Origin of the sequence: Paenibacillus daejeonensis DSM 15491 (assembly GCF_000378385.1) — a bacterium.
In the GTDB taxonomy this organism is placed as follows: Bacteria; Bacillota; Bacilli; order Paenibacillales; family Paenibacillaceae; genus Paenibacillus_D; species Paenibacillus_D daejeonensis.
On the sequence record NZ_KB899659.1, the window covers coordinates 320,103 to 435,445 of the forward strand.

Below are 115,343 nucleotides of genomic sequence, written 5' to 3' on the forward strand. Positions count from 1 at the left end.
GACATTCAGGAAGCGCCATGGGGTGATTTTACCAACCGGATCGCTACGCAAATTGCAGGCAATACCATGCCCGACCTCTGGTTTCAAGAAAATGCTGTTATTCTCGGTTACGGACAACGTGGCGTAGCCGAAGACCTGGCCCCTTATATTGAAAGAGACCTGACGACTGACGACTATATCGATACGCTGTTTGCCGCGCAGACGCCGGAAGGCCAGGTATGGGGCGTGCCCCACGGCGCCAACCCGATCGCCCTAGCCTACAACAAAACGATCTTCGAAGAAGGCGGCGTAGCGCTTCCTACTGACGAATGGACATTCGAGAATCTGATTGAAGCGGCCAAGCAGCTAACCCAGACTGATGCCAACGGCAATACCGAAGTGTTCGGCTTTATCGGCTCCAGCTCCATCACGCAGGGCTGGTTCCCCTGGATCAAGCAAGCGGGGGGCATGGTCCTGGATGAGACACTGACCGAATCACGCTTCGACGATCCCAATACCATCGCCGGATTGCAGCAGCTGCGTGATGGCATCGCGGATGGCTATTTTATGGATGGCGATTCCATCACAGCCTATGGCGGTGAGCTGCCTGCCTTCGGTTCTGGCAAATCAGCTATGTTTTTCCTTCAATATAGTACACAGGTAACGATGAACAACGACTTTCCGGATACAGACTGGGATGTGGTGAAGATTCCACGCAGTGTAGATGGCGAGCGTTATGTGCCGACGGTATCGAATTCGTGGCTCATTTCCTCCCGTGCCTCGCAGGAGGCGAAGGACGCATCCTGGGAGTTCCTGAAGTACTATCTGGGTGACGAGGCCCAAGCGATTCTGGCGGAGAGCGGCTCGGCACTTCCGGTGAAGCAATCGGCGCTTGCCCTGCTTGAGGATAGTCAGACAAAACCCGCCAATAAGCTTGCATTTACAGACGGGATCGCCGAAGGCGGTGTAACACTGGACGAGAACGCCTCCTGGAACGAATGGCGGATCGCCGTTCAACAAATTGTCAACGAAATCGTCAAGGGCAACGTCACACCAGAGGCAGGAGCACTCGATATCCACAAGCGGGTGCAAGACATCCTAGATAGCCAATCTTAACTCATGCGGGTGGCACGACAGGCGGGGGAGCTCTCTCCCCCGCCCCTGAACCCTAGCGAAAGGTTGCGGTCTTCATGCACAAGCAAGGCTATTGGGGCTACATCTTCACGCTCCCTTTTATAGTAAATCTACTCGTTTTCGTCTTGTTCCCGATTGTGTTTTCCGCTTATATTGCGTTTACCCAATGGGATCTCTTCAACGCACCGCGTTGGGTCGGTCTGGACAACTGGATCCAGACACTGACCGATCCGCCATTTTGGATATCGATTCGGAACGTCATGGTCTTTTCTCTCATCTTCGTGCCGCTGCAGACGGTGTTCGCATTTATCATTGCCTATTTGCTCAACCAGTCCATTCGCGGTAAATCGTTGTTCCGTCTCTTCTACTTCATGCCTGTCGTGACCCCGTGGATTGCTGGCGGTATCTTGTGGGTGTGGTTGTACAACTACCGGTTCGGGCTGATCAACTGGACGCTTGACAGCATTGGTATTACCCCTATCCATTGGCTGGATAACAAGCATTGGTGGGTCGTCATTGCAAGTGTCGCCATCGCCAACGTCTGGAAAGGTATCGGGTCTTCCATGATCTTGCTGTTGGCTGGCATGCAGAATGTACCGAAGGAAATGCTGGAAGCGGCCGCCATTGATGGCGCTTCGCGCTGGGTCCGGCTGACCCGGATCATCTTCCCGCTCGTCTCACCAATGGTCTACATGGTCATGATTCTCTCTACCATCGCTTCCTTTCAGGCCTTTGACGTATTTCTCGGCATGTTCGGATCGATTACGGCAGGGATTCCTGAGCAGCACATGGTCACCAACCTGATTATTTACCGTGACGCCTTCCTCTTCTTCAAGATGGGACCGGCATCAGCAATGGCATGGCTCCTGTTCGTCATCATTCTCTCGATCACCTTGTTCCAGCGGTATTTCGAGAAAAGGTGGGTGCACTATGACTGAGAAACCAACCCTGTTGAAACAGGTAATCGTGTACACCCTGCTCACAATCGGCGCGTTCATGATGGCTTTTCCGTTCGTATGGATGCTATCCACCTCGCTGAAGACGTTGGGCGCCGTATCACAGCTGCCACCGCAGCTCATTCCGAATCCGGTGCAGTGGGCCAACTATGAGACCGTCTGGAACCGGGTCGATTTTGGCCGCTATACCTTCAACAGTGTTTTAATTGTCACGATTGATCTGATCGGTACCCTTGTATCCTGCGCTTTCGTGGCCTTTGGCCTGGCTATGTTCAATTTCAAGCTGCGCAAGGTATTATATCTGGCGATGCTGGCTACCTTGATGCTGCCGTTTCAAGTGACACTGATTCCAAGTTATTTCATCTGGAAATCATTCGGCATGCTGAACAGCTATTATCCGCTTTTGATTCCATCATTTCTTGGCGGCGCGTTCGGGATTTTCCTAATGCATCAATTTTTCAAAAGTCTGCCACGCGAGCTCTACGAAGCGGCAGTCATCGACGGCTGCAATCCGCTCGGCATCTTCTGGAAAATCTATATGCCGCTTTGCCGGCCGGCGCTCTCCGCTCTTGGCGTATTCACGTTCATCGGCGCGTGGAATAACACGGTTGGACCGCTTATTTACCTGCAGGACCGAGAGCTGTACACGTTGCCCTTGGCTCTGCTCTATCTGAAGTCCGATACCCAAATCAACACAGCATTACTTATGGCCGCTGCGGTTATCGTCACCTTGCCCGTTGTCGCCGTCTATCTGGTGGCGCAAAAGCAATTTGTACAGGGCATCGCCTCCACCGGTCTGAAGGGATAGCTTGTGAAAGGAGCAACCACGATGAAGAAAAGCTATGCGCTGATTGGAGCAGGCTCGCGCGCGTTCTACATGTTCGCCTTGCCAATGGTCTCCAACGAATTAAACGACCATGTCAATCTGTGTGGCGTCTACGATATTAACCCCAAACGCTCCGAGCTGCTAAGCGAAGCCTGCGGTGGCGTGGCTGTCTACGACAGCTTCGAAGCCTTAATCGCAGGCGCCCGTCCCGACACGGTCGTCGTTGCCAGCACAGACAGTACGCATCATCTGTATATTATCGCGGCGCTGGAGGCGGGTTGCGATGTCATTACCGAGAAGCCAATGACCACCACCAGTCCCTATGCAGCTGCGATCCTCGACGCGGAGCAGCGCACGGGGAAACGCGTCACGGTCACCTTCAACCTGCGCTTTGCGCCATACTTCGCCAGAGTCAAGGAGCTGATTCAGGGCGGCGCCATTGGTGATGTCCACCACATTGCACTGGAATGGTATCTGGACCGTCGTCATGGCGCGGACTACTTCCGTCGTTGGCATGCAGAAATGGACAACAGCGGCGGTCTGCTCGTTCACAAGTCTACCCATCACTTTGACATTATGAATTGGTGGCTCGACAGCCGCCCGGCCGAAGTCCACGCTTACGGCGGCAGACGATTCTATGGACCAACCCGCGAGGAGCGCGGCGAGCGCTGTCTAACTTGTGAGTACAAGGACAGCTGTGAATTTTATCTGGATTTGCATGAGCACCCGTTCATGGATTCCCATTTCCTACAAGTCGAGGATGCTGACGGTTATATCCGTGACCGTTGCGTGTTCCATGAGCGGATCGATATCTATGACCAGATGTCGGTGCAGGTTCAGTATGACAGCGGCGCCCTGCTATCCTACTCACTCGTTGCCTTCAGTCCGGATGAGGGCTGGCGGGCAACCGTGACGGGCAGTGAGGGCAAGCTGGAGCTCGCCAACCTGTATAGCAATGCCGATATGCAAGGCTCGGCAAGCAGCGAAATTCGTCTTATCCGTCCAGGCGCCGCCACCCAGATTATCGAGATTGACACCGGTGCGGATGGGCATGGCGGTGGTGACATCAAGCTTCGCAGCATGCTCTTCAAGGATGCTGCACAGCCGGATCCGCTCGGGCAACAGGCTGGCAGTGAGGCCGGTGCCCTCTCGATGCTGATCGGCGCAGCGGCCAACCTTTCCATTGAGGAACGGAGGCCGGTACCCATCAGAGAGCTGATTAGCAGCGCCGCTGTAAGCGCTGTGCGGGGGTGAGCCAACCATGCAGACCATCCAACAACTGGAACAGACCATCTTCTCGCTTGTGGACACACGTGATCAGCTGAAACGATTCGTCTTCGACCGTTCGGACGAGGCGTTCACCGCAGGGGATGCTGCGCGTGACGAGCTGCATACTACAGCACAGCTGGCAGAACGCCGCTCGCATATGAGAGACGCTTTCCTACAAGCCATTGGCGGACTGCCTTCCATGGACACACCACTTCTGCCCCGGTCTACCGGGTCCGTAAGCGAGTCTGGTCTGAGAATCGAGAATATTGTGTTTCACTCGCGGCCCGGGCATCCCGTGACAGGCAATCTGTATCTGCCTGCGTCTGCTCCAAGCCCCGGGGCGGCAGTGCTCTTTCTGTGCGGACATGAGCCGGACAGCCGGGTCAGCCCCCTCTACCAGCGGGTATGCAGACAATTGGCGGCTGCAGGTCTGATCGTCCTCTCCATTGATCCGCTGGGACAAGGCGAACGGCGAGGTTATTTACCACCACCTGATGGAATCAACATCCAGCCGGGGACGCATGAGCATCAGCATACGGGGGCCCAGTGTCTGCCGCTTGGCGACTCGCTGGCCCGGTATTTTGTCCACGATGCGATGCGGGCGATCGATTATCTCTGCACCCGGCCCGAGGTCGACCCGGCGCGCATCGGCGTGACTGGCAACTCCGGCGGTGGCACGCAAACTACTATGCTTATGGTTTGCGACGATCGGTTGGCTGCAGCTGCACCGGCTACCTTCATCATGAACCGGCAGCAGTATATGCATGCCGGCGGCGTCCAGGACGCAGAGCAGGTCTGGCCAGGTCTAAGCGCGTTAGGCTTTGATCATGAAGACCTGCTGTTAATCTTCGCGCCCAAGCCGCTGCATGTCCTAGCTGTCAGTTCAGATTTCTTCCCCATTGAGGCAACCCGGCGCACCGTATCAAGAGCACGGCGCTTCTGGGAGTTGGAGCATCGGGGAGACAAATTGGAGTTTACGGTGGACGACGCCACGCATAGCTATACCGAACGTTTGGGTGAGGCGGCGGCTGACTTTTTCTCGCGCAGCTTGCTCGGGTGTCCTGTTCAATTCGATGAAGCATTGGATACCACTCGGCTTAGAGCACCACAAGAGCTGTGGGCAATAGCTAGTGGTCAGGTGCTCCTAGAGGACCCGTCAGTCGTAACGATTCAGGCTGAGAATGTTCGCCGGGCGGAGCAGCTGCGGGCCAAGAGAAGTGAATCGGATCTTCAGGAGCAGGCGCTGGCCTGGCTCCGGCGCCGGCTGCTTGAACCGCGGCGACCCGCCCGGCTGGAGACCCGCAAGGTCCCGATCGGACGATGCCTGGACTGGGATGCGGAGTATCGGATGTGGTGGTCACAATCCGGCGTGATGAATAGCGGAATCCTACTGCGGGGAATCGATCACAACGCTTCCGTTCCCATCGTCATTGGTCTATGGGAAGGCGGCACGACGCAACTGGCGCCACACGAAGATTGGATTCGCGAGACAATCTCCAGCGGTACGTCAGTGCTGGTCTTTAATCCATCGGGTGTCGGTCCTCATATGCCCCATCCGATCCATGGACAACCACCGCTCGCATTCTTCGGCATACTGCACAAGCTGGCCGATGATCTGCTCTGGCTGGGCGACTCCCTTGCGGCTATGCGTGCCTATGATGTTATCCGTTGTGTCGATATGCTCCTGCAGGACGCTGCTGCTGGTGGCGCCTCACATATTGACATCCATACGCACGGTCGCTGTGACCTGTATGCCAGACTGGCTGCGGCTGTAGACACTAGGATCGGCAGCCTCACTTGCAATCAAGGCATAAGTTCTATCTCAGCATGGGTCGGTGCGACGTATTATGAAGAATCTGATGCGATGAGCTTCATTCTACCGGGCATGCTGCAATACTTTGATCTTGACGAGCTGGAGCGCTGGCGTACCAGTACGCGCGATCAACCCGACAAGAAAGCAGGCGATAAACAATGAAACCGATAACGGTGACTCTGATTGGCGCCGGTATGCGTGGCATGATTTACACCGGTTATGCCCTCAGCAAACCGCATGAGCTGCAGATTGTAGCTGTTGCCGACCCGGACGCACAGAAAAGACAGCTCTGTCAGGAGCAGTATGGCATTGCCGACAACAGATGCTACGAGAGCTGGGATGATTTGTTCGCCGGTCCACGCGTATCCGATGCCGTGTTCATCTGTACACAGGACCGCGACCATTACGAACCTACCATGAAGGCACTTAGCGCAGGCTACCATGTGCTTCTGGAGAAGCCCATGTCGCCTCACTGGGAGCAGTGTCTGGCGATGGGACAACAGGCTGAGCAGCATGACAGGGTGTTCACGATCTGTCATGTACTGCGCTACTCCCCCTTCTTCCAGACGATCAAGCAACTACTCGATGCCGGACGGATCGGCCGCTTGATGTCCATCCAGCATAATGAGAATGTCGGTTATTGGCATCAAGCTCACAGCTATGTGCGAGGGAAATGGCGGCGTACCGACGAATCAAGCCCGATGATTCTTGCCAAGTCCTGCCATGACCTGGATATCATCCAATGGCTGGCCGGCACGCCTTGTGTCAGTGTGTCCTCCTATGGACATCTTTCTCACTTTCGTCCCGAGGAGGCACCGCCCGGCGCACCACAATTCTGCCTGGACGGGTGTCCCGTTGAAGACAGCTGCGTTTATTACGCACCGGACATCTATCTTAAGCCGGATGGTGGCTGGAAAGCGGCGTCCGTCTGTGCCGATCCGAGCTATGAAGCGCGTTACGCGGCTTTGAAGAAGGGGCCTTATGGTCGCTGCGTCTACCACTGCGACAATGACGTTGTGGATCATCAGGTCGTCAGTTTGTCCTTCGAGCAAGACATCACGGCCGTCTTTACGATGAGCGCATTTACGAACGACTCGAGCCGTACGCTCAAGCTGATGGGAACCCGCGGCGAACTGCGGGCTTCGATGGACCGGAATGAAATTGAAATTACGTTGTTTGGCACCGGTCAGCGGGAGACGATTACACTCACCGATCCGGGAGGCCATGTTGGTCACGGTGGCGGTGATCTGCGACTCGTTCGAGACTTTGTCCAAGCCGTGCGTCATCACGGTAGCTATAACTCCGCCACCTCGGCCAAGGCATCGGTCCAGAGTCACCTGATGGCCTTTGCAGCCGAGCGGTCCCGCTTGGAGCAACGCATGGTGCCGCTCAGCGAGTTTGATCAAGAGAGAGTTACCTATACTAAGGAGGACTGATTAATGATGCAAATTCATGTTCACGATAATGCCGATCTGTTGGGTCAACACGCTGCCGATGCCGCCGCTCTGGCGCTCAAGGAAATCATTGCCGAACAAGGTTATGCCCGTATTGCGCTTTCCACTGGCGCTTCCCAGTTTCCGTTTATTTCTTCGTTCGTCACACGCGATTTAACTTGGGAGAAGATTGAGATGTTCCATCTGGACGAATATATCGGATTGCCAGAGTCACACCCGGCAAGCTTCCGCAAATATTTGAAGGAACGTTTTTTGCAACACGTACCGCAACTGCAACGCTATTGGCTGGTTGACGGCGAGCAAGATCCGCAGGAGACCGTTGCACGACTGAATGAGGAAATTGCTCAAAAGCCCGTCGATTTGGCGTTGATCGGCATCGGCGAGAATGGTCATATTGCCTTCAATGACCCGCCGGCTGATTTTGACAACCCGGATCCATATACGATTGTCAATCTTGATGAGGCCTGCAAGCAGCAACAGGTCAATGAAGGCTGGTTCGCTACGTTGGAGGATGTTCCCAAGCAGGCGATTAGCATGACCGTACAGCAGATTTTGAGCAGTCGCCGCATCATCTCCTGCGTACCGCACGGCGCCAAGGCAGAGGCCATTAGATCGACACTGGAGAAGCCCATTGACCCGAAATTCCCATCCACCATTCTCAAGTCGCACGCCAATTGGCAGCTATACCTGGACAAAGCATCGTCAGCCGGCATTTTTGCTTGGGCTTAGGCAACCAATGAGGAGGTACAACCGATGGACTATCAGGGCAGACGCATCGATACCGGCGAGCCTGTTGAAATCGAGGTCCAGGATGGCGTAATCACTGCCATCCACAAGCTGACTGAAGACCCGGGGCATTTGCCCTGGGTCTCCAGCGGCTGGATCGACCTCCAAGTCAACGGCTTAGCGGGCTACGACTTGAACAGCGAACGTGTAACTAGTGCGGATATCGAAGGGGTCACCCGGGCGTTGCACGCCAGAGGGGTCGCCGCCTATCTGCCAACCGTCATCACGGGATCCGATGATCGAATCAAGCAAGGACTCCGGGCGCTAGCGGACTATTGCAATTCTGGTGCGTACGGTGCTTCATCCATCATCGGTCTCCATCTGGAAGGCCCCTACCTCTCCAGCGAGGACGGTTGCCGCGGCGCCCATGACCGGGCTTATACACGCAATCCCGATTGGGAGGAGTTCCAGCGGTTTCAAGAAGCCGCTGACGGGCGCATCATCATGGTCACGCTGGCTCCCGAACGGCCAGGTTCACTCCCTTTCATTGAGAAACTGGCAGAGGCGGGAGTTGTCGTGGCCATCGGTCATACCATGGCAACCGGCGAGCAGTTGGATGCAGCCATTCGAGCCGGAGCCACCTTATCTACGCATCTGGGCAATGGATCTCAGCCCCACCTGCCGCGTCATCCCAACTATATCTGGGATCAGCTGGCGGATGACCGCTTGTGGGCCACCTTTATCCCTGACGGCCATCACCTGGCCCCTCATGTGCTCAAAGCCATGCAGCGCATCAAGCGCGAGAAAACAATCTTGGTCAGTGATTGCGTCAAGTTCGGCGGCATGCCTCCAGGACGGTATCATTCATTAATAGGCTCCCATGTCGAGCTGGAGGCTAATGGCCGGCTCTCGATGGTCGAGCACCCTGCCATTCTGGCAGGTTCCGCCTCGACATTGGACATGGGAATTGCAGGCGCCGTCGCCTATACAGATATGTCCCTGGCCGAAGCCATCGAAGCTGTCACGATCCGGCCTGCTCAGGTGCTGGGCCGTCCCCTGCTCGGTATGCTGGAGACTGGTGCGCAGGCGAGCTTCACCCCCTTCACTTGGGAAGAAGCGAGCGCTTCGATTCGGGTGGTAGATACCATTACCGACGGAATGAGCCGTTTCGGGCCCCGCTAGCTATTCAAGCAAACCTATTAACTCAATAAGACTGCAACGGGGGCTGTCCAAAACGTCAGTTAAAGCTGACGGTGGACGGCCCCTTTAAATATCACGTCTGCTCTAACGGCCACCCACGTGCTTATTTCACCCTTTTTGCTTGGTTCACCAATCTAACGGCCACCTACGCAGTTATTTCAGCGAAAGTAAACTGAAACAGCCAGTTACAAGGCCAATAGGTGCTTATATGGCCGTTACAATCTCGAACGACTGATTTAGGGCAAAATAGCGTTCATGGTGGCCGTTAGAGCACCAGCGCGATTCGTTTCGTTGATTTTCAAGACAAAAAGGCTGGACGGCAAACCTAACGGTTTCTCGCCCAACCTTTTTGTTTGGGGACTTATAGGATAGCCCCTAAGTGTTTTTTCCAGACTATAAGCGCATTTGCAGACCTAGAAAGCAGCCTGGGCTTTCGAAGTCTATTGCTTGCAAACGTGATAAAGCGTTTGTCTTACAAGAGCTTTATCCTAATGCGGCTTGGCATATTCCTGAAGCACCTGTTCTTTCAGCGCTTTCGGCGCCCGTGACACATAAGCATCCAGGATCGTACCTTCAATTTCGCGCCACGGCACCTGTTGATCTAGTCTAATTCCGACCCATCCAAGATGGCCGACATAGGCAGGCACGAAATACTGCTCTGGTTTGGTATCGATGAGCACTTGCTGAATTCCAGCTGGGGCCGCGCACCATAGTGCGACTTTGCCATCCCCATGATGGTTGTTATGGTATTGTACAAAAGACAGCTTGTCCCTGATAAAAAAGGTTGGAGCGCCATGGCTCGTCCGCTCACTGGCTTCCGGCAGGGATAGGCACAGCCGGGTAATCTGCTCATACAGCTCGCCCTTTTCTTCCAAACTATTCCTCTCCTCGTTCACGTTCATAATCATCCCTCCTAGTTCAAATAGATGGCCTACTCCCCTAGCCTGATCCTTCAGCAGCCTCCTTACCGTCACGTCGTTTGCGTCTAGTTTACCACTCCGCTTGCTTTCTGGATATGCTTTTCAAGCTAATGATTTTCTCAGATTCAGTCATATATGAGACGGGGTAATGATAAGGATGGGCAGCAGATCCTTCTTTTGCAAGGGGATGCTGCCCATTAACTGTCTGGATTTTCTTCCCTCGCTTTCAGCAGAGCAAGCAGTGCCAATGAATCGCCAATAATGGTTACAATGGCAGCCCACAAAGCAATGTCTTCCGATGTAACACCCAAGCTGGCAGGTGCAGTTGCGTTAGTATTTTTATTGGTATTGTTCGACGGCGTTGTGGTCTGAGCGTTTTGAGGTGGCGAAGATCCCGAAGAGGGATCACCGGCATTCTGATTATCAATGACTGCCGGGACCGTTACTGCCCGTCTTTTACGGGTACTTTTGGCTGCTTTCATCTGGGGTTTCTTGCGTTGGCTTGACTGCGTATTCGGATGCCATACCATGGTTCTGCCTCCTCCCCGTTAGCCATACCTGGTATCAGCCTATGCCGTAACTGGGCGGGTTGCGTGGGCGATGACCTACATTGATGAATCCTAACCGCGGTTCCCGACGTATATACCTGTATCATCCCAGGGAGCGTCTCCCTCCAACCCGGGAAGGAGTAGTAGAAATGGACGATCAGTTAACCAGACTCAATCAGCAGTTGCAGACTGCTGCAGAGCGTAGACGCCACAAACAGAAATGGGAGCGTCAAATTCAAGAATATACCAAGCAGCTGCATCAGCAAGAGCGCTTGGAGCGACAGCTCGAACATGAGCTCAAAACCGAAAAGGCCGATGTGGACAAGCTAAATAGCCTGTCCATTGCAAACCTCTTTTACACGATTATGGGTTCTAAGCAGGAACGAATGGACAAGGAGCAGCAGGATATCGTAAGAGTCAAGCTGCAGTATGACCAAGCCATGGCAGAGCTGGCTCAGTTAAAGGAAGAATTGACGGAGCTGCGCAGCTTATTATCGGATGTATATACTGCTGAACGCGAGTATGAGCAATTATTTGCTGCCAAAAAGGCGCTGATCCGGGAGCATTATAGTGAGTTCAGAGATGCACTGGATGCCATTACAGATGAGGAAAACGAGCTCAACGTACAGCTTAAGGAGTTAAACGAAGCATTAACTGCCGGCAACCACCTGCGGACTTATCTGGAACAAGCAGGGGAAAGTTTATCGAAGGCGAAGCAATGGGGAACGTGGGATATGGTTGGCGGGGGAACCCTCTCAACCTACGTAAAACGTGGACATATGGATGATGCCAGAGAATTTATTCATCATGCGCAGCATTTGGTCGCGCGTTTTCAGCAGGAATTGGCCGACGTTCGGTCCTTCCCTGCGATCGAAATTGACTTGGGCGGCGGGTTCATGACGTTCGCTGATTATTTTTTTGATGGCCTTATCGTAGACTGGATGGTTCAAGGACGGATCAAGGAATCGCAGGACAGAGTCAGCAATGCCCTGCATAGCTTGCGCCCTATCCTGCGCAAGCTGCAAGAAGAAACCGCCCGCATCAGCGGGCGGTTGACTGCTGCAAAACAAGAACGCATACGTCTGGTTGAACAGGCCAAGCCTTCCTAGTTTCTCTTACATGACAGCTGACTTACCGCCATCAATGTTTACGGAAGTTCCCGTTACATAGGAGGCAGCCTCCGATACCAGAAATGCAATCACTCTCGCCGCTTCATCCGGTTCGCCGATCTTGCCAAGCGGTATGCCATGGCGGCTATCCGTGGAGTAATCTTCCCATGACAGCTCCGGTGCGCTCTCCTGCCACATCCGTTCGATCTGCTCGCTTCGGATCGTACCGATGCTCACGGCATTCACTCGGATGCCGTCGGCTGCCAGATCCTTGCTCATCGCCTTGGTTAGAGCAAGTCCTGCGGCACGGGTAACGGAGCTTGGCATCGAACGGCCAGATGGCGTCTTGCCTCCTACCGAGGTGACATTGACGATAGCTCCACTGCCCGCTTGTCTCATGAACGGCAGAAGACTGCGCGTGAAACGGATAGCTGCAAATAGCTTGAGATCGATATCGTGAGACCAGGCATCATCTGTGACCTCGTCGAACGGTTGGGCTGCAGAGGTACCTGCATTGTTGACAAGAATATCGATGCCGCCCAGCCGTTTGGCCGCTTCCTCTACCGCGCGGTCCACTTCGGTTTGTACAGAAACATCCGCTGCGACCCCGTAGATATCCCGTCCGGTTTGTTCTTTAATCTGACGAACCGCTTCCTCCAGCGGTTCCGGTCGTCTGGCTACAATGACCACATCGGCGCCCTCAGCCGCCAGCTGCATAGCCGTAGCCAGACCTATGCCTTTGCTGCCGCCAGTCACGACAGCCCGCTTGCCTGCAAGTCCTAGATACATACCGTTATCCCTCCAGTCAGATCGTCTTACTCCACATCAAATTCTGGCAGTGCCCACACCGAGAGTGAACAGCCGTTTACAGGGAAATCTGCCCATCCGTCCTCACCGATGACTATTTTGTCTTCCCGCGTATTGGTCAGATCCAGCCAGATCTCTCCTGCTCTGTGCTCCCCTACATACATACGCTTGAAACCCTCTTCGTCATTGGAGATGACTACCGCGCAACCGGAACGTTCAATCGCCTCATCGCCGCGACGGACCCAGCCTACTGTGCTTGGATGGTCCAGGTAGTCCTCTTGTTCTCCATATGCTTTATGATACCGGGCATACAACAGAGGGTCAATTGCTTCCTTCTTATCCGGAATCGGCTCTTCTCCGTTAATGCCATAATAATCGCCATAGAATACGCACGGATAACCGTTCTCCCGCAGCAGGATGATAGCGTAGGCACTTTGTTTGAAGCTATCCCCGACCCATGACTCCAGCGCCTCTCCTGGCTGAGTATCATGATTGTCCACAAAGGTTACGGCATTCATCGGATGAGAATCGACCAAGTTATGATGAAACAGAGCCGTCAAATCAAAATCGGGGCCAGCCAACGAGGCCTGATGGAGCTTATAATGAAGAGAGACATCGAATAAGGAGATGGAATAATCCAGCTTGCCAAGAAAATCGCGGCAGGTGTCGGCATCTTCGTTCCAGAATTCACCGACAATAAAAAACTCATCGCCCCGCGGCTTGCCCACCTCCTCGACAAACTGCCGGACAAACTCGTAATCAATGTGTTTAATCGCATCGAGGCGGAAACCGCCACATCCTGTTGTATCTGCAATCCAATGCCCCCACCGGATCATTTCTTCCCTGACCTGCTCCTGATGATAATCAATGTTGGCAAACATCAGATAATCGTAATTGCCGAACCTGTCGTCTACATTATTATTCCATTGCTTGTCTCCATGGATAATTCTAAAGATCCCTGAACGATCCGTGCCGGCATCATAATCGGTTCCGTTAAAATGCTCGTAGCTCCATTTGAAGGAAGAATACGTATCGCCACGGCCGGGAAACGTGAATTTGGTCCAGCCTTCAATCTGAAACGGCTCGGATACATCCTCTTGCCTGTTATCCTCGGCAACTTCAACAACATCGAAGGTCTCTGTCTCATCTGCCCCCGCTTTATGGTTCATGACCAGATCGGTATAGACAGCAATACCATGCTCCCGGCAGGTCTGGATGGCTTCCAGCAGTTGGTCCTTTGTTCCATATTTCGTGCGCACCGTACCCTTTTGGTCAAATTCACCAAGATCGTACAGATCATAAATACCGTATCCCGTGTCTTGATCGGATTGGCCTTTGGTGACCGGCGGAATCCAGACCGCTGTAATGCCCCGTTCGCTTAGCTCCGCCGCCCGCTCCTTAAGCCGGTTCCAGTGCTCTCCGTCAGGCTCGACAAACCATTCGAAAAACTGCATCATCGTCTGATTTCTTTTCATTTCTATCTCCCTCTCTCCACAAATTCTCTTTACGAAACGAAAAAAATCATTGCTTTTTCTAGTCTGAAAGACGATGAAGACGGTATATGCTAATTAGCTATTAACCAGGGTCAAAACCGCTGAAACGACTGGAAAACCCACTTTCAAAGCGATTGGATTTGGTAAGCCTATTATAATGCAAAAAATCCTGTTAAGAAAGCTGACATCAGCTTCATAACAGGATTTTCGTTTAGCATTTAAGGCACAAGACGTTCAACCGCTTCATCTACAACGCTTCCGCTCGCAATTGGACCACTGTACAACCAGCTCGATTTGGCCGGCAGCTCATAGACTTGCCCGGACTTCACGGCAGGCAGGTTATTCCATACCGCCGTCTTCAGCGTCTCGGATTCGGCACCCTCACCATTGATTAAGAAGATATGGTCGGCATCCAGGTCGGCTAGTGCCTCCATGGAAATCTGGTTCCAGCTAAAGCGGTTTTCTTCTGGAATATCGGTCACCAGATTCGGTGGCGTCAGTCCCAGATCCTCGTACAGCACTGCCCCGCTCGCCACTGATTCGTCGACAAGATAGATGGTTTCGGAGATCAGCCACAGAATCGCTGCCGATTCACCCGGAGCTGCGTTCTCAATCGCGGTTTTGGCTTCGGCTACCTTGGTGTTATAGGCTTCAAGTACGGCCGCAGCCTGATCTTCCCGCTGCAGAATTTCACCAATCTTGGTTAGCGTTTGCCGCCAGTCCTTAACTGTCTCGCTGCCGAGCAAGAATGTCGGCGCAATCTTGGCCAATTCATCCTTCTTCCCTTCAGCCGCTTGTGTGTCGTCACCAAGAATGATGAGATCCGGCTCCATGCTGTTCACCACCTCAAGCGGCAGATCAAATGGCATTTCAGGAATGCCTGCCAACTCGTCACCCAGGTATTCCATTGTCCCGTTGGCGACCGACCACTGAGCTACCGGCTTCACATCAAGCGCAACCAGATAATCCTCCAGATAAGTAGCCAGCACATGCTTCGGATCCGCAGGGATTGTCACCTCTGTTCCGGAGGCATCAGTGAGCGTCAGCTCGGCGGGCTCTTCGGTTTGTTGCGGCTCGTTAGCCGTATTTGCAGGTGCTTCATTCCCCGCACCAGATGTGTTGGCATTATTCTCACCTGCGTCATTGCCGTTGCTGCCGCATGCGGAGATCAGCAGCGCGCTCGCTAGGACCAATACCAGTCCAGCCCGCAGGCGTGTCTTGTTGTCTTGCTTCATGTTTGTTTCCCCCTGATCTATTGTTCTCACTCTATATAAGATAATGATAATCACTCTCATTGTCAACCCGTTTTTTCCCCGGTCGTTGGAACGGCATGGACGGTCTACTCCCGGATTGCTACAATGAGAGCAGATCAATGACAAGGAGCAGATGGCATGTACAGGATCTTTATTGTAGAAGATGATCATCAGCTAGCGCGCCTGCTGGAGGAGCATCTGATCCGTTTCGGTCATCAGATCAGCTCTGTGACACAGTGGGATCGTGTCTATGAAGAATGCCTAGCCTACGATCCCCATCTGGTGCTAATGGATGTCAATCTGCCACGCTATGACGGCTACTATTGGTGCCGCCAGATTCGGCGCGTCTCCACCTGCCCTATCATCTTCCTGTCAGCCCGCGAGGGCAAGATGGATCAGGTGATGGCGCTCGAGAATGGTGCGGATGATTATATGACCAAGCCCTTCGACTATGAGCTGGTAACCGCCAAAATCAATAGCCAACTGCGTCGCGCCTATGGCACGTACGCCATTTCTGGCGCCGAGAGAACGTTAACGGTAGCCGGACTGTTGCTTGACAGCGAGCGCCTCCAGCTCTCCTTGGACGAACGACGCGTTGAACTCAGCCTGACCGAGTGCCGGATTTTAGAAGAGTTAATGCGTCGCCAGGAGCAAGTTGTGAGCCGGGACCGACTATTGGAAAAAATATGGGATGATCAGGTATTTGTCGACGACAATACGCTAAACGTATATGTAACCCGTGTGCGCAAAAAACTGGCTGCCCTGGAGATTACCGATGCCATACAGACCGTACGGGGCATAGGCTACCGCTTGACTCCGACATGGGAGTCTCTGACATGAGGCTCTTCTTGAAGGAACATGTGCCACTGCTTATTCTGTACGCGATTCAATTGGGTGTCGTGACGCTAATTTACTGGCTCGACGGGTTCCGTAACACCACGACCAGTCTATATGCTATCATTCTGAGTTCTGCGGCTCTGATGATCTATCTTGTCTATCGTTACCTCGCGAACCGCTCGTTCTATAGACGACTGGAGCAGCCGCCAACAGAGCTTAGCGCCTCAGGCGTCATTCATCAGCAGTCTCCACTGCCGGAAGCGCTCCAGCGGCTGCTGGCCAGCCAGTCCCGGTTATACCAAGCGGATCTGCTAAGTTATCGCAACCAGATTGATTCCCATCGTCAGTTCATCAATCAGTGGGTTCACCAGATGAAAACACCATTGTCTGTTATGCATCTGATCGTCCAGCACGAGGATGATCCGCGCTTTATGGCAATCGGCGATGAGCTCGACAAGATGCGCAAGGGGCTCGATATGGTTCTCTATACAGCCAGACTTGATACATTTGAGCATGATTTTCATGTGGAGGAACTGGATCTGGCGACCCTCATCCGCGGGGTGGTCTCCCATCAGAAACGTCTGTTCATCCGCAGCCGGATCTTTCCCCGTCTAGAGCTGGCTGAGGGCCTCCGTATCGTATCTGATGAGAAATGGCTCTCCTTCGTCATGACTCAGCTCATTACGAATGCCGTACGGTATACGACCCGTGAGGGAGCTCAGGTCCGATTCCGCAGCTATACGCAAGACGACAAGCGAGTCTTGGAAGTAGAGGACGAAGGCGTCGGCATTGCTGAAGCTGATCTGCCGCGTATTTTCGACCCTTATTTTACTGGAGAAAATGGACGGGCATTTGAGGAATCCACTGGCATGGGTCTGTACCTGGCGCACCAGATTTGCGGCAAGCTTGGCCATCACATTACGATCAGCTCGCAGCAGAATCAGGGAACCGTGGTGCGCATCCTGTTCTAGCCTGCAGCCGCCTTACAATATTGTAAGGCGGCTGTAAGTTTGCCGCGTGGATTATAGCCTGTTATGCAATTATACTACATCTATCGGAGGTGACTCTCGTGGCACTAGTCGAGATCAGCAACCTGTCCAAGGTTTACGAAAGCCACCTCGCCCACCGCGCGCTGGACAACTTGCGGCTTGAAGTAGAAAGCGGCGAATTTGTCGGAATTATGGGCCCGTCGGGGAGCGGCAAAACGACCTTGCTTAATGCGATTGCTACGATCGACGAGCCTACCAGTGGACACATCCGGATTGCCGGTCTCGATCCGCTGAGTATGGACAAGGACGAAATGGCCCTGTTCCGCAGAAGGCAGCTCGGGTTTGTGTTTCAGCAATATAATTTGTTGGATTCGTTGACAATTGCCGAGAATATTATCCTGCCCTTGTCGCTAGACGGCTTGCCTGTCCGAGAAATGGAGCAGCGGCTCTCTGCTGTTGCCGACAAGCTGGGGATCACCTCCCTTCTTTCACGACGAATCTACGAGATTTCGGGAGGTCAGCGGCAGCGGGTTGCCATCGCACGCGCCATCATTCACCGTCCGGCCTTAATTCTTGCGGATGAACCGACTGGCAATCTGGACTCCAAGTCGTCTCGGGATGTCATGGAGACTTTTGCAGCCCTTCACGCCTCTGAGCGGACCACCATTCTGATGGTGACCCACGATGCGGTTGCTGCTAGCTTTTGCAGCCGGGTTGTTTTTATCAAGGACGGACGGCTATATAACGACATGTATCAAGGAGGACAGCGGCAAGCATTTTTCCAAAAGATTATCGACATGCTCTCGCTGCTGGGGGGCGACAGCCATGACCTTAACTCAGCTCGCTTGCCGTAACGTCCTCCGCAACCGCCGCACCTATGCGGCTTATTTTCTCAGCAGCTCCTTTTCAGTCACCGTGTTTTACGTATGCGCGCTGTTTCTTTTTCATCCCGTCATTCAGAGTGGTGCAACCTATGACGGAGCACTCCAGGCACTGGTCGCTGCAGAGGGAATTGTGTATCTGTTTGCACTGCTGTTCGTGCTCTATTCGGTCAGCTCCTTCCTCAGATCTCGAACCCAGGAGTTCGGCGTTCTGCTCATGCACGGGATGACCAGACGCCAGCTTTATCGAATGGTCTTCCTGGAGAACATGCTGATCGGCCTCGGCGCCATTTTAACCGGCATCGTCGCCGGCTTGCTTACAGGCAAGTTGTTCTTGATGATTGGTGCCAGTTTTCTTGATGTAGAGAGCCTTGCTTTTTATGTGGATTGGCGAGTGCTCGCCCTGACGGTTTCCTCCTTTGTCCTGCTCTTCCTGACGATTTCGGCTGTCACGTCCTTATTGCTTCGCAAAGGCAAGCTGATCGAATTGCTGCAGGCCGGACAGCGGACCAAGGCTGTTCCTGAAGCGTCCTGGAGACTCACAGCCGCGGCGCTGGCACTCATTCTAATCAGCTATGCCCTGGCCGCTACAGCGACGGTCAATTCCATTTATGTGCGTGTAGTGCCCGTAACTGTTATGACGGTCGTTGGTACCTACCTGTTCTACACCCATGCCGTTCTGGCATTGACTGCCATGCTCAAACGCAACAAGAAGACCTACTGGGACCGCACCAATATGATTGCGATTGCCGGCTTGGCACATCGGCTCAAGGATCATTCCCGAATGTTCTTTATGGTAACGATTATTTCGAGCGTCGCGTTTTGCTCTGTCGGCTTCTTTGCTTCCGTAACCACCTTCTCGGATGATCTGGCTGCCGATTATCCGGCTGCTATTGCTTATGTAGCCAAGTCCGGGTATGACGGCTCCACGGAGTTGCAAGCCATTGAGTCAGAGTTGGAGCTGATGTCGCTGCCTTATGAGAAGTGGTCCATGCCCATTCAATATGCTGCCTTTCACACAACGACCTCTCCTGATACGGTGCTCCCACTGATTGCTTATTCAGACTATGTCCGCGTCATGCTAATTAGTGGTCAGGGGCCACCAGCACCGCTGCTTGAGGGCAACGATGCACTGGTCATGCTCGGCTCACAGCGGGACCGGACCTTGCTGGATGTCAGGCCGATGCAGACGTATGCGATGAGCGCCGCGTCCATTGAGCTTCGGGAAATTGGCTATACTAGTGCAGTCATTGTGCCGGATCATCTGGTTGCTAACGATGATGTGCCTGGCAATGGCGAGTTTAGCGGTCTTGTCGTCTCTGATTCCATCATGAAAGAGCTGCACAACGAGCATCAGATGGAGAAGTATACAGGCTACTACGTAAGTAATCTCGCGCTCACCTCTGGTGTTGCAGCCGAGCTCGCAGCTGAAGGCCTGATTCGCCACAGTGAGGAGCAGTCTTATGCGCTTGCCATTAGCGGCACTCTCTTTGATGTCCGCAGCAGCTTATACAGTACGATGCTATTTATTGCTTTGCTGATCGGATTTGTTTTCTTTGTAGCGGCTGGCAGTTTTCTTTACTTCCGTCTCTACGCTGAACTCGCTTACGACCGCAGGCAATATCAGATGCTGGCCCACATCGGCTTGACCGAGCGCGAATTGAGGAGAATTGTAACCCGCCAGGTGGCATGGCTGTTCTTTGGACCCTTCGGCTTGGCCATTCTTCACAGCGTATTTGCGTTCATGGCGCTTCAGCAGCTGTTCTACCTGTCCATCGCCGCCAGGCTCGGCAGCGTGCTGGCTGGCTTCGTCCTTGCTCAGGGGCTCTACTTTTTATTTATTCGTAATCGCTATTGGCGTCACATTCGCAAGTCCTGGCGTTAATCCAAGAAATGAGGTGACAGCATGGAAAACTGGATTACGGAGTTTATGGAGCAATACGGCTACTGGGGGATTCTGCTGATGATTGCAGTCGAAAACCTGTTTCCCCCGATCCCCTCCGAAATTATTCTGACCTTCGGCGGCTTCATGACCACTTATACCGGGATGAGTGTTCCTGGGGTGATTCTCTTCGCTACCGCCGGCTCCGTGGGCGGCGCCGTTATTCTATACGGGATCGGCTTGTTGATCGATGTGGAACGACTGGAGAAAATCGTGGACCGGTACGGACATCTTCTACGGGTGAAGCGGGAAGATATTCACCGGGCAGACGCCTGGTTTGACAAATACGGGTATTGGACCGTGCTGTTTTGCCGGATGGTGCCGCTTGTGCGCAGTCTGATTTCTATTCCTGCCGGTATGTCCAATATGCGTTTTTGGCTGTTTCTGCTATTTACGACAATCGGTACACTGGCCTGGAATACCATCCTGGTCATGATCGGGGCAGCACTGGGAGATTCCTGGGAAAGCGTGCTCCATTACATGGACATTTACTCAAATGTGGTCTATGCGCTGCTGGCAGTCGGCGTCATCCTAGTTGCCGTGATGTATTTCCGCAAGTATCGCAAGACTGATCATTCCTAAGGAGCGTCGGAGAAGATGGATTTCGTGGATATACTGAAGGCTGTATTGCTGGGAATTGTAGAGGGATTAACCGAATTCGCCCCCGTCTCTTCGACAGGTCATATGATACTGATTGATGATATGTGGCTGCGTTCAGAAGAAGTGCTGACCAAGTATGTGGCCAATACCTTCAAGGTTGTTATTCAGCTTGCTTCGGTCATGGCAGTCGTCATCGTGTTCCGCCAGCGCTTCATTGATTTGCTCGGGTTGAAGCGCTTGGTTAGATCCAAACCACAGCCCCTTCGCACCAACGGGACGAGCCTGAATCCCGCTGACAAACCGCAAGGTCACTTGAAGCTTACGCATGTCATTGTAGGCCTGCTGCCTGCTACAGTGCTTGGACTTATCTTCGAGGATTACATCGATGAGTATCTCTTCTCGGCCCAGACGGTCATCATCGGGCTGGCAGCAGGCGCACTGCTCATGATTGCAGCTGACCGGTTTGCCCCTAAAGGGCCCAGCCAGCAAAGCGTCGACCACATCACGTACCGGCAAGCTCTGCTGATCGGCTTGTTCCAATGTATCGCGATGTGGCCAGGCTTCTCGCGTTCCGGCTCGACGATCTCCGGTGGGGTACTGCTCGGCATGAGTCACCGGGCAGCGGCTGACTTCACCTTTATCATGGCTGTACCGATTATGTTTGGGGCAAGCCTGCTATCGCTTATGAAGAACTGGCAGTATTTCACACTCGACTATTTGCCATTCTTTGCAGCCGGCTTTATTAGTGCGTTTATCTTTGCGCTGCTGTCGATCCGCTTCTTCCTCAAGCTCATAAACCGCATCAAGCTGGTCCCCTTTGCGATTTATCGACTTGTCCTTGCAGCCGTCGCCGCCATTATTATTTTTTGAATCGAACCCTATGGCGTTGCCTGAAACACAATCGTCTGCTCCACATAAGGGGCCTGCTTGTACGCTTCCCCGATCCCGAGACGATCGCGGTCGGCCTTGGCAATCCGTTTGGAGCGTATGGTGGCCCTGAAGGTTCTGGAGAAGGGGCTGGGGGAAACGATGATCTCCTCTTTCCCATGCCAGCGCGCCGTATAAGTAACCCCTGCAAGGGTCCCTACCGAGTCGCGGTACCACGGATGTTCATCTTCTTTGCTCACCCCCGCCTCATTGAAGCATACATAGAGAGACAGCCCGTCACAGAGCTGGAGCAGCCCGTAGTGATGCGCCAGCATGCCTTGGTCGGGGTAACCCAGCCAGCGTGAAAGCCGCTCCTGTCGCTCCATCTCAGCCTTGTAGAAATCGCGTGTGCCCGGTCCCTCACCCTTGCGGATCGGCTCAAAGGAGCTGTAATACATACTGCATAACAAGCCTGCGTATCCGCTCATCGCCTCAACCTCGTCAATTCCCGACTTATACATCAGCAGCTTCGGGAGCATCGGATAGTCCTGGAACGAAAAAGGAAGCTCATCCCGGTCGTTCCAGACCGGCGTATCATCCAACACCCTCCACCCCCTGTCATGCTGCCTTACGGCCATCAGCACCTCGTCCCTGCGCGCCTCATCGCCGAATAAAGGATGGCGCAGTTGGCTGGCCAGTTCGCCTGATAGCAGAGCATGGTTATGCTGCTCTGTCATAATAATCTCGTCGCCATAAGTTCTTACGATCATGATATCCCCTCCGCTACACTTCTATTTGTATACGCATACACAACGACCAAGAATAGAAACCGCCGCTACAGACGGTCTTCTCCGCTGGCTTTGATCAATATGGACTTGAACTTGGCCATATGATGAGAGAGCTCCGACAGATCCTGGTCCTCCAGCCCCGTGAGCATCTCCTTGAAGCGCTGCGACATCTGATCGTGACAGGAACGGCACAGCTCTTCTCCTGCCGGTGCGATCTCAATCAAGACATTGCGCCTGTCATTTTCACTTACATTACGAGTAATCATCTGATGCTTCTCCAGCTTATCGAGCAGCGGCGACATATTAGAACGGGAGATCTTCAATCGCGACGAAATATCGGAGACAATCGCACTACCCATCTCGTAGACGAGCATAAGCACGCGAAAGCTGGCCGGCGGCAGGCGCTTGGGCACCGAATCCGGCAGAGCGACCTTGTCAAATACCTGTCGCTGCAATAGGGGAATAATAACCATGAAGTGCTCCGACAGCTCCTGCAACGTCTCGTTTCTCATTAGACCCCCCACCCTTCCGATTCAACTAAACTAATTTAAATTTTAACATAGCCCTAATAAAAAGGCTATTGATTCATAATAGTTATACATTTATAATCAATTAGCAGAGACAAAAAAAGTTTTGGACAGGAGGATCCCATTTTGAATACCACCACTGCGGCAGCCGTTCCGCAGAATCAGGACTTGGGCAACATCAAGCGACTGCCCATTCTCATTTCTCTTATCATCGGCGCATTTTTCTCAATTCTCAATGAAACGCTGCTGAATATCGCCTTTCTCCCGTTGACGGTAGAACTGAACGTCAGCTATCCAACGATTCAATGGCTCTCAACAGGCTACTTGTTGGTTGTTGGCATCTTGATCCCCGTTACTGCACTCTTAGTGCAGTGGTTCACGACGCGACAAATGTTTCTTGGCGCTATGGGCTTGTTCGCTGCAGGCACCTTGGTTTGTGCAATAGCACCAGGGTTTGAGGTTCTACTCGTAGGCCGTATCATTCAAGCCATGGGTACAGGTCTCATGCTCCCCGTGATGATGAATACGATTCTTGTTCTCTACCCGCCGGAGAAGCGCGGGGCGGCAATGGGAAGTATGGGTCTGGTCATTATGTTCGCACCGGCGATCGGACCGACACTCTCGGGTTTTATTCTGGAGCACTTTGACTGGCGGTGGCTGTTTTACCTGGTGCTGCCGTTTGCAATCTTCTCCATAATCTTCGCTGCCATATTTCTTAAGAATGTCTCGGTTGTTACCCGTCCGAAGGTCGACATCCTGTCGATCATCCTGTCTACGATCGGTTTTGGCGGGATTGTCTTTGGCTTCAGCAGCGCGGGCAAGAACGGAGACTTCAGCAGTCCGGATGTCTATCTCTCGATGATTGCCGGCGCCGTTGCCCTGATTTTGTTCGTCTGGCGTCAGTTGCGTTCCGAGACTCCAATGCTGGACCTGCGGGCATTTAAATTCCCGATGTTCTCTATCTCCACCTTGCTGCTGGTTATTGCCATGATGAGTATGTTTGCTACCATGATGCTGCTGCCCATCTACCTTCAGGGTCCATTGGGACTGACTACGTTGGCTGCGGGACTGGTGCTCCTGCCAGGCAGCGCATTGAACGGTTTTCTGTCGCCGATCACCGGCAAGCTCTTCGATAAGTTTGGCCCGCGTGTACTCGTCATCCCTGGAGCAGCGCTTCTGCTTGTAATCACGTTTATGTTTACCCGGATTACGCTGGAGACGACGCAATCTACCCTGATTTTGTACCATGTGCTGCTCATGGTTTCGATCTCGATGATTATGATGCCGACCCAGACCAACGGTCTGAACCAGCTGCCCAGACGCTATTATCCTCACGGAACGGCCATCCTGAACACTTTGCAGCAGGTTGCCGGAGCCATTGGCGTAGCTTTGTTCATCAGCATTATGACGGCCGGGCAAGACCGTTACCTGGCAGAGACAACGGAAACCGATCTCGCGGTTGCCACGGCTAACGCCATGACCACCGGTGTGAAGGAAGCCTTTACGGTTGGGCTTGTCTTTGCCGGAATTGCTCTCCTGCTCTCCTTATTCGTGAAACGGACCACAGCACCCGTTGAAGAATAACTTGTCATACAGAAAACCGCCAGCTGGAGGAATCCTCCGACTGGCGGTTTTTGTATGCTGTGCTGATTATTGACGCTCCGCAGGAATTGGCAAGAACAGCATGTTGATTGGCAGGTTACTGCCGGAAGCAAGGGTGAACAAAATTTCGACCCGCTCCTCGGTATTGCCAGTCCGATGAAGGACGCCTACTTGGTTGGAGTCTTTGAGAATGCTGTATTTGGTCACTTCCACCATCTCGCCGTTCACGAGGAACCCGCCAGTATAGTGGCCGCCACGGGCATTCAGTGCAATCATCGTATTCGGCGCTACGCGTGGCAGCACCAGTTTGTAGATGACGCCGAAGTTGCCGATGTTCAACATCAGATCACCGGACATTGCATCGATGCCATACAGGTACTTGTCGATCTTGCCATCGCCGATCACCAAGCGACTATCTTCCGTTCCCATCAGCTTGTTCAGCTCAATGACACGGTCTGCAGCCTGGAACGTACCGCGTGTATGCTTGTTGTCCACCGGCAGGTTACGCAGGCTGGACAGCGTCTGAATTGGGTTATCCTTCTCCTCTACGACGACGACACGGTAGCGGACATTGGCGGTATGCGATACATCAAAGTACGACGAGAAGACTTGCTTAGGCTTAATGGCAATCTCGCTCATCTCCGGCAATACGACCTTGGTCTCGCCTGGAGCAAGAGACATTGAATCGTATTTGGACGGATCCGCATACGAGTTCAGATATCTCAGAGTGGACATTTTGCCCGCATTGGTGGAGTATTGGTGCGGACCGCCTTTGCCGTAGGCTGTAATATCAATGTCTACACGGCTGGCATTATTGTTGGTCGCCAGGACGTAGATTTTGAAATTGCGCTCAGCAGCATTGTCGTTATAGATCAAGAATCGGGTGTCGCCGCGAACCTGATCATCATATACGATGCCCGGCTCTGTCAGCGTCTCAGGCGAGTTGCTGCGAATCATCTGGGCTGGCTGATCCACTGGCGTGAAATCAATGGAGCGGTAGTCCAGTACCGCTGAACCCGTCGTTTCGTAGAGATCGCCTGGCTGGGTATAAATCCGGCCGAATTCTTCCTTGGTGTACAAAACTTCAGTGGTTACTGTAATGTTTTTGGTCACCGAATGCTTGAGGCCTTCGCCGTCCGTGACTTCAAGCGTGACCGGATGATTGCCATCTTCGAAGAACGCATGCTTCTGGTTGGTCCATTTGGTGTCTACAATATCATCATTATCATCTGTACTCATGTCGGTATAGACAATCTTCTCACCGATTCGGTACTGAGTCTTATCTGTCGTGAAGTCTGCAACCGGTGGCTGATTCGGCAGCTCAACCTGGATGGTTACTGAGTACGGCTCCGTCCATACGCCTGCTTCATCCATCAAGGAACGAGTGATCGTGTATTGGCCCGGTTGCATGAAGATATCCTCGCGGCCTTCCCACAACTCGTCGACAAAATCCAATCCTTCGGGATGTACGGCTTTGTCAATATAGGTCACGGATGTCTCCCCTGCATAGATACGTCCAGGCTGGACTTCAAACTCCGCAGAGGCTTCCTGTGCCCATTTCAAGACCATATCTCCCCCAACAAGCGACAGTGTCGCGCCGGAGAGCTCAGACCAGGTGCGGATCGGCACCATCAATGATCCATTGAGGATGTGGACCGGACCACTGGAGTTAACCTCTTCACCGTTCACCTTGATGATGGCGCTGCCGGGAACAAACCGGTATTCGATATCACCATTGCTGGCAATCGATTCCTTGGTCTCGGCGATGTAGCTGGTCTGGAATCCGAAGACCTTGGCGAATCCCGTCAGCGGAGCAAATGAGGCACCGTCCTTGAAGATGATCGGCTGTGCGGCCTCCACCTCAGTGCCATTATGAATCATAATCTTGCTGTTTTTCTTGAGTTGAAGCTGATTGCCTCCCGTGCCCTCGGCAGTCGCTGGTGCGGGTGCTCCTGAGAGTGGAATGGCGAGCATAGACATGACCAATAACCATTTGAATGATTTCATACTTCGACTCCTTCTGCTAATAAACTGATATCCCTTTTTAGAGGTTGTTCAAAAAGTCCCCAATTGATCACGAAGAGAATCAGGAAGCGGACTCGACGTCGAATCTTGCGTTCACGCTTGAAAAGTATTGCTTACGATGCTAGTTTCCTGCGGAAACTCTTAGGTGCTCATGTAGGTTTGCCTACACTCCGCTCCTCCTTCTGCAGGTTCTCGCAACCTTCTCGGTGCTTAATCGTGAACTTTTTGAACACGTACTTTTATGACGGCCACTTAAGTTAAACGTAAAAACAGGAGGAAAGTTTCGTTAAATCATCATAAATTTTGAAATTTTATGAAGACACATTTACGAAGACGCATTGTAGTAGCTTCGCAAAGCATCGGCAATGCCAAGCGAATTACGGCGCAAGTCCTTGGCACTGAAGAACACCGAGCCCTGAACCTCGTCATAGCGATCATTGTAACGCAGCTGATTGATAATTTCCTGTGCCGAGCTCCAGCCTGCTTCGGCTGTCCCCAGCTTGTAAGGCGAATGGCCGATATACAGGTCGACCTGGGTGCCTTGCACTTCGCGTGTCCACCAGTCAACAAGCGTATCATACGCTGCAGCCTGGAATCCAATACTCCAATAGAGCTGCGGGATGACATAATCGATCCAGCCCTGACGAATCCATGTGCGGACATCGGCAGACATACTGTCATATGCCGTTACCCCTGCCCTCGTCGCCGAACCGCTAGGATCAACCGACTGATTGCGCCAGACGCCAAACGGACTGATGCCGAACTCTACCGCAGGCTTAGCTGCCTTGACTGCCTGCCCCAATTCCCGTACAAACGTGTTGATGTTATCTCGACGCCATTCCGCCTTATTGATCAACTGCTTGGCATTATAGGTACGGAACGTCAAATCGTCATTGAAGACACCGCCGGACGGGTAAAAATAGTCGTCCAGATGGACGCTTTGAATATCATAGTTGTTGACAACTTCCATGATGGCGTCAATGATATGCTGTCTTGCAGCAGGTATGCCTGGGTTGATATAGTGACGGTTGTTGGAATGAACGATCCATTCAGGATGCTGCATGGCCACATGATTACTGGCCAGCCCCTCCAGCTTGCCATCGGTCGTCGCCCGGAACGGGTTAAACCAGGCATGGAATTCCATGCCGCGTTTATGCGCTTCTTCGATTGCAAATGCCAGCGGATCGTATCCCGGATCCTGTCCCTGCTTGCCTGTCAAAAATTTCGACCAAGGCACAAGCGACGAAGGATACAGTGCATCTGCCGACGGTCGTACTTGAACGAATACGGCGTTCATCCCCATGGCTTGCAGGTCGTCGAGCAGCTTGATGTACTCGGCTTGTTGGGCAGACGGGTTGCGGTAACTGCCACTCGTTGGCCAATCGAGATTGAACACGGTGGATACCCAGACTCCCCGCATCTCCTCGGTCTGCTCACCAGGACCCGGAGTTGGCAGCGTCGTGCCGGTATATAACTGAACCGAACGCGTAGCCTCCTGCCATACGACGGTCAATCCCAGCTGCTCCCCTACAAACCGCAGCGGCACCATGACTCTTCCCTGACGCAGCGTTACCGGTGAATCAAGCGCCACAGTGGTGCCATTCACGCTGACCTGGCGGGATCCGTTCTTCATCATAATTTCAGTACCTGACTTGCTGATGGTGACTGTCTTGCTGGATGCTTGCCAATCGACATAAGCTCCCAGAGACTCGCTGATCACCCGCATCGGCACCATCGTTACACCCGCTTGGGGCACTATGTATGGCGAGACATCGCTGGGCACTCGTTTACCGTCCAGATAAATAGAAACATCGGCCGCGGACGTGGGGGCCGGACTCGCACTTAGCGCTGGTATGCACAAGATAACAGCTAGCAGCGCGACAAACCATTTTGTTGCTTTCATCAGACAAATCCTCCAATGGCGTATTGTGATGAGAACTAAGGAACCGTCACAGTATAGACGCAACTGGATACGATTTGTTGCTTTAACCTCCTAAATTGTCACAATTTGTTCGCCTTTGGACCTTTCTTCATCATCTGAACCTATCAAAACGTCGAAATCCCCCAGTCGTACCCGAGCGGCTACAGCCGAATGGGATACCTGACGGGGGATCGTTCATTCATGCATGGTTTTATCGGGTTCCCTGCTCACCTGGATTAGGAACAGGCGGGTTAATCGCCGGATCGATCTCCGGCACTTTCTCCGGGGCAATCTCAGGCTCGGGCTGGATATCTGGCCGAATCTCAGGCTCGGGCTGACGGCCTGGGCTAATTTCGGGCTTCGGGTCGGTATTGGGTCTGATCTCCGGTTCCGGCTGCCGGTCCGGATTGATCTCCGGCTCAGGCTGCGGAGGGATTTCAGGTGGCCGGTTGTTGTTCTGCTGGTTTCCGGGTAGCTCTGTCATGGCGGCTTCCTCCTTTATGGTTGTCCTTCTCCATTATTACCTTGGATGGAGGAAGCTCAAACGCCTGACAAGCCTAACACGCCAACAGGCCAGATTGCCCAGGGCATTCTGGCCTGTTATTAATCAGAGGCTATCTTTAAGCAGACTAGCAAACTATGTTGTCCAAGAGCTGATGGATTAGGCTTTGCTCAGCGTTTCGGTCAGTACCGGTACGATCTGCGATTTACGGGATACCACGCCTTTAAGAAGCGCTTTGTTGTTCTCCAGCTTGACGTTATAAGCCTGCTCGACCGATTGAGCGGCACGTCCAAGCGACAACGCAACAGAATCATTATTCAGAATGTCTGTTACGACCAATACGAACAGATCCAGCTCTTTGTCCGCGATAATGCTATTCAGGGCCTCTTCCAGCTCTGACTGGCGAGAGAGAACATCATTTACGTCTACCGCATTGACTTGCGCGATCTCAACCTTATGGCTGCCCATCGTGAACTCCTTGGCATCAAGTGTAATCAGCTGCTGGATGGTCTTGTCGCTCAGGTCAGCACCGGCTTTGAGCATGTCCAGGCCATAAGCTTCCGCTTCGACTCCAGCAATCTCGGCAAGCTCGCGAGCTGCTGCCACGTCTTGCTCCGTGCAGGTTGGCGATTTGAAGAGCAAGGAATCAGAGATGATGGCGGATAGCATCAGACCAGCGATATTCGGCTCGATGGCAATGCCGTTTTCTTTGTACATTTTGTTGAGAATCGTTGCAGTACAACCCACCGGCTCGGCGCGGTAGTACAGAGGATGACTCGTTTCAAAATTGGCAATCCGGTGATGGTCAATGACCTCCAGGACGCGCACGCTGTCAATGTCACTAACACTTTGCTGGCGCTCGTTATGGTCTACCAAAATGACGGTACCGGTTTCGCCTGCAGCGGATTCAATCAAACGAGGAGCTTCTGCACCAAATTTGTTCAGAGCAAAGCCGGTCTCGCCGTTTACCTCTCCCAAGCGTACCGCTTCAACCGTGAAGCCAAGCTTGGTTTTCAAGTCTGCATAAGCGATAGCCGAGCAGATTGTGTCGGTATCGGGATTTTTGTGTCCGAAAATCAATGTTTTTTCCATGTGAAAGGCTCCTTGTTCATTAGTATTTGGCCCTCTGATTGCAGCGCACGGGCCGTTTCTGCTTCATCCATGTACGATTATAACGCTAAATCCATCATATTCCTATGCCTTTAATCAAGAATTCGCAAAAAATTCTCCCTTATTGCGACTCCGTTCGGCAATGCTCCTCACAGTAAGCAGCTACTTCGGCCAATTCATCCTCTTCAAGTTCAAAGTCAAGGTATTTGTCCGTGCCAGCCTCTAGCAGTTCATAGTGAACAATGCCCGGCTGCCCGTCAGCACTTCTGTAAATTACGCGAATCTTCACGCCAGCTTCCCTGTAGAGCTCATCCTCTTCGTCAATCTCCAGTGTAAGCAGCGCTTCATACCTTTCGCCTTCCAATATACCAAACGGGTCCTTCACTTGCTCAATTTCATGACCGGTTATTCTCATCGATCCTTCTCCTTCGTTCACTATGGACTAACGGATCTGCTGGCACCTCCGCTACTAGCGGCCTGCACCGAATGATGCTATGATCCTATAAGCTACTATAAAGGAGAAATCATCATGAAGCAAAACGAATGGGAACAACAGATCATTGAACGTTATCAGGATGAGGAAGAGATGATGATCGTCATCTTCGCCCAGTGGTGTATAAACCGCGGGCTGGACCCGCTGCTAGTCTACCGCGAAGCCTATCCCGGGCAGGGTGCCAACGCGGCTCTGGAGGCTGCTCTGCAACAGACGCTTCCGCCTGCTCAGGCTCAGGATATTACAGATGATCTCCTCTTTACAGTAATGGGCCTGTTCGGCAATGATCAATTGGCGGAGCATTGTTCATCCATCATTGCTGCCGGAGGGCAACAATGAAAGGGAGTACCCATTTGGCAATTGGCACGATGGTCGGCGTCGCAGGCATTGCTTACCAGGGGGCTTATGAGCCGTGGGATGCGGCCTGGTATCTGTCTGTTGCCGCCTTTTCATCGCTTAGTCCCGATCTGGATGCACCAAGCATGCTGACGCGCAAGCTGACAGCAGCCTCGCGTTTTCTCAGGGGACTCGTCGTGTGGGCCGGGTCTGCCAGTATTGTCGTCGCATTAATTGCCTACTTATCCGATCGGCTGGTCCATCCTGAACTGGTGACCGCTGCTGTAGCCCTGACGCTGCTGGGGCTGATCGCCAGGCAGGGTGTCATCCGTAATCTGCTCGTCAGCGGCATCGGTGCTTGTCTTTTCTATACAGGCATGAACGACTCGATCGGCTGGCTGCTGGGCTTCGGGCTCTATGTAGCCATTGCCCCCTGGCTCAAGCACAGAGGGCTGACACATACCTTATGGGCTACCGCCGCTTGGGGCTGGATCGCCTGGGAGTTGGAGCAGCAGCTCCTGCTGCCAGGGTTGACCGTTACAGCCATTATGGGCTACGCCTCGCATCTGCTGCTAGACATCATAACGCCCCAGGGTGTTCGCTTGCTGTATCCTCTCTGGAACAAGTCCTGGAAACTATAGTATTCAGCCTAACTGTCTGAACGATAACTAACCCGTTCCACATGATAGCCCTCGCCATCATACGAATAATCCAGCAGGAAACTGCCCATAAAATAATTCATGCCGATGGTTCCTACCAGTTCGGCAGTCAAGCGTCCATCACGGACGGCATAGTAGACATGACTGCCGAACCCGATTTCCTCATTAGGAAGGTAGACCTCTTCCTCCAATACCAGGGATTCCTGCACGCCATTAATTGTCCAGTTAATCAGGGTACGATTACCGTCCCCTGTGATCTGGCTATGCATGAACCGGCTGATTGCCGCGATGGGGTCCTCCACCTCCATCTCATCCATCGACTGTGGATCAACCACATGGACGTCCTGGATAGCTATCCCCGTCCCTCTCCCTAGCATTGGAATGACAACAATTCTGGATTCCCCATCAATATTGGCTTTCATTAACTGTGGCTCACCGGATGGGCCGATCAGTCCTCGCCAGTCATATACTTGCAGATTGTCTCCTGTGTCTAATCGATAGCCCAGATGCATGCCATCCTGCTTCTCAAGTCCATACAGCTTGACGTGTCCATCCTCCGTCATTGCGACTGGTGTGCTGTCCGGCACATACAGAAACTCGCCGATCCGCTGGCGCGCTTCAAAATACTCGAGCATATCGGCGCCGGTCTGCGCCTCCTCCGCCGGACCTTCAAACGTTAATTGCCGAAACCGGGTCTGCCCGTCCGCTAACGTTCGATGATCGATGTCGCTATAGGCAATCCCTTGCAATGGGTAACCGTCCCTGGTCGCCGGCTCCAGTTGATATCGCAACAAGCTGTCCTCCAATTCACGGCTGCTCCAGGGTAGCTGACTGGCTGTGCCTGCTGACGATTCATTCTCGTAATAGGTGGCAATCAGAGGGGTGGCGCAGCTAACGCAGGTTCCGCTGTCATAATACCTCAGCTGAGCTCTCGCATTAGCAGGATCTCTAAGCATGACAAGGATGGAGCCGTCTGTATTCACTTGAGCTGTTACAGCAATCCAGTCACTTGGCGCTAGCAGCAATACACCCTGGTCCCCATATCCCGTTGCTGCCCAGAAGGCCGCCCATGGCTTTCCATCCGTGCGGGGCAGCTGCTCCAAAGTAACCGGCGGCACGCCGGACTCTGGCGTCAGATAACGAAGTGAAGCATCCTCGCCCGCGAGCGACGTTCGAATACCGATCAGAGGCACCTCAAGTGTGTCTGGCGATAATTCATTGGTCTGCAGCGTCACTTCCCCTTGCCCTGCCATCTCCGGGGTGAACGGCTCTTGGGCATAGCCTCCGCTGTCACCAGGCGCCGCAGTTAGCGACAGCAAGGCTGTCATTGTCAGCAGCAACGCGCCAACGGCACGCCGTCCCATAGTTGGGCTTCGGAAGGCCCGAACCTGCTCGATTCTGCGTCTAATCTCCTTGTAACCTCCAGTAAACCGGGTGACGGATACCGGCACAGCTTGCTGTGCGTGCTCCATAATTCGGATCATCGTATGCCCATATACGGGAATGGAACCGCGTGTCAAGGCATGAAGCGCCCTGGCGTCACAGGCGAGCTCCTGGTCGATCCGCATCCGGATGGACGCATACCAGATGAACGGATTAAACCAATGAACCGCCGTTAGAAGCGACATCAGTCCGTTAACGGTCATGTCATATCGTTTGCAGTGCACTAGCTCATGAAGGAAGATGCAGCGCCACTCCTCCTCATTGAGTTGTAAGTCCTTGGGCTCGGGAAGGAGCAATACTGGCCGAATCATGCCTACCAAAGCCGGCGAAGCCAATTCCTGTGAAATCCGCAGATCCGGCACACGCCTCAGCCCGATCTGACGAGCGGTTGCTTCCAACAATGACTGAAGCGCCGCATCATGCGCCCGGCGGCTTCTGGCGCGCAGTCTGGCCGCGCCAACCACATGCCCAAGCAACCGCCACACACAGATAACAAAACCGATAGCCCAGACTACACTAAACCATAAAGCAGGTCCTATCGCAGATATCCTGTCAGAGGTGTCTCCGGTCGGTGGTGCAGCAGCTTCCGACCATTCAAATGTGCCTAGTACACTGACGTCGTCTTCCACAAGTGGACTCGGATCGAATGCTCCTGGACGCTCTGAAGCATTCCATCCGCTGCCTAGCGTCGTTACGGGGGGATTCATATCGGCAACAGGAGACGATGGATCACTGACTACGGATTGCAAGTGAACAGGGATCAGCCGTTCAGCGCTAATCGAACTCTCAGGAGACCAGGGCAGCAACAGCCGGACGATTAACACTCCCCACAGGGCATAGTGCCAACCGCTAGGCAGTCTCCCCCGGCTCAGCCATTGGAGGCCCAGGATAATCAGGATGACAATCGAGGCAAGCATGGATGTCGTAAACAGCCAGCCAATCCATGTACCTCCCAAATCATAAGCCACCTCAAGCCAACTGCTCATTTGCAAACCCGTTAGTCGGCCTGCCGTTTCTATTCTCATCGTTTATCCTCTTCCTTTTGCTCCAATAGCGCTTTAAGCTCGTCGATTTCTTGTCTTGATAATTTTTGCTCGGAGAGGAAATGGGTCAGCATCGGCTTCAGTGCTCCACCATACACCTTATCCAGAAACGATTTGCGTTCGGCACGAAGGCACTGCTCTTCTGTGAACAGGGGCTCATAAATATACGTTTTGCCCTCCTCCCGGAACGTTAGCACTTCCTTTTGAACCAGCCGGCTAAGCAGGGTTCGCACGGTCTTTGGACTCCAGGAGGTCTGATCCTCCAAATGCTCAATAACATCCTTTGCCGTAACGGGTGCCTCTGCCCAGATCACCTTCATCACTTCCCACTCCGCTTCGGAGATGCGCGGAATTACCGTCATGATTTTCACCTCTTTGATTACATATGTAGTCACTTATATTATGAATACTACATTTGTAGTCCAAATCTGTCAACCCTTTAAAAATCAACTAAGCCATAACTGTTGTTTGCTAATTGTATTTTTCAGGCTGTTGAAAAAGAAAGCCTACGGTCACGGATCGATCTTCCAATCGCTGTTGTCCCCAGATTTCTTTGATTTTTACCCCTATTAGGGGTGAAATCCGGGGACAAAGGCGAACGCTTCGCTTCTCCAGATTCGATTCCGTGCCTCTACGGCCGTTTTGAGGGCACCCTGATTTTTGCATTTATGCTCATCAAGAAGCACCCCGGGATTGGTAAAGACAAAAAAAAGAGACCTTACTTTCCACGCTGGTGTGAAAGTGAGGCCCTTCGTATAAAGAAAAGCTTATTTATTCTACCCGTTCGCTATGTTCTGCATCGTCGCCGGGTTGGTTTCTCCGCCCGCTGCTGCAAGACGCTGCTGAAGCATGGCGCCCAGCTCCTCCGAGCTGTCCCAAATCAAAGGTCGGATGTTACGAGTATGCAGCGGCATGGCTTCATGTACGCTCCGGTGGATTGTCCACAAGACGGGAATATCCAATCCTGCTGCGTAACCGCCGGCATAGAACACTTCGGCCGAAGAAATGCTGATATCTGCGATGACCAGCTTGCTGTCAGCCACCCGTGCAATCGAATGGTCTGTCTTCTCTGGTGTTCGGCCATTGAAGAGATCCGGGAGATAACCACTCTGCTCCAGCTTGGGCAGAATATGTTGTGCCCATTCCTCATGCAGCGACGCGTCGTCCGGCAGCAGGACGCTGCAAGGCTTCAGCTTACGTCCGCCAGCCAGATCCACGGCCTCTCGCCAGCCCTGCTCCGTTAACCGGAACGAGTGGCCCTCACGCAGCAAGGAGCCTTCCTCTTTGAGCTTCTCAATAAGATAGACAAGTTCCTGCAGATTGTTGGAATAGGTCAGATTGTAGCTCCCCGACAGTTTGTGAATCGTCACAGGATCGCCCGGGCCGGCTGCGTGCCGGTACAGATATTGTAGCAATCGGCCGCCTTTCTCCTCGATTGTGACCGGGATGCGTGGGGAATTCTCAATAGCCTGCACGTCGTCAGCATTCAAGGAGACCGTCTCTTCACAGTCCGTCAGCTCGCGAATGTAGCCGGACACCAAAGGAAACAAGCGGCGCTTGTCCTGATAGGACATCCGGTTCAGGGTCTCAAAGCTCTCGGCGTGCAAGTGATAATAGCTTTCTGGGGCACAAAAGCATCCCATATAACGTTCGTATGCGCCTTTCGTTTCAACCGAGGCAACCTCGTCGCAGAACAGGCATCGTTTTTTTTCCATCACTTTTACCCCTCCATTACCAAACTCTTCGCACATCTTAGCGGAATTTGCGGGATAATGGCGATTAATAATTTCTCATCCGTCTTAACATTCTCTCATTCGATGCTGAGGACGAGGCATAATCAAGGCATGGTCGATGTGGAAGAGGGGGCTTCCGATCGCTGGGTAAACCGAAATAAGGCACCCTCTCGATTGAAGATGAGCATGGCGCCCTACTGGTAAAAACTTAATGCTTCATTAGCTCTAGTCGCAGCGACTGTTAACTAATCACGCGAAGCCCTGCTGGCAGTATCGCGGCTATGCGGTCATATACCGGTGAGAGCTCATACTGAATCTCCATATAGATGACTGCGGTTCCCCGATCTTCGCGGCTTCGGATGAGACGGCCCAGGCCTTGCCGGAGTCGGAGCAGCATATAGGGCAAATCCACCTCGGCAAACGGGTCTGCCGCACTCTGACGCTTGGCCATGTAGACCGGGTCCTGAGGCGGGAACGGCAAGGACCAGATGATCACCTGAGATAATGCTGGGCCAGGCACATCCAATCCCTCCCAGAGGCTGACGGCACACAGACAACTCGTCTCCTCCTGCTGGAAACGCTCGATCAGCGTACTGATTTCCTGATCCCCTTCATAATAAAAGGTTAGCCCGCTGCAGCCAGCCTCGCTTGGAATAGCCTGCTTGAATTGCTGCAGCTCTTCCCGGGTGGCGAACAACAGCAAGGTGCGGCCCCCAGCGTCCGACAGCCTTTTGACCGCGTCGTTAAGCTTCTCACGGAATGATCCCCCCTCTTGCCAGCGCGGGATCTGCACTTCCATCTGCTGCTCGTAGTCATACGGTGAGTCAACAGTGAAGGACAGATAGTCCGTCATCCCCAGACTATCCGCTACATAATCAAAGGAGCCTTCTGCTGACAGCGTGGCCGAGGAGAAAACAACGGGCTTAGGCGTAGCAAATACGCGTTCACGCAGCACTTCTTTGACGGCTTTTGGCATAATGGCAACTGCCAGTCCATCCCGGCTTTCCGTCCCCCAACAGATTGGCGGCTCCGGCCGCTCGAAGAGCAGCAAGGCCTTCTGAAGCATTTCGAGATGCTCTTCGACAATACGCAATTGATACTCATTAAGCGTATAAAGTCCACTTTCGTATACAAGCTCTTCTTCAATAGCCGATAACAGCGCCCGAAACCGCTTGACCTCCTTCAACAGCAGTTCGTCAGTTCGAATTGCAAGACGCTCGGAGCCTGGAATTGCCGTCGTACGGCTTGCGAATACGTCAAAGAGCAGGTCGCTCTGCTCAATCGCTTCGTCGATTAACAAAGCCAGCGATTCACGCACCTGTCCATCCAGCAGTCGCGTGATAATCGCTGTAAACACGACGTGTTTAAGGTTGTACGTGAGAGCCTTCTGTGCAGCCGCCTCGAGCAAATGTCCCTCGTCGAATACAACGGAGCTGTGCTCCGGCAATAACGGCAGCTGTCCTTCACGCTTGCGGCCTTCGTAAGTCCAGACATGCTCCATATAGAAATCATGTGAACAAATAATCAGGTCCGCGGCTTTGCGATAATGATCCCGTGACAAGGTTTGACCGCAGCGATGCCGTTGATCACACACGAAACAGTCCTGAAACGCATCCCAGTTGATCCGGGACCATGCTTCGTCGTTCAGCTGCGGGTAATCTTTGCGGTCGCCATAGGGAAAGAAAGACTGCAGCGCTTTGGGCTGTCGCACAAAATCAGGCAGTTCCTCGTAAATGTCGTCAAACATCTCCCCGTCGTCGCTCTCTGCCGCCTGCTGCAGCTTGACGAGACAGAGATACTGATCCGGCGACTTGCCAAGTCTGGCATCCACAACGAGCTCAAGATGCCGGGCTAGCTTGGCCACGTCTCCCTGTGGCTTGACCAGTTGTTCAATCAGCGATTCGTCGGCACAGGCAATAACTGCCGGCTGACGCGTATAACGGGCATAGGCAATCGCATAGAGCAGGTAGACGAGCGTCTTGCCGGTGCCTACGCCAGCCTCGGCGAAGATCGGCCGTTTCTCGGCAAATGCCCGCTCCAATTGAAAGGCCATATAGATTTGTTCGTCTCGAATCTCGAATCCTGCCGCAGGCAGCTGCTCGTAGAATACATCAGCGATCCAGTCCACGGCTTGCTGCACGTACGGCTGCGCAGGGTCAAAATCAAAAGGGTACTTCTTCACTTCCCATGCCTCCACATCCGGGTGCGCCTCCTAAGGCGATACACTCCTAGAGAGGCATTATCTCATGGGAATCCCCAAAAAACAATGGGAACCCGCCGTTTCATCCAGCTCCAAGGAATAGAGGCTCTTTGACAGCGGACTTCGACAGCTTCCTCGCGTGAAACCAACTATGCTATAGACATACAGGCAGCCCGCTGCCAAATCTGGATTGCAAGGAGGCCGCAAGATGACACCCCATATCGCAAAGCAACCGGTCAAGCCCCCCAGATTGTCCATGAAAATGCTGCACGACCTCATTGTTGAACAACAACAGCTCAATGATCAGTTAATGAAACGTATCGAAGTGTTGGAAGCACAGCTTGAGCGGACGGAACCAGTCGCAAACGTGATTGGAGAGGAAGCGCTTCTCGCTCCAGTCGAATCGCAAGACGAGCCATCGATATTGCTCGATGACTCGTTATCGGCTCAAGAAAGGCTGCCCCAAGCGGAGCAGCTGCCCGAAGAGCCTATGTTCAAGCCTGCTGAGGCGTCAGCCGAGTTAAGCATGACTGCCGCCCTCTCCGACGATCTGCCACTAGATGAATTGATACAAGCTACCTTGAATCCCGCACAAGCTCAAATCGCCGTAGCCTCGGAGACAAGAATTTCACCTGTATCATATGCGCCTGCACCGTCTGAACAAGACTCCTGGAGCTGCATAGAGACGCCAAGGTCTATGCGCCACCCTTCCCCTGCCAAGAAGCAGCGAATCTGGGACAGGCTCTGGCAATGGAGCGGAACCAGACAGTCTCAAAACCAGGCAGTTACACAAAGGCGGGAAGCTGGACACTCGGGACATCCCAGACTATCCCTAGACCTGCCACACGAACCAATGCGGCTCCGCTCGTCGTCGGAATAGTCCATACTGGCAGCTCTCTCGGCAGGTTCGACGGAAAGCCGCACAGATGACTGGGCTCCGCCGCTCCATCGGATATGGTCCTGAGGCGGATACAGCCGGTCGCCACATAACGGTTGGTGTGTTCATCAAACCTGGCGCTAAGCCAGCTGACCTCTACAACCTTCACGACCTGCAGATTCAGAGGCTGGCCACCCGACTGTTCTAGGCGGATCTGCCTAAGTTCCAGTTTGTCGGTGTTGAGCCTTTGGGAGGCTTGCTCTAGCGCCTGGCGAGGATTTCCGGCTTCAGTGGCACATGTAACGGTGACTTCCATAGACGCGATACTTCTTTGCAGGCTTTTGCTCATCGTTCGGTATTCAATCCCCTTTTCACATCAATTCTCTCATCTCAACACGTTCAGTATATGGCCGCTGTCTTTCATTTATGACATGGCTCTTACAAGAATTCACCACATCAAAAACGCCGCTTTCCGAGAGTGCTTGATAGCTCTCGGAAAGCGGCGTACTCATAATTAAGCGTTGGCGAAATTATTTGAAATTGCGCCAATCCTGCTTGCTGTGATTCAATAAATGCTCAAAATTTTGCTCTAGTTGTTTTTCCCGAGCCTGCCGCTCTTCCTCGGCCTGTCGACGCTTCGCAGCTTGTGCCTCTGCTTCCTCGGCCTTCCAGGCTTCCGACTGCGCTTTGAGCTTGCTGGCCATTTCAGGGCTCAGCAAATCCTTCAATGTTGCTCCGCTATTGGGTTCCGTCTGCCGCTGCGGGGTGATAGGCTTTTTCTTTTTGGCCATCCTTATTCCTCCTCCTTATCCTGAGCTGGCCGTCTGTGCACCGGCAGCATGGTGAGGTCTCGGGGCGCCAGTACCGGACTGAATAGCTGAGCAGCTTCGTCAGCACAGAACTGGACTTCTTCATCATCATAGCGCGTACTGAAATGGGTCAGCACCAGCTGCCTCACTCCAGCCTCCCGAGCGGCCAGTGCAGCCTGGTGCGTAGTGGAATGGCCATACTCCAGGGCCTTGTCCGTCATGTCAGCAACAAAGGTGGCTTCATGAACCAGTACATCGGCATCGCGAGCCAGTACACCGACACCGGGACATGGGCTGGTATCCCCCAGAATGGTAACGATCCTTCCGGGCAGCTGGGGCTCCGTTACCTCTTCGGACCGGATGGTCCGGCCATCCGGCAGCGTGAGCGACCCTCCTTGCTTGAGTCTGCCATACTCGGGTCCCGGCCTGATGCCCAGTTCCTTCAACAGCTCCACCTTCAACCGGCCATGACGTGGTTTCTCAATCACCCGATAGCCGTAGCAAGGCACTCTGTGCTGCATCGGTGCGGCCTCGACTATAAATGAATCATCCTCGTAGATGCGACCCTCTGACACTTCAATATATTCAATCTCATAACTTAAGTGAGAAGCTGTCATGGCCAGCGTGCTTTCCACCCACTCCCGCAGTCCCTTGGGTCCGAATAACTTCAGTGGCTCCGTACCGCCAAGAAAGGACCGGCTGCAAAGAATTCCAGGCAGACCGAACGTATGGTCTCCGTGCATGTGTGTAATGAATATATACTCCAGGCGGCTCAGCTTGAGCGGCGACTTCATGAGTTGATGCTGCGAGCCTTCCCCACTGTCAAATAACCAGAATGTGCCGCGGTCCTCTGGCATGCGTAATGCGATTGAGGTCACATTCCTGTCCTTAACGGGCCTTCCTGCCCCTGTTCCGAGAAACCAGAGTTCCATGTGCATCCTCCTAAAAGTTTTCCGAAGGAAAACTCACTCCGGAAGCATAGGCTTATCTATTAGTGGCAACGCTTGTCCCAAACCCTGCACTTTAGTTACTCCATTTTCTATTGTACCGCTGTCGCCAGTCTCATTGCAATTTTCAGCGGCAAGCGCTTACTCTTTAGCAGGGCAAAGAAGACGCAGCTCCTGAGATCTGCGCCTTCCGTATAGAGTCCTCAGCTGTTCCTATTCCCCGGACAAGCTGTTTTCCTTGAGAATCACATCATGCGCGCCGCCCTCAACCAGACTTGTCTCCGAGACAAGGGTGATTCGCGCTTCATCTTGCAGTTGCTTGATCGACTTCACGCCGCAGTTGCACATCGTGGATTTAATCTTGCCGATGGTGCGGTCCAGGTTCTCGCGCAGACTGCCCGCATACGGAACGTAGGAGTCTACTCCCTCTTCAAACATCAGACCTTTTTTGCCACCAGAGTCATAACGCTGCCAGTTGCGTGCCCGGTTCGAGCCTTCGCCCCAGAACTCTTTAACAAAATTGTTGCCTACCTTCAGCTTGCGCGTAGGACTCTCGTCAAAGCGGGCAAAATAGCGTCCCATCATGACAAAATCCGCACCCATGGCTAGCGCCAATGTAATGTGATAGTCATGAACGATCCCGCCGTCTGAACAAATCGGAACGTAAATGCCCGTCTCTTCATAATACTGGTCTCTTGCTTCCGTCACTTCGATAACCGACGAGGCTTGTCCGCGTCCAATGCCTTTTTGCTCACGGGTAATACAGATGGAGCCTCCCCCGATTCCGACCTTGACGAAATCCGCACCAGACTCAACAAGGTAGAGGAATCCTTCCCGGTCAACGACATTGCCTGCGCCAATGGGTACATTGTAATGCTGCTTTACATATTGAATCGTCTCGCGCTGCCATTCGCTGTAACCATCCGACGAATCAATGACAAGAATATCTACGCCGGCCTCGACCAACGCACCAACACGCTCTTCATAATCCTTCGTATTAATACCCGCACCCACCACGTAGCTTTTGTTGTGATCAAGCAGCTCCAGCGGGTTTTCCTTGTGCGCATCGTAATCCTTGCGGAAGACGAGGTAATCCAGGTTGCCATCGGCATCTACAATAGGCAGACAATTGAGCTTGTGCTCCCAGATCAGATCGTTGGCGTCCGAGAGTGTAAGACCGGACTTCCCATAGATCATGGAATCCACCGGCGTCATGAACGTTTCAACCGGCTTGTCCAGCGAGTCCCGGCTCAATCGGTAATCACGGCTCGTCACAATGCCGAGCAGCTTGCCCTTTGGCGATCCGTCTGCCGTAATGGCTACCGTGGAATGGCCCGTTTCTTCCTTTAAATCCAGGACATCCTGCAGCGTGTGCTGCGGCGTGAGATTGGAGCGGCTGACAACAAAACCTGCCTTGTAGCCCTTGGCCTTGCTCACCATACGTGCCTGATCCTCAACGGACTGGGACCCGAAGATAAAAGATACGCCGCCACATCGGGCCAGCGCTACCGCCATCTTGTCGTCCGATACCGACTGCATAACTGCGGAGGAAAACGGGATATTCAACGCAATCGCCGGTTCTTCGCCTCGTTTGTGTTTGACCAACGGGGTTTTGAGCTGCACATTCTGAGGCGTGCACTCCTTGGTTGTCAAACTTGGGATCAACAAAAATTCACTAAATGTACGGGACGGTTCCGAATAATACTTGGCCATGCACGCTTCATTCCTTTCAAATTAGATTCAATACTTAGGAAGGTAAATTTTATCAATCTTACCACCGCTGAACTTGAAGGTCAATGTCATCCTTCTTCCATTACATGAAATGACTGAAAACTAACGCATGAGCTTATTTATCGTCGTCAGCAGCTCTGGAACGACCTCAAGATCTCCATCCTGAATTCGCTCCATGACACAGCTCTTCAAGTGATGCTCCAATAGGAGTTTGCTGACGCCATTAAGAGCGGATTGAATAGAAGCGATCTGATTGAGCACATCATCGCAATACACATCCCGTTCAATCAGTCCTTTGACACCCCGCACCTGGCCTTCAATGCGATTCAACCGGTTGGTCAGGCTGCTTTTGACTTTGTCGGAATGATGACTTTTTCGTTCTCCGTCGACGTGGCAGGCTGCTCCATGCCCATTAAGCTCTTCCGGCTGATTGCTCATCCTACATGACCTCCGCAGCGTTTTTCATTAACTATACCATACCCCGCCGTCCTATTCCTATAGCAACACCTGTGTTACAATGGTACCTATCCAATTTATATAGAACAGGCAGGTGTTGACTGATGTCACAAGTACGAAGGCTGGATTCTGAAGCCGATTTTGCCGAAGCACTGGAGAACGGCAAGAGCATCCGGGTGTTCAAGGATGATCAGATGATTGAAGCGAGGGCTGTAATCGTCCGCTATGACGACCGGTTGATCGTCACCCAGAGCAGTGTCAGCGACATTGCCTATCATGAACGTGACGCCTGCGAATTTTATGAGATTCGAAACCGGTAACTGGATGTCCACAATAATGCCTTCGGTCACGGATCGATCTTCCGATCGCTGTTGTCCCCAGATTTCTTGATTATTAACCGCTGTAGCGGTTGAAATCCGGGGACAAAGGCGAACGCTTCGCTTCTCCAGATTCGATTCCGTGCCTCTTCGGCTATTTGGGCATCCTGATTAAGTAGGTAGATAACAAAGAGACGCCTTCAACCCTAGGGTAGGAGGCGTCTCTTATGGCTTCTTATAGGTCTATCCTTATTCATCCACATCATAGGGCTTGTACTTATTGGCGCTTGAGGAACGATGCTTCGTTTCCGTCTTGCGCTTTTCTTCTTCCATCTCCAGCTTCAGGTCCTCCATCGGCACCGGATCAACGTTTCGCTGGCTGACGAACTTGTCGAGCTGGCTTTCTTTCTCCGTCGGGTATTGTTCGGGATGATCGCGATTGTTAGCCTGCTGCTTATCTTCCTGCACTTTTTCCCACTCGTTCATCGTCTTCACCTCCCAGACGGCTTGGCGTCTTAGTTGCCATTAACCATCTCGTACAGTACCTAATCGAAAACCTATACATTAAGAGCCTTCCCCCGGTTCTGAGAAGGCTCTTAATGATTTGAATCAAATATGAGAGTATTCTCATCTTAATCTAATAAACCCTAATTTCCCCCGTCATGCCTGATGATTTGTTCTTCGTGGGAATTATTAGTAGGTTTTTGTGTGCTATAGTTAGTGCTGGTTAAGTCAATACAGCAATAAACGGAGGGACAACAAGAAACTATGCATAAGCTAAAATTTGTGAAACGTGTCTTGGTTACCGCCATGTGCGCTACAATTACGATAACTTCTTTCTCCATCGGCGCATCCAATGTGGATGCTGCAACTCCTAAATCCGAAGCTCTTATCCAGAGCGGCCAAAAATACTTAGGCGTTCCTTATCGACTCGGTGCACCAAGCGGCGCTACATATGCGTTTGACTGCTCGTCGTTCACTCAATATCTGTTCAAGAAAAACGGCGTTTCGCTGCCTCGCACCTCTGCAGCTCAAGCCAAAGCCGGAACAGGCGTGGCAAAAGGCTATATCAGCATGGGAGACCTGGTCTTCTTCAATACCAATGGCCGCAGTATCAGCCATGTTGGCGTATATGCTGGCAAGAACAAAATGCTCCATACGTCCAGCAGTAAAGGTGTTGTTCTGAGCGACATGAACACGAACTACTGGAACAATCGTTATGTAACGGCTCGCCGCGTATTGAACTAACATGATTCTCTCATTTCTCTCGTATCATCCAGACCTCCTCAGCTCCGCTGGGGAGGTCTTCTTTGTGTTCCTTACTTCAGCTTCATGCCGTTAATCGCCAGATGTGCCTGGAACATCTCGGATACCGATGGATGCTCATCCTTGGGAAGCCAGTCTTCATACGACCATACACCGGAGGTCTTCAAAGCCCGTGGACAGTGGATAAAACACTCTTCCACCTCCACAATCACCGCCAGCTGAGGAGTCTTGCCGCTGAAATTCTGAGCTGCAATCAAATCCTCTTGACTCGTAATATGCGCTCGGCCATTCATTCGCAGCACCTCCTGCATACCTGGAATAATCGACAACATGCCCAGTCGGGGATTATCCAGCAGGTTCAGCAGAGAATCTACCCGCCGGTTGCCCGGTCTCTCCGGATAGATCAGCCGGCGATCGTCCAGCACCTTGACGAACCCGACCTCATCGCCGCGCGGCGACACATCACACCAGCCTTGACGATCGGTTGTAGATAGGAAGAATAAGGGCGACCTAGCCAGGTAATCGCGTACATGTGAATCAATCTGAGCAATACTTTTCTTGACGACCGCCTCATGCGGCTCGCCAACCAGCTTCCGCAATTGCTCCGGATCTGTGATCCGGTCCTCGATAACACCGTTCCATTGTAAGATGTGAATCACTCCCGTTGCCGGTTTTATTGGGGCTCCCCTCAGAATATCTTGAGAAGCATTATCATTTCCTAATTGTACCCCAAGTCTGTGCAGGGCTCAACCTATTCCGGCGGATTCAACAGCTCGGACAGCGGGACTGATGAGGTTACGGTCAAGCGGTTCAGTTGCATGGAGTTGTCACCTGGGCGAACGAAGCCTTGGCGTACAGTAAACGCCATTCGATAACCGGATTGGCGAAGGTAATAGACCATTTGCTGACGGAACTCCCCATAAGGATAAGCGAAGTAAGGCGAATCTATCCCCAGTTCTTTCATCTGCGCAATATCGGGCTTCAGCAGCTTGTCATTCATACCTGCACCATATTCATTCCCACAGTGCAATTCCTTTTTAAAATGCAAATCATACGTATGGCTATGGTATTCAAAGACGTCGCGCGTCTCGTTCATTTGCTGATGTGACAGGAAGCTCTTCTTGGCCGGATCAAAAACACCCGTCTCCTCCTGGATGTTGCTGCCTACTACAAACAAGGCAGCCTTGAACCCGTACTGCTTCATAATCGGATAAGCATAGATAATATTGTTCTCATACCCGTCATCAAAGGTGATGACAACGCTCTTCTCAGGCAGCGACTGCTCGCCGGCAACATACGCCTCCAGCTCTTCCAGAGTCGCAGTGTAATAGCCTTCTTCGTGCAAGTAGTTCATCCCGGCTTCAAACGCTTCGAGATTGATTATGGAGTTGTTGGCAGGCTCTGTATTAAGCTCTGCGGGTACTATGTAATGATACATTAACACAGGAACTCTCGCGGCCCCATCCAGCCCCGCAAAAGCGACCTGTGAGGGATCCAGCGCAGCCAGTTTGGATGTATTCGGGTGCGTGAGGGCAAAAGCCTTGTTCTTCGCCATTACCCATGCCATACAGCCTTTGTGTGAAAGGGCCGAGTCCGGGAACGCAAACATCAGGGTTGCTGCCAGTATGCAGAAAGCTACAGTGACCAGCATGCCTTTCTTGAACATCGTTCTTCTCAATCTCCTTCATCCCGGTTGTAGCAAGTCTTGCTGATTGTTCTCTACTGATTAGACGGCTTAGGGGATCAATAAGTTTCAATATTCTCCAAAAAAACCTCCCGGGCTGCTAGAAGCCCGGAAGGTTAAGATGAAGTCGGTATTCATTTATGGGGTTGTTACTTCTTCGGTAGTTGAAGCTTTGTTGAGTTCCCGCTTCTTCAACACCAGCCACAGCTGACACGCAATGAAAATCGATGAGTAGATACCGAATACCATACCTAACGTCATTGCGAGTGAGAACAGCTTGATCGACTCCCCGCCAAAGAGGAACAGAATAAGCGAAGCAATCAGTACCGTGATCCCTGTATTAATCGAACGGGTCAATGTCTGCGATATACTGACGTTAACCAGCTGCTTCAAGTCCTCGAAGGTCTTGAGCTTGGCAAAACGCAGATTCTCCCGCACCCGGTCGAAAATAACGATGGTATCGTTTATCGAGTAACCTATGATCGTCAGCACCGCGGCGATAAACGGCAAGTTTACCTCCAGTCTGAACACTGCGAACACGGTAATAACGAAAAATGCATCATGGAACAACGCAAGAATGGCTGCCAGTCCGAACCGCCATTCAAAACGCAGCATAATGATCAAGATTATGCCGATGCTGGCAATAAGGACCGCAATAATCGCCTTGATTCCCAGCTCTTGAGCAATACCAGGGTCAACAGTATTCTCTTCACGGGATACATCTTCGCCATACTTCGTCTCAAAGGCGCTAATGATTTGATTCACATCACCAGCTTCGGAATCCAGAATCTGCTCATAACGAGCCGAGATGCGGTCGTTATTGGTTCCTCCGATGGTAAAGGTCGATGGCACAAATCCAGATTCCTCGAAGATCGCTTCCGCCTCATCATGGGTGATGGATTGAGGAATCGTAATATCCAGACTCGTCCCGGCCTTGAAATCGACGCCATAGTTCAAGTTTGCAAACAAAAGAACGACGATACCCAGGACGGTGATACTTGACGAGAACCAGAAAAACAACTTGCGGAACTTTACAAAATCGTAAATCTTGTAGAACGGATCCTCACCTTTTTTGCTCTCCGCAAGGGTACGGATGTCTTGGGGCTTCACGCCCATCAAACGCGAATTCTTGACAATATTGCTGCGCACCAGCAGGTTCAGTAGAATTCTGGAGAAGGTTACGTTAGTAAACATACTCAGAATATTACTCAGGATCAGCATTAATGCAAAGCCTTGAATTGCACCAGTACCGATAAAGTAAAGCACGGCCGCTGCTACGATCGAGGTCAGGTTGGCATCAAGAATGGTCCGGAAGGACGTCTTGGAACCGGTCTTGAGTGCGGACAGCAGGCTCTTGCCGCTCCGCATCTCCTCTTTGATTCTCTCTGCCGTAATAATATTGGCGTCGACGGCCATCCCGATCCCGAGGACAAAGCCCGCGATACCCGGCAGCGTGATCGTCGCGTTCATCCAATAGAACATCAACAGGATCCCCCAGCTGTATACAATCAGGGTAATGCAAGCGATGAGACCTGGCAGTCGATAGACGAACAGCATGAACAGCAGGATGAAGATCGAAGCAATGGCTCCTGCCAATATAATCTGATCCATGGACTGTTGTCCGAGCGTCGCACCAACGGACTGGGTGTAAATCTCCGTCAGGTTCAGCGGCAACGCACCGAGGTTGATGACGCCTGCAAGCTCGCGTGCTTCCTCCAGGGAGTAATTACCTGTAATAGATGCCCGGCCGTCTGATAATACAGACTGGACCGTAGGAGCCGACAGACGCTCTTCATCCAGGTAGATGGCAAGCGGTTGACCCAGCAGGCGTGTAGACACATCTCTGAGCTTTGCATTATCTTTGACTTGAATCTGGATGAGCGGTCTGTTCAACTCATCATAGCCTACACTTGCTCCGCCTTCGACGAAGTCAATCCCCCGCATTTCAATTGTGCCGTCCGGCGCACGGAAGGTGAGCTCGGCTGGCTTTTTCATGACATTGCGGACTTCCTCTTCATTGCTAACCCCGGCAATCCGCGCACGGATGCGGTCACTGCCTTCTGGCGTAATTTCTGGCTCGGCTACGCCATATGCATCCGCTCTGGATTGGAGGGAACGCGCCGTCTCACGCAAGGCTTCCTGTGTGACCGTGCCATCTTCATAAACAGGTGAGGCTTGATACAGGATCTCAAATCCGCCCTTGAGATCCAGGCCAAGACGCAAATTCTGAACAATATGCGGCGACGTGACCGCGACGATGCCCAAACTGAGGGCAACGGTTAAAATAAAGGCTATAAAGCGTTTCATAATCATAAAGGTGAGATCTCCTCTTCCTGTTGGATAAGCGTCCTTAGTGGACGCAGGACCTTAACGACTTGTCGGCGCAAGGGTATCCGGGAATCGGCTCACATACGTGGAGGTCATCTTAATGGGCGCCAGCTTCTGCATGACGATTGCAATTGCGATACAGGCATTGCTGATCACAATCATGCGAATCGGTGTGCGCCGGTAGTACATGGCTCCTATGGCGATGACAAGGATGCCAATGCCTGCCCAGCTGTGCTTTTTGGGATGCAGGAAGCGTGGCGTGATTAGATAGCCGCTCTCCCCCGGTGCAGTAAGGATCGGGTGGTCGGCGGACTCTAGCGGTCTCTCTACAGGAGCCGCTGCACCTGACACTGGGATAGAGAATAGCAGCAACACGACCACGCCAAGCCAGGAATAGACCTTCTGACTGCTGCGAATCACTCGTTTATTCAATTGTGGCTTGTCCATGCGCGCCTCCCTTCCCGCCAGTTTCATGGCATGACTTGTCTATTATATACGAAACCTGTCGCAGGAAGGAAGAGTAAAATTGTCAAAGCAAGCTTTTATGCATCCAGATGGCAGCCTGAACCCCTTCGCCCATGGCAATGCTCGCTTGCTCGGCATGTACGCCGATATCCCCTGTAGCCCAGACATGGCGTACGGAGGTCATCTTGCTTCGTGGATCAGTCAACACATGACGGTTTTCCAGTCGCTCTGCGCCAAGCTGATGAGCCAGACCGGAGCGCACCTCATTGCCTCCAAACGCTACGAATCCCCGATCTGCCGCATGAAAGCTCCCATCCTCCAATTCAAAACCCAGCAGTTGTTCGCCATCCGCAACAAGTCTCCGAACCTGTAGCTCGATCCGGGGAATGTCCTTCTGTGCCAGCTGCTCACTCATAGCAGCGGATAAAGGGCGGCGCTCATGATTAATATAGGTCAGCTGCTTGCTCCAAAATATTAACTTGAGGGCCATAGCCGCCCCAGCATCACCAGAACCAATAATAACGGCTGGACGATCTCTGATTTCATAGCCGTCACAATCCGGACAGATAAAGAGACTGATGCCCAGGCAGGGAATCAGTCCTTCGAGTGGCGGCAGACGGTCAACCACGCCAGTTGCGAGTAACAGCCTCCGGCCATGATAGACGGACTGGTCGCGTGATATCAGTGCGAAGCCTTCGGGGATTGGCTCCGCTCGCTCGATCCAGGTTTCGACGAAGTGGACCCCCAGCCGCCCCGCTTGATCTCTGCCCAATCTGCGCAGATGCTTGCCGCTCACCCCATCAGGCCAGCCTAGCAGATTGTTGTAGCTGCGGCACCAGGTGGATCGTCCATCAGCAGCATCAAGAACGAGGGTCGAATGACCATAGCGCCCAAGTTGTATGGCTGCCTGCAATCCAGATAATCCACCGCCTACAATGATGCAATCATAGATCATCCTCATTCCCTCCTTGCTGGGTGTGCATCAATACGTTTTAACACGGAGCTCATCCAGACTTTTGAAGGTATAGCCTTGTTTTCTTGCCTCATCGATGATACGCCCAAGCGCCTCTGCGTTGTCTTTGGATACAGAGTGCAGCAGAATGACTGCGCCAGGGTGAAGTTGTGCCGTTACACGGTCGAACGCATATTGCGCGCCTTTCTGGTCATTGACATCCCAATCCTTGTAAGCAATGGACCAGAACACGCTCGTATAGCCCAGCTTCTTGGCTTCTGCAAGGATTCGTTCGTCAAAAATGCCGCGAGGCGGTCTTAGATAATTCATCCCCAGCTGTGGAGTGCGTGCAAGCACCTCGTCCCGGACGCGGGTTAGCTCTTCCTTGATCCGTTCAGGCGATAGCGTCGTCATATCTGGATGGTGCCAGGAGTGATTGCCGATCAGATGTCCCTCTGCTGCCATACGCTGCAATAATTCAGGCTGATCCTTAATGTACTGACCGGTCACAAAAAACGCGGCTGGCACCTGCTTGTCGCGCAGCACATCCAATACCTGTGCCGTAAACCCGTTCTCATAGCCATTATCAAACGTGAGGAATAGCTCCTTTTGCTTCGTATCTCCCAGAAATACCGCATTGTGCTTGCGCAGCATGTCTTTAAAGCCTTCTTCATTTATGGAAGGGAGCTGACCCTGACGACTTGGCTTGAATCCGAAATGGTAGGTGCCCGTTGGACCGAATCCGGCCACCACGAAGCTAAGGCAAATTAACAGCATGACCAATCCTCTTGTATAGTAGCGATTTTGCATGATTATCCCCTTTTTGTTTTGACATCCGGCAGCATTGCACAGTTTGAGCCGTTCGCATGCCGCAAGTACCGCAAGGGTAGTATTTCCGGTACGATACCGGAACATGCAGAGGTTGGAGGACCTTGAAGGATTGTCCATGCTTACTCCAAACCTTCTACTCGCCAAAAAAAGACGCAGAGCCTGAGGAGGCCCTGCGTCTTTTTTTACGATCACTTTAGCTAACATTTATTTGAAATAATTCTGCAATCCCGTCGCGATAGCGTCGGCCGCGCGGCGTTGATAATCGGCCCCGCGTACGATGCCTTCATCCTTCTTGTTGGAAAGGAATCCAAGCTCTAGGAGTACTGCCGGTGTACGATTCTCACGCAATACATGATAATCTCCGTAGGCAACTCCATGGCTCTTCAGTCCGATGCCACCGGCAAGCTGACGCTCAATCGCGTGCGCCAACGGACGATCTTTGCTGCTGGAGTAGAAGAAGCTCAAAATGCCTGAGTTGCGCTTGTCGGAAGAATTATAATGAATACTGATAAATGCATCTGCTCCGGCTTCATGACTGATAGCTACCCGTCTTGGCAGCTCCGGCTTCTGGTCGTCCTTAGTACGCGTCATGACGACCGTCGCGCCCAGCGCCTGTAGCCTATCCTTTAAATAGTTTGCTGTGCTGAGATTGATTGTTTTCTCCGCTGTCTTGTAGGTTGTCCCTACCATGCCAGGATCTGATCCGCCGTGCCCCGGATCAATGACAATTACCTTTCCCCGAAGAGAGCCGTTAGACGATCCGCTTGTGGATGAACCGGAAGCCGTTTGTACCGCCGTTCCCTCACCAATATATTGCGAGGACACCCAGCCTCTCTCGTTGCCAGAGACAACCTGCATCCAGCCTTTTACACTTTCTTGAATGGATACAGCTGCTCCCTTATAGAGGACGCCATTAATTTTATAGTCGGTACCAGGACCTGATCGGACCCGTAGCGCATCCACCAGCACGACAGACGTTTTCGAACTGCTCGACGCGACTTGGCGAGGTTGCTCCTTGGATGCCGAAGCGGTGCTTACTGAACCAGGCTGCTTGTCCGTTTTTAACAAGTAGTAGCCAGCTACCCAACCTTCAACATTGCCATGCTTGATTTTGAGCCATCCGTGAAATTCTCTTGTGACTTGTACGATCTCACCTTTTTTTACCGAACCGACAACATCAGCATCCTTGGCCGCATCGGCCCGTACATTCAGGGAATCAGCGATTACCTGGGCGTTGTAACTACTGTTGGCTGAAGCCTGATTAGGTGCCAGTACAAGGATGAAGGCTAATGCCAGCAGCACCCCGCCCCACAGCTTCCATACGTTTAAACTTGCGTTATGTATCATAGCAACCCCTCTCATCATTTAGAAAATCTAAAATAACACCACGGGTCAATGGTGCACACATGGTTATATAAACCATTTAACTAGACTTGAAACACCATTTCGTTAGCCGCGATGATCATGATGGCCGTGATGATGATGGCCTTCTGTCCCCCCGTTCCGGGCATCCGCATACGTGACGGACAACTCTGCGTAGGTTACGCCCTTTTGCACTTGAATCTGCTGTTTGAGCTTGCGGAGACTCGACAGCTTGCCCCGCACTACGATCACCTCCAGACATTGGTCGTGATTGAGATGGACATGCATGGTCGACACAATAGCATCATGATAATCATGTTGAAGCTCCATCAGAACCAGTGGTAGCTCGCTGACATGATGGTCATAGACCATGACGATTGTACCTGCGACCTGCTCGTCATCCTGCAGCTTGGAAGCATCGAGGATCGTTCGCCTGGCCATGTCGCGAATCGCTTCCGACCGGTTGGTGTAGCCTTGTGCTTCGATATATCCGTCGAATGTCTCCAATAACGGTGCCGGAAACGATACGCCAAACCGGATCAATTCATCCTTTTCTGCCATCTCATCACCTGTTCTGCATCAGTTTGTCGTGTTAGTGTACCATATCGCCATCCAATTGAAAACTGGATGAAGCCCCATCCTTTTCCTCAAGAATGGGGCTTGTCGGTCAGCCGCACGACCTATTTATTAGATGCGAGCCAACCTGCCAGCGCTCGAATTTCTTCTGGAGACAGCTTCTTATCAAAGCCTGGCATGCCCCCTCTGCCCTTACTGATGACGACACTTATCTCTTGTTGACTATATCGCGAACCAATGCTTTGCAGACCCGGTCCGATCTTGCCGCGGAGATCTGTCCCATGGCAAGACAAGCAGTGCGTTTTGTAGAGGCCTGCCCCCCCAGTCCCTCCACCAGCTCCAGCTGCAATCATTTCTTGCGAAGGCTCCGGAGCTGCCGCAGCCTCTCCCGGAACCGCCTGGACACACACGATCACGATCATCAGCAAGCCAAGCATAATGCTCCAGCGATAGCAGCTTGTCATTGTTCATGCCTCCCTTCTTTTTTCCTCCAGTAGTATTCTTAGCACTTTCACTGTCAGTTATGATGGGTGCGGAATCATTGACGGATCTACACTAATTTGGGTAGGATAGGTGAAAACCGAACCAATTCAGTAAGAAAAGGACGTTCAACTCGTATGAAGCTTATGATTACCCGGCTCTTACCTATTGCAAGGCATATGCTGCTGGCTCTGCCAGTGGGCGTAACAGCTGGTTGTGCAGCCGCCTTATTCCTTAGCGGACTTGCGCTAGTTACGGATACACGAGAAACACAGCCCTGGCTGCTGTGGCTGCTTCCTGCAGGCGGGGCCTGCATGAGCTGGCTCTATATGCGCTGGGGCCGGACGGCTGCACAGGGCAACCCGCTCATTTTCAGCCGCATCCGCTCGGGTGAAGGAACCGTGCCCCTGCGAATGGGCCCCTTGGTGCTGGTTGGCACATGGGTCACCCACTTGTTCGGAGGTTCGGCTGGCCGGGAAGGAACGGCTGTCCAACTGGGGGCAAGCGCGGCAGAGGCGGTAAGCAGGGTCATGCGTATCCAGCCCCAGCAGAGAAGTCTGCTGCTGCTCTGCGGTGTCAGCGGCGGGTTTGGCGCCGTCTTCGGTACACCGCTTGCGGGGGCCATCTTTGCGCTCGAAGTTTCACAGCTCCGCAGGCCATCATTGGAGCGTCTGTTACCCGCTTTGACCGCCAGCTATGTAGGGCATTGGACAGCTATGGCCTGGGGAACCGAGCATGGGCATTTGACGATGGGGACGCTTCCTTCTATAGGTATGGCAGTGCTGGCCAAGCTGGCATTGGCTGCTGTTTTATTCGGATTGGTTGCCCGTTTGTTCACGAGCCTGCTTTACCATACCCGCACCGTCTTCAGCAGGTGGATCCCCCATCCGGTGCATCGCAGCATCATCGGTGGCTTTCTCCTGATTGGCTTCGTGTTCCTTGCCGATTCACGAGCCTATCTTGGACTCAGTCTGCCGCTGCTTAACGAGGCTTTTGAGGCTCCTGCTGGGGAAATGCAATTTGCTTGGAAGCTGTTGTTTACAGTAGTGACTCTGGGATCAGGTTATCAGGGCGGAGAAGTCACTCCCCTGTTCGTTATCGGGGCAACCTTGGGAAGCACCTTGTCAGGGTGGCTTAGTACACCAACCGCTTGGCTGGCGGCTGTTGGCATGGTGGCCGTCTTTGCCGGGGCTGCCCGGGCACCGTTGGCCTGCTTCGTTATGGGGCTGGAATTATTCGGGGTGGAGGGGGCACTCTATCTGTTCATCGGCTGTATGATCAGCCGACTGTGTGCGGGTGGCCGCGGGTTGTATCACTCGGCTGCAAGCCAGCGCCCCGGCCAGCCCGGGAAGTCTGCGGGGCGCTTGCGAATCAAGTAATGCGCGTGGCGTTAGAGAATTGTTGAATCGGTCCATTCCATCGATCATCCGCAATCAACGTTTCTTTGTACCCCGTATTCGTATACTCGCTAATAACGGTTCGCCAGAACTGCTGAGATTTCACATTCGCTTGTTCTTGCCGAATTTCCCAGTGACCAGGATGCATATCGAATATTTCTTTCACAATGACCCGTCCAATTCGCTTCCCCCGCCATTTGCGCATAATAAAGAAATCCGCCAGATTTCGCGTCGACAAGTCGCGGGGATAGAGCAAGCTGAAACGGTTAATCAGCATGAAGCCTGCCAGCTCGTCATTGATTTGAATCAGGATCGGGATACGACCTTCTTCCGTTCTGCCTGGATCTGTCCAATAATGATCCAGGTCGGGATAATCATAATAGCCATGCCTGTCCGGATCCTTGCCGTTGAATTCACTGGTATCATATAGGTACATCTGCACCAAGTTCCGAAATACCGGTTTTTCCGAGATAGGCGCGTCGATCAGCTTGATCTGGTATCCCCGATGTTCAATTAAATTCATAACAACAACCTCCTCATAACTGAAGTTACTTGCAACCTTGTACTACTTTGGGGTACGATTTCTTTACTAAAGGAGGAGAGAACTATGGCTAGCTATAATGAAATTGAAACCTTAGATCAATGGAAAGAACTGCTGGACGCATCCAAGGAACAATCGGTGGTCGTGTTTAAACACAGTACGACTTGTCCGGTCAGTGCTAATGCGCTTTCTGAATTTAATCAGTACTTGGAAACCGAATCAGGAGATCAGACAACGTATGCTCTTGTAAAAGTCATTGAATCCCGTCCGGTGTCCAATCAAATCACGGAGGATACAGGCGTCAAGCACGAATCCCCGCAAATCATTCTGTTGCGGGACGGCAAGAAATATTGGACGGCGTCCCATTGGTCCATTACTACGGAGCATATGAAAGCCGTAATGCAATAATTAAAATCGTTGATGCCGCTGCCTGAACAGGCAGGCGGCATCTCTATTTATTCGGCAATCTGATTAAGCCCGCTGTACCGGGCGATCTCATCCATTAACCTCCGATTCAGGGGAAATACGAATTGCATTCTCCCGAGCGGCTTCAGACCACTGCGATTATGAATGGTGGCGGCTCGTACATATAGACGGTATTGTTCAGTATCGGGCGTCGTACTGATATATTCTGCATGATCCTCACGTTTGTTCTTATGGGCAAGAAACCGTTCGCCTTGCGCCTCAAATGGAACGATACTGACGATGTCGGCCAGTTTGATATGATAATTGACATGGGGTTTATGGAAGACTAGCTCCCGTGTGGATACCGTTACCCCGTAATTGCTTTTCTTGTGTGATAGTTTGAGATCTCCTTCGATGGTTCGCAGCTGAATAAAATCCGGATGCACAGGCGTCCCCTCCCTTCATTACTGCTTGCTGTCATAATACACAATTTCCCCATCTAGGCTTGTCGAAGTAATATTCAGCAAACCATAGGAATAGGAAGGCTGCCTTCGCTTATCGGTTGGTGAGCCGGGGTTAATCAGAATTACCCCGTTATGCTTCTTGTAAAGCGGGGTGTGTGAGTGTCCGAACACGATGACATCGACCTGATCACCTGCAAAAGCATCAATTGCCCGACTTTCCGTTGTACCTGAACGACCATGCCCATGGACCAGTCCGATACGTCTTCCCGCCACCGGGACAATTTTACGATACCCCAGTAAGTTCACGATTTCCGGGCCGTCATTATTACCAGCAATTCCATCCACCGGGGCGTACTCACTAAGCATCTCATAGACATTCCGGCTCGTCCAGTCTCCCGCATGCAGAATTAAATCGACTTTCGCCAATCCGCGTTTTAGAGCCTCTGGCAGCCCTTTGGCTCTGGCAGGCATGTGTGTATCGGATATAATGGCAATTTGCATAGCATTCCCTCCCGATTCCCCGTAATCATATCCTCCGTTCGATAGCCGGGATAATGTACTCCAACAAGACGTTTTTGGCAAGCATAGCCTTGCTCTTGCCTTCCACCTTCTTGCGAATGACAGCAACCAGATCCAGCTCAGGTATCACAAACAGATATTGCCCTCCGTACCCGAGAGCAAAATATAAATCGTGCCTGCCGTTATGCTCAGCTGAGGATACCCACCAATGATAGCCGTATTCTCCATAGATCGGAGGCTGGAAAAGCGGGAGCCCCCTGGACTGGACCGATGTGGATTCTTCAACCCAACGTTCGGACAGCAAGCGTTCGCCATTCCACAGCCCGCCTTGCAGATAGAGCTGTCCGAATTTGGCCAGATCCTCTGAGGCCATGTGCAGCCCTGCCCCGCCCTCGCTCACTCCCCCGTGACGCGGCCATCGCACACGACGGAAACCCAACTTGTCGAACAATCGGCGCTGAGCAAAGCTCTCCGCTGGTTCACCTGTAACCCGGGTGACAAGAGCAGATAACAGATGCGAACAACCCGAATTATAAGCGAAGGTCTGACCGGGCGGATGAGCCAGCGGCTGTTGCGTGATGTAGCCGACCCAATCCGGTGTCCGTCTCATTTTGAAGTAAGGCTTGTCAAAATCCGGCCACTCAAAGCCCGGGGTCATCGTCAGCAGGTCGCGGACCGTAATTAGCGCTTTACGCCCGTCTCCACTGTCATGCAGCCACTCAAAATAATCGCCCAGTTCGGTATCAAGCCGTAATAATCCTTCATCAATAAGCATGCCAATGAGTGCAGAAACGACGCTCTTGGTACAGGAATAGACCGGACCAATTCGGTCACGCCCCTGCTCATGCCAGCGCCAGGCCATCCTGCCTGACCGGAGCACGATCACATCCTTGATTGCCCATCCGTCCAGTAAAGATGCCAGTACCTCCAAACGAGCCGTACTCATTCCGGCCAACCCTGGATCCGTCATGGGCAGCCGAGTTGCATGCATTCTCATGTTGAACATCGTCTCGGAGCCTCCATTGGAATAGCTTTGTATGTCTGTTTATTGTGATGGACCTTGCCTATGCTTGTCAAATGACTTGCGGGCCCCTGCCCCTTTACTCTCTACTCAGCATACGTCCAAAAACTATAAGGCATACATACATAAAGTAACCAAGAGGTGATCAATCGTGTACACCAAAAAGTACAAGAGCCGCAATATTCGCGGCAAGCTTAAGGTTTGTCGTTATTTGCGTGCCAATCCCGCCACGAAACGGGTCGTCCCGAATACAAAAGCCTTTACCCTTGCCAATCTTCGGCAGATGACAGACCGATACTCCGCCGTATACATCAAGCCGGATATCGGGTCGATGGGAATTGGCATCTTCAAGCTAACCTCGACAGGGACCGGATATACCCTGTATTCCACCTCCAAAAGGAAGCAAAGCGTGGTGCATTTCAGTACCAGGCAAGCCGTTTACAAGCACATCAATAAGAAAAAGGGAACGGGTAAGCTTATCATTCAAAAAGCCATTCTGCTCGATACTGTGGATGGAAAGCCTTACGATATTCGCGCCATGGTACAACGTAAACCCGGCAAGTCTTGGGTGTGTACGGGTTATCTTGTGAAGGTGGGAAAACCGGACCGAATTGTCACGAACTATTATCAGGGAGGCAAGATCTTCACGCTTGCTAAATGGATGGGCAAAAAAGGCTGGAAAGGCTCGCTTGCTCATGCTCGGGAACAAGAACTGAGCCAGACGGCCTTAACCATTTCCAAAACGCTGAGTAAGCGGCGCAGCGGCATGCATGAAATGGGCATTGATTTTGCTTATGATCAGCAGGAACGGCTGTGGGTGTTGGAGGTTAATAGCAATCATCCACAATTTTATCCACTCCGCAAGCTTGACCGTGCCGCCTTCCAGAAAATGAAGGACTATGCTCGGAGTTACGGGCGTAACGATGCATAAACGGCCAATAGCTGTTCCATCAGAGAGCCGGCTCCCTGGGTGGAACGGCTATTGGCCGCCATGGTTATTGAGTGGCTGCGGCAGCATAAAGCTCTCGCAGCTTTTCCGCCTTCACTGAACGCTCGCTTTCCTTAAGCTTGGGACAGCTGTAACAATAATCGCCGCCATCTGTCTTATGGTAGAGACAGCAGACATTTTTCATTTTCAGCTGTTTGCCCGGTTCCCGGTAATCCTCGATGTAACGAGGCTTCACGACCATCGGGTTCCGGTTACGTCCGAATACATCGGGACCCAAGTCCAGAAGAACCGCATAATCCTTGCTTAACCGATCATTGATGGAGCTGTGTGCAGGATCCCCGAGCAAGCGTTCAACGTAAAAACCGACTCTGGTCGGCATTTGCCCCCACAAAAATCCGGGATTCAGGCCGGATGCCTGAGCTGCACTCTCCACTATTGGACGCAGAGTCTCCTGAATTAATGTTGTCAGCTGGCTCCGTACCCACTGCGTTCGATCTTCTGATGCATTGGGGCCCTCCAAACCGCCAAACTCTTGAACGACCGTACGAATCTGACTATATTCGCCCTGCTGGGTAATCTTGATCGTTAACTCTTCGAGAGGCAAACTGAGCGACCGATTCCATGCTGATAACGAATAGAGGGTAGATACAAGCATGCCGCTGCAAAAACTGCTCAAATAGGCGGCTGCAACATCCAGCTCAGAAGCCTTGATGCTGGCGGCATACTTGGCCAAGAAAGTCGTCATGGCTTCAGGCTGTTGAAGGCTGGTGGCCTCTTCAGCGTATAGAGTCTCATGCTCATCATGCTGATCTACAAGAAAAAAATGCTCACCGAGTAATCGGTAATTGACTGGCATCATTAGCGAAGTCGCTCCTTCCGAACAAACAAACATTTCCTCAGATAGTGATAATCATTATCATGATTATAACAAGCTCCGCCCCAGATTACTATCCCTGATCTTTCTAAGCACATAAGACAAGCCTGCACGAGATGCGCAGGCTTGGATTGCTACTTCCAGTGACTGGCGATAAAGCCGTCTCGACCGGATGCATTACGGTACATTTTGTATCGGATGGTGTTTTTGCGATGGTAGCCTTGGTGATAGTCCTCAGCCGCGTAAAACGTCTTAGCTGGAACAATCGGAGTAACAATCGGGTTCGTGAAGACGCCACTTTCTTTCAATCGCTTTTTGGAGGCCTCCGCTTTTTCTTTTTGCTCTTTAGAATGATAAAAGATGGAGGTGCGGTATGACTCACCACGATCATGAAATTGGCCTCCCGCGTCAGTGGGGTCAATTTGCCGCCAAAACAGATCCAATAAATCATCATAGCTGATCAACCTGGGGTCAAATGTAATCTGAACAGCTTCTGCATGTCCTGTCGTTTCGGAGCAAACCTCTTCATACGTCGGATTATCCGTATGCCCACCAGTATAACCAGACAAGACCTCTATCACTCCCGGGCGCTCCTCAAATGGGGAGACCATGCACCAGAAGCAGCCGCCTGCAAATGTAGCTTTTTCAACCTGTGTTTCATTTTGTTGTTCCATCTCACATTGCCTCCTTTTGGGACAGACTGGATAAGACCAGTATACCACAAGGAAGCCCCGACCTGCGCGGTCGGGGCTGCTCGTTCATCTTTTATTAATTAATGGGATTCACGGTTTCTGCCGCGCATACCGGCAAGACCTAGCAGACCCAGCAGACCCAGCCAGCCCCAGTCCATACCGCGGTCATTGTTGGCCGCAGTTGTGCGGTAACGACCGTTGTCCATACCATAAGCACGGGTACCTTCATTGCCGTACGTGCTGTAATTCGAGTCGGAATGGACACGCGTGCTCGTGTTGTATCCATTGGTACCGGCTGTACCGTTCATCGTGTTACCATTGCCACCATTAGTGATCGAACGTTGCGTGTTTTTCATTTCAACACCTGCATTCGACTTATGCATTTTGGAGGACTCAGCAAACGTTGGAACGGCAAGCATCAGCATCAGAGAAGCTACGATCAAAAAGCTCAGCGACAATCGTTTCATGACAGCACATCATCCCTTCTCAATGTTGGTGACATCAAAAGACTCGCCTTAACGACCAGGCTTTATCAGGTCCCGTCATTGTTTTTCCCGGAGGGTGAGTTACTGATACATGGATAATGATGCTGATCTTCAAGGGATCGCTTACCTTTGTTGAGCTAGCTGAATCCGGCTCAGTTCCGGTCTGCAAAACAACCGAAACGGCACGCCGGTAGTCCCGACACCACGATTGGTGTAGATCGTTAATCCTCGCTGATGGTTCACTCGATCCACATAACGGCTGCCTAGTGGTGGTGTAATAAGATGTCCAATCAGTGGCAGCCGAATCTGACCTCCGTGACTATGCCCGGAGAGCTGCAGACGTACGAGGGAAGAATCATCCGCGTAGACATCAGCATAGTCAGGCTCATGAACGAGAACAATAATGAAGTCATCTGGCTGTGTTGCAGCCATTGCAGCTTGTATGTCAGGGACCGCATGCATCGCATCTTCCAGTCCGACGAATGCTACTGTCGCATCCCCTACTTGAATTCGGTGCGCATCATTGCGCAATACTTGGAAACCAGCTTGACTCAGCGCATCGGCTACCTCGTCGGGCGCTTGCCAGTAGTCATGGTTGCCCAATACTGCTACCTTACCGTAAGGGGCATTCAGACGACTCAAAATTGGAATACTGGCTTCCAGAAGATCCGGAGCATTTTCAATCAGATCCCCTGTGAAGCAAAGCATATCATAGGTGTGTTCATTAATATTCTCAACTAGTCGCTCGAGATCCCGGACACCATAATGATAGCCGAGATGAACATCACTAAAATGCAAAATCCGAAAGGACTGGAGATCAGCTGGCAAATCGTCAAAAGAAAGCGTGACCTGATCCGTGCGAAGCCAACGGCGTTCGACCAAGTGAGCATATAAAGGCGTACCTAAACCAGCCGTTAGAATTCCACCTGCTGCCAGCTTAATAAATTCTCTCCTGCTGATCGGTTTCATCCTTGAAGCATCCGGGTGACGCGGATTTCCAATTCAACAATGGAGAACGGCTTCGCCATATACTCTTCCGCGCCCAGCAGCAGCCCCCGAACGACATCATCCTCTTTTCGCCTTGCCGAGAGCATAATTACCTTTGTCTGAACGGACCTCTCATCGGAGGATTCCTTATACTTCTGCAGAAGGGCAAATCCATCAAGCTTCGGCATGACACCATCAAGTATACATACATCAATAGCATTATTCTGCAGGAGATGGAGCGCTTGTTCCCCGTCGCTGGCTTCCAGAATGCGTACCGGCAGATGGCTAAGGTTGGTGACAAGAATATTACGCAAAATTTCGTCGTCGTCTGCAATCAAGAGCGTTCTTTGATGAGGAGCCGGTGTCTCCGGTTGTTCGACACCTTGTTTACTGATTATAATTTGATCCCGTCCATTTTTCTTGGCCCTGTACATGGCCTCGTCTGCGGTACGCAGCCAATCCTCAGCTGACAATGCGTCTCGCCATTGTGAGATACCAGCCGAGAATGTAACATGGTACGATTGTTGATTGACTTTGGCTACCGGCTGCTGATGGACAATCTCGCGCAGCTTGGCAAGCAATTTCTCTGCCTCTTCCTCTGTCGTCCCTGGCATCAAGATAACAAATTCCTCGCCGCCATACCGGGCAATCAAATCGGTTACTCGAGACTGATGGTTCAACAGATTAGCCAACCCTTGCAGCACCTGATCGCCAACTGCATGCCCATAGGTATCGTTAATCCGTTTGAAATAATCAATATCAATAAATGCGACAGAGATCGGTGAAGGGTAGCGTTGGATGCGCTGCAGCTCCGATTGAATCTGGTGATCCATGTACCTGCGGTTGTAAACACCAGTCAAGGGGTCACGAAAGGCCATCTGCTCATAGGTCTTGCTGCGTGTCAGCAGGCTATAAATGCGGGCTGCCAATTCTTCGTATTGAAATGGCTTGGTGACATAGTCGTCAGCTCCCAGATAAAGACACTGCATTTTGTCTTCTAGATCTTGGCGGCCCGACAATACAATCAGGGGAAGCCACTTCAGGGTAGGATCTTCCTTCAAGAACTCGAAGAGATCATAACCAGAATGCGGATGCATCATCAGATCAAGAATCACCAAATCAAAATGTTGATCATGAAGCAGCTGCTTGGCTGCCTCAACCGTAGCGGCCTCCGTGACTGCGTATTCATCGAGCTCCAGCCTTCTGTACAAGTAGGAGCGCAACGCTTCTTCATCATCAATAATAAGTAGCCGGCTACCGGCCATCGTGGGGCGCTCCTTGCTGATGCCGGAGTAGTCCAGCGCGAGTTCTTTCTTGCACACCTCATACTCCATGACCAGCTGCCCCATTAGAGCTTTGCTCTGCGTTAATGCCTCCGGTATTGCTGTGGCTGCATCGGCGCCACATTCAATCCATTCCCACTTATGTAATAAATCTTCAGCCAATTGACCAACTCGGTTGAGTCCAAATACCGGCGCGCTTCCCTTCATGGTATGGAACATCCGATGCAGCGCCTTGCAGCTGTCGAAATCCCCGGTGCTGCCTGCCTTCTCGAGCAAGCGATTAATCTCCGAGAGTTGGGAGCTCATCTCCTGAACAAAACGTTCTCTGCCTTGTCTGATCAGACGCTGGCCCCGATCTTGCTTGGCTTTGAAGCGCTCAGTCTCATTAGGATCCATATCTTCACTTCCCTGAACTAATTAAGTATCTATACAACAGGACAGCATGCAGAGGAGGGCGGCTCACCGCCCTCCTGCACTCTGTTGTTAAGCCTGCTCTTCCAAGGCAGCCATTGCACTTTGGGTCAACCAATCAAACAGCTCATCATCCTCTTCCAAACGATCTTCCATGGCGAAGATTTCTTCTTCGCTTCCGGATGTATCCAAGAAGAATAGTCCATAGGACCACTCCTTGCCTTTCTTGCTCTGCAAAGCCATTTCATAAGCGTCACGGTGGCCTTGAGCTCGGAAATGTACCTTACCGACGTAGCCATCTTCTTTTGAGTAAGTCATAGCCACATGTAGAATTGTAATGTCATCGTTTGCCATTGTTTCATTCCTCGCTTCTTCTCAATACCGACTCGCGGTTTCCATCGATTCCTCTGTTTTCGAGAATACCTGAATCCCGTCAATTAAACAAGTCTAAAACAGTGGGCGAGGCCTTATTCTGGCAGGGGCAGCAGTAACAAACGGTCATCGTTATCGCTTGGACTGCCGCGTCCATCCGTATTGTTGGTGATTACATACAAACCTTGATCGCTTACGATAACATCTCGCAATCGTCCTTCACCCGACAATACATCATCAAGTGGCGTTCCTTCAGCATCAAAGCGGGCCAGGCGTTCGCCTCGCAAGCCTGCAACAACGATGTCCCCATTAGGGAGCACGGCCAAGCCCGAAGGGGCAAGCGTCTCCTCGCCTGTGTGATACAGCGGAGGTACCATACCTGCGGCTTCCTCATCCCCCATCACATCAGGCCAGCCGTAATTGGAACCTGCTTCGATTGCATTCAGCTCATCATGGGCGTTAGGGCCATGTTCCGCACTATACATCTGCATATCGGCATTCCACCCCAATCCTTGCGGGTTGCGGTGACCCGAGCTGTACACATAGGAGGCCGGATCAGGGTTATCCTCGGGCACTTCGCCTTCAGGGGTCATGCGCAAGATTTTGCCGGCAAGCGAGTCTTCCTGCTGCGACAGCGGACGCTCGCCTGCATCACCCGTTGATACGTAGAGCATGCCGTCGGGTCCCCACGCCAGCCTTCCTCCATTATGGGTATTGCCTCCAGGAATATCTTCCAACAACTGTTCTGTTTCTTGCCACCCGCCATCTTCGGTTCGTTCGACAACGACAACGCGATTCAGGGTCGACCCTGATTCCTGGTAGGTGTGATAGACATATAATCTGCCCGTCTCCTCAAAACCCGGGCTGAGCAGGATGCCAAGCATTCCACCTTCACCAGCCGCATGAACTGGCTTTTGCAGCTCAACTGTCTGACGATCCAGCGCACCATCAGCAATGCGTACGATCGCACCCTCCCGTTCACTGACATAGATCGCTTCTTCTCCTACAGCTATCGACCAAGGAGCCTGCAGTTCCTCGGCAACCGTCTCGTAACCGGCGGCTGGAGCTTCGGGTTCCGGTTCGTTTTCTGTAGCAGGTGCTTCCACAGGCGGCTCACTCGTAGGCGGTGGCGCGGTATTGTTTGTATTGGTCGTAGACGTGCCGCAGCCTGCCAACAATGCAGCTGCTGCGAGAACCAAAGCTAATTTCGGTATTTTCATTCGTTTCTCCCTTCTTGAACGATATTCGACACTTCTTGTTACCGACTAGCAAGCTTGATTGTATTCAGTATAATAGATTCATAGCCTACTTCGGTCGGCACTCCCCGGAAAGGAGAATTGGTATGCTTCGCACCGTTATTGGCCGGATGCGTTTCATCGCGATATACGAGGGTTGGTCTTATCTGATCCTCTTGTTCATCGCGATGCCGCTCAAATACATCTTTGACTGGCCTCATGCTGTCAGCGTCGTTGGTGCACTGCACGGCTTACTGTTTGTGCTGTATCTGTTTGCGCTTGCTCACGTGACATTCAAGCACCGCTGGACGCTGCTTCAGGTCATCGCCGGTTTTGTGGCTTCACTTATCCCGTTTGGCACCTTTGTGCTGGACGCCAAGCTCTTGCGCCATCAATCCCATTAATCATTACCCAAAAAGGAGAGCTCATCGCTCTCCTTTTTTGTGAACCTTCTATTACAAATCTAGTTATATACGAAATCGCTTTATTTGGTCCGCTTGTTCCTCCAAGAGCAAAATCTCACGCTGTTTGGGACCAATCAGATCAAAATGCGGATAAGGCTGTCGTTGGTGAATGTACCGCGGGTCGAGGCCATAGCTCTCGCACCAGGCAGATAGCTTGTCTAAATCGGAGCATCCTACTTTGGTGACGGTACGAACGCCAGGAAACCGGGGATCCAACCAATAATGGGTCAAGTAGGCGATCTCACCACGTAGCACTTGATCCTTCCAGCGCTTCATCTCCGGTCTAGTAATGCCAAAAGCCATCCTCTCACCTCTTTACCTCTGCTTATTAATAGGACCTTATGAATGGAAAGGACAGCGCTGATAATCATACGCCGGCTTGACGATATCATTGGTATAACTGCGATGAAAAATCTCCGTAGCAGCGGGAGAGACAGGTGGTATAAGCCAAGCCCAGTTGCCTGTCACCTGACGTCCGGCATCTTGTTCCTGCTGCTCGAATCGAATGAATTGCTCAGCTGCTGTATGATGATCGACGATGCTGACACCGTCTGATTTGAAGGAATGCAGAACCGCCACATTCAGCTCCACAAGCGCTTTGTCCTTCCACAGGGTGACATTGCTCTGTGTTGAAAGGTTCATTAGCTCCGCTACCTTCGGTAGCAGATTATATCTCCCCGAATCAGCCAGGTTGCGGGCACCAATTTCTGTCTCCATGTACCAGCCGTTAAAGGGAGCGGCGGAATAGAGAATGCCTCCAATCTCAAGCGACATATCTGAAATCATCGGTACCGCATACCATTTGACACCCATCTCAGCAATGCCGGGCAGCTCCGGGTGCCGGATCGGCACCTCGAGCACGAGCTCTGGCGGTACGGCTCGCCAAGCTGGCTGTCGATCTCCGCACTGGATCACGATTGGAAGCACGTCATGTGGACTCCCCTCACCGGCCCAGCCCAGCTCCATGCAGACACGGGTAAATGCAACCGAAGCGGGGTCCCCGACAATACCTTCAGGCGTCTCATATCCGGCATAGCGAACCAGTTGGTGATTCCAAATGCGCACTTGTGCTCCGCTTTGCCCGACAGGTTCAAAGATCGTGATCGTCGGCCGGATTCTCCCGCCATTTGTTGCATACCTCATGTGATTGAACACGGCCTCAAACAGCTCATCCTCCGTCTTCAGCCCTCGCGCATCCATGACGGTAAGACTGTTCCAGAACAAACGGCCGATGCACTTATTGCTGTTGCGCCAAGCCACCCTTGCACCAAAGGTTAATTCTTCCAATGTATGCTTGTACGAACCGGTATGGTCAATCTCGCTGAGAACCTCCTGCAGACGCAATAATAGCTCGTTCTCGGACCCGCCCGACTCGGCATAATACTGCCGAATGAAGAGCTCCGCTTCTTTGCTTACCTGACTGTCTTTCTGAACTTGCATTGCACGCCTCATCTCTTTCCTGCTGCCTGCAGCAAACCGTGTATTTCCTCCTATTATAGCTTAATCAGCCTGTTACTGAAAATGCAAAAAGTCCCCCTGCTTAGCGTCTACTCCATTTCCATCCCTGTATTTCTCAGTTCAAACACAAAATCGACTGTAATGTCAGCTGAGGGAAATGCTTCTGTCCAATTTATCTTTTTCCATATAGCAGGATGGAAGGCGTGAATGTCTTTGCCGATCCCCATCGCATCGCTTCTGTAAGCCTGCAATTTTTGAATCATTGTTTTAGCGTTGCCTTCGAGAAATTCATTGGCATCACGTTCAATTCTTCGTATTTCCTCCGCATTGAACAAGTCTTTACCAAAGGTTTTTTCCAAAAGATTCCCTTCCATATGAACTTTATAGTGAACCTTGACCCTGTCTTGTAGCTGCGTGACTGTTTTTCGCGATTTAATTAACTCCGTACTCAGTGTAACCAGCCGGTCTTCTCGCCCATCAAAAGCAAATACCAAATCGCCGCCGTCCTTTTCATCATCGATCCGTAGCATTTGCCATGTTTCCTCAGGTGTCAGCGTGCCTACCATTTGGTCACCACGAAATAGCGCCACACCATCCCACTTAATATCATCTTTGTCGATATCCAATAAGTTAATAAAAGGCTCACGATCATTGGTAGACAAGTCAACGAAAAAATTGCCCAGGTTCATGTCTGGTATGGTCCCCATCTTGGTGCCATTCTCAAACATTGCCATTATAAACACGGAAGGAATTTGATCCAATTTAGGTCTGGAACGCAGAAGCTCGCTTGCTTTACCCTTCACTACGATCGGCCACAGCAAACGTCGAATCTCCGGATCTCTCCGAAACGGATCGCTTACTGTTCTCAGCCCTCTGCGGGCCAGTCCTTCACCAAAAGCAAGAATACGAGTCTGTCCAAAAAAGATTTTTTGGTTTAATCGGTTTTGCAAAGCTTGAATTCCTTCAAGAACGGTACGTCCTTTCTCCTCCATAATGATTACAGCTTCTTTACCGTCGCCGTCACCACCGCCTCCCCCGGAGCCCGAAATTTTGAGTGGAATCGGAATTTGAATACTGACAGACAATAAATTCGGATCATCCTCTACGATATCCAAACCGATTGCCACAACTGTCGTCCGTTCCTCAATTTCACGCCTGTCCCAGCAACCGCTCATCAGTACGATAATGAGGGCCAGAAAAGTCAGACGAACGATGAATTTAGATAATAACATGCACATCATCCCTTCTCTGATTTTCCCCTTCGGAGGACACCAACTAATCCAAAGAACAGCGGAATTCCGAGACCAGCCACCATCCCCATATTGCCAATGATATTTTGTGTAGCGAACAATTGATAGAGATTGTCAGGCCTCATCGCTAGCCAATACAACACTGGCAACAAAATGACTGAGATCCAGCGGTGACTGGAAAACTTGAACATCTGCTTGATAATTAAGGCGGTTGCATAATAAAAGTTGGCCAGCGTCGTAAATACGGCAGTCACCCAGACGGCTAAAAAGGCGGACTCCAAACGTTCTAGAATTAGTCCAGGAACTTCCGTCGTTTTGACCAATTCCAATGTCGGCCATGCCAGAAGCTGCAATTCTTCATAGCCAAACACAGAAATGCCCGCGATAGCAATTAACAAATACAACAGACCAGGTATACTTACGCCAATCATATTGCTTCGAATCAAATGTGGGGATTGTTGAACATTGGCAGAGAATAGCAGCATGACTTCGAAACCAAGCATCGTAGAGGTCATGATAAACGAAGAAGTCATCACCATCTTCCAGTCCAGGTCGAAAAGCGGGAACAGGTTCTCCAACCTGCCACTTTGAAAGGAAGACACCGCAATAATCAAGATAGGGACGACAATGAGGGGCAGCATGATTTCGTTTACCCGGGCCATGACCTCTACGGCATACATGGTCATAAATAAACCTGCAACCAGCATCGTAACAATGATTACCTCTACAGGCGTGGTAGGCAGCATCGTTGTCGATACAACCTCACCGAACAAGCGCGCCACAAGAGCGGAGGCCCAGCCCCAGTAGACAAGTAACAACAGCAAAAAAGGAAACACCAGCACTTTTCCAATCCATTTCAGCCGGGGTGGCGCCAGCAACTCAGCCCCATAACCAACAATACTTTGGCCACCAAACCGCCCTCCCAAACGAGAAATCACCCAAGTCATCAGCATCGCAATTGCCGTACCGATAACAATCCCGATCCAGCCACTCTGATTTGTTCCATGTACAGCCACCCGGGGAAGAGTCAACACGCCGACGCCAATCATCGTACTTGCAATAATCGAAGCAGACTGTCTGCTGCTAATGACAGAGCCTTCTGACTCACTGTTGCTGCTTTTCTTAGAAGGTTGATCGGTATTGCCATTACCAGCAGGGCTATTTGGTTTCCTGGCCGTCGGATCCTTTGGTTGCATTGCTCGTCTCACCCTCCTTGTCTATTTGCACAGACGAATCCCCAACCCGGATCGGATCCTGCGGATTGAACGGTGCGGGACGTCTGAACATCCACTGAAGCGGCGCCCGGATTAAGGTATCTTTATTGGCATTAATGTCCATCGGTGTCATCGGAGAAAGATACGGAACCCCAAACGATTTAAGTGAACATAGATGCACAATAATTAGAATCAACAACAGCATAATACCGTACAAACCAAACAGCGATGCAGCAATCATCATCGGGAATCTCAGCATTCGCAACGCAATAGCCGCGCTGTAGCTAGGAGAGGCAAACGAGCCAATGGTCGTCAATGCCACGATGATAACCATGATTGGACTAACAATCCCTGCTTGGACCGCAGCCTGTCCTACAACAAGTGCGCCGACGATGCCAATCGTAGGACCGATAGGACCTGGTAGCCGCACACTTGCCTCACGCAGGATTTCCATTGTCACTTCCATTAGAAAGGCCTCGATGATAGAAGGAAACGGCACCGTAGAGCGGCCCGCTGCCATCGCAATTACCAGCCTCGACGGAATCATCTCAGGATGGAACGAACTAAATGCAATGTAGAGCGAAGGTAGAAGCAAAGCCATCCCCATACTGATAATCCGGATAAAACGAATGAGTGTGCCAATCAAAAAACGCTCGTAATAGTCCTCCGGGCTCTGATAAAACTGGGCGAAAACCGAGGGCGCAATTAATACAAATGGCGTCCCGTCACAAACGACAACCACTCTTCCTTCGAGAATATTCGCTACCGCCTTATCCGGCCGTTCCGTGTTCTGAATAATCGGGAACGGGCTGATATGATGGTCCTCGATAAACTGCTCAATATATCCACTCTCCAGGACGGCATCAATATCAATTCCGTCAATCCGGCGCTTAACCTCTTCGACCAGCTTGGGGTCGGCGATATCCTCCAGATACATGATTGAAATGTCTGTCAGGCTTCGCCGTCCTACCTTCATACTCTCCACGCACAAGTTGGGGTCTTTGAGCCGCCGCCTGATCATGGCAGTATTCGTACGAATGGTCTCCGTGAAGCTGTCACGCGGACCGCGGACAACGGACTCGGTGCTTGCCTCTTCGATACCTCTCTGTATCCAGCCCTTGGCGTTGAGCTGAAGCACGCGTGGCACCCCGTCAATAAGAACTGCCGCATCGCCGGTCAGAACGGTATTGACAACATCCTTAAGCGTTTTTCCGACTTTGAGATCATTGATAGGTATGCCTAACCGGCGGAGTTCGTCCTCAGCAGCCTGCATATTGTCGTGCAGGGTCGTTTCGAACATACCCGCTTTTAGAATAAAATCATCCGTCAATTGCGTATCGGATAATCCATCGATGAAGAGAACAGCCGCTCGTTTCGGTGAGTCTTTGCCAAGGTAGAATTCCCGGACCACCATATCGTTGCTAGTTTTAAGAGCATTCTCTACTAATTTGAGAGCTTCGGCGAGTGTTTCAGGCAATTGGACTTCCCCCATATGATCCAGCTTCGTTTTGAGTCTCTGGCTCATATGGGCTTTCATCCTTTTTTTTCGTCCGGATGTCAGCTTGGATTTAAGAATTTGAAAAAAACTGGCTTTCATCATGACCGTTCCACCCCACTTTACGGAAAATCAGCGCATCACTGCCAATGTGCGCAGGTTAGGGGTATTGTTACCAGCCGTATGGCCAATTATTCCTTTCTAGTCTTAGCTGTTGTGGTATACTCTAAGGATGTCAAGCAAATACGAAATGAGGCTATCGCATGTCCAATACATTTGAACAATTGAAGATCAATCCCGAGCTTACGTCTCTCCTGAAGCAAAACGGCATCATTGTACCGACCCCGGTACAAGAAGCAGCGATTCCACTGGCGCTTGAAGGCAAGGATATCATCGTCCAGGCCCAGACAGGCACAGGCAAGACACTCGCCTTCGCCCTGCCAATCCTCCAGCGCATCCAACCAGCCTCTCCACATGTCCAGGCTTTGATTGTGACACCGACTCGCGAGCTGGCCATTCAGATTACACAAGAATTGCAAAAGCTCGCACCTGCAACCGGCTGCCGAGTTCTCGCCGCGTACGGAGGACAGGACGTGGAAGCGCAAATTCGCAAGCTGCAAGGTGCCGCACACATCGTGGTAGGCACTCCCGGACGTCTGCTCGACCATCTTCGTCGGGAGACCATTTCCTTGTGGAAGCTCCAAACCCTGATTCTTGATGAAGCGGACCAAATGCTGCATATGGGCTTCTTGGCAGAAGTTCAGGAAATCATCGAGCAAACAAGCAAGCATCGTCAGACCATGCTGTTCTCCGCTACCATGCCGGACAGCGTCCGCAACCTGGCGGCCAATTACATGACGAAGCCGGAGGATACGCGGATCCGGGGGACGCACGTAACGTTGGATACCATCAAGCAAATCGTCATTGAGACGACGGATAGGGCAAAACTGCAAACGTTGATTCAATTGATTGAACAAGATAATCCTTATCTTGCCGTAGCCTTCTGCCGCACCAAGATTCGTGCCAAGAAGCTGACCGAATCCCTGCAGGAGCATGGATTGATGGTGGACGAGCTTCATGGCGATCTGACTCAGGCCAAGCGGGAACAAGTTATGAAGCGATTCCGGGATGCCAAGCTCCAAATCCTTGTGGCCACGGACATCGCTGCCCGCGGGTTGGACGTAGAAGGCGTCACGCACGTCTACAATTATGACATTCCCCATGATGCAGAATCGTATATCCATCGGATCGGACGTACGGGGCGGGCAGGACAGGAAGGCAAAGCGGTAACGCTGGCGTCCCCGCGCGATCGTATGACACTGCAAGCGATCGAACGCGGCATCCACGCTACGCTGGAACGCCAGCGCATGGCTGGCGGATCGACAGAACCGTCGGTGCAAGCGAGCAGCACTTCCTCTGCCCCATCGTCTCGAGGCGGTTCCTCAGCCGGACGCGGTGCTCGTGGCCGGGGGGCCGGTACGGAGAGATCTGCCGGCAGAGGAGGCTCTGCACAACAAAAAGGCCGCGAGCGCGACCGTGGTCAAGAACGAGGAAAACGTGGTTCGAGCGCGTCATCCCAAACTAGTGCGGGACGCGGCTCCAAAGGCGCCTCCCAAGCATCAGGAGGACGCGATCAGGCGCGAGGCTGGGGCACGGGTCCAGACCCTAAGCCACAGCAAGGCACTGGCGGCAGGGGATCACGGAGCAGCCAAACTGGTCGCAGCGGCCGCAATTCGGCGGCGGGCAAGCCCGGAAGAACAGATAACCGTGGCGGATCGGGACGCGGAAGACGCGGGAGGTAAGGTTACCCCCGCGGCTTCACCCGGTTGGTAGCCTTAGCAGTCAGGGGTTCATCTGGCCAATAATGCTTCGGGTACCTGCCTTTCAAATCCTTTTTCACTTCAAAATACGCTTCTCTCCAGAAGCTTGCCAAATCCCGCGTGACCTGCACCGGCCGCCCTGCCGGCGAGAGCAAATGCAGCGTCAGCGGGATTTTGCCATGGCATAACCTCGGCGTCTGCAGCCAGCCAAACGTCTCCTGCAGCCGGACAGCTAGCGCAGGTGCATCCGGATCCTGGTAATCTATTGGAATCGAGGATCCACTCGGGACCCGAATGTGTGTGGGCGCTTGCTCCTGAAGCTCGGTTCGCTGGCGCCAGCTCAGCATTGCCTCCAAGATACCAGACAAGGACAGCCGCTGCAGATCGGCCTTCGACCGCATCCCATACAAATGCGGGAGCAGCCAGTGCTCCACACTGTCTCTTAAAGACTGTTCGGACACATCAGGCCACTCTGGCTCATGACAATGCATGAACTGCATCCGCTCGCGCAATTGCCGATGGGCACGGCTCCACGGCAGCATGTCCAGGCCTTGACGTTGGACGGCCGCAGCCAGCACCTCGGCCACCTGAATCGGATCTGCTCCCGCCAATGGCCGCTCGCGAATGATCAAAGCGGACAACCGCTGCTGCTCCGTGGCCTTCACACTCTGCTGTTCTTCAAGCCACACCAGTATGGTGTGGCTCTTCATATGCTCTTGAAAGCGTTGCATCAGATCACGTTCAGCCAGCTCTGCCGCAATGAGAATCCGGCTCTCAGCACCTTGATCGTCCAAGTGAACTGCAACTAAATAAGGAGCAGCAGACATCGACTCCAGCCGAGGGAGCACGGCTCCCCTGCCACTACTTAGCAGGTAAGTACCACTGCTGCGTCGCTGCGCGATCCGGTCCGGATAGGCAATGGCAGCTAGTAGGCCACAGCTCTGCTCATCCCCTGATGCAGCACGTGATGAATCCTCTGCAACCTCTGGACGCAAGGCCCTCACTTCTTGTCTTACCCGTTGAAGAACACTCTCATCGAGCGTACACCCCGGTGGAACCTTGCCGCTGCAAGCTTCCATCCGCAGCCAAAGATCTGCGGATAGCGTCCCATCTGCCGGACGCAGCACATCCCGCTCCTGCAACAGCGCGGCTAGCAGAAGTCCTTGTTCTGCTAGCCCCATGGACACAGCTGACAGCAGCATATGTGCCAGCCTCGGATGAAGAGGAAGCTCACTCATTCGTCTGCCGTGTGTTGTGAGCTGACCGGCCATATCCAAGGCTTGCAGCTCCTGCAGCAATTCGATAGCCTGCCTGTAGGCAGCTTCCGGCGGGGGATCCAGCCAGCTCAACTCTTCAGGGTGCTGCACACCCCAAGCCGTCAGCTCCAGAGCGACGGAAGACAACTCTGACTGCCGGATCGCCGGTTGAATCATAGGCTCGAGCTGCTGTTCCTCCTCCCTGGTCCAGAGCCGGTAACAATGCCCGGGTCCAAGTCGGCCAGCCCGTCCGCGTCTCTGGTTGGCCGAGGCCACAGCCACACGTACCGTTTCCAGACGCGACATTCCCGTGCGTGGCGAGAAGCGCGAGGTGCGTGACCACCCGCTGTCAACCACGATACGTACACCCTCCACCGTTAGACTCGACTCCGCAATGGATGTCGCTAGGATGATTTTTCGCAAGCCTGCCGGATGGCTCTTAACTGCTTCGTCCTGAGCGGACATAGGCAGGTTCCCGTGCAGAATCGTGACATGAGTGTCTGTCAGATCCGCCCGGGCGAGCAACGATTGAACCCGCCGAATCTCAGGCACCCCGGGCAGGAAGACAAGCAAGTCGCCTTCTGGTTGCTCCATGAGAGCCCGCTTGACTTGCTCCGCAACTAGTGGTTCTAACGGCCCCTTGGTTGGACGATCCAGGTAATGCGTCGTAACCGGATAGCTCTTGCCAGCGCTCTCAATGATCGGCGCATTCCCAAGCAATTGGGAGACGGCAGCCGTATCCAGTGTCGCAGACATGACCAGGATTCGCAGATCCTCGCGCAGCAGCTGCTGCGTCTGAAGACAAAGCGCCAGTCCAAGATCGGCATGCAGGCTCCGCTCATGATATTCGTCGAACAGGATGATACCATAAGACTCGAGCGCTTGGTCTGATTGCAGCATACGTGTCAGAATTCCTTCCGTTACAACTTCAATGACAGTGTGCGGCCCCACTTTCGTATCCTGCCTCACCCTGTACCCAACACGCTCACCAACTGCTTCCCCGAGTGCTGCCGCCATGTAGCGGGCGGCTGTACGGGCAGCCAGCCGTCGCGGCTCCAGCATAATGATTTTTTTGCCTTGCAGCCAAGTCTCTCCCATGAGCGCCAGTGGAACCAGAGTTGTCTTGCCTGCCCCCGGAGGTGCGGCAAGCACCACATTAGCATGCTCACTTAAGGCCGCCTGGAGCTGAGGTATGACCTCCAGAATCGGCAGCTTCGGACGGAATGGCCCGTTGCTAGTGTTTCCCATGTATAACCTCTTTCCTTTCTAAATCTCTAGTCCTTGGCAAACTGCAAGGGAAGACGCAGGACGAAGGCCGCTCCTTCCTCGCGCCCCCTCTCAGCATGGATCGTCCCGTTCATTAATTCGGTCAGCTTCTTGCAGATGGCCAGTCCGATTCCCGTACCCTCGTAATGCCGGTTCAAATCCGAGTCCAGCTGGCTGAATGGCTCAAATAACAGGTCATATTTGTCCTCCGCAATTCCGATCCCCGTGTCTGTGACTCTGATCTCCAGCATTGGTTTGTTGTTCGACGACGACTCCACGAAAACCTCTGCCTTCACCTGAATGGAACCGTTATCCGTAAATTTCACTGCATTCCCTAATAGCTGCACTACGATTTGCCGGATTCTTTCGGCATCGCCAAGCAAAGGCTGTTCGAACAGTTCATCCTGCTCATACGAAAGCGGCAATTGTTTTTCACTGGCCTGCATCAGCACCATGTCCAGACACTCCTGAATAAGGGGTTCCAGCATATACGGCTCTTCCGACAATACCAGCATATCCGTATCCATCATCGCCAGCTCCAGCATCCCGTTGATCATGCTCATCAGAGCTTCGCCGCTCTGCGCTTGCTGTACGAGCAACTGCTCCTGATATTCATCCGGCTCACTGTCGGACAACAGCTGATTCATGCCGATAATTCCGTTCAGCGGCGTCCGGATTTCATGACTCATCATCGACAAAAATTCGCTTTTCAGCCGGGACGCACCCTCCGCTGCTTCCTTGGCCAATACCAGCTCCTGCTCCGCCTTTCGCTGCTCGGTGATATCCTTGGAGATCATGTAAATATATAATCTCTGACCGAGGTACAGGGGAAACATGGTCGTCTGGACGGTCAAGCTATGGCCGTCTGCATGTTGTATCCGAAAATCTGATTTCTGCGGCAACCCCCGCATCACTTCCCCCAGGCTCTGGCGCAAGCGCTCCAATTCCTGTGTGTCAGCCATCAGCGAACGATAATCTCGCTCACGGAAATCCGTCATCTTGTAACCCGTTATTCGTTCAAAGGCGGGGTTAGAGCTAATAAATATTCGTTCTTGCGGATCAAAACATACGACAATATCGGGACTATAATCAAATAAGCTCATATATCTGCGCTCATTGTTGCGTGCAACCTGCATCACTCTCTGCAAGTCGGAAATCAATCCGACAATGACTACACCAAGTGTAAGTATGCCTCCGGCACCGGCTATGATTGCAACCAGCGATCGCTCAATCCCGTACCAGCCAGTATACACGAAATCAGGCTCAGGCGATATTCGAAATGCCAAGATCGCAATGCCGTTGACCAGCGCCAGAGCAGCACCCGTCAACAAACTGCCAAAAAGCTTCCTGCGAATGGTGAGCAAGGGTGTGAGGCGTTTCTTATAGCTATACGTGGCATACACAGCTGCGAGTGCAAAAATGAAGGTTAGCGTAATAGAGATGACGGCCGACAACGGATGAATACTCGTTGTAGCCCCAAAAGCCATCGATTGAAGACTGGCATAGTGCATCATAATCAGTGCACCCGCTACCCCTGTGCTCCATAGCGGCAAGGTGGGCCAATGCGTCTTGCGACTTGTTAATAGCAAGAGCAGCAATTGGGCGGACAGCATGGCAAAAAGGAAGGATAAGAGAAGAAATAAGGGGTTGAAGTAGATCGCATGGCTGTGCTTCATGGAGAGCAAGGCAATGAAGTGCATCGTCCATATTCCTGTGCCCATAATAATGGATTGGATGAGGGTCCAGCCTCTCACACCGGCATGTCCAGCCATGGTCCGTTCTACAATATCCATGATGGCAAAGGCTGCCGACGCGGCGATGACCAGAGAAAAAATAATGAGTAATTCGTTGAAGTTCATAATGTGATCCGGCATCTCGCTCCCCCTCTCTCCAGGCCATCTCTCTATAGGCTCTCGGCAGTTATACACTTTTACACCATCTGGGGGTAGACCAATCATGAAGAGGCCTGGCACAGCTTAATCTTCATTAAGCTGTGCCAGGCCTCTATACAAGTGAACTTAGGTCACCAGTGGCAGTCGAACCCGAAAGGTGGTCTGACCAGTGCGGCTGCTGGCATCAATCGAACCTCCGTGCCGTTCGACAATACTTTTACAAATCGCCAGACCCAGCCCAGAGCCGCCGGAGGTTTCGGTACGGGATTTGTCGACACGGTAGAAACGGTCAAAGATATAAGGGAGATCTGATTCAGGAATGGGTTCTCCGTCATTGGTAATCTCAACTGTTGCAAATCCGCGGTCTCGGCGCAGCTGCACCTGGACAACATGTCCGCCGCCCCCGTACTTGATTGCATTGGAGATCAGATTTTCAAACACGCGGACCAGCTTGCCTGCGTCCCCCGGAACAACAATCCGCTTGTCATCGGAACGCAGCTCGGACGTGAGACCCGCCTCCTCCATAGATAACCGGTATTGTTCGAGCAATTGGCCGATCAGCTCCACAAGGTTGAGGGAATCCAGTCGCAAGGGGTTTCCCTCATGACGCAGTCGAGTGTAATCGAATAAATCCTGAATCAAATCCTGGAGACGCCGGCTTTTTGTATACGCAATTTGTACATAGTGCCGCAGCTCGACTTCATCCCGATAACGATCCTGTTCAATGAGGCCAAGGTAGCCGATGATTGAGGTCAACGGGGTTCGCAAATCATGAGAGACATTGGTAACCAGCTCGTTTTTGGCGCGTTCTGCTTTTCTCTCTTCCTCCATAGCATTCACGAGCCTTGAAACGAGATCGTTGATGGTAACTGCAATCTCAGCCACTTCGCTGTTATTTTTCACTGGCACCTGGCGTCCGAAATTCCCTTCGGCGATTTCACTCACCGATCGGTGTACCTGAGCCAGATACCTGTACTTCCGCCATTCAAAGAAAATCATATATACGCCGAAAAAGAAGATGGTTGCCAGCACCATGACGACCGGGATGCCTAACAAGCCTTCAATCATGAGCCCGATCTGTTCGAGCACAGGCACATACGACGCCAGACTAATCACGAACAGAAATGAGCCGTACATTGTGATGATCGCCAGCACCCCGCTGACAAACAAGGACAGAAGAAGTCGTAAGACCATGTAGGTCATGACATTACCCTTCAATTTTGTAGCCTACCCCCCAGACGGTTACGATCAGCTTGTCGCCAGACTCTTGCTCGAGCTTATCCCGCAGCTTGCTGATGTGGACCATCACCGTATTGTTCGATTCAAAGTACTTTTCCTTCCATACATGCTGGAAAATATCTTCGGCACTAAAGACCCGGCCCGGATGACTCGCCAATAGATGAAGAATGTTAAACTCCGTCGAGGTTAAATGCAGCGCTCGGCCGTCAACCTGAACCGAATGCGTGGATTTGTCGATCTGGAGCGGTCCAATCCGCAGCACATGATCCGGAGCTTCCGCCGGCGCGTGCATCGTATTATATTGAAAGGATCGACGCAGCAGCGACTTGATGCGTGTCACCAGCTCAAGCGGGTTAAATGGCTTCACCATATAATCGTCGGCGCCTGTCATCAGGCCCATGATTTTGTCCATGTCCTCTGCCTTTGCACTTAGCATCAGGATCGGAACCGACTGGTCGCGTCGCAGACGACGGCATACCTCCAGACCATCGAGCTTGGGCATCATGATGTCTAGGATGACGGCATGAAAGGTGCTGCGTGCAAACAGCTCCAAGGCCTCCTCACCATTATGGGCCAATTCGGTTTCGTAGCCTTCATTCTGCAGATAAATTTGAATCAGCTCAGCAATTTCTATTTCATCGTCCACGATCAGGACTCGGCGGTTGTTTATCATCCGGTGCAGCTCCTTGTACCTATGGTTTTGTACTACTATACACCATGCAACCGCTCATTGTCCCGGAAGCGGCGCAGAGTTTAGAATGATTAAGGTTTTCTTAAACCTTTATTTAAGAATGGGCATCTTTTGTCTCTATCGGCACCGAATATTGTCTGCTGTTCGCATATGGCTTGCAACTAAATTACATAAATGCATTCATACCACTAACTTAACGAAATCCACTTTGTACTGGCTTGCTAAGTGTATTATTGCATTTAAGTACCTCAACAACTCATTAGCTTCACATTGCACCTGTTCTGCTACTTATTGCGCGCCTGATGTCCGTGACTAGATAGATCCCCGTGTTCGCGTTAAAGACAAAAGAGCAGTTAATAGATCATTTTATTATCAATATCATGAGGCTAGAGTCAAAAGTACAACTATTCTGCTCATATAAGGTATTATCTGGATAATTGGGCGAGATTAACTGCAGTTTTGTCCTTATGGGCCGCAGAATCGTGCCTGAAGCCTTTTTTAACTGTAGTTTTGTCTTTATTAGCACTTAGCACAACCAAACAAATCAGAACGCTTCCCCGCCCACTCCTAAGCAATAAAGAATTCGGCGTACTCTCGGGACGTTCCAAGAGCTATGTCGGAGAATTCCAACCCATTCTATTTTGTGAAACTTATAAATTAGTGAAATTAAAGAAAGACGCCTGACGGCATCCTTGAGGTACGTTCTACGTTTGTGAATTGGTGAGTTGAAAGCTCATGCGTTTTCGTTAACATTTTCGTTTGCTTTGACACGTAAGTGTTTGTCCGTTTAGGTACTGCGATGCAACGGCAGTCGTGCAGCGCTCATCCATGACGCGCGTGGTTGTCCGACCGTCGTCATGCAACAGGCCCCTGCGCACTGGGAGCTGTTCGGATTCTGCACTCGAGGACTTGCGAAGGGAAAGGCGAAGATTTTGCCCTTCCATTCGCTCCTATAGAATAGGAGTTAGCTTGTGTACCGCGGGTGACCAGCCGATGAGCGTGCCAGTGGGAACTTCGATGTCCCAGAATGCGTGGCCCGGTTGGAGTAAGGAGACCAGCATCCGGATCGAACCGCCGTGAGCAACGACTAGTATGGGCAGCTCGGTCGAATGCCCGTACTGCCTCTGCTGGACCTCTGCTAGCCAAGACGTTACACGGGCGCGGAAGTCTACCAATGATTCTCCGCCTGGCGGTGTTATAGTTGACGGATCGTCCAACCATTGTCTGTACTGTTCATCATGCTGCAGGTCATTGTAGGTCTTTCCCTCCCATACGCCGAAATCCAGCTCTCGTAGTCTCGGTTCGTAAGAGATCTCTCCAGGATAATCCAGTTCGAGTACGTCCAGCGTCTGCCTCGCGCGCAGCAGGTCACTGCAGTATGTGCAAGCCAGCCGCCGGCCTTGTAACCATGCACGCACCGGCTCCAAACCCTGAATGCCCTCGGGACTAAGAGGCTGATTGGTTCTGCCTAAATATCGGCGTTCCTTATTCCATCTTGTCTGTCCATGTCGGAGTAACAGCAGTGGAGGTGTTATCACAGCGTCACTCAACGTTCCGTATCCCAGTGTGCGCCGTTAACCCCATTATTGCATAGATCGCCTGCAGGTCGACATGAGCTCGGACATGCCCGGCCAGACGGGCAAAGGCATCCTGACGTCGCTCATTAAATCGATTTCCCGTCTGGGCAGGTGGCCAGCCGCGATCAAGTCGAAGCTGATTGAGCCATGCTCGTCGAAATTCATCATTGTGCATAATGCCATGGATGAATGTCCCCCATAGTCGTCCATCGGGCTGTGAGGCGCCTTCAGGTGACAGTGGCATTTCCGATTCCCCATCCAGCTGTTGCTCCCGGATTGCAAACGGCTGGAGGACGCCTGCCGGCATGTTGATGATGCCTGTATGGATTTCGTACCCGTCAATGGACTCTTCATGATGCATGCCGGGCAGTTGACCTTGGCCGCTGACCCTGATAGTCCGCTTATCTGCAGAGAAGATTACATCGAACGGAAACCAGCCGAGACCGGGCAGCTCCGGGATGTCCGATTCCGTCCGGTCGGGGTCGAGTAGCAGTCGGCCCATCATCTCATATCCGCCACAGATGCCGACGACCCGCCCTCCCACCGCAGCATAACGCTCTAAGGCTGCTGCCATTCCATTTTCTCTTAAGATCGCCAGATCCGCCGTTGTATTCTTACTGCCCGGAAGGATAACCGCATCAGGATGGCCCAGCTTGCCCGGTGAATCCACATACCTCAGACGGAGGTCCGATTCGCCTTGCAGAGGGTCCAGATCCGTGAAGTTGGACAGCCTTGCGAGCCGTATCACAGCGATATCCAGCGTGTCTTCTGAGGTTGGTTGTACGGCTTGGTGCGATGACCGGTCCAACGATAATGAATCCTCATCTTCCAGCTCCAGACCCGGCAGATAAGGCACCACACCCAGAACAGGTTTGCCTGTCCTGGCTTCAAGCCATTCCAAGCCTGGACGCAGTAGTGATACATCACCACGGAATTTGTTGATCACAAATCCGGCCACCCGCTCCCGTTCTTCGGGCTCCAAGAGTTCCATTGTACCGACAATGGAGGCAAAGACGCCGCCCCGGTCAATATCGGCAACCAGCAGCACCGGCGCATCCGCCCATGAAGCCATGCGCATGTTGACAATATCCCTGTCTTTCAGATTGATCTCGACCGGACTCCCGGCGCCTTCCAGCACCACTGCGTCGGACTGCAGCCTCAGCCGCTCCAGCGCTTCACGGACGATAGGTTCAGCCAGCGGCAGCACCTCTTCCCTGTAGGCGCGCGCTTCATAATCCCTTAGCGGCTTGCCATGTACGATCACCTGAGAGCGCATCTCGCCTGTGGGCTTCAACAAGATCGGATTCATATCGGTGGTTGCCAGAATGCCGCAGGCATCCGCCTGCATACCCTGTGCTCTGCCGATTTCCTTGCCATCCCAAGTGACATAAGAATTTAGCGACATGTTCTGAGATTTGAATGGCGCCGTGCGCCAGCCGTCTTCCGTGAAAATCCTGCACAACGCAGCAGTCAGGAGACTTTTCCCCACATCAGATGCTGTGCCCTGAAGCATAATTGTTTTTGCCAGACCCGTTGTCTGCATCAGTCGTCTCTCCTTGCCCGCAGCTTCTCCAATACTATGCCTAACGTCTTCAGCAACCGCTCGTTGTCAGGACGGAGCTTAACCGCTATCCGAAGGTATCCCTCTGACAGGCCTTCGTACCGGGATGCATTGCGAATGAGGATGCCTTCCTTGCCCAGCTCCGCCTGCAGAAGGTCCACCGTCAGTTCCCATGCGGAGTCCAGCCGAAGCAAGATATAATTGGCGGCACTCTCATACACGCAGAGCCCCAGCTCCGCTAACCGTTCCGCTAGCCAGCTCCGTTCCGGTGGCAGCCAGCTTAATGTGCGCTGCACATAGGCTTCGTCCTGCAGAACAGCACAACCAATCCGCTCTGCCAATGAGTTGACACTCCAGGGCACCTGTAGCTTACTGAGCTCTTGGATGCGCGCTGCCGATCCAATCATGTAGCCTGCCCGGATACCAGGAATAGTATAAAATTTGGTCAAGGAGCGGATAACCAGCAGCCGGTCGGAACAAGCCGCCTCGCTGGCCCAGGAATACTCAGCTTCATCCGCGACAAAATCCATGAACGCTTCATCCAATATAACGTCCCCCCCCTGATTCAGCAGCGACTGAACCGTATCACGATCCAGCAGCTGGCCGGTCGGGTTGTTCGGGGTGCCGAGCAGCCATAGCTCTGGGCGCAGTCCGCTTTGTTCCACTTGCGCTGCGCTGAGAGCAAAGCCTTCCGCATCAGGGAGCATCAAAGGCTCGATTGCACTGCCAACCTTGTGGACCGCATCAGCATATTCTCCAAAGCAGGGAAACGCAAGTCCGGTCGCCCGAGGCTTCAGATGTCGGACAGCCAGGTCAATGAGTTCAGCGGCACCGTTGCCTACCAAAATATGCTCTTCCCCTATCCCGTGCTTCCTTGCCAGTATGCCCGTCAGCTCACGAACGGCCGGGTCCGGGTAGGCATGGATTTGGTCAGCGTAGGACAGAATCACGTGTCTGACGGCTGTCGGAGGACCATACGGATTCATGTTGGCACTATAGTCCAAAAAGTCCTCTGGCTTGTGTCCGAACAGCTCCGATGCCGTCCGCAAATCTCCGCCATGACCATAGACTTCCAGCGTCTTCATCGCTTCTATTCCTCCTTGTCAGATCGAATGGTGGGTCAGATCGTGTACATCACGACCAATAGACAGAGCAGCGCAGCTTCCAGCGCTTCGTTCATAGCACCATATGTATCTCCTGTCAGTCCGCCCAACTTACGGGTGAGCCACCAGGCCGCTGCCGAGCCAACTGCCACGCAGACTCCTAATGACAATAAGGCTCCACTAATTGCAGCTTCGGCAGGGATGCCGCCAATTAGCGCCGCAGCGACCGCAAAAACAAGCGCCACAGTGGTTGCCCTTATGAGCTCCCGTTTTCCAGCACCATCGAACAGCGCAGCCATGCCGCTCCCCGCTTTTGCCTTTGGCCACAAGGTAATAGCAGCACACATCCACCAGCGGCTCCATACAGGTATCGTTATTAGCCATAGCCACGCACCACGATCCATCTGCTGCTCCAGCACCACCGTCAGCAGGCTGAACTTGAAGAGCAGCAGCAGCACGCCGGCGATCACGCCCATTGCACCGACCCGGCTGTCCTTCATAATCTCCAGCATCTGTTCACGATTGCGGTGGCTGAGCACACCATCAGCCGTATCCATCCAGCCGTCGAGATGAAGACCGCCGCTAAGCGCGATCCATACGGCTAGCACCACAATGGCAGCAGGCAGCGTCGGCAGCAGCGAACTGGCTGTAGTGGTCAGGAGCAGCAAGAGCCCGATGACCAGACCTGCGAACGGAAACCAAGCGAGGCTACGCGCTGCAGCTGCTGGTGTGAAGTCCGGCCGAAGCAGCAGCGGCAGCCGGGTCAGAAACTGCAATGCGATCACCACATCAGCCACCCAGCCCCCTACGCGCTTACCCACCATATCCCCACACCTCCCAACAAGATAATCACGCTGACGCCGTACAGCAGGTTGATGCTGCGGCGGATATCCTCCGGCACAATCGGCCTGAGCGGCCAGCCCATCCTGGCCCGCTCGCTTGGCTTGCCAAAATACATGTTGCGTCCTCCGAGCTCAATCCCCAGCAAGCCTGCAACCGCAGCTTCCGGAATGCCGCTGTTGGGGCTGGGATGATCTGCGGCGTGCGCCTGCACCGCCCGTCGCCCGCGGCGCGGGGACAACCGTCGCATCGTCACGCCCGCTAAGAGCAGCAGCCAGCCGGTCAGTCGAGCCGGCACATAATTGAGGGCATCATCCAACCGCGCGGACGCCTTGCCGAAGTCCTCGTAGCGCTCATTTCTGTAGCCAACCATGGAATCCAATGTATTGACCGCGCGATACAGCATAGCGAATGGTGCGCCGCCAATGCATGCCCAACATAGCGGCGACACTAACGCATCCACTGTATTCTCCGCGACGGTCTCAATGGTAGCCCGTGATGCCTCGCGTTCGTCCATCGTGGCTGTCTCCCTGCCGACAATCCGCCCCGTATACTCACGCGCAGCATCAATACGGCCTTCAGCGAGTGCCGAATAGACAAGCATGGCGGCATCCTTTAATCCCTTGACAGCGATAGTTGTCGATAGGAACCAGACCGTTGCAGCATAACCCAGCCATGGGTGAATCCACTGAGCCACGATGACGAGGACCCACATGAATACCGCAGCTGCAAGGGGAATCGTAACAGCCAGCACTAGTCCTTTGCGTCGCTTGACGGACCAGGAATCCTCTGCCCGGTATAACCGCTGCTCCAGCCACCGGATTCCCCTGCCAATCCGAATAACGGGATGGACCGGCCAGCGGGGATCACCGATTAGCCAGTCGACGACGATCGCCGCCGCGATCATGAGCCCCATCTCCGAGAGGGAGTAGAAAATCACAGGTCATCCAGCCTAGCCGCTATCGCCTTCAGCTCCACCGGTATGCCTGCCGTTACGAGGTAGACCCGCTCACATACGGCGGCGAGTCGGCGATTCAATCGGCCTGCCTCATCGCGGAATCGACGACCCAGCGGATACTCCGGTACAATCCCGCTGCCTACCTCATTGGTGACCAGGAGCAGGGGCAGCGGATAGTCGGCGCACAGCCGGATCAGTTCTTCTGTCGCCTGGTCCAGCGCCTCCGTTTGGCGGGCACGCCAGTCACTGTCCTCTCCTTCAAGAGCCAGCATTCGGTTCGTTAACCAGAGTGTCAGACAATCAATCAGCACAACAGGCGGGCGCTCGCTGCCAGCGTATTGCGCTGCAAGCTCACGCAGCTGCTCGACAAGCGCTGAAGGCGTCTCCAGGGTCAGCCAGTCCAGCTCTCCCTGCTCCCGCTGTGCACGGTGTAGCCTGACCCGCTCCGCCATCTCTTCATCCCGCGGTTGCAGCGTCGCGAGATAGATTCCATTGTCCGCCAAGCGGACTGCTGCCGCTTCTGCAAAGGCGCTCTTGCCACTGCGTGCGCCGCCGGTAATTAATATCGCCATCTTTCGGAGCCCTCCTACTTCTCATTGCTGCAGTTACTAGGCACGTGAAACGCCAGCATCCTCAAATGTGGCCATTTCCCGCAGGATACGCGTTGCTGCTTCGGCCAAGTGAAAACCGAGTACCGCGCCAGTTCCCTCGCCGAGCCTCATTTCAAGCCGCAAGGGCGGCTCCAGTCCCAATGCCTCCAGAAGAGGGCCGTGACCGCGTTCCTGTGACAGATGTGAAGGGAGCAAGTAAGACACCGCCTGAGGGGCCAATCGCATGGCGACCAGCGCTGCCGCCGAGGAAATGAAACCATCAATCATGACCGCTCGCCGTCTGCGGGCAGCACCGATGATCAAGCCAGCCAATGCCGCAATCTCCAAACCGCCGACCTTGGCAACCACATCAATTGGATCTTCTCTGTCAGGGGCATTTACAGCTAACGCCCGTTCAATCACCGCTTGCTTATGCCTGCGAACATCCTCTGTAATGCCTGTTCCTACTCCTGTCGCCTGAATTAAAGGGATGCCACCCAGCACGGCACAGACCGCCGAGCTGGCTGTTGTATTGCCGATCCCCATCTCACCGGTAGCCAGCAGATCAATGCCGCGATCGGCCAATTCGTCAGCAATTTCTGCACCGGTGAGGATAGCCCGAACCGCCTCTTCACGCGTCATTGCTGCCTCCCGCGCCAAATTGGCAGTCCCCCACCGGATTTTGCGAGACCAGATATTAGGATGTAGAACCTCGGTAGCAATTCCTACATCAATACAGTGCACCTCCGCTCCGGCGAGCCGAGCCAGTACGTTGACAGCCGCCCCTCCCGAAGCGATGTTGATTGCCATCTGAGGGGTCACCTCGGCAGGATAAGCACTTATCCCTTCCTCACAGACACCATGATCAGCCGCCATAACGACTACAGCCTTGTTACGTACGCTTGGATAGGCTTCCCCGCTAATACCGGCGAGTTGTATAGCCAGCGCTTCCAGCTGTCCCAAGCTACCTTGAGGCTTAGTCAGGCTATTCAAGCGCACGGTTGCCTCCTGCATCGCTTCTTCCTGTAAGGGGCCAATACCGCGAATCCAGTCAGCTAACCGACTCTCTAACTCTTCACTCATTGCTTATGTACCGCCTTTCTCGTTGCTATTCGGCTGCCCAGGATTCAAGAGCAACTGTGGACTGCCAGTCAGTGGATGCGGCAGTACGACCGCTGCCGCACCATACACCTCGCGCAGCAGCTCCGGTGTCAACACGTCCTGAGGCGAGCCTGCGGCAGCCAGTCCTCCGCGTTGCAGCACAATCAAACGGTTGCAATATTGCGAGGCCAGATTCAGATCATGCAGCACCGCTATAACCGTCAGTCCTTCTCTGCGCTGCCAATCACGCACGGCGTCCAGCAGCTGCATCTGATAGCCGATATCCAGGTACGTTGTCGGCTCATCCAGCAAGATCAGTTTGGGCTCCTGAGCCATGACCTTGGCCAGCGCCACACGCTGCCGTTCACCACCGCTTAACTGATGGAGCTGGCGATTTGCCAGCTCTTTGAGCTGCATAACCTCCAGCGCACGTTCAATCACCGCTCCGCTATCTGTCGTCTCATCTCCAAGCCAGTTCTGAAAAGGAAACCGTCCCATCTCCACGACCTGCCGCACTGTGAATGCAGCCGGTGCCAGTCCGCCTTGCTGCAGCACGGCTACCCAGCGAGCGAGCTCCCGCCTGCCGTAGTCGGATACCAGGCGTCCGCGCAGCTTCACCTGTCCCTCATCCGCCCGGATGACGCCCGAAAGTGTGCCCAGCAGCGTTGATTTTCCTGCACCGTTGGGACCTATAATACCAACGATCTCACCCTCCTTCACATCGAAGCTGAGCTGATCGAGAATACGCTGGTTTCCCACCTGCCTCACCAGCTGCCTGACCTCAATCATGGCCGGTCTCCTCCCTCATCCCCGTCTTGCGGCGCTTCAATAGATAAGCAAAAAAAGGAGCACCAATAAATGCTGTCACGATGCCGAGCTGAATCTCTTTGGGACTGGTAATCGTCCGTGCCAGCGTATCTGCCCACAGGACATAAATCGCGCCTCCAACAGCAGAGAGCGGCACAATCAGCCGATAATCTGGTCCAACCAGCAGGCGTATAATGTGCGGAACGACAAGTCCGACGAACCCCACCACCCCCGACACAGAGACAGCTGCAGCGGTCAGGAGCGTCGAGACGACTAGTACAGTCACCTTCGTTCGCTCGACACGCATTCCCAGATGTGCCGCATGCCGTTCACCCATGACCAGCAAATTCAGATGACGGGCGTATGCAACCAGTATCGGTACCCCGACTATGACAAAGGGCAATAGGAGCTGCACATGCCCCCAGTTCCGTTTGGACAGACTGCCCATGAGCCAAAACAACACTTCGTTCACGACCCCTTGCGAGAGCGATACCATATAGGAAACAAAAGCACTCAAAAATGCTTGTACCACTACACCGGAGAGAATTAGTGTCTCAATGCCCATCGCGCCCTGACTTCTTGCGAGCCAAAAGACTGCAAACATCGTCAACAGCCCCGTACTGAACGCGACAATTGGAACGGACCACAAGCCGATCACGTGCTGCAATCCGAATAAGATGAGAAACGCGGCACCGATTGAGCTGCCGGATGCCACACCAAGCGTATAGGGATCGGCCAAGGGGTTACGCAACACGCCTTGGAATCCCGCACCCGCTAACGCCAGACAAGCGCCAACTAGCATAGCTAGCAATACCCTCGACAACCTCACTTGGACGATTACAGCCTCCTCGAGCTTGGTCCACTCCACGGCTGATTGATCCATAAAAGGCAGCTGATGTACTAGAATGCCCCACACTTTGGCAAGCGGGAACCCCGCTGAGCCAATAGATAGCGAAACGAGTGCAGATGCGCCAAGGAGGAGCATCGCTGCTCCTCCATAAGTGTACAAACGTATACGCATCGTCCTAGTCGACAAGATCCGGATGGATCGCCTGGGCCAGCTCCCGCAGTCCGTCTGTCAGACGAGGTCCCACACGCACAAGCGGATCATTGGTCACGGAATGCAGTTCGTCATTCTTCACAGCATCAATCTCATTCCAGCCCGGACGGCTCGCGATCAGCTCCGGAATCGTGTTGTCGCCGCCGAAATCCGGATAGATAATCACTTCCGGATTGGATTGAAGCACCGTCTCCGGATCAATTTCGAACCAGCCTTGCTGATCGCCAGCGACATTCTCGCCGCCTGCCAGCGTCAGCAGCTCATCCATAAATTCGCCTTTTCCGACAGAGTAGCCTGCCGAAAATTCAATGTATACCCGTTTAACCGGAGCATCCTTCACGGCTTCGACAATACGAGCTTTCTCTGCACGCATTTCTTCAGCAACTGCTGATGCTTCCTGCCCACGGTCCAGAATCTCTCCCAGCTCTTCGATGTGGGCGATCGTCTCATCCAATGTCTTGGGATTGGAGGCAAAGACCGGGATATCCAGGCTGCGCAGCTCCTCCAGAGCAGCCGCATTCAGTGATGAGGAAGCAACGACCAGATCAGGATTCAGTGCCGCAACGGCCTCAATATTGGTCGTCATATCTCCGATCTTCTCGATCGAGGCAACTTCCTCCGGATAGTTACTCCACTCATCTACGCCAACCACTGCATCACCAGCACCAATGGCGAATAGCACCTCGGTTTCACTCGGCACCAAGGATACAATCGCTGTTGGAGCGGCCTCCAGCGTCAGCTCGGTTCCCGTCGCATCCGTAACCGTGATTGGATACTGGGTCCCTACAGCTTCTTCAGCTCCGTTATCCGTACCCGCCGCGTTGTCCGGTGCTTCATTGTTGATCGCTACGTCCGGCTCCTGAATACGCGAGTTCTCGTTATCGTTGCCACCGCCGCATGCTGTCAGCACGACCATCATGACAATAAGCCAACCTGCAATCCACCCTGTATACTTGCCCTTCATGACGTGATTCTTTCTCATCTTGCTCTCATCCCTCCATCATCTCTTGGCGCAACTTCCTCCGGTCATACAGGTAAAAAAAATCAAAAAAAGCATGCTGACCCTAATGTGTCAGACATGCTCCAAAGATTTCGTCTCTACTGGCAGCCCAGCAGCCGCCGGCAAACGCACCAAGCGCCGGGACTGTCTCTCATCCAACACCTGCCTATTTCCACGTAGGCTATGGCGTTCACTGGATACAGGCAGGTCTCCTGACTCGAATCCCCTAAGCAAGCTGGTCTTCCCGGTTGTATCCCAGTGACATTAGCAGCTTGCAGGGCGGCCCTCATACACACAGGTGGGGCCAAGATTCATACAGTGGCGGGTCCGTGCCGGCTTCTCACCGGGCTTCCCTCTTATGACAACCCCGTATCACACCAAGCCTGATGTGTACGATCTGTCACCTGTAACCGGACGTATGAAGTTTACGCTTCACTATACCATCTTCGTCTTGGCTTGTCTACATCAGCACAAAGAAGTAAAACACGGCTGCAAGTACAAAACGGTACAGCGCAAACCACGTCAGGCGCAGTCTCTTGATTAGATTGATAAAAGTAACGACGGCAAGCATAGCCACAATGAAGGAAGCAGCCAAGCCAACCAAAAACACAGGCAGATCCGAGGAGCTTAGCACATCTCTGCTCTCATACAGATCCAGCAGAGAGGCGCCGAGCATAATGGGTACTGAGATGATGAAGGTGAATTCGGCAGCTGCCTTTTGACTCGTCCCCAGCAGCAGTCCCCCCGAAATGGTTGAGCCTGAGCGGGAAAAGCCCGGCCACAGTGCCAAGCATTGAAAACATCCGATCCCCAGCGCCTGCCTATACGATAGATCGTCCATCTCCTCAGCAGTCACGCGGCGCTTGGTCCGCTCCGCTATAATCATCAGGATACCGCCCGCAACAAGACTGTACAAGACCGGCTCAGGACCGAACAGATGCTGTTTGATCAGACCATGCAGCAGAAATCCCAGTACGACGGCCGGCAGCAGGGCGAGCGCAATATGCAGTGCATCCAGGTGGCCTTTGCGAAAAAACCGCCAAGCCAGCATATCCTTCGCCAGCGACACGAACCGGGACCAATACAACACAAGCACGGCCAATACAGCCCCCAACTGAATGACAATTTTAAACGTTTTGGACGATTCGCCAACGAAACCAAGCCACTCGCCAGCCAGAATCAAATGACCTGTGGAGGATACCGGCAAAAACTCGGTCAACCCTTCAATAATGCCGAGAATAATCGCTTGAATCAGCTGCTCCAATAAGCTACGCCTCCTCCGTTAAACCTCCGATCCGCTCCATAACTCTTCGCTTGCGATAGAGCATGTGAGCCGCTTCCGCCGTATCCTTTAACAACCCACGATTGATGAAGGCGCCGAATACCATACCTGCAATCGGAATAAGCTGGAACAGCTTTTTCCAGCCGAAATTATCCCGATAGACCGTCATAACCTCCCGCCAGCCTTGAAGCTGGGACATCACTGCGATGTTGTTGTCGGCCTGACCATACACGGCCAGCTCGTCCAATATCGCCTTCTTGCCCACTATATCCGAAGAAGCGAACTGGAGACATTTGACCGCGAAGATCCGCTCTTCCTTGCGTGACGGGTCATAGCCGTAACAGACCGCAATCTCCTGGATAATCTTGAGGCACAGCCCCAGAATGGCAGGAATGTCAACCGCCAGGGTGAACAATCCGCCAACCCCCGTACTCGCTCCTTGTACCGTGGCCAGATGCGTCCGCTGTTCCGATAATTGGGCTGCACCTTGCATCATGACAGCTACCGGAACATGCTCGCCGATCTCATCGAGTGAAAGACTGCGGTACTTGTCTGCTTCTGGGTCGCCACTGGTTGACCAGAGCTTCTCCACCAGCTTGACCGTTTGCCTCTCCGAGATCAGATACCGGCCTCCGCTTTGCACATAGGAGCCGATTTCATTCAGGATATCGTTTATTTTGTTCTGAAGCACGCGGGGTGTCAATTTATCCAGCAGCATGAATGGAAGCCGGCCGATTTTTTCCCAGAACCAGATATCCCTCTGCTCCTTCTCCCAGGACCGGATCTCTATCATCATATGCTGCAGCTCGTCCCATGATTCCTTCTTCATCGCCTGCCAACGGCTCCTCTCTTCGAAATTACTATTGATCTTATAATACCAAAAAAGCTGTCTTCAGCCATTAGAATGGCTAAAGACAGCTTTTGTCAGACGCTAGACTTCGTTGTTTGGAGCTTTGCGGAATCTAGACATAAACTCATACACGATTGGAACGATGATTAGTGTCAAGAGCGTCGAACTGGTAAGTCCGCCGATAACCGTGACACCCAGCCCTTTGGAGATTAGTCCGCCGGACTCAAATCCAAGCGCCAGTGGCAGGAGTGCGCCAATCGTCGCAATCGCCGTCATCAGAATCGGACGCAGCCGCGTACCTGCTGCTTCCAGGAGCGCTTCGCGAACCGGCAGTCCTTCCTTCTGCTTCTGGATGACCCGGTCGATCAGAACGATGGCATTGGTGACGACGATACCAATCAGCATTAGCGCACCGATCAATGCCGTGACACTGATTGTCTCCCCGGCAATCCATAGTCCCACCAGGGCTCCAATGACAGTGAACGGCAGGGAGAACAGGATACTGAACGGCGTCAGACCCCCGCCAAACGTAATGACCAATACAAGATATACAATAGCAATTGCAGCCAACATGGCTAGACCAAGCTGGGTAAACGATTCATTAATCTGCTCGGTGACACCGCCGAAGCTGACCTCGATTTGAGGCGGCAGCTCCATCTCATTGACTTGGCGCTGTACTTCGCTGGATACGCTGGCGACATTGTCTGTCGTCGCGGTAGCGCTGACCTCCGCATAGACGCGGTCATTGCGCTTGGTAATTGTATTCGCTGCTTCCCCTTCTTCAATTGTTACCACTTCGCTCAGCGGGATCTGCATGCCAAGTGGTGAAGTGAGCATAACATTTTCCAGGTCCGCACGATCCGCGTACGTTGCCGCTTCGACTTGCAAGTAAACATTCAGGTCTTTGCCTTCATGCTCAATGGTCGTCAATACCGGACGCTGGCGGTTCGGGTTCAACTCCATGGCGATCTGCCCGGCAGCCAGACCGTATTGACTCAGCTTTTGCTGATCAGCAACCAATACGTATTGCTCATACGTCTCAGACATACTGGTGCTAACGTTGGTCAGCTGTTCCTGCGAGCTCATCATTTCTGAAACCTGATCTACATAGGGACGGATGGTTTCCATATCCGGACCGTAGACGAAGAGTGATAATCCGCTGCCGCCTAAACCGCCGGTCATGAAGTCCTGCTGCTTCCACTCGCCTGTACCGCCGATGCCTTGGAGCTTCTCCAGCACGGCATCCTTTTCTTCGGTGAAGCCTGCAAAATCCGAATCATAGCTTAAGAAGAACAAGGCTTGCTTGGAAGCTCCCGGGCTCATCGGGTTCTGTCCGCCCACGGAATATTGGAGCGTCTGAACGCCTTCTTGACCCATCAGGGCCTGCTCTGCCTGAAGCGCCAGTTCTTCGACATTGTCCAGCGACTCGCCTGGTGCTGGGTTATACGTAATGGTCATGATCTTCTGTTCTTCTTCTGGCAAGAAGCTCGCACCAATGATTGGCGCGATCAGCAGACTCGCCAGCAGGACAACCACTGCACCACCAAAGGTTATCGCCTTATGATTCAGTGACCAGTTAAGAATTTTCTTGTAGCCTTCCGCCATGCGTCCTGGCTTGTCATCGTGGCCCTTGAACTTGCCATTGCCGCTGAGCGCCTTGCGGAACATCATATGCGCCATCATCGGTACAATCGTAATAGCTACCAGCAAGGAAGCCAACAGAGCAAATACGATGGTGAGTGCAAACGGCAGGAAGATCTCGCCGATGGCTCCCTGGACAAGCGCGAGCGGCAGGAAGACCGCAATGGTTACAATCGTGGAAGCCAGTATCGGAACGAACATTTCCCGCGTCGACTCCAGAATTAACTGCTTGCCTGTGAGCTTTTCACTCGTGAGCGACATACGCCTGTATATATTCTCTATGACGACAATCGAGTCATCGATCACCCGCCCAATGGCTACTGTCATTGCACCGAGCGTCATGACATTAAGCGTAATATCCATTCGGCTGAGAATCAGGAGCGCAATCAGGATGGACAGCGGAATCGATACAACCGAGATCACTGTCGAGCGCACATCACGCAGAAACAATAGAATGATGATGACTGCGAATAGTGATCCAATCAATGCTTTGTTCAGCATCGTGTGAACCGAATCTTCGATCGGTTCGCCTTGGTCCATGCTAATCTGAACGCTAAGTCCGGTATATTGTGATTCGAATTGCTCGATTTCAGCTTTGATACCGTTAACGACTTCTACTGTGTTGGCGTCAGCAGCTTTGATAATCGAGATGCCGATCGAATCCTGACCGTTGGTACGGGAGATCGACTCGGCTTTGCCGATGACTGACACCTCAGCGATTTCACTTAACGGTACAGTCGGCAGACCCGGCATTTGCATGCCTTCAGGCAACTGCTGCCCTTCTGGCGCTTGCTCAGGCAGCGCAGGCTGTTCTGCCTCAGGTGCACCTTCTACCGGAGCACCGGCATCCGGAGGGGCAGCTGGCATTTCCATTCCGCCTCCACCGCCAGGGATTACCGGAATCTGCAGACTGCGGAGATCGTCAAGGTTAATGATATTGCCATCGACCAGGACCGCCTTCTCTGTATCGCCAAACTCAAAAATACCTAACGGGACTTGCAGTGCCGAGCCTTGGATGATGCCCTGCACCGTCTGAACATCAAGCCCCAGCTCGTTCATCCGCTCTTGGTTAAAAATCATTTCGACTTCTTGAACATGCTGTCCCGAAATCTGAACATCCGCTACGCCTTCAACACCCTCCATAACGGGAATAAAGGAGTCTTCAACCAGCGCTGTCAGTTCTGCCAGATCCGTGTTCGAATCGGACACACTGAATGTCAGAATCGGAAATGCATTCAGTGAGATTCGCGAAACGTTGCTGTCCTGAACGCCCTCTGGCAGCTGAAGCCCATCTAACTGTTCCTTGACCTCAGCTTGTGCCTGCTCCATATCTTTTTTGTAGTCAAATTCGAGAACAATTGAAGACACGTTTTCCATCGAGGTCGAGTTAACGACACTCACGCCTTCGAGGTTGCGCGTCCGCTGCTCTATCGGTGAGGTGACTTTATCCAGCACTTCCTCCGGGGTAGCTCCCGGGTAAACCGTCGTAATGCTTAGAATGGGAACATTGATGTTCGGAATCGTCTCCATCTTCATCGTGAAGCCTGAATACAAGCCGGCGACAGTGACGATCAACGTCAGAATCCATAAAGCGAATTTGTTGTTCAGTGAGAACTGGATAATACCCTTCATACGCGTTTCCCCAACTCCTTTTATCTGTATCCTGCCAATAGCTATCTATTTGAAGCGGTACCCTACTCCCCAAATCGTCTCAATATATTGCGGATTTGACGGGTCCTGCTCGATTTTTTCGCGCAATCTCCGGATATGGACCGTAATGGTATTCAAATCACCCATCGAGTCCAAGCCCCAGATCCGCTCGAATAACTCATCCTTGCTGAACACCCGATCGGGATAACTGGCTAGCAGCAATAGCAAGTCAAACTCCTTACTTGTCAGTAATGCCTCGGTCTCATTCATATACACTCTGCGTGAGGGTTTATCGATAATCAACCCCCGCACACGTACCTGGTCCTGCACCTGGCCCTTCGTCCCTTTGAGGCGTTCGTATCTGGAGAGGTGCGCCTTCACGCGTGCCACCAGCTCGCCTGGCGAGAAGGGCTTGGTCATGAAATCGTCTGCCCCCAGTCCCAATCCTCTGATCTTGTCGATTTCCTCTTGCTTGGCAGAGATCATCAGAATCGGAATATCTTTGGTCTGACGAATCTGTCTGCAGATTTCAAAGCCGTCGACCAACGGCAGCATCAAATCCAGAATGATCAAATCGAATTCCTGGGCGAGCGCCCTTCTCAAGCCGCTTTCCCCATTGTTCTCCATCTCTACTGTGAACCCGTGGCTCTCCAGATAATCTCTCTCCAGCTCAGCGATTGCAGTCTCATCTTCGATAATCAATATGCGGGTCATCGCCGCTCAGCCTCCCTTGCATCCATGATCTTCAGCTACTCGACAAGTGAGGCAATCGGCAGCGTCAACACAATGGTACTGCCTTGTCCCAACTCACTCTCGGCATGCACCTTGCCGCCGTGCCCTTCTATGATCTGCTTGACAATGGCTAGTCCCAGGCCGCTGCCGCCCAGCGCAGAATTACGAGACTGCTCTGCTCGATAGAATCGGTCAAAAATAAACGGCAACGCCTCCTTCTCAATGCCTGGTCCGGAATCGCTAATCGCAATAACTGCCTGCTCCGATGCCACACTAAGATTGACTACAATGCGCTTCTCCGTGTCAGCGGGCATCCGTCTCATGTACTTGAGGCTGTTGTTAATGACATTGGAGAGGACCCGACTCAGCTTCTCGGGGTCGGCAAGCACGGGAAGCTTGGCACCCGTATGAATGTGTACTTCGAGCTCCACGTCCGACTTCTCAATGTCATAACGACTTTCCTCGAGATAATCCTCCAGAAATCCAACGAGATTAATGGTTTTCATCTCGAATGGCTCTTCATTAAGATCCAGCTTGGAGAACAAAAACAACTCGTCGATCAATCCGTCCATCTCGGTCGCTTTTTTGTAGATGGTCTGAATGTACTTGCTTCGCATTTCCTCGGTGTTGGCTACACCGTCTTGAATCCCCTCCACATAGCCCTTGATCGCCGTAATCGGCGTTTTAAGATCATGGGATATATTAGATATCAATTCCTTCCGGTTAAGCTCCAACTGCGCACTCTGGCTAATGGACTGCTTCAATCTCAGCCGCATACTCTCAAACGCATTGCGCACTTGCCCAATCTCGTTATTCTTCATCGCCTCCAGTTCATAATCCAAATTGCCTGCCTCGATCTGCTCTGCGGCACGCCGCAGCTTGCCAAGAGGTCTCGTGAGCGAGCCGGATACCAGATAAGCCAATACGAATAGCGTAATCGCGATGGAAACAAGGGACAGCAGCATGACCAGTGGGCGGAAATAGAACGGCAGCGGGTCATAATTTAAAAACAGACTCACCACGTAGCCTGCCGGTTCCTCACCCGGCTCCACTAAATACGCGACAAAATAATGGTTGCCCCCATACTTGAGCGTCTCGTCTTCCTTCTGGATAGCTGAAGCTTCAACTACCCCTTCAAGCCACGGCGTCTGTGCAATCATCGATCCGTTCTGCTCAATCCGAATCGCAGATTCCCATTGCTCGTAACGGTCGATCAGGTCTTGTGCATAATTGGACTCACTTAGCTTGCCCGCTTCCTCTCGAAGCACATAGGAGACTTCTCCCGTTAATCCGACTAATTCCTGTTCCCGCTCCCGGTTTATCTCGTATGCATTGAGGAGGTCAATGCTGTTGCCTATGATGGGCCAGGTCAAAAACAACACTAACACAAGCACTAGTTGCGGTACGATGAGCATAGCCAGGAACGCCAGCTTCAATCTGCCGGTAATGGACATCCATCACTCACGCCTTTACTTGAAGTATTCTTATCATACTCGTTAGATATAAATGAAAAAGAAACGGGTTATTAAAAAATTCTTAAGTGGAATTTTTTTCAACAAAAAAAGAAAGACGCTAGCCCTTGACTGCGCACTGGCCGCGTCTTGCTGCTATTATTTAATTTCGCCAAACTTCTGGAGCGGCCATACCCGTAAAACAGCTTTGCCTTCGAGCGATTCGAAGCTGATGGTACCAAGCTGCCGGCTGTCCAGGCTATGCTCGCGGTTATCGCCTAATACAAACACTTGACCTTCTTCTACAGTAAATGGAACGTTCAGTCCAGCCGGGAAGGTCTGCCCCTTGGCATAGGATTCCTCAAGCTTGACGCCATTGAGGTAGACAAGTCCTTCTCTCATATCCACCGTATCCCCTGGCAGAGCAATCAACCGCTTGATCAAGCGTACATCACTTTCCGGGCCGTCAATAATCACAATATCGCCCCGTTTTGGCTCAGAGAAGACATAACTGAGCTTGTCCTCTACCAGTCGATGACCTTCTTCGAGTGTACCCGACATAGAGCTCTGCCTTACTTCAGCCTGCGCAAATGCGTAGTTCTGAATCAAGAGTGCGATGACAACCGCCATCGAGATTGATAGTACCCACTCGCGAAGCTCTCTTCGCCATCCTTTGCGCGCTGACTGCCGCGATTGTTTGTCGTCCGTTGACATACTCCGTTCCTCCCTTACCTTGCTAACCAGTTGTTTATACGAGCTATTTTCAAAAATGTTGCATTTTCTACTTGAAAAATTTTCAACTAGCTAGGATAGCCAGCGTCCCGTGAGCATCAGAAAAAGATAAAGAGCCATTCCAGCAGCCAGCAGACGATAATCGGCTGGTTGAATCTGAAGCCGGTAAAGCCTGCTCGATTGTACCCCTGATTCTCCAAATCCGCGAACCTCCAACGCTTCAGCCATCTCTTCAGAGAGGCGGAGCATGGAAATAAGAAAAGGAACCAGCATGCGCGGCAGCTGGCGGAGCGGAACACGTCCAGGCCGTGCTGGCTGCTTGCCGCGAGCTAGTGTAATGGCGGCAAACCTCGACCATTCTGCGGTTAGCAGGGGAATAAATCGAAAAATTAAGGATACCGTCAAAGCAAGTGTCCGCACAGGAAACTTCAGCTTCTGCAGCCAAGATAATCCCTGTTCAAGACCTCGTTGCATGCGAAAAGGCGTAACAAGCTGAGCGAGGGCCAGACCAAGCAGCATAATTAAAAAGATTTTGCCGAATTGCAACCCGCTCGTACTAGCCGCCTGGGCATCCCAGCCAGCAGGCTGCCATTCGATAGATGACACCATGACTGCGACAATCGCAAAGCCGGCAAAAAATCGAATCGCCCCTTGCCAGGCTGCGAGTGCTCCCCGGACTTGCCAGACAATGCCGGCGGTGAGAACTGTGCCCAGAAGCAGTCCGGACCAAGAGGATTGCGAGATGAGCCCCAGGCTTATCAGCAAATAGGCCGCCCATAGTATTCGAGGATCTCTGTTGCTCCAGTAGCCCTTCTGCTGTGGCGGGCCAGTTAGCGGCAGTGCTGCTGAAGACGAGTCCATTGGCTCTGTTGCAGCAGTCTCGCCAGCCTTCGCAGACCGTGAATCTGCTTCCATCTTTCTGCGGACAATTAGGTCTGCCAACGTCTCCGGTGTAATCGCTTCGTCGGCACGAACACCCTGTATAGCAATGCCCCTCTGACGAAGCGCTGCCAATACCGCAGCCTGTTCCGTCATTCGCAGGGTTAGATTCACTGTGGGTTGATTCTCAAGCCACGATCCCATTATTTCTTCCCGTGAGCGCATTATGACTGTACCGCCAGGCCTCATTTCAATCACATAGTCCGCAATCGGCCATAAGGCCTCCCAGTCATGGGTAACTATCAGGGCGCCACCGCCCCCTGCGCGGTGGGCTCGCAACAGCTTGGCCAACTGCTCGATTCCCGCAGCATCCAGCCCAGCCGTAGGCTCATCCAGCAGCAGCCAGCGCGGTTGTAGCGCCATTGCGCATGCCAGAGCGAGACGCCGCTGCTGACCTCCGCTCAGATGCCAGGGTTGGCGGGAGAGGCAATCCTCGTCCAGACCTGTCGCTGCCAATAGTCCAGGGAGGCGGTTGTTCATCTCTTCATGGTTGAGCCCAAGTGGAGCCAGCGAGTAGCGCAGTTCTTCTGCTACCGTTGCAGCAAACCACTGTGCATGGCTGTGCTGAAGCGCAACCCCGTTGCTGAGCAAGGCCTGACGCTGGAGTTTGCCCTCAAGCCACAAGGGGCTGCCATCAACCCTAAGCTCTCCACGGCTAGGAATTCTTAGTCCGGCGATGGTCTCGAGCAGGGTGGTCTTGCCTATCCCATTAGGTCCGGTCAGCAACGTGATGGCTCCCTCAGGCACATGCAACGAATCCATGTCCAGCACGAGCTTGTTCCCAGCCTTCACCTGCAACTGTTCGATATGCCACCCCTTCATCTGCTCACCGCCTCAGCCAATTGAGCCGCGTTGAGGGGAAGGGGAGTAAGCCGTAGTCCCCGCTCTTGCAATGCGAGCGCAGTTTGGACGGCATAAGGAGGATTCCAATCCATCCTCTCGCATGGGGACTGTGTCTCGCCTTCTGCGACAGTATAGAACCCCTCTGGTCTGCCATCGAATATCAACCGCCCCCCCTGAAGCGCGAGAATTCGGTCCCCGGGTTCCCACTCCTGCTGGCGATGCGTAACCCAGACCACTGTCATACCGGCTCTGTTAAGCTCTCGGACAACGGCCAAGACTTCTGCACGTCCTTCAGGGTCCAGCATCGACGTCGGTTCATCAAGCACCAGCATTGGAGGTTTTGCCGCCAAAACAGAGGCCATCGCTGTTAATTGCTTCTGCCCGCCGGACATCCGAGCAACGGGCTCATGCAGGAGAGAGGTTAAGCCTGTCTGCTTCAGAACCTCAGGCAGCATGGTATTCAATCCTTGCTGGTCAACCCCCCTTTGCTCGAGACCGAGCAGAACATCCTCCCATGGCGTTGCACCGAGGATGCCCGCTTCCGGATGTTGCAACACATAAGGAATAGGCCGCTCCCCCACAAACCCCTTAATCACAGAGCCCTCCACAATGCAATGTCTGCCTAGCTGACCTGTCAGCAGCTTGACCAAGGTGCTCTTGCCGCTGCCATTGGCACCGGCGATTTGGAGCCACTCTCCCTGACGAATGGTAAGGTTTATCTCAACCAATAGATGGCGCTTTTTTGCCCCTCCAGGATCTGAATACAAGACAGACACCTGGCGGAGCTCCAACTGTTGCGTGTTCACTTTTTTTCCTCCAGACTCTTCCCAAAAGGCTATTGCCGTGATATGATCCCAATTGTTAACCAAAAAATATACATCATGGTTAACATTATAAAGGAGCGTTGAACCTTATGTCCAGATCTGTTCGTCCACTTGTTTTTGTCGCCTTGTTCGGAGCCTTATTCATTCTAATGAGCACCATCACCATCCCGATTGGCGCCGTACCCATTACACTTCAAAATCTCGCCATTATGTTAGCTGGCGGTTTTCTCGGTGCCTTCTACGGTTTCAGCAGTATTGGCATCGTCATCGCGCTGACGGCTACCGGCATCCCACTGATTCATGGACAAGGCGGGCTGGCATTTATCCTCGGCCCCACCGGTGGTTTTCTATGGATGTTTCCCATCTGCGCGTTGCTCAGCGGTTTTTTCGCTTCACGTATTCTCAATACATCGGCTGATCGGCCCCGTTTTGTGACGCTCGCTATGCTATTTGGCGTCTTTATGCTATTTGGATCCTTGATTTCTTATATTACCGGCGTTCCTTGGCTTGCTCATTTGCTCGATATTTCAACGGAACGGGCCTTGGTGATCGGGATGTATCCTTTTCTCCCCTTTGATGCGATCAAGGCGTTGATTGCCGCTCTTGTTATGTATGCAGCGCAAAGTTACCGGCCCATGCTTCGTCGCACCCCCTGATTCCGTGCCTCTCCGGCACTTTTCAAGTTTAAACGCAGCAAGGCGGCGCAGATTTTTGCGCCGCCTTGCTGCGAATGAGTGCCCCATGCAGGGTCACGTGTCCGGTTTATTTATTCATGAATTTCCGTCAATAGTTTGCCGAGTGTTTCCTGGGCTTCTTGCTCCTGCTCGCCTTCGGTTTCCAGCAGAACTTCTTCGTTCTGGGCGATACCCAGGGTAAGCATACTGAGCGAGCTCTTGCCATTTACGCGTTTGCCTTTGCTGGTGACGTAGATTTTGCAAGGAAACTCGGAAGCTTTTTTGACGAAATCCTTGATCGGTCTTACGTGAAAGCCTGTCGGATTAACAATAGTATAGGTTTGTGATGTCATTGGTATGACGCCTCCTTACGATATGATCTATTCCTGTTAGACACTCTGCGTTCGAGATGCGACGAGCTCCAGCACTTCTTGTTCACTGCTTAGTCCAAGTGCAGTATGTGACCACTCTTGCCAACTGGTATAGCTCAGTTCAGCGAGTTGACCGCGTGCCGGCAGAATCGCTGCCGCGCTCATGCTGAATTCGTGCAGACCCAGTCCAAGCAGCAACGGAATGGCGCGTTCGTCGCCGGCCATTTCTCCGCACATGCCCACCCAGCATCCATGCTGGGCTCCTGCATCGATGACGGTTTTGACCAGTTGCAGAACCGCAGGATGACAAGGCTGATACAGATAGCTAACCTGCTCGTTCATCCGGTCGGCAGCCATCAGATATTGAATGAGATCATTGGTGCCAATACTGAAAAAGTCGACATGTGGTGCGAATATGGCCGCCCCGATCGCCGCAGCAGGAATCTCTATCATCATCCCGACTTCGATGTTGTCGGCAATGTCGTGTCCCTCTTTCAGCAGCTGCTCCTTCTCCTCTTGCAGGATCTGCTTGGCCTCCAACAGCTCGCTTAGTACCGCAATCATCGGGAACATAATTTTGAGCTGTCCATGCCTGCTTGCTCTCAGAAGCGCTCGCAGCTGGGTACGGAACAGATCAGGTCTCGCCAGACATAATCGGAGCGCGCGCTGACCCAGGAAGGGGTTATCCTCTTTGGGAAGCTCCATATAGGGCAGCTCTTTGTCTCCGCCGATATCTAGTGTGCGGATGACAACCGCCTTGCCCTCCATTTTCTCCAGTACATACTTGTATTGATTGTACTGCTCCTCCTCGCTCGGCAGTGAAGGCCGACCCATATAGAGAAACTCGGTACGGAACAATCCAATGGCCTCGGCTCCGTTATCCAATACATGCTGCATATCCTCGATGCTGCCGATGTTGGCCGCCAGTTCAACTCGGTGCTCATCCTTGGTGACCGTCGGTTCATCCTTCAGTCTTGCCAATTCACGTTGCTTCTGGAGATAACGCTGCTGCTCCTGCTCGTAGGTCGCCAACTCCTCGGCATCAGGCTCCACAACGATTCGTCCTTCCGCTGCATGAACCACCAGTCTATCGCCCGTCGTCAGCGACATCACTCGATCACCTGCGCCGACGATGGCGGGAATCCCCAGTGATCGTGCCATGATGGCAGAGTGCGATGTGCGGCTGCCGACCTTCGTTACGAAGCCCCGGACAATCGCCAGATCGAGCTGCGCTGTATCGGATGGGGTCAAATCTTCCGCAACAATGATACAGGGCTCTTGAATGCTGGACAGCGTGCTTCCTTTGCGTCCCCGCAGCGCATTCATAATTCGCCCTGCTACATCCTCCACATCGGCTGCACGTTCTCGCAATAATTCATTGTCCATCTCACGCAAGGTTGTGACAAAGGACTGCGCCGCTTCATGAAGGGCGTACTCTGCAATGACGCCTTCGTTCACGATTTGCTCTTCAATGACATCAATCAAGTCGGGATCCTCCAGCACCAGCTGATGCGCCTCGAAGATTTCTGCCTTTTCTTCGCCTAGTCGCTCAATTGTTGAGAGCCGGATCTTCTCGAGCTCCTCCCCGGCCTGTGCGACGGCTTGTCGAAACCGGGTGACCTCAGCTTGCGAATCGTCCGCATTCGTCTTGGTTGGTACATAAGCTTCGGCCGCAATGACAAAAGCAGGACCTATCGCAATTCCTGGCGATGCGGCTATCCCTTGAATGGTCGTCGTCATGATGTCCCCTCCTTAAGCTTGGTTAAAGCGGTTATAAGCCGCCAGCGCCGCTGCATGCAGTGGTGACTCCTCAGCAAGACCTGTAACATGCGTCAGGGCTTTGGCTGCACCTTGTTCCCGAATCATCTCCTGCAGAGCTTCCGCATCTTCATCACCATCAGCCTTGAAGACCATGGCCGCTCCCATGGCAGTCGTCAAATGCCCAGTTGGAAGTTCCAGCTCATCCGCCTGCCGGGCCGGCCTGACAAGACGATCCTCGGGAGACAGCTTGCGCAAGGGCGAGCGTCCGACGCGTGCCACATCATCGCTCAAATGCGGATTGCGGAAACGACCGATGATGGTATGGATATAGTCCTGGTGGGCGGAACGGTCAAACCCATGCTTTTTGCATAACAACTCGCCTGTCTCTGCCAACGTCCCTTCTACTTCTGCCAGCACCTCAGGAAGCTCCAACGCTTCCTGAATTGTCTTCGCTCCGAGGCGATAACCATGGTAGGCCGCCGTGCAATGCCCCGTATTGACAGTGAACAGCTTGCGTTCAATATAGGGCGTAAGCTCATCAACATAATGGACACCCGGTATTTCGCTTACACCGAGTGGACTGCGCTCAACAACCCATTCATAAAATGGCTCCACGCGCACGAACAGCGGGTCGGCATGCGACTGAATCGGCACGATCCGATCGACCGCAGCATTGGGAAACGCGATTTGATCATCGGCCTTTGTCTGTTCTTCTTCGCTCAGCAGAGGATAGACATGCGACTTCAACTGCTCGCTGGCGCCAATTGCATTCTCGCAGGCAATCACTTGCAGTTTCTCAGTACCCGCTGCCATACGCCTGGAGATACCCCGGGCAATGCCGGGCGCAATATGCCGCAGAATCGCTGGACCAACGGCTGTTGTCACAAGGTCAGCTTCGGAGACTGCGGCTGACACGGCCTCAAGATCCGCTCCATCGATTGCCGATACGCCGCCAACCACGACTGTCTCTCCTTCATCGCTGGCCAGTGCCACTTTATAACTGCCACGTGCCTGCAGATGTTCGACCAGCTCACGGTTGACATCTACAAAACAAACCTCATAATTTGCCGCTCCCAAGATGAGTCCGATGAAGCCGCGGCCGATATTGCCAGCTCCGAAATGGACGGCTTTCATTCCTCTGCTCCTTCATTAAACAGACGCGCCAGCTCCGCCTCTGACGATGCATGAATAATCTTCTCCAGATTCTCCTCGTCCGAGCAAACCATTGCCACATTGGTTAGCAGCTCCAAATGGTCGTCACCGAGCGCTGCAATGCCTACGACGACAAAAGCCAGCTCGCCATCACCAAAGTCGACGCCTTCTGGAAGCTGTACAACCGACAGGCCGGTCGATTTGATCAGAGACTTGGACTCATTGGTGCCATGAGGAATGGCTAGACCGGATCCCATATAAGTGGAAAGGGTTTGTTCACGCTCAATCATTTTCTCCACATATTGCGGGTCCGCATGACCAGCTTGCACCAGCAGTTCTCCGGCAATACGGATCGCTTCGAACTTGTCAGCGGCCTTTGCATTCAACTTCACCATTGATTCAGCAATTGTCAGACTCATTTTGCATCTCTCCCATTCTAGTTGGTTTATAGTTGTCAGTCTTATTCAAACTCTGTGTAATTGGTCTAGCCAGGCACCCGCCAGCCATTGACGAAGCTTCAATTCGCAGCCTTCCTCTAGCAAGTGTATCAACTCGGGCTCCAGCAGCATGGCGCTAATCTCGCTAAGCAGACTGAGTTGCACAGACGCCAGCTCATGAGGTGCCAGCATTACGAGCAATCCAGTTACCGGAACAGATGGTTCTCCAACCTGTACAGGGTTCTCCAGCTGGAGCAGCAGCAATAACGGTTCCGGAACATGGCGGCTTCGAGTATGCAGCATAGCCAAGGAAGAATCGGGCAGCACCAGACTGCCATAGCTTTCCCTTTGCATCAGTTTGCCAGACACCTGCAGGCCATCGCTTACCAAACCTTGCTGCTCCAGCAGCAAGAGCAATCGCTCCGTCACTTCGCTTAACCCTTCACCAGCGGATTGGGGAAGTCTGTATACCTTCATATGTTCAAGCAATTTCAGCATAGCATCCGCCGAGTGGTGCAGCTCCTGCAATCGGTGTAATGGCGGGACTCCCTGAGCCAAGACGGGTAACCTATCCTCTTGGTGATCGCTAGAGAGTGCCGGTATACGCTTGAGGAATTGCCGAAGCTTGGCCTGATCCTCTTCCGGCAAGAGTGGACTGAGCTTAATATAACGGGATTCTGGCAGCGGCAGGTCTACAGTCGACACAATTAGATCGTACGCCCCCTCCGGCAGTCTTGACGCTTCATACCAAGAAACATGCCCGGCTATCTGCAGCCTCGGAAATGACTTGGCCAGTCTGGCGCCAAGCAGCCGCGAGGAGCCAATGCCACTGGTACAGACGACTAACGCTCTTAGATCGCTTCCGCCGCCGTCCTCTGCCCGCTCCAGTGACGCACCAAAGTGCATCACCAGATATCCGATTTCCTCATCAGGAATCGAAAGGCCAGGATACACTTCTCTTGATGCGTGTGCTGCAGCTGCGAACAACTGGGGATAATCTTTGCGAATCTGATTCAGTAGCGGATTCCGGATTGTCTCCCCCTGCTTCAGACGATTCAAGGCAGGTTGCAAATGCTGCTTCAAGCCCTCGACAAGCACTCGATCCTGAATCAACGAAACTCCGAGCTCCGCCTCCATGCGTGAAACGAGTCGATGCACACTATGATGGAGTTCAGGCTGATCAAACAGCAAGGGCTCCTCGGATTGTCGCAGCCGATATCCTAACAGCTCCCGGGTGTACCTTCGCTCAGGCGGGGTAAACTCAAGACCTGTCCCTGACAACCACAGCTCCAGCTCCGCCTCACTTGCCAACTGGGGGTTATGCTGCTCAGCCAGTTCTTGCTCTCCTATGACATGACCGCTCCGAAGCCTGGCAGTGGAGACAGATAGCTGCACCAACAATTTGGTATAAGCTGCCTCAGACATATCAGATGGATATTGCTGCTCCAAATTCCATAAGGCCTGCTCCAGCTCCTGGAACCGATCAATCCCGGCCAGCTCTATCAAAGGCTGGAAGGCCGGCGGCAAGGTATCTGCCACTCGGCCGCCGAATAGATCCTGCTCATCCAAAACATCAAGGACAAGCTCAACAACCATGTCCCGCTTCCGCCGTTCTGATCCTTGAATCTGTACGCCATACCCTCGCTTACGCAATAGCTGGAGATCATACTTGGCCAACGTCTGTTCAAGCTCATCCAGGTCCGCTGTGACCGTCGGAATTGTTACTTGCAGCTCGGAGGCTAGTGCATATTGCTTGATCGGCTCTGCCTCGTTCAGAAGTAAACAGGCGAGCAACATTTCACGCTCTTCAGAAGAATACTCGGCTTCATGCTGTAGCAGCGCTTCGAGACTGACAAGCTGTTCAGGAGTGGCCTCCAGCCGCAGACCATAGCCGGACTGTCGGATTAGAGACAAGTTGATTTGAGCAAGAACATCCTCCAACCTGGGCATCTCCCGGTGTACAGTCCGGACACTTATCCCCAGCTCCTGGGCCAAATCATTGGCTGTTGTGCCTTCTTTGTGGTGGATCAGTCTTTTCAGCATCTGACTCTGTCTCGACGATAGCTTCATAGGCCACCCCCTTTATTCAGACTAGGTTTCAGCCTGAAGTCCCGATTAGCTCAAACGTTCGACGAGTTTGTCATATTCCGGACTCTTCATAAAGTTGTCGATGGAGATGTGCTCCGCTTGCGGTGCTTGTTGCCTTGCCCGATCCGTTAGCGACCGGTGCGTGACCACAATATCTGCATCTGCAGGTATGTCACTGATGGCGGTGTTGCTCACATGCACATCAATTCCTGCTGTCTTCATTTTCTTGCGAAGCACCGACGCACCCATGGCACTCGATCCCATGCCTGCATCACAGGAGACGATAATTTTCCGTACTTCATCCTTACCTTTTTGAACCTGAACGGCCTCTTCAGCCGCTTGCACGGAAGCTGCTGCACCTGCAGGCTCAGTCGGTGTGGCATTCCCCTTGCCCTTCATCTCGCTCATCCGTTGCTGAGCACTCTCGAGGGATGCTTCCTCTTCCTTCTGACGAGTGGTCTTCAGAATCAAGAACGCGACCAGGAAGGATGCCACCGTAGCGGTTAGTACACCGGCCAGAACGGGCAGCAGCTCTCCTCTAGGCGCCATAGCAACATAAGCAAAGATACTGCCTGGTGAAGCCGTCGCAACCAATCCTGCATTTAGCAAGGAGAAGGTAAAGCTGCCTGTTACACCACCAGCGATTGCCGCAACAATTAGACGCGGGTTCATCAGAATGTAAGGGAAATAAATCTCATGGATCCCGCCGGCGAATTGAATAACTGCTGCCCCGGAGGCCGACTGCCTGGCACTGCCACGACCCGCAATCATATAGGCCAGCAGGATACCCAGTCCCGGTCCAGGATTGGACTCGAGCAGGAATACAATGGATTTACCGAGCTGATCGGATTGCTGCAAAGCGATTGGGCCCAGTACACCGTGGTTAATCGCATTGTTCAAGAATAAAACTTTACCCGGCTCAATGAGTATATTGGCAAGCGGCAGCAAACCATTATCAATCAGGAATCCGACAGAATCGGCCAAGATCCGGCTAATGAATTGAATCGCAGGACCTGCACCAAGCAGTGCGCCAATCGACAAAATGGCACCAATGATACCAGCTGAAAAGTTATTGACCAGCATCTCGAACCCAGACGGAACCTTTCCGTCAATTGCACGGTCAAACTGCTTCAGAATCCAGGCTGCCAACGGACCGACGATCATCGCACCGAGGAACATCGGGATGTCTGTTCCGACAATAACGCCTACGGTAACTACAGCACCAATTACACCGCCCCGCATATCGTGAATCATCTTGCCGCCTGTGAACCCGATCAAGAGAGGCAAGAGATAATACAGCATGGGGTCGACAAGTTCAGCCAATGTCTCGCTAGGCCACCAGCCGTCTGGTATAAAGAGGGCCGTAATAAGCCCCCACGCAATAAATGCACCCATGTTAGGCATTACCATTCCGCTTAAAAAGCGGCCAAAGCGCTGAATGCGTACCCGAATCCCGCCGCCTTCGGCGCGTTGTTCAGTATTGGTCATTGCGCTGTCCCCCTTACAATAATTTCTTCTTACTATTAACCAAAGGCCTATGATTCAATCCTAATTCAAAACGCTTTCACGATCAACGAAAGGATAACATGAATACGGCAACAGGCTGGTGACAGAAAAAGATTATCAAAAAAAACCGTTCCTTCAGTATCGTGAGGACTACTGAAAAAACGGTTGGTCTGCTGCTAGTTTAACGATTAATCACTGCACTCATCGGGTGAAGGAATCCCCTCGGAATCCAGTTTGATTTTGTCGGATACGGTGTCGCGAATAATCGAGATGACGAGCTGCAGCAGGTAGTTAATGTCCGCCTGACTCTGCTGGAAATCACCCACAATCGGAATCCCATCCAGTTCATCCTGCAAGGCTTCCATTTCTCCTTCAATCTTTTGCACCATGGTTGGGTTGTTAAATGATTCGAAGGCGACAATCTCTTTTTGCTTCTTCTTCATTTGGGCAATCAGCGTCTGTACCCGCTCATGGCCTTGAATTTGCTTCTCGGCCCGCTGATATTGCTGAACCTCGGTGGATTGATAGATCAGCTCCGCCAATTCCTTGGCCTTGGCCATCACATCTTCCTTCACCAGAAGATCGCGGGTCCGAAAGGTGGGCATGTCGTGACAGTTTCTCTCGCCATGCTCATGCTTGTGCTCGCGTCCGGCTTGCGCCTGTTGCTCTGCCATTGGTTGTTCTCTCTCCTTATCTTGTCCTGGTACTATGAGCCGACGGCCTCCGCCGGCTGGACCAGTCTGGCCTTCAGGTACCAGGTCTGTACTTCGGTAATTTCTACATGAACAAATTGTCCGATGAGCGAGGCAGGTCCTTCGACATGCACCAGCTTGTTGGTACGTGTCCGTCCCGACAACATATCCGGATTGTTCTTGCTCTCGCCCTCAATCAGTAGCTCGACCGTCTGACCGCGAAGCTGCTGATTGCTCTCCAGCGCCAACTCCTTAATGAGGAGATTCAAGCGCTGCAGCCGTTCCTTCTTTACCTGCATGGGTACATTGTCCTCCATGTCGGCGGCCGGAGTTCCGGCTCGTGGCGAATAGATAAAGGTATAAGCAAAGTCGTATCCCACTTCGCGCACGAGGGACAGCGTATCTTCAAACTGCTCATCCGTTTCGCCAGGGAAACCTACAATGATATCCGTCGAGAGCATCACGCCTGGAATCTTGCGTTTGATTTTTGCTGCAAGCTCAAGATACGTCTCCCGGCTATATTTGCGGCTCATCCGCTTCAGCACAGCACTGCTGCCCGACTGAACTGGCAGATGGATCTGTTCCACCAGGTTGCCTCCTCCGGAGAGGACGTCAATCAGATGGTCGTCGAAATCGCGTGGATGCGAAGTCGTAAAACGGATGCGCGGAATATTAATTTTGGAAATGTCATCCATCAGATCGCCAAAACGATACGCTATATCCTCAAAATCCTTGCCGTAGGCATTCACATTCTGTCCAAGCAGTGTTACCTCTTTGAAGCCCTGGCGAGCAAGCTCCCGCACTTCTGCAATGACATCCTCAGGACGCCGGCTGCGTTCTTTGCCACGCGTATAAGGGACAATGCAGTACGTGCAGAACTTGTCGCAGCCGTACATGATATTAACCCAGGCCCGCAGACCTTCCCGCTTCTTGGGCAGATTCTCGATGACGTCGCCTTCCTTGGACCAGACCTCAACAACAAGCTCCTTGCTGAAATTCGCTTCCTGGATGAGCTGTGGCAGCCTGTGAATGTTGTGCGTACCGAAGATGAGATCGACAAAAGCATGCTTGTTTAAGATTCGACTGACTACCGATTCTTCTTGCGACATACAACCACATACCCCAAGCAGCAGCTCGGGCTTTTCGGTTTTCAGCGCTTTAAGGTGACCAAGCTCGCCGAACACCTTGTCCTCCGCATTCTCACGGATCGCGCAGGTATTGAGCAGGATAATATCCGCTGTTCGGCGGTCTTCCGTTGCTGTATATCCCATCTGCTCGAGCATGCCTTTCATGACTTCGGTATCATGCTCGTTCATCTGGCAACCGTAAGTATAGATTAGATAATGCTTCCCCGCTCCGAGTTGACGCAGCTCCTCCGGCATTTCGTTTTCGTAGACTACCTTTATATCTTCCTTACCGCGCTGCTTTTCCTGGCGGTAACTAGGCTGGGACAAGACATGTATATCCCTGCCTTGGATACGTATCTTTTTGCCGTGTTCGTCCTCGGAAATGAGCTTGGCTCCGGAGAAGTCGAAATATTTGCTGTAATCTTTCGTTTCTTTGGCCATGCCTGTCACTTCCCTCAAATCATATCGACTCAAATTATACCATAGCGATGCTACTGTAGCTAGTCGAGTATGGTTGCGATGTCGCCGTTGCTGGCGCCTGCCGCGTTAGCCTCATCGGTGTCGATATGCATATCGAGCGCAAAATCATCCGATACGCGAGCGATGACATGCTCAAGCACCAGACCGCGATCGCCCCCGAGTTGAACCTTGAGCTCCTGCTTGTCCTGGATTCCCCACTGCTCCGCATCGGACGTGTGGAAATGGATGTGCCGTGCGGCCACGATGACCCCTTGCTCAATGGTCACCTCACCGGCAGGCCCTTTGAGCTGAATGCCAGGCGTACCTTCAATGTTGCCGGATTCCCGCACCGGAGGCTTCACGCCAATGGCAAAAGCATCCGTCCGGGAAATCTCCAATTGCGTCTGCTTGCGGGCAGGACCTAGAATTCTCACTTTGCCAAACTCGCCCTTCGGTCCAATAACCGCAACGGTCTCATTGGCGGCATATTGTCCTGGCTGGGACAGAGGCTTCATTTCTGTCAATGCATAGCCTTCGCCGAACAGGATTTCAATGTGCTCCGGAGACAGATGGATATGGCGTGCGGAGACGCCTACAGGTACTTGTTTCATAATGATTGATCTTCCTTTCTGCGATTAGGAGTACGAATAGGATGCCCATCCTTTGGAAGAAGGCATACGGCCTGCTGGACCGTATGCCTTCTTCCCTGCCGTTATTTGAACTCTGCCATCAACTGGTCGAAATGCTCTCTGGAGAGAGCGATCTCCTGGTTGGCCAGTCCTTCCGGCCGGAAACCTGTAATCATGTCTTCATACGGTCTACGATTCTTGTCTTGATAGATCAATCCGGTCAAAAGACCGCCAGTTTCCATGATTTTGGTCATGGCACCAATCCGATTGGATGGATCATAATCCGGGAACTCATTCAGGTTTACGATATGTTCCTTGAACCAGTCGTACGTATTGACTTTGTTAAACGTTACACACGGACTGAACACATTAATGAGAGAAAACCCTTTATGGTTAAGTCCGGCTTCAATTAGCGCCGTGAGCTGCTTAATATCGCTGGAGAACGACTGAGCGATAAACGTGGCTCCGGCAGATAAAGCAATTTCAAGCGGAGACAACGTGGTCTCGATCGAGCCTTCCGGCGTAGACTTGGTTTTAAAGCCCTCGCTGCTGCGGGGCGATGTCTGACCCTTGGTCAAGCCGTAGATCTGATTGTCCATGACGATATACGTGATGTCGAGATTACGCCGGATGGCGTGCACGGTATGACCCATCCCGATGGCAAACCCGTCTCCGTCACCGCCTGAAGCGATAACTGTCAACTCCCGGTTGGCCAGCTTGACGCCCTGGGCAATGGGCAGTGCCCGCCCGTGGATGCCATGCAGGCCATATGCCTGGATGTACCCCGAGATTCGCCCGGAGCAGCCAATTCCCGAAATGACTGCCAGCTGCTCAGGCTCAAGACCGGTATTCGCCGCAGCCCGTTGAATTGCCGCCTGGATTGAAAAATCACCGCAGCCTGGACACCAGTTGGGCTTGACGTTATTTCTAAAATCTTTGAATGTCGCCATCTTAGTTCAGCTCCTTGCAAGCGTGGTAGACATCTACTGGCAGAAACGGATTGCCGTCATATTTGAGCAGGCTGCGGATCTTGTCCGCATGCCCTGCATGCAGCTTGATCTGATCGGCTAATTGGGCTGTCGCGTTGTTCTCTACGACTAGCACGCGATCCGCTCTGTGCAGCAGAGGCTCCAGCTGCTCGCTCGGAAACGGATGAATCTGGCGAATCGTGGCATGATTCGTCTTGATGCCATCTTGATCCAGCCTGATTCTCGCTTCGTCAATTGTGCCCCCAAGCGAGCTCATGTCGATAATGAGGAGATCGGCATGTTCATGCGGTGCATCGCTGCGGACCGCTTCACGGATACGCAGTCCCTCCAGCTTGCCCAGCCGTTTATCCATCATCTGCTTGCGATTAAGCGCACTCTCGGACGGACGCCCCTGTTCATCATGCTCTACGCCTGTCACATGGTGAAGGCCGTGCAGATCACCAGGAATCGAGCGTGGCGACACGCCGTCCTCTGTCAATGCATAACGCTTGAAGAGCTGTCCCGCTTCGAGTGGCTCATGTTCACGAACGAGCTTGCCGCGGTCGATAATGATTTTATCGTAATCCAGAATTTCGCAGGATTGCTTGCCAAGGGAAAGCTGCAGATCCGTCATCAAAATAACCGGTACTTGATAAGCTTCAGCGATATTGAACGCTTCAATTGTATCATAGAAACAATCCTCTATGGATGCAGGGGCTATGACAACTTTGGGAATTTCTCCGTGTGTGCCATAGATCATAGCATTGAGATCGGACTGCTCCTGCTTGGTCGGCAATCCGGTTGACGGACCGCCCCGCTGTGTATTCACAATGACCAGTGGCGTCTCCGTCATTCCTGCCAGACCGATGGCTTCGACCATCAAAGACAATCCAGGACCAGCCGATGCCGTCATCGAACGAACGCCCGCATAGTTGGCGCCAATGGCCATCGTTACCGCAGCGATTTCATCCTCTGTTTGAACGACGGTTCCACCAACCTTGGGCAGATGCTTGATGAGATATTCCATAATTTCTGACGCCGGGGTGATTGGATAAGCAGCCATCAGGCGGCAGCCAGCGGCGATGCACCCAAGTCCAATCGCCTCGTTGCCGATCATGAACAATTTTTGTTGACCATCTGCTTCATCCAGACGAAACGCATCAATGGGGCCTCCGGCCTGTTCCAGGACATACTCGGCGCCTCGTTTAACCGCCTCCACATTCTTTTCCACGACCACTGCGCCTTTGCGTCCGAACTCTTCCTCTACTGCCTTATTGAATACGTCCAGCGGCAGTCCCAATAGTCCCCATGACGCGCCGGAAGCAACCATGTTCTTCATGAGGGAGGTACCAAGCTCCTCCGCCATTGCAGTAATGGGCACAGCAAACAAGCGTGCATCCAGACCTTCCGGGATCGTCGGGTTAAATTTCGCATCAGCGACAATAACGCCGCCGGGACGCAGTTCAGGTGCATTCAGATCGATGCTTTCCTGATCGAATGCAACCAAAATATCCAGATCATCGGAAATCGCCCGCAGCGGTTCCGTGCTGATCCGGATTTTATTGTTGGTATGTCCACCCTTGATTCGGGAGGAAAAGTGGCGATAGCCATATAAATAATATCCGAGCCGGTTCAAAGCTGTTGAGAAAATACGATCCGTACTTTCCACGCCCTCCCCTTGCTGTCCCCCGATTTTCCAAGACAATTGACTGATCAAAATGTCATCTCCTCTTTTATCACAAAGCTAACTATAATGAATTAGTGCAGTGAAGCGTCACATAAATTCTATGTCCTCTTCTTATAAAAAGCAATAGGAGCAGGGCTTGTAGACGCATAGTTGTTTGCGATAATAATCATATCAATTTTCGATAGAAAGAGCCAGATTTCATTCCGTTGGCAGATGTTTAGTCAAATACCGGTAAGCATTGCCGCTAGCAAAGCCATCTACTTGGGTGGCGCTATAGCGCTGAAGCATCGCTTCAATTAACCGGCCCGTATCCACCGGGTTTGTTAACCCTTGAATATGGGTGTCAATGCCGTCAAAGTCCGATCCTAACATCAATTGCCGTTCGCCGCCAAGCTCGCAGACATGCTCCACATGCCGGAGAATATCGTCAATGGTGGGCTCTGCGTCTTGAGTAACAAACCAAGGGACATAGGTAATACCTATTCGACCATCCATCAAGATGAGTGCCAGCAGTTGCTCATCGGTCAGATTACGTGGATGGTCGCACACAGCTCTTGTATTGGAATGCGAAGCTATAACTGGCTGCTCTGCTTGCGACACCACCTCCCAGAACGCACGCTCCGACAAATGGGAGACATCGAGGATAAGCTTCAACTCATTGCATATCTCTACAGCCTGCCTGCCTTTCGCAGTAAGCCCGCTGCCCCGTTTCTCCATAATTCCATCGGCTGCCCAGTTGGCATGGTTCCATGTTAACCCAACCGCCCGTACACCTAGCAAATACATGATTCGCAGCAGCTCGGGATGCCCCTCCAGCCCGTCCACTCCTTCTAATGACAGCATGGCGGCCAGTGAACCGCTTTGAGCGGCCCGCTTCAAATCTCCGACCGTCCGAATCTGCTGCACACCTTTGCACGACAATACCTTGCGATGAAACAGGTCTATGGATTGCAAAATCGGGTGTATACCGGCACCGGCTGCTGCGGGAATGAAAATCGCAAAGGTCTGCAAGACGGTTCCAGACTGCGCCAGCCGTTCATAGGTGACATCCAACGAAGCCGTTTGACTGCCGTTAAAGTCTAGCGAATCTTCCTTTAATAGCTTGCTTAGGACGTCGCAGTGAAAATCTGCTATGCCACGCATCGTTCGCCTCCTTCCCTCCTTCTCATATAGACGCTTTTCCGTGTACAAAAAAGCCTGTTTACATCTCGTAAACAGGCCGTTCATTCATGACTAGCTTTACTGGATTAGCGCGGCTCGACAATCAACTTGATCGCTGTCCGATCCTCACCTTCAATCACAATATCTGTAAATGCAGGTATACAAATTAGATCGACACCGCTTGGTGCCACAAATCCCCGGGCAATCGCCACTGCTTTTACTGCTTGGTTCAATGCACCAGCCCCGATGGCCTGCAATTCAGCGGCGCCTCGCTCACGGAGTACACCAGCCAATGCACCGGCAACAGAATTTGGATTGGATTTTGCTGAAACTTTTAATACATC

108 protein-coding genes, 1 pseudogene and 1 riboswitch (2 of these 110 cut by a window edge) are annotated in these 115,343 nt (G+C 52.6%); of the genes and pseudogenes, 28 read left to right on the forward strand and 81 right to left on the reverse strand.

The features are described 5' to 3' along the window. The 8 genes from F556_RS0101435 to F556_RS0101470 all read left to right on the forward strand — a co-directional run. Positions 1-1,095, forward strand: the 3' portion of a protein-coding gene (locus tag F556_RS0101435) for an ABC transporter substrate-binding protein (protein WP_020615099.1). 213 nt of this gene lie to the left of the window's left edge; the window shows 1,095 of its 1,308 coding nt (coding positions 214-1,308); its start codon lies off the left edge, out of view; the stop codon is at positions 1,093-1,095. Positions 1,096-1,169: 74 nt separating this feature from the next. Beyond that, positions 1,170-2,051: a carbohydrate ABC transporter permease gene (locus F556_RS0101440; RefSeq protein ID WP_020615100.1), complete on the forward strand. Its 882-nt coding sequence runs from the start codon at positions 1,170-1,172 to the stop codon at positions 2,049-2,051. Then, positions 2,044-2,877 carry a carbohydrate ABC transporter permease gene (locus F556_RS0101445; protein ID WP_020615101.1) on the forward strand — a complete coding sequence of 278 codons (834 nt, stop codon included), beginning with the start codon at positions 2,044-2,046 and terminating at the stop codon, positions 2,875-2,877. The genes F556_RS0101440 and F556_RS0101445 overlap by 8 nt, the downstream gene beginning before the upstream one ends. Before the next feature lie 21 nt (positions 2,878-2,898). Then, positions 2,899-4,149, forward strand: a complete 1,251-nt coding sequence (locus tag F556_RS0101450) for a Gfo/Idh/MocA family oxidoreductase (RefSeq protein WP_020615102.1) — start codon at positions 2,899-2,901, stop codon at positions 4,147-4,149. 7 nt (positions 4,150-4,156) lie between these two features. Continuing rightward, complete coding sequence (locus F556_RS0101455; protein WP_020615103.1) at positions 4,157-6,139, forward strand: alpha/beta hydrolase family protein; 1,983 nt, start codon at positions 4,157-4,159, stop codon at positions 6,137-6,139. Next, entirely contained in the window at positions 6,136-7,413 is a 1,278-nt protein-coding gene (locus F556_RS0101460; RefSeq protein ID WP_020615104.1) for a Gfo/Idh/MocA family protein, read from the forward strand. The genes F556_RS0101455 and F556_RS0101460 overlap by 4 nt, the downstream gene beginning before the upstream one ends. 3 nt (positions 7,414-7,416) lie before the next feature. Beyond that, positions 7,417-8,160: a 6-phosphogluconolactonase gene (locus tag F556_RS0101465; protein ID WP_020615105.1), complete on the forward strand. Its 744-nt coding sequence runs from the start codon at positions 7,417-7,419 to the stop codon at positions 8,158-8,160. Between the two features lie 24 nt (positions 8,161-8,184). Further along, complete coding sequence (locus F556_RS0101470) at positions 8,185-9,339, forward strand: N-acetylglucosamine-6-phosphate deacetylase (RefSeq protein ID WP_020615106.1); 1,155 nt, start codon at positions 8,185-8,187, stop codon at positions 9,337-9,339. A 506-nt stretch (positions 9,340-9,845) separates the two neighbouring features. Here the strand turns inward: F556_RS0101470 and F556_RS0101475 are convergent. Beyond that, positions 9,846-10,259, reverse strand: a complete 414-nt coding sequence (locus F556_RS0101475; protein ID WP_020615107.1) for an MmcQ/YjbR family DNA-binding protein — start codon at positions 10,257-10,259, stop codon at positions 9,846-9,848. Positions 10,260-10,474: 215 nt separating this feature from the next. After that, positions 10,475-10,807 (reverse strand): hypothetical protein, encoded by a 333-nt coding sequence (locus F556_RS0101480; RefSeq protein WP_020615108.1) that lies wholly within the window; start codon positions 10,805-10,807, stop codon positions 10,475-10,477. Positions 10,808-10,974: 167 nt separating this feature from the next. Here F556_RS0101480 and F556_RS0101485 point away from each other — a divergent pair, with 167 nt between their 5' ends. Continuing rightward, entirely contained in the window at positions 10,975-11,934 is a 960-nt protein-coding gene (locus F556_RS0101485) for a hypothetical protein (RefSeq protein ID WP_020615109.1), read from the forward strand. A 6-nt stretch (positions 11,935-11,940) separates the two neighbouring features. Here F556_RS0101485 and F556_RS0101490 read toward each other — a convergent pair whose 3' ends face one another. From F556_RS0101490 to F556_RS0101500, 3 genes are all read right to left on the reverse strand, one after another. Beyond that, positions 11,941-12,723 (reverse strand): SDR family NAD(P)-dependent oxidoreductase, encoded by a 783-nt coding sequence (locus tag F556_RS0101490; protein ID WP_020615110.1) that lies wholly within the window; start codon positions 12,721-12,723, stop codon positions 11,941-11,943. 26 nt (positions 12,724-12,749) lie between these two features. Then, complete coding sequence (locus tag F556_RS0101495) at positions 12,750-14,216, reverse strand: alpha-amylase (RefSeq protein WP_020615111.1); 1,467 nt, start codon at positions 14,214-14,216, stop codon at positions 12,750-12,752. 236 nt (positions 14,217-14,452) lie between these two features. Then, the gene (locus F556_RS0101500) at positions 14,453-15,469 is read right to left on the reverse strand and encodes an ABC transporter substrate-binding protein (protein ID WP_020615112.1); all 1,017 of its coding nucleotides are present in this window, start codon (positions 15,467-15,469) and stop codon (positions 14,453-14,455) included. Between the two features lie 156 nt (positions 15,470-15,625). Between F556_RS0101500 and F556_RS0101505 the strand changes: the two genes are divergently transcribed. The 6 genes from F556_RS0101505 to F556_RS0101530 all read left to right on the forward strand — a co-directional run bounded on the left by F556_RS0101505 (position 15,626) and on the right by F556_RS0101530 (position 21,606). Continuing rightward, entirely contained in the window at positions 15,626-16,327 is a 702-nt protein-coding gene (locus tag F556_RS0101505; RefSeq protein WP_020615113.1) for a response regulator transcription factor, read from the forward strand. Next, the gene (locus tag F556_RS0101510; protein WP_020615114.1) at positions 16,324-17,295 is read left to right on the forward strand and encodes a sensor histidine kinase; all 972 of its coding nucleotides are present in this window, start codon (positions 16,324-16,326) and stop codon (positions 17,293-17,295) included. Before F556_RS0101505 ends, F556_RS0101510 begins: the two co-directional genes overlap by 4 nt. Positions 17,296-17,393: 98 nt before the next feature. Next, on the forward strand, positions 17,394-18,167 hold the full coding sequence (locus F556_RS0101515; protein WP_020615115.1) for an ABC transporter ATP-binding protein: 774 nt from the start codon (positions 17,394-17,396) through the stop codon (positions 18,165-18,167). Further along, entirely contained in the window at positions 18,139-20,079 is a 1,941-nt protein-coding gene (locus F556_RS0101520; RefSeq protein ID WP_020615116.1) for an ABC transporter permease, read from the forward strand. The genes F556_RS0101515 and F556_RS0101520 overlap by 29 nt, the downstream gene beginning before the upstream one ends. A gap of 21 nt (positions 20,080-20,100) precedes the next feature. After that, positions 20,101-20,718, forward strand: a complete 618-nt coding sequence (locus F556_RS0101525; RefSeq protein ID WP_020615117.1) for a DedA family protein — start codon at positions 20,101-20,103, stop codon at positions 20,716-20,718. A gap of 15 nt (positions 20,719-20,733) precedes the next feature. After that, positions 20,734-21,606: an undecaprenyl-diphosphate phosphatase gene (locus F556_RS0101530; protein WP_020615118.1), complete on the forward strand. Its 873-nt coding sequence runs from the start codon at positions 20,734-20,736 to the stop codon at positions 21,604-21,606. Between the two features lie 8 nt (positions 21,607-21,614). Here the strand turns inward: F556_RS0101530 and F556_RS0101535 are convergent, their stop codons facing one another. Both F556_RS0101535 and F556_RS0101540 read right to left on the reverse strand, forming a co-directional pair. Then, the gene (locus F556_RS0101535; protein WP_020615119.1) at positions 21,615-22,373 is read right to left on the reverse strand and encodes a DUF3891 family protein; all 759 of its coding nucleotides are present in this window, start codon (positions 22,371-22,373) and stop codon (positions 21,615-21,617) included. 65 nt (positions 22,374-22,438) lie between these two features. After that, on the reverse strand, positions 22,439-22,903 hold the full coding sequence (locus F556_RS0101540; RefSeq protein WP_020615120.1) for a MarR family winged helix-turn-helix transcriptional regulator: 465 nt from the start codon (positions 22,901-22,903) through the stop codon (positions 22,439-22,441). A 138-nt stretch (positions 22,904-23,041) separates the two neighbouring features. Between F556_RS0101540 and F556_RS0101545 the strand changes: the two genes are divergently transcribed. Next, the gene (locus F556_RS0101545; protein WP_425414000.1) at positions 23,042-24,502 is read left to right on the forward strand and encodes an MDR family MFS transporter; all 1,461 of its coding nucleotides are present in this window, start codon (positions 23,042-23,044) and stop codon (positions 24,500-24,502) included. Positions 24,503-24,568: 66 nt separating this feature from the next. Here the strand turns inward: F556_RS0101545 and F556_RS33060 are convergent, their stop codons facing one another. The 5 genes from F556_RS33060 to F556_RS0101570 all read right to left on the reverse strand — a co-directional run bounded on the left by F556_RS33060 (position 24,569) and on the right by F556_RS0101570 (position 30,493). Then, the gene (locus tag F556_RS33060; RefSeq protein ID WP_020615122.1) at positions 24,569-26,527 is read right to left on the reverse strand and encodes a stalk domain-containing protein; all 1,959 of its coding nucleotides are present in this window, start codon (positions 26,525-26,527) and stop codon (positions 24,569-24,571) included. A 343-nt stretch (positions 26,528-26,870) separates the two neighbouring features. Further along, positions 26,871-28,448, reverse strand: a complete 1,578-nt coding sequence (locus F556_RS0101555) for a family 10 glycosylhydrolase (RefSeq protein WP_020615123.1) — start codon at positions 28,446-28,448, stop codon at positions 26,871-26,873. 229 nt (positions 28,449-28,677) lie between these two features. Further along, positions 28,678-28,950 (reverse strand): hypothetical protein, encoded by a 273-nt coding sequence (locus F556_RS0101560; RefSeq protein ID WP_020615124.1) that lies wholly within the window; start codon positions 28,948-28,950, stop codon positions 28,678-28,680. Positions 28,951-29,127: 177 nt separating this feature from the next. Next, the gene (locus F556_RS0101565; RefSeq protein WP_020615125.1) at positions 29,128-30,060 is read right to left on the reverse strand and encodes a manganese-dependent inorganic pyrophosphatase; all 933 of its coding nucleotides are present in this window, start codon (positions 30,058-30,060) and stop codon (positions 29,128-29,130) included. A 139-nt stretch (positions 30,061-30,199) separates the two neighbouring features. Continuing rightward, on the reverse strand, positions 30,200-30,493 hold the full coding sequence (locus F556_RS0101570) for a DUF6509 family protein (protein ID WP_020615126.1): 294 nt from the start codon (positions 30,491-30,493) through the stop codon (positions 30,200-30,202). 114 nt (positions 30,494-30,607) lie between these two features. On the opposite strand from F556_RS0101570, the gene F556_RS33065 reads away from it, so the two are divergent. Next, positions 30,608-30,910, forward strand: coding sequence for a hypothetical protein (locus F556_RS33065; RefSeq protein ID WP_020615127.1), 303 nt, complete (start codon positions 30,608-30,610; stop codon positions 30,908-30,910). Continuing rightward, the gene (locus F556_RS0101580; RefSeq protein ID WP_020615128.1) at positions 30,907-31,548 is read left to right on the forward strand and encodes a metal-dependent hydrolase; all 642 of its coding nucleotides are present in this window, start codon (positions 30,907-30,909) and stop codon (positions 31,546-31,548) included. Before F556_RS33065 ends, F556_RS0101580 begins: the two co-directional genes overlap by 4 nt. Before the next feature lie 8 nt (positions 31,549-31,556). On the opposite strand, the gene F556_RS0101585 is transcribed toward F556_RS0101580, so the two are convergent. The 4 genes from F556_RS0101585 to F556_RS0101600 form a co-directional block, all read right to left on the reverse strand. Next, positions 31,557-34,034, reverse strand: a complete 2,478-nt coding sequence (locus tag F556_RS0101585) for a DUF4850 domain-containing protein (protein WP_020615129.1) — start codon at positions 34,032-34,034, stop codon at positions 31,557-31,559. After that, a complete protein-coding gene (locus tag F556_RS0101590; protein ID WP_425414001.1) occupies positions 34,031-34,417 on the reverse strand; it encodes a BlaI/MecI/CopY family transcriptional regulator in 387 nt (128 codons plus the stop codon). Before F556_RS0101590 ends, F556_RS0101585 begins: the two co-directional genes overlap by 4 nt. Positions 34,418-34,828: 411 nt before the next feature. Then, on the reverse strand, positions 34,829-35,767 hold the full coding sequence (locus tag F556_RS0101595; RefSeq protein WP_020615131.1) for a hypothetical protein: 939 nt from the start codon (positions 35,765-35,767) through the stop codon (positions 34,829-34,831). 259 nt (positions 35,768-36,026) lie between these two features. Then, positions 36,027-37,967 (reverse strand): ATP-dependent DNA helicase, encoded by a 1,941-nt coding sequence (locus tag F556_RS0101600; RefSeq protein ID WP_026297039.1) that lies wholly within the window; start codon positions 37,965-37,967, stop codon positions 36,027-36,029. Positions 37,968-38,193: 226 nt separating this feature from the next. Between F556_RS0101600 and F556_RS0101605 the strand changes: the two genes are divergently transcribed. Continuing rightward, entirely contained in the window at positions 38,194-38,865 is a 672-nt protein-coding gene (locus F556_RS0101605) for a hypothetical protein (RefSeq protein WP_020615133.1), read from the forward strand. 46 nt (positions 38,866-38,911) lie between these two features. Further along, entirely contained in the window at positions 38,912-39,070 is a 159-nt protein-coding gene (locus F556_RS37555; protein ID WP_020615134.1) for a hypothetical protein, read from the forward strand. Between the two features lie 322 nt (positions 39,071-39,392). Here F556_RS37555 and F556_RS0101615 read toward each other — a convergent pair whose 3' ends face one another. The 4 genes from F556_RS0101615 to F556_RS0101630 form a co-directional block, all read right to left on the reverse strand. Continuing rightward, complete coding sequence (locus F556_RS0101615) at positions 39,393-39,653, reverse strand: YqkE family protein (protein WP_020615135.1); 261 nt, start codon at positions 39,651-39,653, stop codon at positions 39,393-39,395. 2 nt (positions 39,654-39,655) lie between these two features. Continuing rightward, positions 39,656-40,603, reverse strand: coding sequence for a ribonuclease Z (gene rnz, locus F556_RS0101620; RefSeq protein ID WP_020615136.1), 948 nt, complete (start codon positions 40,601-40,603; stop codon positions 39,656-39,658). Positions 40,604-40,831: 228 nt separating this feature from the next. After that, positions 40,832-42,331 carry an IMP dehydrogenase gene (locus tag F556_RS0101625; protein WP_020615137.1) on the reverse strand — a complete coding sequence of 500 codons (1,500 nt, stop codon included), beginning with the start codon at positions 42,329-42,331 and terminating at the stop codon, positions 40,832-40,834. Between the two features lie 120 nt (positions 42,332-42,451). Next, a complete protein-coding gene (locus F556_RS0101630; protein WP_020615138.1) occupies positions 42,452-42,787 on the reverse strand; it encodes a metal-sensitive transcriptional regulator in 336 nt (111 codons plus the stop codon). Between the two features lie 122 nt (positions 42,788-42,909). On the opposite strand from F556_RS0101630, the gene F556_RS0101635 reads away from it, so the two are divergent. Continuing rightward, positions 42,910-43,125 carry a hypothetical protein gene (locus F556_RS0101635; protein WP_020615139.1) on the forward strand — a complete coding sequence of 72 codons (216 nt, stop codon included), beginning with the start codon at positions 42,910-42,912 and terminating at the stop codon, positions 43,123-43,125. A 246-nt stretch (positions 43,126-43,371) separates the two neighbouring features. Here F556_RS0101635 and F556_RS0101640 read toward each other — a convergent pair whose 3' ends face one another. After that, on the reverse strand, positions 43,372-43,608 hold the full coding sequence (locus F556_RS0101640; RefSeq protein WP_020615140.1) for a hypothetical protein: 237 nt from the start codon (positions 43,606-43,608) through the stop codon (positions 43,372-43,374). 300 nt (positions 43,609-43,908) lie between these two features. Between F556_RS0101640 and F556_RS0101645 the strand changes: the two genes are divergently transcribed. Beyond that, positions 43,909-44,370, forward strand: coding sequence for a C40 family peptidase (locus tag F556_RS0101645; RefSeq protein ID WP_245582999.1), 462 nt, complete (start codon positions 43,909-43,911; stop codon positions 44,368-44,370). A gap of 71 nt (positions 44,371-44,441) precedes the next feature. On the opposite strand, the gene F556_RS0101650 is transcribed toward F556_RS0101645, so the two are convergent. The 9 genes from F556_RS0101650 to F556_RS0101690 all read right to left on the reverse strand — a co-directional run bounded on the left by F556_RS0101650 (position 44,442) and on the right by F556_RS0101690 (position 53,050). Continuing rightward, positions 44,442-45,047 carry an MSMEG_1061 family FMN-dependent PPOX-type flavoprotein gene (locus tag F556_RS0101650; RefSeq protein WP_020615142.1) on the reverse strand — a complete coding sequence of 202 codons (606 nt, stop codon included), beginning with the start codon at positions 45,045-45,047 and terminating at the stop codon, positions 44,442-44,444. 92 nt (positions 45,048-45,139) lie between these two features. Further along, positions 45,140-46,054 (reverse strand): polysaccharide deacetylase family protein, encoded by a 915-nt coding sequence (locus tag F556_RS0101655; protein ID WP_020615143.1) that lies wholly within the window; start codon positions 46,052-46,054, stop codon positions 45,140-45,142. A gap of 156 nt (positions 46,055-46,210) precedes the next feature. Continuing rightward, positions 46,211-48,385, reverse strand: coding sequence for a protein translocase subunit SecDF (locus F556_RS0101660; protein WP_020615144.1), 2,175 nt, complete (start codon positions 48,383-48,385; stop codon positions 46,211-46,213). Positions 48,386-48,439: 54 nt separating this feature from the next. After that, positions 48,440-48,847, reverse strand: a complete 408-nt coding sequence (locus tag F556_RS0101665) for a hypothetical protein (protein WP_020615145.1) — start codon at positions 48,845-48,847, stop codon at positions 48,440-48,442. 82 nt (positions 48,848-48,929) lie between these two features. Continuing rightward, complete coding sequence (locus F556_RS0101670; protein ID WP_020615146.1) at positions 48,930-49,820, reverse strand: NAD(P)/FAD-dependent oxidoreductase; 891 nt, start codon at positions 49,818-49,820, stop codon at positions 48,930-48,932. Between the two features lie 27 nt (positions 49,821-49,847). After that, positions 49,848-50,594 (reverse strand): delta-lactam-biosynthetic de-N-acetylase, encoded by a 747-nt coding sequence (pdaA, locus tag F556_RS0101675; RefSeq protein ID WP_020615147.1) that lies wholly within the window; start codon positions 50,592-50,594, stop codon positions 49,848-49,850. 258 nt (positions 50,595-50,852) lie between these two features. Continuing rightward, a complete protein-coding gene (locus F556_RS0101680; RefSeq protein WP_020615148.1) occupies positions 50,853-51,995 on the reverse strand; it encodes an N-acetylmuramoyl-L-alanine amidase family protein in 1,143 nt (380 codons plus the stop codon). Positions 51,996-52,097: 102 nt separating this feature from the next. After that, complete coding sequence (gene nikR / locus F556_RS0101685) at positions 52,098-52,571, reverse strand: nickel-responsive transcriptional regulator NikR (RefSeq protein WP_020615149.1); 474 nt, start codon at positions 52,569-52,571, stop codon at positions 52,098-52,100. Positions 52,572-52,690: 119 nt separating this feature from the next. Further along, positions 52,691-53,050 (reverse strand): c-type cytochrome, encoded by a 360-nt coding sequence (locus F556_RS0101690; protein ID WP_020615150.1) that lies wholly within the window; start codon positions 53,048-53,050, stop codon positions 52,691-52,693. 153 nt (positions 53,051-53,203) lie between these two features. Between F556_RS0101690 and F556_RS33070 the strand changes: the two genes are divergently transcribed. Beyond that, on the forward strand, positions 53,204-54,445 hold the full coding sequence (locus F556_RS33070; RefSeq protein ID WP_020615151.1) for a chloride channel protein: 1,242 nt from the start codon (positions 53,204-53,206) through the stop codon (positions 54,443-54,445). Here F556_RS33070 and F556_RS0101700 read toward each other — a convergent pair. After that, positions 54,438-54,986, reverse strand: coding sequence for a GNAT family N-acetyltransferase (locus tag F556_RS0101700; RefSeq protein WP_020615152.1), 549 nt, complete (start codon positions 54,984-54,986; stop codon positions 54,438-54,440). The two genes, F556_RS33070 and F556_RS0101700, sit on opposite strands and share 8 nt — an antisense overlap. A gap of 84 nt (positions 54,987-55,070) precedes the next feature. Between F556_RS0101700 and ytxJ the strand changes: the two genes are divergently transcribed. After that, on the forward strand, positions 55,071-55,412 hold the full coding sequence (gene ytxJ, locus F556_RS0101705) for a bacillithiol system redox-active protein YtxJ (protein ID WP_020615153.1): 342 nt from the start codon (positions 55,071-55,073) through the stop codon (positions 55,410-55,412). A 47-nt stretch (positions 55,413-55,459) separates the two neighbouring features. Here the strand turns inward: ytxJ and F556_RS0101710 are convergent, their stop codons facing one another. Genes F556_RS0101710 through F556_RS0101720 form a run of 3 tightly spaced genes read right to left on the reverse strand, consistent with a single transcriptional unit; the run spans position 55,460 to position 57,398 of the window. After that, a complete protein-coding gene (locus F556_RS0101710; RefSeq protein WP_020615154.1) occupies positions 55,460-55,855 on the reverse strand; it encodes a hypothetical protein in 396 nt (131 codons plus the stop codon). Positions 55,856-55,873: 18 nt separating this feature from the next. Next, on the reverse strand, positions 55,874-56,374 hold the full coding sequence (locus F556_RS0101715) for a metallophosphoesterase family protein (protein ID WP_020615155.1): 501 nt from the start codon (positions 56,372-56,374) through the stop codon (positions 55,874-55,876). A gap of 25 nt (positions 56,375-56,399) precedes the next feature. Beyond that, a complete protein-coding gene (locus tag F556_RS0101720; RefSeq protein WP_020615156.1) occupies positions 56,400-57,398 on the reverse strand; it encodes a serine hydrolase domain-containing protein in 999 nt (332 codons plus the stop codon). Positions 57,399-57,564: 166 nt separating this feature from the next. Here F556_RS0101720 and F556_RS0101725 point away from each other — a divergent pair, with 166 nt between their 5' ends. Continuing rightward, positions 57,565-58,344, forward strand: coding sequence for a YheC/YheD family protein (locus F556_RS0101725; protein WP_020615157.1), 780 nt, complete (start codon positions 57,565-57,567; stop codon positions 58,342-58,344). A 64-nt stretch (positions 58,345-58,408) separates the two neighbouring features. Here the strand turns inward: F556_RS0101725 and F556_RS0101730 are convergent, their stop codons facing one another. The 7 genes and pseudogenes from F556_RS0101730 to F556_RS0101760 all read right to left on the reverse strand — a co-directional run bounded on the left by F556_RS0101730 (position 58,409) and on the right by F556_RS0101760 (position 64,686). After that, positions 58,409-59,221 (reverse strand): (2Fe-2S)-binding protein, encoded by an 813-nt coding sequence (locus F556_RS0101730; protein WP_020615158.1) that lies wholly within the window; start codon positions 59,219-59,221, stop codon positions 58,409-58,411. Between the two features lie 155 nt (positions 59,222-59,376). Further along, positions 59,377-59,910 (reverse strand): annotated as a pseudogene (gene msrA, locus F556_RS0101735) (peptide-methionine (S)-S-oxide reductase MsrA); the annotation flags it as partial. Between the two features lie 98 nt (positions 59,911-60,008). Next, on the reverse strand, positions 60,009-60,395 hold the full coding sequence (locus F556_RS38685) for a WGxxGxxG family protein (RefSeq protein WP_020615160.1): 387 nt from the start codon (positions 60,393-60,395) through the stop codon (positions 60,009-60,011). Between the two features lie 141 nt (positions 60,396-60,536). After that, positions 60,537-61,382 (reverse strand): metallophosphoesterase, encoded by an 846-nt coding sequence (locus F556_RS0101745; protein ID WP_020615161.1) that lies wholly within the window; start codon positions 61,380-61,382, stop codon positions 60,537-60,539. Next, positions 61,379-63,079 carry a diguanylate cyclase gene (locus F556_RS0101750; RefSeq protein WP_020615162.1) on the reverse strand — a complete coding sequence of 567 codons (1,701 nt, stop codon included), beginning with the start codon at positions 63,077-63,079 and terminating at the stop codon, positions 61,379-61,381. The genes F556_RS0101745 and F556_RS0101750 overlap by 4 nt, the downstream gene beginning before the upstream one ends. A gap of 87 nt (positions 63,080-63,166) precedes the next feature. Then, the gene (locus F556_RS0101755) at positions 63,167-63,448 is read right to left on the reverse strand and encodes a hypothetical protein (protein ID WP_020615163.1); all 282 of its coding nucleotides are present in this window, start codon (positions 63,446-63,448) and stop codon (positions 63,167-63,169) included. A gap of 113 nt (positions 63,449-63,561) precedes the next feature. Then, on the reverse strand, positions 63,562-64,686 hold the full coding sequence (locus tag F556_RS0101760; RefSeq protein WP_020615164.1) for a PQQ-dependent sugar dehydrogenase: 1,125 nt from the start codon (positions 64,684-64,686) through the stop codon (positions 63,562-63,564). Positions 64,687-64,808: 122 nt separating this feature from the next. Between F556_RS0101760 and F556_RS0101765 the strand changes: the two genes are divergently transcribed. Beyond that, positions 64,809-65,105, forward strand: a complete 297-nt coding sequence (locus F556_RS0101765) for a DUF3817 domain-containing protein (protein ID WP_020615165.1) — start codon at positions 64,809-64,811, stop codon at positions 65,103-65,105. 63 nt (positions 65,106-65,168) lie between these two features. On the opposite strand, the gene F556_RS0101770 is transcribed toward F556_RS0101765, so the two are convergent. The 5 genes from F556_RS0101770 to F556_RS0101790 all read right to left on the reverse strand — a co-directional run bounded on the left by F556_RS0101770 (position 65,169) and on the right by F556_RS0101790 (position 70,687). Then, a complete protein-coding gene (locus F556_RS0101770) occupies positions 65,169-65,468 on the reverse strand; it encodes a hypothetical protein (RefSeq protein WP_020615166.1) in 300 nt (99 codons plus the stop codon). A 36-nt stretch (positions 65,469-65,504) separates the two neighbouring features. Next, positions 65,505-66,605 (reverse strand): nitric oxide synthase oxygenase, encoded by a 1,101-nt coding sequence (locus tag F556_RS0101775; RefSeq protein WP_020615167.1) that lies wholly within the window; start codon positions 66,603-66,605, stop codon positions 65,505-65,507. A 107-nt stretch (positions 66,606-66,712) separates the two neighbouring features. After that, positions 66,713-67,855 carry a Ger(x)C family spore germination protein gene (locus tag F556_RS0101780; RefSeq protein ID WP_020615168.1) on the reverse strand — a complete coding sequence of 381 codons (1,143 nt, stop codon included), beginning with the start codon at positions 67,853-67,855 and terminating at the stop codon, positions 66,713-66,715. Between the two features lie 5 nt (positions 67,856-67,860). Then, positions 67,861-69,069: a GerAB/ArcD/ProY family transporter gene (locus F556_RS33080; protein WP_020615169.1), complete on the reverse strand. Its 1,209-nt coding sequence runs from the start codon at positions 69,067-69,069 to the stop codon at positions 67,861-67,863. Beyond that, positions 69,032-70,687, reverse strand: a complete 1,656-nt coding sequence (locus tag F556_RS0101790) for a spore germination protein (RefSeq protein ID WP_020615170.1) — start codon at positions 70,685-70,687, stop codon at positions 69,032-69,034. Before F556_RS0101790 ends, F556_RS33080 begins: the two co-directional genes overlap by 38 nt. 158 nt (positions 70,688-70,845) lie before the next feature. On the opposite strand from F556_RS0101790, the gene F556_RS0101795 reads away from it, so the two are divergent. Beyond that, a complete protein-coding gene (locus tag F556_RS0101795) occupies positions 70,846-72,384 on the forward strand; it encodes a DEAD/DEAH box helicase (protein ID WP_020615171.1) in 1,539 nt (512 codons plus the stop codon). 2 nt (positions 72,385-72,386) lie between these two features. Here F556_RS0101795 and hrpB read toward each other — a convergent pair whose 3' ends face one another. From hrpB to F556_RS0101905, 22 genes are all read right to left on the reverse strand, one after another. Beyond that, positions 72,387-74,906, reverse strand: coding sequence for an ATP-dependent helicase HrpB (hrpB, locus tag F556_RS0101800; RefSeq protein WP_020615172.1), 2,520 nt, complete (start codon positions 74,904-74,906; stop codon positions 72,387-72,389). Positions 74,907-74,932: 26 nt separating this feature from the next. Then, entirely contained in the window at positions 74,933-76,798 is a 1,866-nt protein-coding gene (locus F556_RS0101805; protein WP_020615173.1) for an ATP-binding protein, read from the reverse strand. Between the two features lie 144 nt (positions 76,799-76,942). Further along, positions 76,943-78,019 carry a sensor histidine kinase gene (locus tag F556_RS0101810; RefSeq protein WP_020615174.1) on the reverse strand — a complete coding sequence of 359 codons (1,077 nt, stop codon included), beginning with the start codon at positions 78,017-78,019 and terminating at the stop codon, positions 76,943-76,945. 4 nt (positions 78,020-78,023) lie between these two features. Further along, positions 78,024-78,728 carry a response regulator transcription factor gene (locus tag F556_RS0101815; protein WP_020615175.1) on the reverse strand — a complete coding sequence of 235 codons (705 nt, stop codon included), beginning with the start codon at positions 78,726-78,728 and terminating at the stop codon, positions 78,024-78,026. 968 nt (positions 78,729-79,696) lie between these two features. Continuing rightward, complete coding sequence (locus tag F556_RS33085) at positions 79,697-80,284, reverse strand: histidine phosphatase family protein (protein ID WP_245583024.1); 588 nt, start codon at positions 80,282-80,284, stop codon at positions 79,697-79,699. 4 nt (positions 80,285-80,288) lie between these two features. Beyond that, complete coding sequence (locus F556_RS38520) at positions 80,289-81,866, reverse strand: cobyric acid synthase (protein ID WP_020615177.1); 1,578 nt, start codon at positions 81,864-81,866, stop codon at positions 80,289-80,291. Beyond that, entirely contained in the window at positions 81,866-82,969 is a 1,104-nt protein-coding gene (cobD, locus tag F556_RS38525; RefSeq protein ID WP_020615178.1) for a threonine-phosphate decarboxylase CobD, read from the reverse strand. Before cobD ends, F556_RS38520 begins: the two co-directional genes overlap by 1 nt. 35 nt (positions 82,970-83,004) lie before the next feature. Then, positions 83,005-83,811 (reverse strand): adenosylcobinamide-GDP ribazoletransferase, encoded by an 807-nt coding sequence (gene cobS, locus F556_RS0101835; RefSeq protein ID WP_020615179.1) that lies wholly within the window; start codon positions 83,809-83,811, stop codon positions 83,005-83,007. Further along, complete coding sequence (gene cbiB, locus F556_RS0101840; protein ID WP_026297046.1) at positions 83,793-84,767, reverse strand: adenosylcobinamide-phosphate synthase CbiB; 975 nt, start codon at positions 84,765-84,767, stop codon at positions 83,793-83,795. The genes cobS and cbiB overlap by 19 nt, the downstream gene beginning before the upstream one ends. Continuing rightward, positions 84,764-85,357, reverse strand: coding sequence for a bifunctional adenosylcobinamide kinase/adenosylcobinamide-phosphate guanylyltransferase (gene cobU, locus F556_RS0101845; RefSeq protein WP_020615181.1), 594 nt, complete (start codon positions 85,355-85,357; stop codon positions 84,764-84,766). Before cobU ends, cbiB begins: the two co-directional genes overlap by 4 nt. A 36-nt stretch (positions 85,358-85,393) precedes the next feature. After that, complete coding sequence (gene cobT / locus F556_RS0101850) at positions 85,394-86,458, reverse strand: nicotinate-nucleotide--dimethylbenzimidazole phosphoribosyltransferase (protein ID WP_020615182.1); 1,065 nt, start codon at positions 86,456-86,458, stop codon at positions 85,394-85,396. Between the two features lie 3 nt (positions 86,459-86,461). Then, entirely contained in the window at positions 86,462-87,265 is an 804-nt protein-coding gene (locus F556_RS0101855) for a heme ABC transporter ATP-binding protein (RefSeq protein WP_020615183.1), read from the reverse strand. Continuing rightward, positions 87,258-88,304 carry a FecCD family ABC transporter permease gene (locus F556_RS0101860; protein WP_026297047.1) on the reverse strand — a complete coding sequence of 349 codons (1,047 nt, stop codon included), beginning with the start codon at positions 88,302-88,304 and terminating at the stop codon, positions 87,258-87,260. The genes F556_RS0101855 and F556_RS0101860 overlap by 8 nt, the downstream gene beginning before the upstream one ends. Positions 88,305-88,308: 4 nt before the next feature. Further along, positions 88,309-89,325, reverse strand: a complete 1,017-nt coding sequence (locus F556_RS0101865; RefSeq protein WP_020615185.1) for an ABC transporter substrate-binding protein — start codon at positions 89,323-89,325, stop codon at positions 88,309-88,311. A gap of 203 nt (positions 89,326-89,528) precedes the next feature. Then, positions 89,529-89,740, reverse strand: a riboswitch (cobalamin riboswitch). A 63-nt stretch (positions 89,741-89,803) separates the two neighbouring features. Next, positions 89,804-90,607: an undecaprenyl-diphosphate phosphatase gene (gene bacA / locus F556_RS0101870; protein ID WP_020615186.1), complete on the reverse strand. Its 804-nt coding sequence runs from the start codon at positions 90,605-90,607 to the stop codon at positions 89,804-89,806. A 4-nt stretch (positions 90,608-90,611) separates the two neighbouring features. Beyond that, positions 90,612-91,454: an EcsC family protein gene (locus F556_RS0101875; RefSeq protein WP_020615187.1), complete on the reverse strand. Its 843-nt coding sequence runs from the start codon at positions 91,452-91,454 to the stop codon at positions 90,612-90,614. Between the two features lie 102 nt (positions 91,455-91,556). Next, positions 91,557-94,748, reverse strand: a complete 3,192-nt coding sequence (locus F556_RS0101880; protein ID WP_020615188.1) for an efflux RND transporter permease subunit — start codon at positions 94,746-94,748, stop codon at positions 91,557-91,559. Positions 94,749-94,793: 45 nt separating this feature from the next. Continuing rightward, the gene (locus tag F556_RS0101885; protein ID WP_020615189.1) at positions 94,794-95,480 is read right to left on the reverse strand and encodes a response regulator transcription factor; all 687 of its coding nucleotides are present in this window, start codon (positions 95,478-95,480) and stop codon (positions 94,794-94,796) included. Between the two features lie 35 nt (positions 95,481-95,515). Then, entirely contained in the window at positions 95,516-96,952 is a 1,437-nt protein-coding gene (locus F556_RS0101890) for a sensor histidine kinase (RefSeq protein WP_020615190.1), read from the reverse strand. A 156-nt stretch (positions 96,953-97,108) separates the two neighbouring features. Next, positions 97,109-97,663, reverse strand: coding sequence for a signal peptidase I (gene lepB / locus F556_RS0101895; protein WP_020615191.1), 555 nt, complete (start codon positions 97,661-97,663; stop codon positions 97,109-97,111). A 90-nt stretch (positions 97,664-97,753) separates the two neighbouring features. After that, positions 97,754-99,442, reverse strand: coding sequence for an ATP-binding cassette domain-containing protein (locus F556_RS35995; RefSeq protein ID WP_020615192.1), 1,689 nt, complete (start codon positions 99,440-99,442; stop codon positions 97,754-97,756). Continuing rightward, the gene (locus F556_RS0101905) at positions 99,439-100,269 is read right to left on the reverse strand and encodes an energy-coupling factor ABC transporter ATP-binding protein (RefSeq protein WP_020615193.1); all 831 of its coding nucleotides are present in this window, start codon (positions 100,267-100,269) and stop codon (positions 99,439-99,441) included. The genes F556_RS35995 and F556_RS0101905 overlap by 4 nt, the downstream gene beginning before the upstream one ends. A gap of 107 nt (positions 100,270-100,376) precedes the next feature. Here F556_RS0101905 and F556_RS33100 point away from each other — a divergent pair, with 107 nt between their 5' ends. Further along, a complete protein-coding gene (locus tag F556_RS33100) occupies positions 100,377-100,943 on the forward strand; it encodes a biotin transporter BioY (RefSeq protein ID WP_020615194.1) in 567 nt (188 codons plus the stop codon). A 110-nt stretch (positions 100,944-101,053) separates the two neighbouring features. Here F556_RS33100 and F556_RS0101915 read toward each other — a convergent pair whose 3' ends face one another. The 13 genes from F556_RS0101915 to F556_RS0101975 form a co-directional block, all read right to left on the reverse strand. Continuing rightward, positions 101,054-101,314 (reverse strand): HPr family phosphocarrier protein, encoded by a 261-nt coding sequence (locus F556_RS0101915; protein WP_020615195.1) that lies wholly within the window; start codon positions 101,312-101,314, stop codon positions 101,054-101,056. A gap of 36 nt (positions 101,315-101,350) precedes the next feature. Next, a complete protein-coding gene (gene ptsP, locus F556_RS0101920; protein ID WP_020615196.1) occupies positions 101,351-103,072 on the reverse strand; it encodes a phosphoenolpyruvate--protein phosphotransferase in 1,722 nt (573 codons plus the stop codon). A gap of 12 nt (positions 103,073-103,084) precedes the next feature. Then, a complete protein-coding gene (locus tag F556_RS0101925; RefSeq protein ID WP_020615197.1) occupies positions 103,085-104,227 on the reverse strand; it encodes a mannitol-1-phosphate 5-dehydrogenase in 1,143 nt (380 codons plus the stop codon). Next, entirely contained in the window at positions 104,224-104,664 is a 441-nt protein-coding gene (locus tag F556_RS0101930) for a PTS mannitol transporter subunit IIA (RefSeq protein WP_020615198.1), read from the reverse strand. Before F556_RS0101930 ends, F556_RS0101925 begins: the two co-directional genes overlap by 4 nt. 45 nt (positions 104,665-104,709) lie before the next feature. Continuing rightward, a complete protein-coding gene (locus tag F556_RS0101935; protein ID WP_020615199.1) occupies positions 104,710-106,752 on the reverse strand; it encodes a BglG family transcription antiterminator in 2,043 nt (680 codons plus the stop codon). Positions 106,753-106,797: 45 nt separating this feature from the next. After that, positions 106,798-108,258: a PTS mannitol transporter subunit IIBC gene (locus tag F556_RS0101940; RefSeq protein WP_020615200.1), complete on the reverse strand. Its 1,461-nt coding sequence runs from the start codon at positions 108,256-108,258 to the stop codon at positions 106,798-106,800. Positions 108,259-108,464: 206 nt separating this feature from the next. After that, positions 108,465-108,950, reverse strand: coding sequence for a YlbF/YmcA family competence regulator (locus F556_RS0101945; RefSeq protein ID WP_020615201.1), 486 nt, complete (start codon positions 108,948-108,950; stop codon positions 108,465-108,467). Positions 108,951-108,982: 32 nt separating this feature from the next. Further along, on the reverse strand, positions 108,983-110,536 hold the full coding sequence (miaB, locus tag F556_RS0101950) for a tRNA (N6-isopentenyl adenosine(37)-C2)-methylthiotransferase MiaB (RefSeq protein ID WP_020615202.1): 1,554 nt from the start codon (positions 110,534-110,536) through the stop codon (positions 108,983-108,985). A 59-nt stretch (positions 110,537-110,595) separates the two neighbouring features. Next, entirely contained in the window at positions 110,596-111,168 is a 573-nt protein-coding gene (gene pduL / locus F556_RS0101955) for a phosphate propanoyltransferase (protein ID WP_026297049.1), read from the reverse strand. A gap of 98 nt (positions 111,169-111,266) precedes the next feature. After that, positions 111,267-112,133, reverse strand: a complete 867-nt coding sequence (locus F556_RS0101960; protein WP_020615204.1) for a 2-oxoacid:ferredoxin oxidoreductase subunit beta — start codon at positions 112,131-112,133, stop codon at positions 111,267-111,269. Between the two features lies 1 nt (position 112,134). Then, on the reverse strand, positions 112,135-113,868 hold the full coding sequence (locus F556_RS0101965; RefSeq protein ID WP_020615205.1) for a 2-oxoacid:acceptor oxidoreductase subunit alpha: 1,734 nt from the start codon (positions 113,866-113,868) through the stop codon (positions 112,135-112,137). Positions 113,869-114,036: 168 nt separating this feature from the next. Then, the gene (locus tag F556_RS0101970) at positions 114,037-114,981 is read right to left on the reverse strand and encodes a dipeptidase (RefSeq protein ID WP_020615206.1); all 945 of its coding nucleotides are present in this window, start codon (positions 114,979-114,981) and stop codon (positions 114,037-114,039) included. A gap of 104 nt (positions 114,982-115,085) precedes the next feature. Further along, a protein-coding gene (locus tag F556_RS0101975) for a stage V sporulation protein S (RefSeq protein WP_020615207.1) crosses the window boundary here: on the reverse strand, positions 115,086-115,343 show its 3' portion. Its footprint extends 3 nt past the window's final position; 258 of the gene's 261 nt are visible here — the last part of the coding sequence; the start codon falls outside the window, past its right edge; its stop codon occupies positions 115,086-115,088.

Excerpts from the sequence above, each read along its gene's own strand:
- F556_RS0101880 (WP_020615188.1), bottom strand. The coding sequence starts at position 94,748 with ATGAAGGGTATTATCCAGTTCTCACTGAACAACAAATTCGCTTTATGG.
- F556_RS0101440 (WP_020615100.1), top strand. The coding sequence starts at position 1,170 with ATGCACAAGCAAGGCTATTGGGGCTACATCTTCACGCTCCCTTTTATA.
- F556_RS0101490 (WP_020615110.1), bottom strand. The coding sequence starts at position 12,723 with ATGTATCTAGGACTTGCAGGCAAGCGGGCTGTCGTGACTGGCGGCAGC.
- F556_RS0101915 (WP_020615195.1), bottom strand. The coding sequence starts at position 101,314 with ATGACATCACAAACCTATACTATTGTTAATCCGACAGGCTTTCACGTA.
- F556_RS0101555 (WP_020615123.1), bottom strand. The coding sequence starts at position 28,448 with ATGAAAGCAACAAAATGGTTTGTCGCGCTGCTAGCTGTTATCTTGTGC.
- F556_RS0101580 (WP_020615128.1), top strand. The coding sequence starts at position 30,907 with ATGAAAGGGAGTACCCATTTGGCAATTGGCACGATGGTCGGCGTCGCA.
- cobS (WP_020615179.1), bottom strand. The coding sequence starts at position 83,811 with ATGGTGGGTAAGCGCGTAGGGGGCTGGGTGGCTGATGTGGTGATCGCA.
- lepB (WP_020615191.1), bottom strand. The coding sequence starts at position 97,663 with ATGTCAACGGACGACAAACAATCGCGGCAGTCAGCGCGCAAAGGATGG.
- hrpB (WP_020615172.1), bottom strand. The coding sequence starts at position 74,906 with ATGGGAAACACTAGCAACGGGCCATTCCGTCCGAAGCTGCCGATTCTG.
- F556_RS0101930 (WP_020615198.1), bottom strand. The coding sequence starts at position 104,664 with ATGAGTCTGACAATTGCTGAATCAATGGTGAAGTTGAATGCAAAGGCC.
- F556_RS0101765 (WP_020615165.1), top strand. The coding sequence starts at position 64,809 with ATGCTTCGCACCGTTATTGGCCGGATGCGTTTCATCGCGATATACGAG.
- F556_RS0101460 (WP_020615104.1), top strand. The coding sequence starts at position 6,136 with ATGAAACCGATAACGGTGACTCTGATTGGCGCCGGTATGCGTGGCATG.
- F556_RS33080 (WP_020615169.1), bottom strand. The coding sequence starts at position 69,069 with ATGCAACCAAAGGATCCGACGGCCAGGAAACCAAATAGCCCTGCTGGT.
- ytxJ (WP_020615153.1), top strand. The coding sequence starts at position 55,071 with ATGGCTAGCTATAATGAAATTGAAACCTTAGATCAATGGAAAGAACTG.
- F556_RS0101520 (WP_020615116.1), top strand. The coding sequence starts at position 18,139 with ATGACCTTAACTCAGCTCGCTTGCCGTAACGTCCTCCGCAACCGCCGC.
- F556_RS0101795 (WP_020615171.1), top strand. The coding sequence starts at position 70,846 with ATGTCCAATACATTTGAACAATTGAAGATCAATCCCGAGCTTACGTCT.
- cobU (WP_020615181.1), bottom strand. The coding sequence starts at position 85,357 with ATGGCGATATTAATTACCGGCGGCGCACGCAGTGGCAAGAGCGCCTTT.
- F556_RS0101805 (WP_020615173.1), bottom strand. The coding sequence starts at position 76,798 with ATGCCGGATCACATTATGAACTTCAACGAATTACTCATTATTTTTTCT.
- F556_RS0101775 (WP_020615167.1), bottom strand. The coding sequence starts at position 66,605 with ATGCAAGTTCAGAAAGACAGTCAGGTAAGCAAAGAAGCGGAGCTCTTC.
- F556_RS0101855 (WP_020615183.1), bottom strand. The coding sequence starts at position 87,265 with ATGATTGAGGTCAGGCAGCTGGTGAGGCAGGTGGGAAACCAGCGTATT.
- cobT (WP_020615182.1), bottom strand. The coding sequence starts at position 86,458 with ATGAGTGAAGAGTTAGAGAGTCGGTTAGCTGACTGGATTCGCGGTATT.
- F556_RS0101570 (WP_020615126.1), bottom strand. The coding sequence starts at position 30,493 with ATGAGAATAACCGGTCATGAAATTGAGCAAGTGAAGGACCCGTTTGGT.
- F556_RS33060 (WP_020615122.1), bottom strand. The coding sequence starts at position 26,527 with ATGAAATCATTCAAATGGTTATTGGTCATGTCTATGCTCGCCATTCCA.
- F556_RS0101885 (WP_020615189.1), bottom strand. The coding sequence starts at position 95,480 with ATGACCCGCATATTGATTATCGAAGATGAGACTGCAATCGCTGAGCTG.
- pdaA (WP_020615147.1), bottom strand. The coding sequence starts at position 50,594 with ATGCTGTTAATTTGCCTTAGCTTCGTGGTGGCCGGATTCGGTCCAACG.
- F556_RS0101495 (WP_020615111.1), bottom strand. The coding sequence starts at position 14,216 with ATGAAAAGAAATCAGACGATGATGCAGTTTTTCGAATGGTTTGTCGAG.
- F556_RS0101790 (WP_020615170.1), bottom strand. The coding sequence starts at position 70,687 with ATGATGAAAGCCAGTTTTTTTCAAATTCTTAAATCCAAGCTGACATCC.
- F556_RS0101730 (WP_020615158.1), bottom strand. The coding sequence starts at position 59,221 with ATGATGCCAGTCAATTACCGATTACTCGGTGAGCATTTTTTTCTTGTA.
- nikR (WP_020615149.1), bottom strand. The coding sequence starts at position 52,571 with ATGGCAGAAAAGGATGAATTGATCCGGTTTGGCGTATCGTTTCCGGCA.
- ptsP (WP_020615196.1), bottom strand. The coding sequence starts at position 103,072 with ATGACGACGACCATTCAAGGGATAGCCGCATCGCCAGGAATTGCGATA.
- F556_RS0101760 (WP_020615164.1), bottom strand. The coding sequence starts at position 64,686 with ATGAAAATACCGAAATTAGCTTTGGTTCTCGCAGCAGCTGCATTGTTG.
- F556_RS0101445 (WP_020615101.1), top strand. The coding sequence starts at position 2,044 with ATGACTGAGAAACCAACCCTGTTGAAACAGGTAATCGTGTACACCCTG.
- F556_RS0101715 (WP_020615155.1), bottom strand. The coding sequence starts at position 56,374 with ATGCAAATTGCCATTATATCCGATACACACATGCCTGCCAGAGCCAAA.
- F556_RS0101510 (WP_020615114.1), top strand. The coding sequence starts at position 16,324 with ATGAGGCTCTTCTTGAAGGAACATGTGCCACTGCTTATTCTGTACGCG.
- F556_RS37555 (WP_020615134.1), top strand. The coding sequence starts at position 38,912 with ATGACTGGGCTCCGCCGCTCCATCGGATATGGTCCTGAGGCGGATACA.
- F556_RS33100 (WP_020615194.1), top strand. The coding sequence starts at position 100,377 with ATGTCCAGATCTGTTCGTCCACTTGTTTTTGTCGCCTTGTTCGGAGCC.
- F556_RS0101680 (WP_020615148.1), bottom strand. The coding sequence starts at position 51,995 with ATGATACATAACGCAAGTTTAAACGTATGGAAGCTGTGGGGCGGGGTG.
- F556_RS0101935 (WP_020615199.1), bottom strand. The coding sequence starts at position 106,752 with ATGAAGCTATCGTCGAGACAGAGTCAGATGCTGAAAAGACTGATCCAC.
- F556_RS0101925 (WP_020615197.1), bottom strand. The coding sequence starts at position 104,227 with ATGAAAGCCGTCCATTTCGGAGCTGGCAATATCGGCCGCGGCTTCATC.
- F556_RS0101540 (WP_020615120.1), bottom strand. The coding sequence starts at position 22,903 with ATGAGAAACGAGACGTTGCAGGAGCTGTCGGAGCACTTCATGGTTATT.
- F556_RS0101890 (WP_020615190.1), bottom strand. The coding sequence starts at position 96,952 with ATGTCCATTACCGGCAGATTGAAGCTGGCGTTCCTGGCTATGCTCATC.
- F556_RS0101625 (WP_020615137.1), bottom strand. The coding sequence starts at position 42,331 with ATGGCCAAGTATTATTCGGAACCGTCCCGTACATTTAGTGAATTTTTG.
- F556_RS0101585 (WP_020615129.1), bottom strand. The coding sequence starts at position 34,034 with ATGAGAATAGAAACGGCAGGCCGACTAACGGGTTTGCAAATGAGCAGT.
- F556_RS0101865 (WP_020615185.1), bottom strand. The coding sequence starts at position 89,325 with ATGAGAAAGAATCACGTCATGAAGGGCAAGTATACAGGGTGGATTGCA.
- F556_RS0101810 (WP_020615174.1), bottom strand. The coding sequence starts at position 78,019 with ATGACCTACATGGTCTTACGACTTCTTCTGTCCTTGTTTGTCAGCGGG.
- F556_RS38685 (WP_020615160.1), bottom strand. The coding sequence starts at position 60,395 with ATGAAACGATTGTCGCTGAGCTTTTTGATCGTAGCTTCTCTGATGCTG.
- F556_RS0101500 (WP_020615112.1), bottom strand. The coding sequence starts at position 15,469 with ATGAAGCAAGACAACAAGACACGCCTGCGGGCTGGACTGGTATTGGTC.
- F556_RS0101470 (WP_020615106.1), top strand. The coding sequence starts at position 8,185 with ATGGACTATCAGGGCAGACGCATCGATACCGGCGAGCCTGTTGAAATC.
- F556_RS0101860 (WP_026297047.1), bottom strand. The coding sequence starts at position 88,304 with ATGCGTATACGTTTGTACACTTATGGAGGAGCAGCGATGCTCCTCCTT.
- F556_RS35995 (WP_020615192.1), bottom strand. The coding sequence starts at position 99,442 with ATGAAGGGGTGGCATATCGAACAGTTGCAGGTGAAGGCTGGGAACAAG.
- F556_RS0101815 (WP_020615175.1), bottom strand. The coding sequence starts at position 78,728 with ATGATAAACAACCGCCGAGTCCTGATCGTGGACGATGAAATAGAAATT.
- F556_RS0101770 (WP_020615166.1), bottom strand. The coding sequence starts at position 65,468 with ATGGCTTTTGGCATTACTAGACCGGAGATGAAGCGCTGGAAGGATCAA.
- F556_RS0101940 (WP_020615200.1), bottom strand. The coding sequence starts at position 108,258 with ATGACCAATACTGAACAACGCGCCGAAGGCGGCGGGATTCGGGTACGC.
- F556_RS0101565 (WP_020615125.1), bottom strand. The coding sequence starts at position 30,060 with ATGGAAAAAACATTGATTTTCGGACACAAAAATCCCGATACCGACACA.
- F556_RS0101700 (WP_020615152.1), bottom strand. The coding sequence starts at position 54,986 with ATGAATTTAATTGAACATCGGGGATACCAGATCAAGCTGATCGACGCG.
- F556_RS0101720 (WP_020615156.1), bottom strand. The coding sequence starts at position 57,398 with ATGTTCAACATGAGAATGCATGCAACTCGGCTGCCCATGACGGATCCA.
- F556_RS0101660 (WP_020615144.1), bottom strand. The coding sequence starts at position 48,385 with ATGATTATGAAACGCTTTATAGCCTTTATTTTAACCGTTGCCCTCAGT.
- F556_RS0101505 (WP_020615113.1), top strand. The coding sequence starts at position 15,626 with ATGTACAGGATCTTTATTGTAGAAGATGATCATCAGCTAGCGCGCCTG.
- cobD (WP_020615178.1), bottom strand. The coding sequence starts at position 82,969 with ATGAAGACGCTGGAAGTCTATGGTCATGGCGGAGATTTGCGGACGGCA.
- F556_RS0101530 (WP_020615118.1), top strand. The coding sequence starts at position 20,734 with ATGGATTTCGTGGATATACTGAAGGCTGTATTGCTGGGAATTGTAGAG.
- F556_RS0101640 (WP_020615140.1), bottom strand. The coding sequence starts at position 43,608 with ATGAACGAGTGGGAAAAAGTGCAGGAAGATAAGCAGCAGGCTAACAAT.
- F556_RS0101745 (WP_020615161.1), bottom strand. The coding sequence starts at position 61,382 with ATGAAACCGATCAGCAGGAGAGAATTTATTAAGCTGGCAGCAGGTGGA.
- F556_RS0101480 (WP_020615108.1), bottom strand. The coding sequence starts at position 10,807 with ATGGTATGGCATCCGAATACGCAGTCAAGCCAACGCAAGAAACCCCAG.
- F556_RS0101665 (WP_020615145.1), bottom strand. The coding sequence starts at position 48,847 with ATGGACAAGCCACAATTGAATAAACGAGTGATTCGCAGCAGTCAGAAG.
- F556_RS0101475 (WP_020615107.1), bottom strand. The coding sequence starts at position 10,259 with ATGAACGTGAACGAGGAGAGGAATAGTTTGGAAGAAAAGGGCGAGCTG.
- F556_RS0101960 (WP_020615204.1), bottom strand. The coding sequence starts at position 112,133 with ATGGCGACATTCAAAGATTTTAGAAATAACGTCAAGCCCAACTGGTGT.
- F556_RS0101465 (WP_020615105.1), top strand. The coding sequence starts at position 7,417 with ATGATGCAAATTCATGTTCACGATAATGCCGATCTGTTGGGTCAACAC.
- F556_RS0101595 (WP_020615131.1), bottom strand. The coding sequence starts at position 35,767 with ATGGAAAAAAAACGATGCCTGTTCTGCGACGAGGTTGCCTCGGTTGAA.
- F556_RS0101455 (WP_020615103.1), top strand. The coding sequence starts at position 4,157 with ATGCAGACCATCCAACAACTGGAACAGACCATCTTCTCGCTTGTGGAC.
- F556_RS0101670 (WP_020615146.1), bottom strand. The coding sequence starts at position 49,820 with ATGATCTATGATTGCATCATTGTAGGCGGTGGATTATCTGGATTGCAG.
- F556_RS0101945 (WP_020615201.1), bottom strand. The coding sequence starts at position 108,950 with ATGGCAGAGCAACAGGCGCAAGCCGGACGCGAGCACAAGCATGAGCAT.
- F556_RS33065 (WP_020615127.1), top strand. The coding sequence starts at position 30,608 with ATGAAGCAAAACGAATGGGAACAACAGATCATTGAACGTTATCAGGAT.
- F556_RS38520 (WP_020615177.1), bottom strand. The coding sequence starts at position 81,866 with ATGCAGACAACGGGTCTGGCAAAAACAATTATGCTTCAGGGCACAGCA.
- F556_RS0101970 (WP_020615206.1), bottom strand. The coding sequence starts at position 114,981 with ATGCGTGGCATAGCAGATTTTCACTGCGACGTCCTAAGCAAGCTATTA.
- F556_RS0101780 (WP_020615168.1), bottom strand. The coding sequence starts at position 67,855 with ATGTTATTATCTAAATTCATCGTTCGTCTGACTTTTCTGGCCCTCATT.
- F556_RS0101690 (WP_020615150.1), bottom strand. The coding sequence starts at position 53,050 with ATGACAAGCTGCTATCGCTGGAGCATTATGCTTGGCTTGCTGATGATC.
- F556_RS33070 (WP_020615151.1), top strand. The coding sequence starts at position 53,204 with ATGAAGCTTATGATTACCCGGCTCTTACCTATTGCAAGGCATATGCTG.
- F556_RS0101615 (WP_020615135.1), bottom strand. The coding sequence starts at position 39,653 with ATGGCCAAAAAGAAAAAGCCTATCACCCCGCAGCGGCAGACGGAACCC.
- F556_RS0101450 (WP_020615102.1), top strand. The coding sequence starts at position 2,899 with ATGAAGAAAAGCTATGCGCTGATTGGAGCAGGCTCGCGCGCGTTCTAC.
- F556_RS0101635 (WP_020615139.1), top strand. The coding sequence starts at position 42,910 with ATGTCACAAGTACGAAGGCTGGATTCTGAAGCCGATTTTGCCGAAGCA.
- F556_RS0101655 (WP_020615143.1), bottom strand. The coding sequence starts at position 46,054 with ATGTTCAAGAAAGGCATGCTGGTCACTGTAGCTTTCTGCATACTGGCA.
- F556_RS0101630 (WP_020615138.1), bottom strand. The coding sequence starts at position 42,787 with ATGAGCAATCAGCCGGAAGAGCTTAATGGGCATGGAGCAGCCTGCCAC.
- F556_RS0101535 (WP_020615119.1), bottom strand. The coding sequence starts at position 22,373 with ATGATCGTAAGAACTTATGGCGACGAGATTATTATGACAGAGCAGCAT.
- F556_RS0101560 (WP_020615124.1), bottom strand. The coding sequence starts at position 28,950 with ATGACAGAGCTACCCGGAAACCAGCAGAACAACAACCGGCCACCTGAA.
- F556_RS0101485 (WP_020615109.1), top strand. The coding sequence starts at position 10,975 with ATGGACGATCAGTTAACCAGACTCAATCAGCAGTTGCAGACTGCTGCA.
- F556_RS0101605 (WP_020615133.1), top strand. The coding sequence starts at position 38,194 with ATGACACCCCATATCGCAAAGCAACCGGTCAAGCCCCCCAGATTGTCC.
- F556_RS0101750 (WP_020615162.1), bottom strand. The coding sequence starts at position 63,079 with ATGGATCCTAATGAGACTGAGCGCTTCAAAGCCAAGCAAGATCGGGGC.
- F556_RS0101875 (WP_020615187.1), bottom strand. The coding sequence starts at position 91,454 with ATGAAGAAGGAATCATGGGACGAGCTGCAGCATATGATGATAGAGATC.
- miaB (WP_020615202.1), bottom strand. The coding sequence starts at position 110,536 with ATGGCCAAAGAAACGAAAGATTACAGCAAATATTTCGACTTCTCCGGA.
- F556_RS0101525 (WP_020615117.1), top strand. The coding sequence starts at position 20,101 with ATGGAAAACTGGATTACGGAGTTTATGGAGCAATACGGCTACTGGGGG.
- F556_RS0101755 (WP_020615163.1), bottom strand. The coding sequence starts at position 63,448 with ATGGCAAACGATGACATTACAATTCTACATGTGGCTATGACTTACTCA.
- rnz (WP_020615136.1), bottom strand. The coding sequence starts at position 40,603 with ATGGAACTCTGGTTTCTCGGAACAGGGGCAGGAAGGCCCGTTAAGGAC.